Genomic DNA, 114873 nt, shown 5'->3' with positions numbered 1-114873 from the left:
GCATCTTGTCGACCTGGATCTCCCGATCCATGACGGGCCCTGCCGGGCCTCCCGCCGTACCGCCCTGGCTGGCCCACGCCACCGCTCCCATTCCCAGGCACAACCCGACCACCAGTACCTGGCCCGACACCCACGGCAATGCCTTCCGCTTGGACTGCTTCAACATGGCAATACGCTCCTTCAACACGGGTTGGCCGCGCCAATGGCAGACCGCGGGCGCAACCGGGTGGACCAGCTGCGCCTTCAGCAGCGTGCTGGCGTAGAGGCCGCGCAGCGCAGGCTGCGGGGCCATGGTGCGGGCATCACAGGCCAGCTCCTGATCGCGCAGGAAGCGGCGTGCAGCCCACGGCACCAGCGGGTGGAACCAGAACGCCGCGCGCATCAGCAGCAGCGCGCCGTTGGCCCAGTGATCGCCGTTGCGACGGTGGTTGCGCTCGTGTTGCAGGATCAGGCCCTGCTCCTGTGCACTGAACTGCTGATCGAATTCCGGGCCGACCACGATGCGCGGCCGCCACAGGCCCACCAGCGCGGGCAGGCCTGGATCGCCAATGGCCTGCCAGCTTCCATCGGTGCGCAGCGTCAGTGGCCCCATGCGCCGTTCGAAACGACGTTGTGCGTGCAGGTCACGCAGCAGGCAGATACCCGCGCCCAGTGCCCACAGCGTGAACAACAGCCCGGCCCATGAAAGCCAATGCCCGGCCACGCTATCAAGGGCACCGGGCATCACTTTCAGCGGCAGCGTGGGCACCTGCTGCAACAGCGCAACCTGCGGCAACGGCAGCATCAGCGCCACCAGCAGCATCGGCAACAACCACCAGCTGCGATAGGCCAGTCCCGCGCCGCCCAATCGCACCAGCAATGGCCGCATCACCGCCAGCAGGACCACGCCCACCGCCAGCCACAGGCTGGCCTGCCACAGTCCGTCGAGCAGCTCAGTCATGGTCCAGCTCCTGGATGAGCTTCTTCAGTTCGGCGATGTCCTGCGCGCTCAACTGGCCACGTTCGCTGAAGTGCGCGACCAACGGCGCCACGCGCCCTTCAAAGACTCGCCCGATGAAATCCTGGCTCTGCGCCTCCACCCATGCCTGGCGCTGCAGCAGCGGCCGGTACAGGTAGCGCCGTCCATCACGTTCGGCGGCGATCGCGCCCTTGGTCAGCAGGCGGTTGAGCAGGGTCTTGATGGTCGGCTCGGCCCAGTCGCGGTGGGCCAGCGCGGCGACCACTTCGTCGGCGCTACGCGGTGCCTGCTGCCAGAGCACCTCCATCACAACGGCTTCGGCTTCGCTGATCGGGCTCATGGTTTACATCCGTAATCGACCATCCGATTACGCGCGTAATCGAATCGTCTGTCAAGCCCCTCGACTCCAGGTTCATCCCGGCTGCGCCAGCATCGGTTCCTCCCGCTCCAGGCCCCGGATGAAAGCGCTGCCCAAGAAGGATTTCCCGGTCGAGCAGGCCCGCCACTTCCTCGAACCCGGCCCGATCGTGCTGGTCAGCACGGCCTGGCGCGGCCAGCGCAACCTGATGACGATGGGCTGGCACATGGTGATGGGCTTCTCGCCTTCGCTGGTCGCCACCTACCTGTGGAACGAAAACCACAGCCATGCGCTGGCCCGTGGCAGCGGCGAGTGCGTGATCAACGTGCCCGGCGTGGAGCTGCTCGATACCGTGGTGGACATCGGCAACTGCAGCGGCCGCGAGGTCGACAAGTTCGCCCGTTTCGGTCTCGACGCATTGCCCGCGCGCGAGGTCGGCGCGCCGCTGGTCGGCCAATGTCATTCGTGCTTCGAATGCCGCTTGTACGACGACAGCCAGGTGCAATCGAGCAACCTGTTCATCTGGGAAATCGTGCGCGCCCACGTCGCGCCCCGGCCGAAGCTGCCGCGCACGGTGCATTACCGGGGCGATGGGCAGTTCATGGTGTCCGGCGCGGAAGTCTCGCGTCGACGGCGGTTCAAGCCCGACATGCTGTAATGCCAGCACTCCCCCACACGCAGGACCGCCCCGCATGACCGAACACCTCACCGACCTGGACGCCGCTGTCGACTGGTTGTTTGCGCGCGTGGACGGGCCGCTGCGGATCGGGGCACCGCTGGCACTGGGCAAGCCACACCGGCTGCTCAATGCCCTCTACGCACGCGTCGAGCACGACCCTTCGCGGCCGCTGCAGCTGTATACCGCGCTGTCGCTGAATCCGCCGAAGGCGCGGGGCAACGGCCTGGAAGCGCGCTTCCTGGCGCCGTTCGCGCAGCGCCATTTCGGCGACGACTTCCCGCGCCTGGCCTATGCCGATGCGATCGCGCGCGACGCGTTGCCGGCACATGTGCAGGTGGAAGAGTTCTACATGCAATCCGGCGCCCTGCTCGGGTCGCGGCAGGCGCAATCCAGCTATACCAGCCTGAACTACACCCACGCCGCCGATGCGGTGGCGCAGCGCGCGCCGCAGGTGATCGTGCAGAAGGTGGCGATGCGGCCCGATGACCGCCGGCTCTCGCTGTCGTGCAACAACGACATCACCCAGGACACGCTGGATGCGATGACCGCGCGCGGGCTGCCGCGCCCGTTGCTGATCGCCGAGATCGACCCGCAGCTGCCCTATCTGGGCGGCTCGGCGACGGTCGATGTGTCGTTCTTCGATCTGGTGATCACCCCGCCACCGCCGTACCCGGCGTTGTTCGGCCTGCCGCGGCAGCCAGTTGGCGATGCTGACTACGCCATTGGCCTGTACGCCAGCACGCTGGTGCGCGATGGCGGCACCCTGCAGATTGGCATCGGCACGCTGGCCGATGCGCTCAGCCATGCGCTGGTGCTGCGCCACACCGACAACGCCCGCTACCGCCGCGTACTGCACGCGCTGGACCCGCAGCTGGCCAGCCACCCGCTGGTGCAGGAAATCGGCGGACTGGATCCGTTCGAGGTGGGCCTGTACGGCTGCAGCGAGATGCTCAACGAGGGCTTCCGCCGGCTGGTGCAGACCGGGGTGATCAAGCGCAAGGTGCACGACGACCTGGCGCTGATGCAGCGCATTGAAAATGGCAGCACGCTGTCCATCGATCACGCCACCCTGGCCGCCGAGGGCGAGTACCTGCATGGCGCGTTCTACCTGGGCTCGCCGGAATTCTACGAGTGGCTGCGCACGTTGCCGGAAGACGAGTGCCGCGCAATCGGCATGCGCCGGATCAGCGAGATCAACCAGCTGTACGGCGGCAACGAAACGTTGGAACGCCTGCAGCGCCGGCACGCGCGCTTCTTCAACTCCTGCATGATGGCCACCGCGCTGGGTGCGGCGGTGTCGGATGCGCTGGACGACGGACGCGTAGTGTCCGGCGTAGGCGGCCAGTACAACTTCGTGGCGATGGCACATGCGCTGCCGGAAGCGCGCAGCGTGCTGATGTTCCGCGCCGCGCGCGATGACAAGGGCCAGCGCAAATCCAACGTGCGCTGGAACTACGGGCATACCACCATCCCGCGCCATCTGCGCGACATCTACCTCAACGAGTACGGCATCGCCGATCTGCGTGGGCTGACCGACGAGGACTGCGTGCATGCGATGACCGCGATCACCGAAGCCCCGTTCCAGGGCGGCCTGCTGCAGCAGGCACATGCCTCGCGCAAGCTGCTGGCGGCCGCGCAACCAGATCCGGAACAGCAGCAGCGCAACACGCCACAGGCGTTGGCGGCGGCGCTGGCACCGTTCCGCGCCGACGGCAGCCTGCCCGACTATCCGCTGGGCAGCGACTTCAACGAGATCGAGCAGGTGCTGGTGAAGGCGCTGGGTTGGCTGAAGGCCAACACGCAGACCCGTGGCGACAAGCTGCGTACCGTCTGGGCAGCGCTGCGCCAACCGGCCGGCGATGGCGATGCGGTGTACCTGCAGCGCATGGGCCTGCAGGCCCCGAAGGATTTCGCCGAACGCCTGGACGCGCGCCTCCTGCGGCTGGCACTGGCGCGCACCGCCTGAGAAAGGGGACGGAGGGGATTAAGTCGTTTGTGCACATACGACTTAATCCCCTCCGTCCCCTTTCTCATCCACACGTGGCGTGGATCTACTGTCCTATCCTCACTGAGTCCTCAAGATACAGGCGGGCAATGGGCGGATGTTCTCGATGCTCGACCTGCCACAGGTCGTATGCCGCCTGCATCGCCAGCCACATGCGGGCATTGCCCAGACCTGCAAGCTCAAGGCGGAATGCGAGTTCCGCGGAGATGCCGGCGTGCCCGTTGATGATCGTCGACAGCTGTCCACGTGAATAGCCAAGATGCTGCGCCAGCGCACTGATCGACATGCTGATCGCTGGCAGGATGTCTTCGCGCAGCGATTCCCCGGGATGCGGCGGATCATGCAACGGCATCGAGCAGACTCCTAGTGGTAATCAAGGTAATCGACCAGTTCGACGTCGAGCCCACGAAAACGGAACACCAATCGCCAACTCGCCGAGACACTTACAGCCCAGTAGCCGCTATAGCTTCCCCGCAGAGGGTGCAGGCGATTGCCGGGCAGACCCATGTCTCCAGGCAGCCGGGCCTGATCCAGCTGCAGAAGCAAACGCCGCAACCGAGCCACATGATCCGCACGGACTCCCGAAATGTCGCCCCGCTCATAGAGCGCTTTCAGGCCCTTGTGCCTGAAGCTGACGATCATGAGCCGCAAGTGTAAGGCAACACCTTACACATCGCAAGTATGCCGTGTGTTTTCGCGCCGCTTTTGCTGTCCATGCCTACTTCTGAGGGAGCCTCGGCAGCCCTCCTTTTCGCAGACATCGCAGGTCAGATGAGGAGGCCAACGCGACAGCGGCACCGCCGAGCGGAGCATGCCGGACAAAGGGAAAAGGGACGGAGGGGATTAAGTCGTATGTGCACATACGACTTAATCCCCTCCGTCCCCTTTTTCCTGCGGCAAAGAAAAGGCCGGCGTGCGCCGGCCTTTCCTTCATCACGCTGCGATGCTGCTTACAGCGACTTGGCCGCTTCCACCACGTGGGCGGTGGTGATGCCGAAGTGCTTGTACAGCTGGTCGGCCGGGGCCGAGGCGCCGAAGGTGTCGATACCGATCACGGCACCGTCCAGGCCGACGAACTGGCGCCAGAAACCGGTGACGCCGGCTTCCACAGCCACGCGCTTGCGCACGGCATTCGGCAGCACCGATTCACGGTAGGCCGCATCCTGGCGCAGGAACACGTCGGTGGACGGCATCGAGACCACGCGGGTCTTGAGGCCGGCCGCGTCCAGCTGGGCCTTGGCTTCGGTGGCCAGCGAGACTTCCGAACCGGTGGCGATCAGGATCACGTCCGGGGTGCCGGCAGCATCGGCCAGCACGTAACCACCGCGTTCGATCTGGGCGATCTGCTCGGCGCTGCGCGGCTGGTGCGGCAGGTTCTGGCGGCTGAACACCAGGCAGCTCGGGCCGTCCTGACGGGTGATTGCGGCCTTCCAGCTCACTGCCGACTCGACCGCATCGCACGGACGCCACACGTCGTTGTTCGGGATGTAGCGCAGCGAGGCCAGGTGCTCCACCGGCTGGTGGGTCGGGCCGTCTTCGCCCAGGCCGATCGAGTCGTGGGTGTAGACGTGGATGGCGTGGGCCGGGATCAGCGCGCTCATGCGCACGCCGTTGCGGGCGTAGTCGCTGAACACCAGGAAGGTGGCGTCGAACGGAATGAAACCACCGTGCAGGGCCAGGCCATTGGCAATGGCGGTCATGCCGAACTCGCGCACGCCGTAGTACACGTAGTTGGCGTTGGCGTCGTCGCTGGCAACCGATTTGCTGCCCTTCCACAGGGTCAGGTTGGAGTGCGCCAGGTCGGCCGAGCCGCCGACGATTTCCGGCAGCAGCGGGGCGAAGGCTTCAATGGCCAGCTGCGAGGCCTTGCGCGAAGCGATCGTCGGGCCTTCAGCGGCCACCTGGGCGATGTAGGCATCGGCCTTGGCAACGAAGTCGGCCGGCAGCTCGCCGTGCGAGCGGCGGGTCAGTTCGGCGGCTTCGCCCGGGTACTGGCTGGCGTACTTGTCGAACAGCTGTTCCCACTCGGCCTGGCGCAGGGTGCCGGCGCCATTGGCGCGCCAGCCGTCGTAGATCGCCTGCGGGATCTCGAACGGACCGTACTCCCAGCCCAGCTGCTTGCGGGTGGCCTCCAGCTCGTCCTTGCCCAGCGGTGCGCCGTGGCTGGATTCCTTGCCCGCCTTGTTCGGCGAACCAAAACCAATGGTGGTGCGGCAGCAGATCAGGGTCGGCTTGTCGCTCTGCGACAGCGCGGCCTCGATGCCGGCCTTGATGCTCTCCGGGTCGTGGCCATCAACATCGCGGACCACGTTCCAGCCATAGGCCTCGAAACGCTCCGGGGTATTGTCGGTGAACCAGCCCTCGACGTTGCCGTCGATGGAGATGTGGTTGTTGTCCCAGAAGCAGACCAGCTTGTGCAGGCCCCAGGTGCCAGCCAGCGACGCCGCTTCATGCGACACGCCTTCCATCAGGCAGCCATCGCCCATGAACACCCAGGTGCGGTGGTCGACCACTTCCAGCTCCGGGCGGTTGAAGCGCTGTGCCAGCAGCTTCTCGGCCAGGGCAAAGCCCACGGCGTTGGCGAAACCCTGGCCCAGCGGGCCGGTGGTGGTTTCCACGCCCGGGGTCTCGTGGCGTTCCGGATGACCGGCGGTGTGGCTGCCCAGCTGGCGGAACAGCTTCAGCTGCTCGATCGGCAGGTCGTAACCGCTCAGGTGCAGCAGCGCGTACTGCAGCATCGAACCGTGGCCGTTGGACAGCACGAAACGGTCGCGGTTGAACCAGTGCGGATTGCTCGGGTTATGGCGGAGGTAGTCGTTCCAGAGGACTTCGGCGATGTCGGCCATGCCCATGGGCATGCCGGGGTGGCCGGACTTTGCGGTTTCAACCGCATCGGCGGCAAGGAAGCGGATGGCGTTGGCCAACTGGCGACGGGTAGGCTGCGTCATGGTTCTGTCGGAATCGGGAGGCGGCCGCGGACGTGCGGGCGGCCTATTGTCCCATAGTCGTCGGGCCGGGGGTCGGTTCACCGTGCCCGGTCGTGGCGGCCGCTGGCCGGCACTTCATGATCTCCGCCGGATTCCGCATGTGAAAAGGGGTCGAATCCCTTTCTTTGCGGAAAGGAATCCGACCCCGATCAGGTCGCCAGCAGTGGCTCCGGACTCAGTCCTGCTGCGGGCCCAGCGCCGGGCCATCGTGGCCTTCGCCCTTGGCCACCAGCGTGGTCAGGGCCAGGTCGCCAGTCACGTTCAGCGCGGTACGGCACATGTCCAGGAAGTGGTTCACGCCCAGGATCAGGCCGATGCCGAGCGGGTTCACGCCCACCATCGCGCAGATCATCGCCACCACCGGCAGCGAGCCCGACGGCACGCCGGCAGTGCCGATGCCACCGAGGATGCAGACCGCCATCACCATGATCTGCTGGCCGATGCTCAGGTCCACCCCGAAGAACTGGGCCAGGAAGATCACCGTCACGCCCTCGAACAGCGCGGTGCCGTTCTGGTTGGCGGTGGCGCCCACGGTCAGCACGAAGCGCGACACGCGCTGCGGCAGGCCCATCTGGTCGGCCACGCGCAGCGCGGTCGGCAGGGTGGCGTTGCTGGAGGCCGTGGAGAACGCCATCACCGTCGCTTCCTGGGTATCGCGGAAGAACGACAGCGGCGAGCGACCGGACAGCCATACGGCCGTACCGTAGGTCACCACCATGTGCAGGCCGAGGGCCAGCACCACCACGCCCACGTAGGCGCCCAGGCGGATGATCAGCTCAAAGCCGAACAGCGCGGCCAGGTTGAACATGAAGCAGGCCACCGCATACGGGGCCAGGCGGATGACCAGGTTGATCAGGGTCATCGAGATTTCGAACACGCCTTCGATGGCGCGGCGCAGCGGGGCGACCTTCTCGTTGTCGGTCAGCACCATGCCGATGCCGAACATCAGCGCGAAGAACATCAGCGACAGGATCGCACCGTTGTCAGACGCAGCCTGCAGCACGTTGCTCGGCACGATCGACAGCAGCATGTCCATGCCCTTCGGCGTGCCATGGATGCCCGCGACAATCTCCTTGCTGCGCTCGGCGTTCTCCGACAACATCATCGCGGCGACCTGCGGGTCAACGCCGGCACCCGGCTTGAGCAGGTTGACCAGCACCAGGCCGATGCCCACGGCAATGCCGGACAGCAGCACGGTGTAGGCCAGCGTTTTCCAGCCGATGCGGCCGAGGGCGCGGATGTCGCCCATCTCCGACACACCCATGATCAGCGCCGAGAAGATCAGCGGCACGATCAGCATGAAGATCAGGTTGAGGAACAGGCCCGATGCCGGGGTAGTGACGTAGTCCATTACCCACTTGGCACCGGCCTGCAGACCATCGACGCTGCCGCCCAGGGCGTGCACGATCAGTCCCAGGACCAGGCCGATCGCAAAGCCGATGCCCATCTTCCAATGCAGGGGCAACTTCTTCTTGTCGGCAGCAGCTGCTGTCATACGCGGGTTTCCTCGAAAAATGAATGCACTCTAACAAAGCGCGCAAGCGGCGCCGGTTCAGGTTCGCCGTGGCGGATACAGCGGCGCCAGCCCAGTGTCGACGGCACCCGCGTCCGTCGACCAGTGCGGTCCGTCACGGAAGACTTCGCGCAGGCGCGCACGCAGCGGCGCCAGATCACCCTGCCCGCCCCAGCGTGCCTGCTGCAGGTCCTGCAGCACCTGGCGCTGGGCTGCATCCTCAAGCCGCGCGATGACCTGTTCGATGCGTTCAACGCCGGCCATCGCACACAGCTGTGCTTCAACCTGGTCGAACCCCTCGCCATCGAGCGCGCGGCGCAGTTCGGCCAGGCCGGCACGTCCGCTCGCCACAGTCGGCACAGAGGGCTTGCCAGCGACAGGCGTCACTGCACGCGGGCGCCGGCCTCGCTGCCAGCCCCACAACAGGGTCAACAGCCACAGCAGCGCCAGACCGATGGCCGCCGCCATCCACGGCCACGGACGCTCGGCCAGGCCGCTGGCGCGCGGATCGGTGGCCGCGATACGGCTGTCCTGGCCATCGGTGCCCGGCAATGCGGCGTCGGTGTCGATCGGCGGCAACGTTGCCGGTGAGGCAGTGACCGTGCCGGTGCCGGCCGCAACCGTCAGTGTCAGGTCCGGCAGCTTCGCCTCCTGCGCCTTGCCGTTGCGCACGTCCCACCAGGGCAAGCGCGGCCCAGGCACCGCCAGCGCGCCCGGCTGGCGCGGCACGATCGAATAACGGCGGGTGATCTTCAGCCGCGGCGTACTGCCGTTGAAGGTCTCTTCGTACTGCGCGGGTTCGGCAAACACCTGCGCATTGGCGCCGACATCCGGCACCGGCAGGTCGGTGAACTGCGCGCGGGTCGCGCCTTCAGCAATCGCCTCGACCACCACGTTGGCCGCTTCGCCGGTACGGGCACTGGTCGGCGCACTGGTGTAGCGCAGCTGGAGACTCTGCAGTGGCAGCCATGGCTGCGGCGCCTGTGCCGGCTGTGCCTGCACCTGCAACGTGCGGTCAGCGCCGGTGGCATTCATGCGCCCGTCGCCACCACCGAAGAAGTCATCAAAGAAGCCGCCCGCGCTGCGCCCGCTGAAACGGGCACCGGCGAGGCGCAACGCGCCGCTGCGCTCCGGAATCAGCAGGAAGCGCCGCTCGACCACGTTGTAGCGGCGGCCATTGACCTGTCGCACATCGGTGCGATCATCGCCCACCCGCTGCAATGACGCGCCTGCCGGGGTATCCAGCACCAGTTCGCCGGAGGCCAGCTGCGAAGCGAAATACAGCCGCACCACCACGCCTACGCTCTGCTGCACATACGGTGTCTGGTCATCGACAACGGTTTCGATGAACGCCACCGCATTGCTGTCAGGGCCGGCCACGGCAGCGGCATCCACCTGCAGGGTCAGCGGCGCGGTACGTACGCTGCCCACCTGCAGGCCCGGCACCACCAGGGCACCGCTGCGCCGTGGCGTCAACGCCACGCCGTACAGGTTGCGCTGCTGCATGCTGCCGTTGCTCCACTCCACCTGGCGGCTGCTGGTCTGCCCGCTGAGATCGAAGTCGGTACGCAATGGCGTGAAGTCCGGCGCGCCCTGGTCGCTCTCGACATTGAGCGTGACCGTGTCGCCCATCGCGATGCGGTCGCGGTCCAGCCACGCGCGCGGCTGCGCCCAGGCCAGCAGCGGCAGCCACAGCAGCAGTGCCGCCAGTACCTGCAGTGGCCAGCGCCCGTGCATGTTGATCGCCCGCGTCATCGCCCTTCCCTCTTCCTGCGTTCGTTTTCCAGCTGGAACTTGGCCCGCAGCAGTGCCCCCGGATCATCCGGTACGCGCCGCATCCAGGCCTCCACCGCTTGTTGCTCCTCGCGTTGGCGCGGGGTGCTGCCGTCACTGCCTGGCACGGGCTTGCCATCCTGTTCGCCCTTGCCCTCACGTGCCTGCTGCATTGCCTGCTGCATGCGCTGGCGCTGCTGCTCATCAGCCTGGGCCTGCGCCTTGGCATCTTCCACCTGTGGTGGCGCCTGTTGGCCATCGCGGCCACGCTCGCCGGGCTGCGGGCTCGACTGGCTCTGGTCGTCACCGGGCTTGGGCTGGCCCTGCGGGCGGCCCGATTGCGGCTGGCCCTGGCCGGGATTCTGCTGGCCCTGCTGCGGCTGCTGGCCCTGGCCGTTCTGCGGTTGCTTCTGCTGCCCGTTCTGCGGCGGTTTCTGCTGATCCTGGCCTTTGCCACCCGGCGGCTTGCGCTTGCGTGCGGCATTGACCACGGCACGGTTGGCGACCGCATCGGCCATGCCGGGATGCAGCGCCAACGCGCGGTCGTAGGCGGTAATGGCTTCGTCGTAGTTGCCCTGGCGCGCCAGCGTATTGGCAAGGTTGTACCAGCCGGCATCGCTGTCGATGCCTTCGAATTGCTTGCGTGCGTTGGCAAAGTCGCCACTGCGGTAAGCCTGTACGCCTTCCGCCAAGCGTTGGTGCTGCAGTTGATCAGCACGCTTCCACAGCGTGCCCTGCACGGGCTGCGAAGCGGCCGCTGGAGGTGCCTGTGCCTGCACATTCCCCATCCACGGCAGCAGGCCCACTGCCAGCACGGCCGCCAGCACCGCGCGGCGACGGAAGGCGAGCAGCGCCAGCAGCATCACCGGTGGCACCAGCCAGAACCCCTCATCACGCCTATGCTTGCCCTCGCCCGGCCGCTGCGCCGCGGTACCTTCGCGTGCATCAAGTACACCGAGTGCGTGCAGGTCACTGTCATCGGCGGCGATGCGGGCATAGCGGCCACCGCCTGCGGTGGCCACTGCACGCAGGCTGCCTTCGTCCAGCGCAGCCTGGCGGATCTGCCCACTGCCATCCCGGTACGCCGCACCAGCGGGCGTGCCCAGGCCCAGTACCGACACCTGCAGGCCGAGGCTGCGCGCCTGCGCTGCGGCCAGTGCCGCTTCATCATCCGCCTGATCGCTGACCAGCAGGATCTGCCCCCGCAATGCCCCGATCTGGCGCATCAACCGCGTCGCCCAGTCGATGCCGCGGTCGGCACGTTGGCCATCACGTGGCATCACATCGGGCGACAACGCGTCCAGATACAGCGCAACGTTGCTGCCGTCGTCGGTCAGCGGCGCCACGGTGTAGGCATCTTCGGCATAGACCACCAGGCCCACCTGGCCGCCCTGGCGTGCGCGCAGCAGCTCGCCCACCTTCGCCCGCGCCTGCAGCAGGCGCGAGGGCGGCAGATCGGTGGCGGTAATCCGGCTGGACAGATCCAGCACCACCAGCAGCGGTGCGCTGGCCTGGAACATCGGCTGCGCCTGCTGCCGCCAGCTCGGTCCGGCCATGGCCAGCGAGGCCAGCGTCCAGCCCAGCAGCACGGCCCAGGGCAGGCGTGCACGCCGGCGCTTGCCCGCAGCCAGCAGATGCGGCAACAGGTGGGCATCCACCGCGGTTCGCCACACATCGCTGCGCCGCTGCCGGTACAACGCCAGCGCAAGAATGACCGGCAACGCCAGCAGGGCCCACAGCCATTCCGGGCGCAGGAAGTGCAGCGCATTCCAGTCGGGAAGATGGGAAGCCAACGCGATCATCGGCGACGCTCCGGCCACACCCATGCCAATGCGCCCAGCAACAACGCCAGACCCAACGGCCAGGCATAGCGCTCTTCGCGCGGGCGCAGGCTCGGCCCCTTCGCTGCGATCGGTTCCAGCCGATCCAGTTCGGCATAGATGCCGGCCAGCTGCGCGGTGTCGCGGGCGCGGAAGAACTGGCCGCCGGTCATGCTCGCGATCTTCTTCAACGTAGCCTCGTCGACCGGATCCTGGTCGGCGGATATGGGAATGCCGAACAGGCGCATGCTGCCATCACCACCAAATGCCACGGTATGGATACGCACACCTTCGGCGCGGGCCACTTCCGCCGCGCGCAGCGGTTCCAGCACGCCGGCGTTGCTGACGCCGTCGGTCAGCAGGATCAGCACGCGCTGTCCCTCGGGTTGGCTGCGCAGGCGTTTCACTGCCAGGCCGATGGCATCACCGATGGCCGTCTCGCGCCCGGCCAGGCCGACCACGCTGTCGCGCAGCTGGTCACGCACGCTGGCCAGGTCGGCAGTAAGCGGTGTAAGCGTGTAGGCGCGGTCGCCGAAGATCAGCAGGCCGATGCGATCACCGGCACGACGATCAAGGAAATCGGCCAGCACGGCCTTGGCTGCGGTCAGGCGATCCACCGCCTGCCCACCCAGCACCATGTCGCCCTCGCCCATGCTGCCGGACACGTCCATCGCCAGCATCATCTGCCGGCCCTGCTGCGGTGGCGTGATCGCTTCGCCCAGCTGTTGCGGGCGAGCCAGCGCGACGCACAGCGCGCACCAGCCCAGCCACAACAGCAGCGTACGCAGCCACGAAACATCAACGCGGCCGCCTCCGGCCAGCGCTTCCAGTTCCGTCGCCGCATAGGGCACGCGCAGCGCAGCGCCGGGATCGGCACGACGCTTCCACCAGCGCATCAGCAACGGCAACGGCAGCGCCAGCAGGGCCAGCGGCCACGCCAGCTGCAGGTCCGGCCATGGCCAGTAACTTGCCAGCAGGTTCATCGGCGCCGCTCCAGCAGCATGGCCAGATAGCGCTCGCGCGCCCAACTGCGCAGCGCCGCCACATCGCTGGCGTCCACCCGTGGGCGATAGGCGCCTTCCGCCAGCAGACTGCGACGTGCCGGGGGCAGCGTGCCTTTCGGATCCACACGCTGCCACCACGCATCATCGCGCAGGGATTCACTGCCGGGCTGTGCCTGGCGCGCGGCGCGACGCAGCAGTCCGGCGATTGCCGCCAGTTCTGCAGCAGCATCGGCGGTGGTCGCCAGCTCCTGGTCGAACAGCTGCAACCAGCGCTGGCGACGTCGGCGACGCTGCCACCGCAGCAAGGCCAACGCCACCAGCAACAGCAGCACCCCACCGCCGATCATCAGATAGCCTGGCGCCGGTGGCCACCACGATGGGGCCGGCGGCAGCTGCACATCGCGCAGCGGCAGGTTGGCGCTCATGCCGGCACCTCGGTGGGGGAGGGTGCCAGCCAGGCATCGCTGGGCGCATCGGTGGACAGCACCTGCACATCAACACGGCGCGCGCCAAGCTGGCGTCGCAGTTCCTGCAGCGGTTCGACGAAGTGGGCCTGCCAATGGGCCTGCACCTCGCTGCGTCGCAGGTCGAGGCCGATACGCTGCTGCGCGGTCTGGAACTGCAGCGCGGCCGAGGGCGGCTGCATCTCCAACGGATCGACCAGCAGCACCAGGCTGAGGTCATGGTGCTGGGCCAGCGCGCTCCAGCGCGCAGGTGGAATATGGATGGCCTGCTGCGGATCGGCCAGCACCAGCATGCGCGCGCCCGGGCGCAGCACGCGGGCCGCATGGTCCAGCGCGCGCTCCAGGCCAAGGTCATCGGCCGGGGGCTGCGCGTACCAGCGGGTGAGCGCATCCAGCACGCGCAGCACGCCACGGGGGCCTCCTGCCGGTGCAATCGGTGGTTCACGGTCGCTGCCACGCAGGGCGCCGATGCGATCACCACGACGCTGCGCCGACCACGCGGCAACGGCGCCCGCACGTGCAGCCTGCACCGACTTGAAGCGCACGCGGGTGCCGAAGTACAGGGCCGGCGAGGTATCGGCCACGATCAGGCTGACCCGCTCGCGCTCGGCCTGGAACAATTTGGTGTGGGCACGGCCGGTACGCGCGGTCACCCGCCAGTCGATATGGCGAGCATCGTCACCGGCCACGTACTCGCGCGACTCGGCGTATTCCATGCCGCGGCCGCGCAGCGGGGAAGGTGCCTGGCCCGCGTTGCCGGCACGGCCACGGCGTGGCGGCGGCGGTCGCTGTGCAAGGCGGCGCAGCGCCACCAGCTCGGCCAGCTGCGGGCGCAGCCCGTCACCGTCGCTGACGGAAGAGACGTCGTGCAGGGATGGATCGGTCATGCGCAGGCTCAGGGTGCCGGCACCCGGGCCAGCAGCTCCTGCACCAGGCGTTCGCCATCCCAGCCTTCAGCGGTAGCTTCGTAGCTGGGCAGCACGCGATGGCGCAGCACATCGGCGGCAACCGCTCGCACATCATCGGGGGTGACGAAATCGCGGCCAGCCAGCCAGGCACGCGCACGCGCGCAGCGTTCCAGCGCGATGGAACCACGTGGGCTTGCCCCCCAGGCAATGCGACGGCCAAGGCCAGCGTCATAACGGGACGGATCACGCGAGGCCAGCACCAGCTCGATCAGGTAGCGTTCCAGCGCTGGCGCCATGTGCAGGTCCAGCACTTCGCGGCGGGCATCGAACACATCCTGCATCGGCAGCTTCTCCGGTGCCGGTGCTGCCTCGCCCAGCGCGCCGCGGGCACGCTCGCGGGCCAGGCGCAGGATCTCCGATTCGGCGGCCTGATCGGGGTAGCTGATGCGCACGTGCATCAGGAAGCGGTCCAGCTGTGCTTCGGGCAGCGGGAAGGTGCCTTCCTGCTCGATCGGGTTCTGCGTGGCCATCACCAGGAACAGCGGCGGCAGCGCGTAGGTGTGGCGGCCAACGGTGACCTGGCGCTCGCCCATCGCTTCCAGCAGTGCCGACTGCACCTTGGCCGGCGCGCGGTTGATTTCATCGGCCAGCAGGATCGGGTGGAAGATCGGGCCAGGTACGAATTCGAAGCGGCCTTCCTGCGGGCGCCAGATCTCGGTACCGGTCAGATCGGCCGGCAGCAGGTCCGGGGTGAACTGCACGCGGGCGAAGTCAGCCTCCAGGCGCGAGGCCAGCGCACGGATCGCCGTGGTCTTGGCCAGGCCCGGAGCGCCTTCCACCAGCAGGTGACCATCGGCCAGCAGCGCGATCAGCAGGCGTTCGACCAGTGCCGCCTGGCCGACGATCTCGGCCGACAGGGCGTCCCGCAGCTGGGTGAAGGCGCCATGCAGGCGGGAGGCGGCCGGCGCGGGCGGCGGCGTGGCGGATTCGGGCATCGGCGGTGGCAGGTTCATGGGGGCCTTTGACCGGCGCGGGACGGCACGGGTTCCCGACATCATCGCAGGGTGCTCTGCGATTGGCATCAAGAACGGCTGAACGGCCCATCCACGCATGGCGGGGATCTACTTGTGGAAACGAAGAAGGGCCGCGCATGGCGGCCCTTCTTCGTTTCGCCGGTGGCGCGGGCTCAGTTCTGCTTGGCCACGCGCAGCACCTTCGGGGTGACGAACACCAGCAGCTCGGCCTTGTCCTTGTTGCGGCCGCGCTTCTTGAACAGATTGCCCAGGAACGGCACGTCGCCCAGGAACGGTACCTTGCTGATGCTGCTGCGGTCGGTGAACTCGTACACACCACCGATGACCACGGTCTGCCCGTCCTCGACCAGCACCGCAGTATTGACCTCGCGGCGGTTGATCGACGGCACCGTGCCGTAGCCCTGCAGTTCGATCAGGCGGTCGACTTCGTCCTTCTTCACCTGCATGTTGAGGAACACGCGGTTGTCGTTGGTGATGGTGGGGGTTACCCGCAGCTCCAGCACCACTTCCTTGAACTGCACGTTCGGGGTGGAACCGGCGCCACCGGCAGCACCGGCGCCGCTGATGGTGACGTAACCGATTTCCTTGCCCTGCTTGATCATCGCCTCGCGCTGGTTGGTGGTAACCACGCGCGGGTTGGAGATCACTTCACCACGTGACTCTTCCTGCATGGCCGACAGCTCCACGTCCAGCAGGTAGCCTGCGTTGAGGATCGACAGCGCCAGCGAGCCGGGGTTGTTGGCCGCTGCCACCGGCAGATTCCAGTTCAGGCCGCGCTTGATGGTCGAGCCACTGGGAATCGGCGCCGGGCCGACGCTGCCACCGGCCTGCCACTCGCGGACCGCCTTCTCGTTGGCCAGTGCCGTGTCCACCTGCGACTTGCGGGTTTCGGCATTGGCATCCAGGCTGCCGCTGAAGTACACGTTGTCGCGGCTGCCGCTGATGCCGAACTTCGCACCCAGCTCGCGGGCGAAGGTATCGGTGGCGATGACGATGCGGCTTTCGATCAGCACCTGGTCCACAGGGCGGTCGATCACCCCGATCAGCTCACGCATGCGCGCGATCTTCTTCGGGATGTCGCTGATCATCAGCGTGTTGGTGCGCTCATCGGCGACGATGCGGCCGCGCGAGGACAGGAAACCACTGTCCTCCTGCGACGAACCGCCACCACCACCATTGCCGCCACCACCGCCGCCACCGATGCCCTTGGCCTCGGTCAGCGCTTTGAAGATCTGGGTGGCGCTGTGGTAGTTGATCTGGACGTAATCGGTGACCAGGTCTTCGCGGTTTTCGATGGCGATGCGCGCGTCTTCCTTCTCCTGCTCGAACTTGGCCAGTTCGGCCTGCGGCGCCACCCAGATCACGCTGCCGTCGCGGCGCTTGTCCAGGCCCTTGGCACGCAGCACGATGTCCAGCGCCTGGTCCCACGGCACGTTGACCAGGCGCAGGGTCACATTGCCCTGTACCGAATCGGACGCCACCACGTTGAGATTGGATTCCTCGGCGATCAACTGCAGCACCGTGCGCACCGGCACGTCCTGGAAGTTGAAGGTCACCGGCTTGCCGGTGAAACCGCGCTGGCCGACAGCCTTGGCCGCCTGGGTGACGCTGCCGGCAGTGACCGCACCGACAGCGGCCGGAGCCTGCCGCGGGCTGATCTCCACCACGTACTCGTTGCCGCTCTGGTAAGCCAGCGACTCCACTGCGCCACCGGTGCTGAGCACCAGCTGGGTACCGGCACCGGACGGCTTGGCGTCGATGCGCTGCACCGGCGTGGCGAAGTCGGTGACGTTCATCGGCTTCTGCAGGTTGGCCGGCAGTCGGGCATTGCCGACGTCGACCACCACGCTGTTGCCCTGCGTGCGCAGGTCCGGGACCGCGCCCTGGCCGTCGAACTGGACGATCAGGCGCCCGGCGCCGTCATCGCCACGCTTGAAATCAATCTTTGCCACAGACAGGCCCGCCGGCGCTGTCGCCGGGGCCACGGTGGCGCCCACCGGCTTTTCCGCCGGTGCCGCGGCCAGCGCCGGAGCGCAGGCCAGCATCAGCGCGACTCCCAACGCGCTGACACGGTTCAAGGTAGAGCGCCGGATGGGACGCAGCCCCTTGGCTTGGTGAAAGGTCATCGTGCTATCCCCAGTAAACGATCATTGATCTTCAAGCGAGAGCGTTGCCGGCCGTTCCAGCCAGCCGCCCGCGCCATCCGGCACCAGTTCGATCAGCTCCACGCGGTCTTCGAAGACCGCCGTGATCCGCCCGTCGCTCTGCCCGAGGTAACCGCCCGGGCGCACCCGGTAGGTCACCTTGTCCGGCCCCATCACCAGCGCGACGGTGCCTGCACCGGTGCCGATGGTACCGACCATGTCCAGTGCATCCAGCGGGAAGCCTTCCAACGGCTCCTTGCGCCGGTTCGGATCCGGACGCAATCCGCCATTCCCCTGCTGCGGATTGGTCCAGGCATCGGTGAACGGATCGCGCATGCCCTGCGCGGAGTATTCGAAGGTCTCGAACTGCTGCATCACCGGCAGCGGCTCCAGTGGCTGTGCCGGTCGCGCACGCTCACCCTCCACCCACTTTTCAAGATTCGGCGCATCACCCGGCGTGCTGGTCACGCCGCGGCCGCAGGCGGACAGCAGCAGCACGGCGGCCACCATTCCACAACGTGCGAAGAAGGAACGGATCACTTCTTGTCCTCCTTGCCGGCTTCAGCCTTCTGCTGTTCCTGCACCTCGGTCTCGTCCAGGTAGCGATAGGTCTTGACCGTGCCGGACAGTTCCAGCGCGCCACTGCGGACGTTGCCGCTGGTCTTGTCCTTGGGCTTGAGGTTGATGTCGTGCATGGTCAGGATCACCACCCGCGGCAGCGAGGCCACGCCGCTGACGAACGCACCGAACTGGTGGTAGCTGCCCACCATCCGCAGCTTGATCGGCTTCTCGGCGTAGAACTCCTTGACCTGCTCCTGCTCCGGCTCGAACAGCTCGTTGGTCAGGCCGCTGGACAGCGCGGTCTGCGAGATGTCGATGATCAGGTCGGGCATTTCGGTCTTGCTGGGCAGCTGCCGCAACATCTGCTGCAGCACCTGCTCCATCTGCGCCAGCTGCTGCTTCAGCGGCGCCAGGTTCACCGCGCGCTCCTGCTGCTTGGTGAACTCCGAACGCAGCTCGGTTTCCTTCGATTCCAGGCCGGCCAGTTCCTCACGCTTGCCGCTGATCAGCAGCATCCACGCAACGAACATGATCACCACCGCCAGCAGCGAGCAGAAGACGATCTTGGCCTTCTGCGGCCAGTTGCCGATGTCGTTGAAATCCAGGTTCTTGAGATCGATCTTCTGGCTCATGCGCGGTCCCCCTGCAGCGGGGCATGGAAGGCCTGCGGCGGCTGCGCCAGGCGGCTGCCCTCAGGCTTCGGGGCGGGCTGGGCAGCCGGTGCGGCCGGTTGGTTCGGCTTGGCCGGTGCGCTGGCCGGGGCAGCAGCAGGTGCCGCCGGCGCCGGTGCACCCGGGCTCGCTGCCGGGCCTGCCGCCGGAGCCGCAGGGGTGGCCGCATCCGGGCCTGCGGCAAGCGGTGCCACTGGCGCCGGCGCTGCCGTTGCCACCGAGCCGTCTGCGTTCAGACCGGGCGTCGCCGCCACTTCTTCGCTCTGCGCCGGCAGCTTCACCTTGACCACGAACACATAAGGCAGCGCCTTGATGTCCGCAACAGGGCCGGTCTTGCCGTCCTTGTCCTTTTCGGGGTCACGCGCTTCGATGATCGACAGTTCCGGGTTGGTCATCCAGCCGGAGGTCTCCAGGTTGCGCATGTACGCCGAAACACGGGCGTTGGACTGGGTGCGGCCTTCCAGGGTCAGCACGTCGCCTTCCTGCTTCAGCGCGGTCAGCACCAGGCCATCGGGAATCGTGCGCACCAGCGCATCGAACAGGTGCACCATCTGCGAGCGCTTGGCCTGCAGTTCCTCGATCACCTTCTTGCGGGCCAGCAGGCGCTCCTTCTGCGCGTCAAGGCGGTCGATCTCCTTGTTCTGTTCCTTGACCTTCTCGATCTCGGCTTCCAGATAGGCATTGCGGTCCATCTGGCCGCTCACCTGGCGGTCGTAATAGAACCAGATCAGCAGCGACAGCAGCAGGCCACCGATCGCGGCCATGCCCAGCATTGCGTAGAACTCGCGCTGGCGTTGCTTGCGCCGTTCGGCGCGCCAGGGCAATAGATTGATGCGTGCCATCAGTCGAAGCTCCTCAGCGCCAGACCGGTGGCGATCATCAGCGCGGGGGCATCCTGGGCGAGCGCATGCGCGTTCACCTTCGGCCCCAGGGTCATCTGCGCCAGCGGGTTGGCGACCACGGTCGGCACGCCCAGCTGTTCCTCGACCATCTCCGGCAGCCCGCCCAGCACAGCGCAGCCGCCGGCCAGCACGATGTGGTCAACGCGGTTGAACTCACTGCCTGCATAGAAGAACTGCAGCAGGCGGCTGATCTGCTGGACCGTGGCTTCCTTGAACGGTTCCAGCACTTCCATCTCGTAGCTTTCCGGCAGCCCGCCCTGGCGCTTGGCCAGGCCGGCTTCCTCGTAGCTCAGGCCGTAGCGGCGCATGATCTCGTCGGTCAGCTGCTTGCCACCGAACACCTGTTCGCGGCTGTACAGGCTGCGGCCACCACGCAGGACATTGAGGGTGGTCATGGTGGCGCCGATATCGACCAGCGCGACCACGCCCTCGATGGACACCGGCAGCTCGCTGGCGACCAGGGCGTAGGCGTTCTCGACCGCGAAGGCCTCCACATCCATCACCTTGGCCTGCAGGCCACCCAGTTCCAGGGCCGACTGGCGCAGTTCCACGTTCTCCGAACGCGACGCGGCCAGCAGCACCTGGACCATCTCCGGGTTGTTCGGGATCGCCCCGATCACCTCGAAGTCCAGGTTCACTTCCTCGATCGGGTACGGAATGTAGTTGACCGCTTCCAGCTCGATCTGGGCTTCCATGTCGTTTTCGTCGAGCTCGGCCGGCATCGGGATCACCTTGGTGATCACCGCCGAACCGGCGACGGCGGCAGCAGCCAGCTTGGCCTTGCTCCCCGAGCGGTTCATCGCCCGGCGGATGGCCTCACCCACGGCCTCCACTTCCACGATGTTCTTCTCCACCACCGCATTCGGCGGAAGAGGTTCCACAGCGTAATGTTCCACACGAAAACGGTTGCCACTGCGGGACAGCTGCAAAAGCTTTACCGCAGTCGAACTGATGTCGACGCCTACAAGCGGCGACTGACTTTTTGGGATGAGCCCCACGGTTTCTCCCCTGCCGACGGGCACTTGGACGCAAGACCTGCGCCCGAGCATTAATAACGTATTCTTAGCAAATGGCAACGGCCCTGCTGTGAAGTCCCTCACGGATTCACCATGCAGCCCCTGACTGTTCCCCTTGCGCTCCCCGGTGACGACCCCAGCCGCCACCTTGCGTAATCTATACTCTGCGACCACGAAATTCGCAATCGGAATCTGAACCCGATGACTCGACTCCGCCGCTGGCTGCGCTGGATCTTCCTGATTGTCCTGGTCCTGGCGCTGATCGGCGCGGCCGCCGTGGGCGGTCTGTACTACGCCGTGTCCTCCAAGCTCCCTGACGTGCAGACCCTGCGCGACGTGGAAATGCAGGAGCCGATGTACGTCTATGCTGCCGACGGCAAGCTGATGGCGGTGTTCGGCGAGACCCGGCGTACCCCGATCACCATGAAGGACGTGCCCGAGCGCCTGAAGCAGGCCTTCCTGGCCACCGAGGACGCCCGTTTCTACGAGCATGGCGGCGTGGACTACATGGGCATTGGCCGTGCGGTGTGGCTGCTGGCCACCACCAACGACAAGCGCGTGCCGGGTGGTTCCACCATCACCCAGCAGGTCGCCCGCCAGTTCTTCCTCAGCTCCGAGTACAGCTACACCCGCAAGCTGGCCGAGATCCTGCTGGCGCGGAAGATCGAGTCCGAGCTGAGCAAGGACGAGATCTTCGAGCTGTACCTGAACAAGAGTTTCTTCGGCAACCGCGCCTACGGCGTGGCCGCCGCGGCCGAGTTCTACTACGGCAAGAAGCTGAACGAGCTGGACCTGGACGAAATGGCCTCGCTGGCCGGCATCCCCAAGTTCCCGTCCTCGGGCAACCCGATCTCCAACCCGGAGCGTGCCCGCCAGCGCCGTGACAACTATGTACTGCAGCGCATGGCCGACCTGAAGTTCGTCAGCCAGGCCGAGGCCGACGCGGCCAAGGCCGTGCCGATGCACGCCACCGCGCATGAGCCGCCGGTGCAGGTCGATGCCCCTTACGTGGCCGAACTGGTGCGCCAGGAAATGATCGCCCGCTTCGGCGGCGATGTGGTCAACAAGGGTTACCACGTCACCACCACGATCGACTCCACCCTGCAGACCGCCGCTAACCAGTCGGTGCGCGACGGCCTGCTGCTGTACGACCACCGCCACGGCTGGCACGGCGTGGAGAAGCAGGTAGCGGTCGGTGCCGGTGAAGACGCCGCTGCCCTGGCCGAGCACCTGCGCGGCATGTTCGGCCAGGCCGGCCTGCTGCCGGCCATCGTCGCCAGCACCGGCGCCGATGGCAGCGCCACCGTGGTCCTGGCCAACCGCAGCGAGATCGTGCTGCCGGCCGGCGCTGCCAAGTGGACCAACAAGACCCCGGGAAAGCTGGTGCAGCGCGGCGACATCGTGCGCGTGCGGGCCGGCGCCAAGGAAGGTGAGTGGCTGCTGGACCAGATCCCGCGCGGCCAGTCCGCGCTGGTCTCGCTGGATGCCCACAATGGCGCACTGAAAGCGCTGGTCGGTGGCTTCAGCTTCTCCGGCAACAAGTTCAACCGCGCCACCCAGGCCCGTCGCCAGCCGGGTTCGAGCTTCAAGCCGTTCGTTTACGCGGCCGCATTCGACAAGGGCTACAACCCGGCCTCGATCGTGCTCGACGCCCCGGTCGTGTTCCGCGACCGCCGCGGCAAGACCTGGGCCCCGCAGAACGACGGCGGCGGGTTCCGTGGCCCGATGCGCCTGCGTGAAGCGCTGGTGCAGTCGCGCAACCTGGTCTCGGTACGCCTGCTCGATGGCATGGGCGTGGACTACGCGCGCAAGTACATCAGCGAGTTTGGTTTCGCCGAATCCGAACTGCCGCCGAACCTGTCGATGTCGTTGGGTACCGCCTCGCTGACCCCACTGTCGGTGGCCCGTGGCTACGCCGTGTTCGCCAATGGCGGCTCGCGCGTGGACACCTGGCTGATCGACCAGGTCAATGACCGCGACGGCAACCTGGTATTCAAGGAAAACCCGGCACTGGCCTGCCGCGACTGCGCCGGCAGCAGCGACCAGCCGGTCAACCAGGTGGTGGACGGCTTCAACTTCGGCGCCCCGGCCCCGAAGGTGGACCCGGCCGCTGCGGCCAAGACCGAAGCCAAGACCGAAACCCCGGCCGCGCCGGTCAACCCCGATGCCCGCACCGCCCCGCGCGCGATCGACGCCCGCACCGCCTACCAGCTGGTGTCGATGATGCGCGACGTGGTCCAGCGCGGTACCGGCGTGCAGGCCAAGGTGCTCGGCCGCGAGGACGTGGGCGGCAAGACCGGCTCCACCAACGACCACCGCGACGCCTGGTTCTCCGGCTTCGGTGGCCCGTACGTGACCACCGTGTGGGTGGGCCGCGACGACTTCCGCTCGCTGGGCTACCGCGAATACGGTGGCAAGGCCGCCCTGCCGATCTGGATCGACTACATGCGCACCGCGCTGAAGGACACCCCGATCGCGCAGAACGAGCCGCCCAGCGGCATGGTCCAGGCCACCCTCAACGGCGCGACCGAGTGGGTGAAGGTGGAAGACATGGACCGCCTGACCGACTACGACCTGAACCTCAATACGCCGCAGGCCGACGCCGCCGCGTTCGATATCTTCTGAGGAAGGTTCTGGTGGGTGCCAACGGTGAGTTGGCACCCCTGCGGCTGTAGAGCCGAGCCCATGCTCGGCTCCGGGCGCCTGCGGTAGAGCAGCCGAGCATGGGCTCGGCTCTACAGGATCAACGACACCCGCTTGCTCGCCTCCATGAAATACCCACGCAGATGTCACATCCTTGCGCTAGTCTGTAGCCAGGTCGCAACAGGAGTCATCGCATGCATCGCGCCCGTCAGCATGCTGCCAGCCAGACCCGCGAGCGGCGCCACCGCCTCGCCCACGAAGCCGCCCGCCTGATGGCCGAAGGCGGCATCCGCGACTACCACCAGGCCAAGTTGAAGGCCGCCAGCCGGCTCGGCATCCACGATGATGCCTCCCTGCCCCGCAACACCGAGATCGAAGACGCCCTGCGCGAGTACCAGCGGCTGTTCTCCGGCCCCCAGCATGGCAACGAACTGCAGCGCCGCCGAGAGGCCGCCATGCGTGCGCTGGAGTTTCTGCACGGCTTCGCCCCTCGCCTGGCCGGCCCGGTGCTGGAGGGCACCGCCGACGCCAACAGCCCCGTGCAGCTGCACCTGCACAGCGACGACCCGGAAGCCGTGCACCGCTTCCTGGACGAACACGGCATTCCCGCCGAATCGCGGACGCGCCGGTTGCGGATGGACCGCGAACGCTGCCTGGACGTGCCGGTGTGGGTGTTCAGTGCCGAGGAGCTGACCTTCGATCTGGCCGTGCTGCCGTATGACGCCCTGCGCCAAGCCCCGCTGTCGCCGGTGGATGAAAAGCCGATGCGGCGCGCGTCGGTGGCGCAGCTGCGGCAGCTGCTGGCCGAAGCGGAGATCACCGCGTACATCGGCGGGTGACGGTAGCGCAGCGGTGCCTGCCTTGGGTGGGTGCGGACCGTTGGTCCGCACGGTGCTTCAGGCATTTCGATGGCTGACCGGAGAGCAGTCGAGCAAGCTCGACTCTACAAATGCGTGGCACCCGCGGGCGCCACCCAGCATGGCCAATGCTCTACAGCGGCATGCCCTTACCGGTTGTCGGCTCCGGGCCAATCAACCACTCCGGCAACCACGGTGCAGGTGCACGCTTGGGGTACTCCGCCATCATCCGCGCGTGCATGGTCTGCAGATCGTTCAACAGCCATACCTGGTGAAAGATGTCACTGAACGAATCCGACCAGCCGCTCTTCACCCGCTGGCGATCGACGCTGGTGAGACCAGGCACCAGATCACGCGGGCCATCCAGAATGGGCTGCAAGGCCCTGTTGATGCCCGCGTTCTCCGTCGCGGCCTCACGCAGCTGGCTGATATGCGTCTGCACCCGTGTGCATTGATACGGCACGCAGCCCGCGGTCGCCTCGATGTAATCGGCGATATCCGCCAGCAGGTTGGCCTTCAGCCGCCATGCCACCTCGCCATCCAGCACCTGCCGCACCTGCATCGTTCTGCGCGTACTGGCGCGGATATCCTCTGCCGTGGTGAATGGCTGGCCCGGCGTGCTGCCACCGTGACGCACCAGAGTAATGCGGTTGATCGCCTCGTTGGTGATGCCCTCCACCCGTAGCGCCGCTACCTGCGGATGCATGCGCGGAGGCGGCACACTGGTGAACCGCCAGTAGTACCAGAGCAGCGCCACTACCCCCAGGAAGCACAGCACACTGGCCAGCATCCAGACGTCCAGATGCCGGGTGTAGTAGTAAAACTGAGCCCGCCAAACGTAGAACGTGCGGTAGCTGGCGAATCGACTCACCCATCGATACATTGCCATCTCCTCGGCAAGGACCCCGGCGCGGCGGGGTTTATTACGCGCACCACGCCGGGGTTGCATGGCTTACCAGCCGATGCCCACGCCGACGCCCATGCTGCGCTCACCGCTGTTGGTGAACGCGCCATTGAGGCTGAAGGTGGCCGAACCCTTCTCGTTGAGCACGCGCTGGTAGCCCACCGCCATCGCCGACTCACCCTCGCTGTAGCCCACGCCCGCACCGAGGCGGTTGTAGGTGGCCAAACCGGCGGTGTTCATCGCCATCGCGCTCTGCGCGCTGCTCATCGCCGCCATGCGGTTGAAGCGCTTGTCCATCTTGTCCAGGCGACGCTCGAAGTTGCTGATCGCACCATCGGTGTACTCGTTGGCACGGGCCAGCATCTTTTCCAGGTCCGCGGTGTCGACCTGCGGCTTGGGCGTGTCGTCCTGCTTCGACTTCGGCTGCGGCGTCGGCTTGTCACCTTCACCGGTAGAGGCGATCTGCGGCGAACCGCTGGTTTCCGGCATCGGCGCGATCTCTTCGGTGGATGGCGAAGGCGTGGACGCTGTCGCCATGGCGCGGGCCTGCGGCTGATCATCGATGCGCTTCTCCAGACCATCCATGCGGCCGTTGAGCTGCTGCTGCATCGAATGCAACTGGCCGCCGTTGACCGCATCGCGGCTGCCGGCCGCGATCAGGCCGTTGGCCACGTTGGAGATGACCATGCCGTTGGCACCGGCCAGGGTGAGCTGGTGGGTGCCGTCTGCGCGGACCGAGGGGGTTTCCTGGAACACGGAGCGGAGCTGGGATTCAACTTGGGTTACCCGCGAGGTGGTGCTGACGACTGCGCCGTCGAGCGCTTCCAATGCACCATTGAGGGTGGATTGGGACTGGCCCTGAACGTTGAAGCTGGGGCCGACGATATTGCCGTTGGCATCGACTTCACCGCCGAGAGCGGATAGTGCTCCGCGCAGTTGGCCTACGGTGGCGGCGTTGTGGTTGGCGGTGCCGTTGGCGATGTTTACGAGGCGGCGCCGCGCGGTCGCGTTGCCGAAGGAGGCAACTCCAACTTCTGTAGCCGCAGAGTTGGCGCCCAAAGCCAGAGATCCTGCTGCATATGAGTCAACTACCGAGCCACTGCCAATCGCAATACCTCGTGCGGAGTGCACTTGAGATCCAGTGCCGACCGCAAAACCGTAAGGAGCGTCAGCAGAAACGCCCGAGCCACGACCAAGAGCGACAGAGTTAACACCAAGCGCTCTCGCATAGGCCCCCAGTGCCGTCCCCCCCTCGCCCTGCGTACGAGCCGAGTCACCAATTGCGACACCCAAGAATCCTGCGAACGCATCCTCGCTCAGCTGATCCGTATCAATTTTGAGGAAGCGACTCTGATGCTCAATCTTAGATACCCGATCACTGACGACAAACAACTGGCGACCGGTAACTACGTCGTGGCTATCCGCAGAGACTGAACCGTCGGCCACGCCAGTCAAACGCGCACCGCCAAAGTCGATTGGACCGCTCGCATCCAATCCACGCATTGCCTGCGCGCCCATCTCCCGCTCCTTGCGCATCGCCTCCAGATCATTCCGATTCTGCGAGATCTTCTGCTCTGCGGCGTGCAACTGGCTTCCGGTTACGGCATCACGGCTTCCTGGCTCCACTCGGCCGTCAGCCAGGTTGGTCAGCACCATGCCATTCACGCCATTCAGCGCGATCTGGTTCATGCCATCGGCACGGGCGGAAGGTGAATCCTGGAAGATCGAGCTCAGCTGACCTTCCACCTTGTCCGCGCGACGGCCTGCGGTGATGACAGCGCCATCGAGTGCCATCAGTGCATCCTCGACGGTGCTCTGCGTTCCACCCTGCACCGCGTAGGTCGGCGCGATGATGTTGCCGCTGGCATCCATGCCTGCACCGCCGCCGAGGGCTCCGAGGGAATCCTTAAGCTGAGAGACAGTCGTGGCGTTATGGTCGGCGGTGCCGCGTGCGACGTTTACGAGACGGCGCTGGATGCCAACGCCGCCAAATGACGCAACTCCTTCTTCATCTACTAGAGAGCTAGCTCCAAGTGCCAGCGAGCCGTGAGCCCCGCTTCCAACTCTTGCGCCAGCACCAATCGCGACACCCTCGTTCGCACCGCCCGCGTCTCCACCGACCTGTGCCCCGACCCCCATCGCGAATCCATTCTCGGAATCCACAGAGACAGTCGCCGCTCTACCAATTGCGGTCGAGTTCTTTCCCATGGCCTCCGCAAATGTCCCTACCGCAGTGCCTCCCTCCAGTCCCGTCTTTGCTGAATTTCCCACCGCAACGCCTGCCGCACCCGCTTCTGCGCGCTCACTGAAGGGCGCTGACCCGATACTTACGAACTGCGCGACGCCCTCAAGTTCTGAGACGCGCGAATTGGTTGAATACAGCTGCTTCCCAGACACTGCTTCGGCACTGCTGGCGCTCAATATCCCATCCGCTACACCACTGATCTTCCGATTGGCATTGGCGCTGTTGCGCACGTCCAACGTCGTACCGCTGTTCTTCCCGCCCAGGCGCACATTGCCAGTTGCAGAAACCTGCGCCACCAGCCCGCCCAGCGCCGCCGTCTCGGTCAACGCCTTGGCTGCATCAGTTTTCGCCACGGCAGCGTCTTCGCCCGCAGACCTGGCCACGCCCTCCACCGTGGTCACCTTGTCATTGGTGGCACTGAGCTGCCTGCCGTTGACGGCCTCGTAGCTGCTGGCGCTGACCACGCCATCGGCCACGCCGGTCAGCTTCCGGTTCGCATTCGCGCTATTGCGCAGATCCAGTACGGTGCCACTGTTCTTCTCACCCACGCGAACATTGCCGCTGGCACTGACCTGATTCAGCAGCCCGTTGAGCGTCCCCACCTGGGTCAGCGCGGTGTTCGCTGCGGTCTTGGCGGAACTGGCATCGCTCATCGCGGTGCTGACGTTGCTGTTGGTGGTGTTGAGCTGCCGGCCAGTCACCGCATCGGTACTCGTCGAGGACAACGTCGCGTCCGCAACACCCGTGATCCTGCGGTTGGCACTGGCACTGTTCCGCACGTCCAGGATAGTGCCACTGTTGGATGCGCCCAGCCGAACGTTCCCCGAAGCAGAGGTCTCGCTCAGGAGGCCCGAAAGCGTGTTGGCCTTTGCCAGTGCGCTGTCAGCATTGGTCTTCGCGGAGTCGGCGACGGAGCGCGCGGCCGCTACATTGCTGTTGGTGGAGTTCAGCTGCTTGCCTGACACAGCGTCCGTGCTTGTCGTGCTCAGCGTGGCATCCGCCACGCCCGTGATCCTTCGATTGGCGCTGGCGCTGTTTCGAATATCCAGCACGGTGCCGCTGTTACTTGCACCGAGGCGGACGTTACCTGATGCAGAGGTCTGACTCAGCAGGCCCGAGAACACATTGGCCTTTGCCAGCGCGTTGTCAGCAATGGAGCGCGCAGCTGTGACATTGCTGTTGGTTGCATTCAGCTGTTTGCCCGTTACCGCGTCCGAACTTGTGCTGTTAAGTCGCGCATCCGCCACATTCACCACTCGTCGCTTCACTGAGCTATTTCCAACAGAAACTGCGTTCTGTTCCGAAGCAACAGAGTTGGCGCCCAGGGCTACTGAGTTTGCTGCGGAAGCATATGACCCACTACCAACCGCAATCGCATTATCGGCAGACGAGTGGGAGTCGTTGCCAACAGCAACCGCGCCAACGCCGTACGCCTTCGAATAAGCGCCGAATGCGGCAGCGTACCCTCGCGTCGCTCTTGCGCTGTATCCGAAGACAGCGTTACGGTCACCCGAAGCAACGGACTGATGCCCAAAAACGATCGATTCCTTTCCTGTTACCGACGCGCCATTTCCCATTGCGAGAAAGCGCTCACTCCCAGACCCAGAGCTTGCGCCCACGTACTTGGTGTCATGCCCAATGAACGGCGTGCATTGGTAAAATCCGAACACGTCCTTATTGCAAGGCGAGTAGAAGATGTCTGCTCGGGCTGTGTTCACGCCAGTCACAGCGAGCAGACCACAGGCCGCGCTTACGGCCAGCCTTCGGGCGGCTCCTGAAGATCGCTTAGCGCGTGGCGTAGCAAGCTCGCTTCCCACGACCCAGCAGTGCTTTGCGGTACTCCAGATACGTCGATAGACGTGATTCATGATTCGTCCTTAACAAGGTAGATAATGAAATGCCCCTTGCCGCGCAAGGAGCGGGAGATGAACTTCTCAGCTGACGCTGCTTTCCAGGGTCTGTGTGTGTTCTCGATGGCCATCGCGGCTCAATCGATAGCGAAGCTGCAGTGAGTCGCCGGGCGCAATCTGGAAAGGCAGGGTCAGATCGGCATCGGGATAGAGGCTGCGCGACAGGTCCTGCGGGGTGCAGACACCTTCGGCCGTGCAGACAGCCGCGCCAGTGATGCCGACGCGCAGTGTTCCGGTGTTACGCAGGGTGTCTCCCTGCAGTTGCAGATCCACGCTTCCGTTGGCGGGCAACACGTTCACCAACGCACCCCAGACCAGGCTGACGCCGACGTTGGCTTGGGCAGCCTGTTCCTCATCTTCGAGAAGGGTTCCATCCGGGCCCCTTACTCCCTCGAAATAGACTCGGTACGCCGCTTCCTTCTCGACAGTACGCAGCGGAATGACCCGGATCAGGCGATTGCCACCACCACTGAGTGCGAACTTTCCAGGCGTGATGGCGACCGCGGCATCGGCCGCCTCCATTTCCACCTCTTCTTCGCCAACCTGCGCGGGATTCGAGATGCGCAGCAGGCGTGCCTGCACGTACTGCGGCTGGGTGGAGTGCGAGTACACGCGGATCTGCGTACCGCGTTTGCTATCGACGGCCGCACGCATCGGATGGATGGAGAGGTTGGCATTCGCCGGCGGCGCCAGCAGCGCGCTCAACGGCAGCAGACAGAACAGCAGCTTCTTCATGATGAGGCTCCGTGGGGATCAGGGTTTGGCGGTCGGCACGCGCAGCTCTACCGTCAGCTCGCCGTCGTAGAGACCGGGCCGCTTGCTGGCGATGGGTGTAGGCGGGGTTTCCAGCGTCAGCGGCGTCGGAACGCAGTACACGGGCTGGCTGATGCCCGGCAGCATCACCAGCCTCAGCTCTGCGCTGTCGATGCCGCGTAGCAGCTGTTCTTCGTCGTTCTTCATCGCCAGGCGATTGCCGCCGTAGCTCAGGCTGACCTGGTAATCGAGACGCTGGGTGTCGTCACTGCCGCCATCCCCGTGCCAGACCGCATAGTCCCGACCCGGTGGTGGTCGTGGCCCGCTGTCGCGCACGGTGACGCCGAGGAACTCGCTCTGCGAGCCCACGCCGTCGTACAGGCACATGTCCACTTCCTTGTAGCCCCCGACGACCTTGCGGATGGGGTCGTAGCGCAGGTCCATGTTGACCAGCGGTGCGATGCCGTCGAAGCCGGGGAAGTAGATCGAGATCGCGTCGTAGTCGGTGACGGTGAAGTCGAAGTTGAAGGTGGCCGTGGCGACCGGAAGTGCGGTCGGATCGGCCTTGATGTTCAGGCGCATTGTGGCCTTCCAGTGGCCTGCCACGAGCCTCGAAAGCTCGGATTCCGGAACAATCAGAGCAACACCTGTGCCGATCGGTTCGTCCGATGCACATCGGTACCAGAATGCGCTATTCAGAATGTGCTTCCGACTTTCCCAGTAATCGAAACTGCAGCGAGGACCCGACATAACTCGCTGCAGGCTTCCTACCGCGCGAATCTCCGTTTGCAGGCCAGTCCTCAGCTCAACGAGACGTAACGCAATCTCTGTTGTCCCCCCTGACATGCTCGGCTCACTTTCCGTCGGGCACTTCCCAAACTCACTGTCAGAAGCAGACCCACAAACCACGTGGATCTGCCCGTACTTGAACGCCAGGTCATGACTGAACCCCAGCACCGTCCGCGGCGCCCACAGCTCCACATCACCCGGCACCGCCGAGCGATCCCAGCTCATGACGATGTCCCGGCTCTGATCCGCTGGATGCGTCTCCGGCGGCCACTGCGCCCACGCCCGTGGCATCACCAGCACCAGCGCACACACCAGCATCAACACACACATCCAACGCCGGCTCATGGCGTACCTCCTGCAGCAGCGGTCTGGGGCGTGGCGGCAATCAATGCGCGCTCCTGCAGCAGGCGGGTCACGCGGGCCTGCTGGCGGATCTCGGGCGGCAGCTGGGCCACGGCCAGCGGCTCGCAGTGCACGGCGCCGACCAGCAGCACCACCTGGCGGCGCTCGCGCACCTGCAAAGGGCAGTGCAGCAGGCGGTCGTCCTGCAGCAGGTACAGCGTTGTTTCGCGACGCGCGAAATCGGCAACGAAGCTGCCGTTGGCGCTGGTGCCGGGCACCGGCGCGTTGAGGATGCGGGCGCCGCCCAGCGGCGACCCCGCAAGGTCCTTGGCGCTGCCGATGAAGGTGTAGGTCACTTCAATCGGCACCGGCATGCGCATCAGCTTGCCGGGGGGGAGGAACATCGGCCGTGCACCACCCACGCCGGTCACGCGGATGGCGGCGATGCTGTCCAGCGTGCTGGCGTCCTACACTTCGGCGCGATGCGACTGGTACGACGACAACGGCAGCAGCCGACGCTCGCCGATCTGCAGGCGCTGTCGGCGCAGCCCGCCCACCTGCAGTTCGGCGGCCACGCCACGCAGGTCGATGTCGTCCGTGCCGTCCACGTGCACGGCCAGGCCGGCCTCGGCGCCGTTGGTACCGCTCCAGTAGAAACCGCGGCGGCCCAGTGCGAAGCCCGAGCTGTGGCTGCCGCTGTAGCCGGTCTCGCCACGCCCGCGCTGCTGATAGTGCGCGATGCTGGCGGTGGTGTTGCCGATGCCGTTCTGCAGCTGGCCACTCAGCGAAGCGCTGTAGCGATCGTTGTTGTTGGCGCGCAGTTCGGCGTTCAGCTCGCGATAGTGCGTATCCCGCTCCTGGCGCAGGCTCTGGCCCACGCTGTAATCGATGGCCGGGCGGTGATGCTGGGGCTGGCGTACATCCACGGCGTAGCGGCGCTGGCCACTGCTGTCATGGTTGCGCTGCAGGCGGGTCAGGCTGAGGTTGAAGTAGATGCCACGATCGCGCTCGTTGCTGCCGCGCACGCTGTCGGTGCTGCGTTGCTGCCACAAGCCCACGCGCGTGGACACGCTGAAGTCCTGCCAGCGATGGCTGCGGCTGAAGCTGGCCTGCCAGGTGCGGCTGAGCACCGGCTCACGGCGCGGCTCCAGCGGGCCGGGCGGCAGCAGCGGATCGAGCCCGAACAACGGGTCCTGCTCGAACCCGGGCTGATGCCAGCCGGTGCGCCAGGTCTGGCGCCGGGTGTAGCCCACGTAGGCGTTGCCACCGGCCACTGGCAGCGACATCGAGCCGCTGAGTGAGTTGGTGCAGCCCAGCTGGTCGCGCGCATCGGCCTCGAACTGGCAGGCCTTGCCACGCATGCGCTGTTGGTAGAGATTCCACGATGCCTTGCGCCGGTACGACAGCTGGTGCTGCTGGCCATTGCTGCCATCACTGCCACGCATGCCGCTGAGCGAGGCGCGCACTTCCTGGGTGGCCAGCACGCGGCGCAGGTCCAGGCGCAGCTCGCCGTAGCTGTGGCCGCCGAGGTTGGCGACGCCGGCGGTCATGGCGGCATCGCGGCCCAACGGCACGCGTACGCCGGCCATTGCCACGCTTTCACCATCGAAGCGGTCGCTGCGACGCTCGTTGCGGCGGCCGCCCTGCACGAACCACTGCCACTGGCTGTTGGTCCAGTCGCCGCCCTTGTCGAACGGCGCTTCCTCGGTGCGCACCAGCACACCGTCCTCATAGATGCGCATGCGTACCAGGTAGTTGCCGAACGGAAAATTGCGGGTATCGATCTGGTTGATGCCCGCCTGCAGGTAGAACGTCTGCAGCAGGCGTTCGCCGTCGAACACATCGACGCGGGCATCGCGCGCCAGCAGCACGGTCAGCGGTGTGGCCTGCACGGCGGCATCGGTATCCACATAGGCCTGGGTGGTGCCCACGCGCGCGCCCTGGAAGCGGTCCAGCGGCAGCATGCTGAAGCTGAAAGTGCCGCCCTGCGGGCTGGACAGGTTGCGGCGGTCCATGCGCCCGGCCTGCAGGTAATGCGCCTGGCCCAGGTCATGACGGTAATAGACGTTGTCGAACTGGAAGTCGTCGTCGCTGCCACGGCTGCGGTAGCGCTGCTGGGTGTAGTACCAGTCGGCGGACAGATGGCCGCGATCGAACAGGCCCAGCGTGCCCATGCCGCGCGCGGACAGCGCCTGGTAGTCGCGGCCGCCGCTGACGTTGAGTGTCTGCTGGTGCAGGAAGGCGTTCTCGGCATTGGGCGTGACCTTGTGGTAACGCTCAGCCGCCGGTTCACCGGGAATCCACTGCCGCGCCACGAACAGGCGCACGGCACCCTCGCCTTCGTCGTACAGCGCACGCGCCGCGGTTGGGTCTTCGGGTGGATCGAGATAGCCGCAGCCGGCCGTGGCGCCACCGAAGCGGCAGGCCAGGTGGCTGTTGCGCGGCAGCGGTTGCGACAACGCCGGTAGCAACGCTGCCTGTGCTTCGGCAGGCAGGTCCAGCGCCTGCAGCACGCGCGCGGGGTCTTCCAACTGCACGTGCTCCAGGGTCACGCGCACCGGTGACAGCCCGGCCGAGCGGCCGAACAGCTGGATGTCGAGTTGTTCGGTCTGGCCTTCAACCAGATCCTCAAAGCCAGCGGGGACGCCGTGGGCCGCTACCGAAGGGGTAGCCAGCGCAAGGGCGAGCGCGACCGCCAGCCGGGTAACGGCGGGGGCGTGTGGGGTCATGGGGGTACCGCTGCAGAAGCGGCCGGCCCGCAATGCGGGCCGGCGCGGGGAAGCCGTGAATCAGGGCTTCTGGTTCATGATGATGTAGACCATGCCTTCGTAGCGGCCCTGTACGGTAAGCGGCCCGCCGGTACCCGCTTGGGCGATGGTGAGCGGCATCGAGATGGACGCACCCGGCGTCGAGCTGGCACCGTTGAACAGATCAGCTGCCTTGTACTCTGTGACCGCGGTGGTCAGCGCATCGGTGTTGAGGCTGACGGCCAGCGGCACGCGGGTGCTGCCATTGAGCAGCACCGGATCGTGGCCGAGGCGAACTTCGATGTCCTTATCGATATCGTTGGAGTGGATGCGCACCTGCTGCGTGGACGGCAGCAGGCCGCGCAGCGGATCGTGGGTCAGCTGCACGGTGTCCGGCAGCGGGGTGCCATCGTCGCGCAGCAGCGCCAGGGTCGGGTCGACGTCGGCGTAGACGGTGATCTTGGTTTCCAGCGCGTGCGCGGACAGCGAAGCAGTGGCCAGCGCTGCAGCGAGCGCGGCCTTCTTGAGAATGGCGTGCATGGGTGTCTCTCTCGGACAGGGGGAATATGAAAGCCCCCCTCCCCTAAGGAGAAAGGGAGGGAGGCGCCGCCCGCAGAGGTGGTTGCAGGCGACGGAGAGAATGTTAGGAATCCATTGCCACGCAGGCCATGCAAGCATTCCTAAAACGTGGGACGTTAAGAAGAATTCTTGAAGGCGCTCAATGTTTGAGGGTTATGCAAACTCCCTCACTGCTTGAATGCAACAAACCTCATTGCTTCGCTCTTGTAGAGTCGACTGTCAGTCGACTGCTCTTCCGACACTGCGCGATATACCCGCGCTGCGCGCGTGAGTCGAGCAAGGCTCGACTCTACAATGGGTCATCCACGCATGGCGTGAATCTACCGGATGGGGTTATGCAACTATCCTCACCCATTGAATACAACAAACCTCATTGCCTTGCCTTTGTAGAGTCGAGCCACGCTCGACTGTTGTTCGCGCCCTACCCGCGAATCGCCGGATAGGCGACGCTACCTCCCGGGCAATGACAACAGGAAGGACTCCATGGCCGCCACCAATGCCAAGGGCGTCTCATTCATCGGGTAGTGCCCTGCACTTTCGATGACCTCCAGCGTCGCGTTTCGATAGCGGCACAGATAGGTCTTCTCCATCAGTGACCGGTTGAACGTTGGATCATTTCCGCCCACCACCACCTTCAACCGATGTTCGCCAACGATCTCATTGCTGAAATCCGTATCTGTCCACGCGGAAAGATAGGCAGCAAACGCACCGGGCGCGGAGCGCTGCATTGAGTAGCCGGCCTTCCAGTCCAACCAGGCGGCAGGCAGCCGCCCGCCGGTGCTGCGATCGATGATGGTCCGCCGGTTGGCGAGGCTGTCGGCAGCACTCTCCAGCAGGCGCCGCGTGGGCGTGTCATAGGCAATGCCACCACAGGGAACGGGCGCGATGGCCAGCAGGGACCGCACGCGCTGTGGCGCGAGCACGGCAATGCGCTCGATCGCCATGCCTCCCATGGAATGCCCTACCACGCTGAAGGTGTCGATCCGCAGCGCATCGGCGAGCGCCAACGCATCATGCGCCATCTCGTCGATGCTGAACTGACCCGTCGCATCACGCATGCCTCCGTAGCCACGGCAATCCATGAAGACGTAGCTGAAGTGATCGTGCGACAGCCACGGCTCGATCGGCTCGAACGCATGCGCGTCGCCGAACCAGCCATGCAGGACCAGGACGAAGTGAGGCCCCTGGCCCACGCGATGAAAAGTGTTGGCCATGAAAAATCGCCACAGTCAGAAGGAGTACAGATGCTAGGCAGCGCAGGTGCGGCCCGCCGTCGGTGGCGGGTCAACCGCTATAGAATCCGGGCCATGCGCAATTCGCTGCTCGATCCCTACGAAGACCTGCCGCGCGATGTCGTGGTGACCTCGAACGACTACGCGGCCGCGTCCACGTTTCCCCGCCATGCCCACCGACGCGGTCAGTTCGCGTTCGCCGCGCGCGGCACCATCAGCGTGACGACACCGCAGGGACGCTGGCTGGTGCCGCCGCAGCGCGCCTGCTGGGTACCGGCCGGGCTGGACCACGAGATGACGATGCGCGGGCCAGTGACGATGCTCAACGCCTTCCTTTCCATCGAGGCAGCCACTGCTGTAGCACTGCCAGCGCACTGCCGCGTCTATGCGGTCTCTCCCTTGTTGCGGCAGTTGCTGGAGGATGCAGTGGACCTGCCGCCGCTCTATGACGAGGACGGGCGTGCGGGCAAGCTGATGCAATTGCTGGTGGCGGAGATCGCGTCGATGTCGACGCTTTCCCTGCATGCGCCATTGCCTGCCGATGCACGCCTCGCGCGCGTCTGCCGGGCGCTGTTCGATGCGCCTTCGCTCGCCATTGGGCTTGATGAGGGGGCTGCGGATGCGGGCATGAGCCGTCGCACGTTCACGCGGATGTTCCGCGCCGATACCGGGGTGAGTTTTGCCGAGTGGCGGCAGCAGGTGTGCCTGCTGGTGGCCATCGAACGACTGGGGCAAGGGCAGGCGGTGACACGCGTGGCACTGGACCTGGGATATGCCAGCCCGAGCGCATTTGCTGCGGTATTCCGGCGCGTGCTGGGGTGTTCGCCGAGCCGGTACGCGGAAGCGTAGTACCGGGCGGGCGTCTGGCCGGCGTGCGCGCTGATCGCTGCGCGCGGGAGTCGAGCATGGCTCGACTCTACAGATATCAGGCCGCCTTTCGGCGGCCTGATGAGACATCGCGTTGGCGCACGATCAGAAGAAGATCGCGTACAGAATCAGCAGCGGAATCGGCACGCCCAACAACCAGAGCAGAATCATTTTCATGACAGGTCTCCTTGCACGGAATACGGGTTAGAGGTCGCGGCGGCGGCCGCCCCAGGTAGCGCTGAGGCTGGCGAAGAACGCGCCGATCAGCAGGGTGATGAACAGCCACAGTGCGGCATAGGCGGTCGCCTTTCGGGCGTCGTCGGCGGCCTGCTTGGCGGTGTTCTTGGCCTTTTCCAGCGCCGCACGCATGCGCGTCTGCACATCGGTCACACGCGCCTGCGCTTCAGCCGGGCTCATGCCGGTTTCGCGCGCGATCAGCTGCGACAGGTACTGGGTGTCGCCCGGATCCAGGCCTTCCCCCTGCAGGCTGTTGACGATGATGCGGTTCACTTCGGCGCGTACTTCGCGGCGGTCGGCCATCGGACCGTTGCCCGGCATCGGGCGCGGCGGCGGCGGGGCCATGCGCGCGTCGCGCGGGCCGACGTTGGCAGCCGGCGGCGGCGCGGTGGGGTCCATCGGTACTGCGCCCGGCGCACCCGGTGCCGGCGGTGCGGCGGCGGCGTCCGGGCCCGGGTTGGTGGCGTTGCGGAACAGCGAGTCGACCCAGTAGTTGAGGTCGCCTTCCGGCGCAGCGGCGGCGGCGCTGCCAGCACCCGTCGCGGCAACACCGGCGGTGGAAGCGGCTGCACCTGCGGTGGCGCCTGCGACCTTGGCGCCGGCGCCGAGCACGCCACCGATGGCCGAGGTCAGCAGACCGGCAGTGAGCAGCGTGGCGACCGCCCACGAAACGAAACCGTGTGCGGTATCGCGGAAGTAGGTTTCATCGCCGTGGATCTGCGTCCACTTGGTGCGCAGGCGACCGGCCAGATAGCCGCCCAGGCCGGATGCGGCCAGTGCGGTGAAAGTGAGCCAGATGATGCTGGACCAACCGAAGGTTTCCTTGCTGACGCCCTCGAACGACCACGGCGACACCGACGACAGGCCGAGGCCAACGCCGAGGATCAACAGGATGAGGGAGAGTGCGGCAGCGGCGACCGCGCCTGCGAAGATCGCGCCCCAGGACACGGCGCTTTCGCTGGGAGGGGCGACGATGGGGGCGGTGACGACAGTGGCGACGTCTGGGCCGAGCGGGCCGCGCTCGGGTGGGTCGAATCGGGTACTCATCGGGGTGGATGCTCCATTTCAGGTGCTGCGGATGCAGTTGGTGTCCTGAGGCTGCGCGAGCGGTTGTGAAGCTGGCGAGACCCTTGAATCACGCGGCCTTGGCGCGGTGAAGCGCGTGCCAACCAGGGTTGGCACCTACCGAGGGCGGTTGCGGTGGTAGATCCACGCCATGCGTGGAAGATTTTTCGCGGGCGCCGAACTCGTGCGGACCAGCGGTCCGTACCTACCAGGTCCGCTCCAAAAAAAACGCCCCGCGGATGCGGGGCGTTCTCGGCACAACCTACGCGGGGCGATCAGCCCTGGTAGTCGCGCACGTCGCTGCCGGTGTAGACCTGGCGCGGACGGCCGATCTTCATTTCCGGATCAACCTGCTGTTCCAGCCAATGCGAGACCCAGCCGGAGGTACGGCCCAGGGCGAACATGACGGTGAACATTTCGGTCGGGATCTGCAGCGCCTTGTAGATGATGCCGCTGTAGAAATCGACGTTCGGGTACAGCTTGCGGGCGACGAAGTACTCGTCCTGCAGGGCGGCCTGTTCCAGCTTCACGGCCACGTCCAGCAGCGGATCCTGCACGCCCAGCTGCTTGAGCACCTTGCTGGTCATCTCACCGATGACCTTGGCGCGCGGGTCGAAGTTCTTGTAGACGCGGTGGCCGAAGCCCATCAGGCGGAAGCCGGAGGTCTTGTCCTTGGCCTTGACCACGGCGGACTCGACGTTGTCGGCGCTGCCGATTTCTTCCAGCATCTTCAGCACGGCTTCGTTGGCACCACCGTGGGCCGGACCCCACAGCGCGGTGACACCCGCAGCGACCGACGCGTACGGGTTGGCACCGGTCGAACCGACCAGACGCACCGTCGAGGTCGAGGCGTTCTGCTCGTGGTCGGCGTGCAGGATGAACAGCAGGTCCAGCGCCTTCACCACGTCCGGGTTCAGATCGTACTGGCCGTCAGCGGACTCGAAGGTCTGCTTCAGGAAGCGGCTGACGTAGTCCAGCGAGGTGTCCGGCTTGTTGGCCGGCAGGCCCTTGCCGTGGCGGTAGATCAGCGCCGACAGGGTCGGCACCTTGGCGATCAGGCGCACGGCGGCCTGGCGGCGCTGTTCGGCGTCGGACAGGTCCAGCGAGTCGTGGTAGATGGCCGACAGCTGCGCGATTGCAGCAGCCAGGATGGCCATCGGGTGGGCGTCCTTGGCGAAGCTGCCGATCAGGGTGTTGATCGAATCGTCGACGTTGGCTTCAGCAGCCAGCTCGTCGGTGAAGGCCTTCAGCTGCTCGGCGCTCGGGCGCTCGCCGTTGATCAGCAGGTAGGCCACTTCGACGTAGCTCGACTTTTCCGACAACTGTTCGATCGGGTAGCCGCGGTACAGCAGCACGCCCTTGTCGCCGTCGATGTAGGTGATGGCGGACTTGCAGCTGGCCGTCGCGGTGAAGCCGGAATCGTAGGTGAAATACCCCGTTTCCTTGGTCAGCTTCGCGATGTCGACGCAGTCGTTGCCAAGGGTGGGTTTGATGACGGGCAGAACGACCGACTTGTCGCCGGCGTTGAGCGTGACCTGATCAAGATCGGACACTGTGTGCGCTCCTTCATGGGAAGGCGCCTGCCCAAGCGCATTGGTCAGGCACGTGAATGACGTCCTCGGCCTGTGCCGGGGATCAGGTCATTATCGCACAGCAGCATTTGCCCGGCGCTAGACAGAAGTCGTATACGACAGGCAGCCAGACACCGGCCGTTGAGCGGCCCGGATCGGCAAAAGCGTTGTCACACGAACGCAGTGTTCCGCCCATCCAAACGCCCGTTGGGTTGGCGTTGGGGAAAAACAAACGGCCGCGCAGAGCGCGGCCGTTGGTTCGAAGCTGGATCGACAGATCAGCGCGCGTAGCGCTTCTGGAACTTGTCGATACGGCCCGAGGTGTCGATGACCTTGTGCTTGCCCGTGTAGAACGGGTGCGAAGCCGAGGAAATTTCAACCTTGACCAGCGGGTATTCGTTGCCGTCTTCCCACTGGATGGTTTCCTTCGTCGCCATGGTCGAGCGGGTCAGGATCTTGAAATCGGAGGTGACGTCATGGAAGACGACGTCGCGGTAGTTCGGATGGATATCGGCCTTCATGGGCTCACACCGTAAATGGGCTGGTGGTCAAGAGCGGCATTATAAGCACCGGTTGCCGCCCGGGGCAACCGGTGCCGGTCAATCGACGTCAGTCCGCACCCAGGGCCTGGCGCACCAGGGCCTCGAAACGCTGCTGGTCGTAGGCCATCAGCAGATCGCAGTTGTCCGGCTGGCCGGTCTGGCGGTTCCAATCAACGATGGTGGCGCCGCGGCTGAACGTGCCGTTCAGCTCCACGTTCAGCGGGCGCGACTCGACCCGCAGCTGCCCTTCGGGGTTCAGCGCCCAGGCCATGGCCACCGCATCGGCGGTGTACCAGCGCCCGCCCTTGCTGTCTTCGGACAGGCCACGGGTCTTGCGCGAGATCAGTTCGTAGAAGCGGGCGCGATCGGAATCGGCCTGCAGCCACTTCTCGGCGTCCTGCAGCGGCAGGCCATGGGCGACGGTGGCCTCCCAGTCCGACACCAGCAGGTGCTTGAACGAGGTGAACACCACGTGCGCCGCTTCCGGGTCGAACGCAATGTTGAATTCGGCCGCCGGGGTGATGTTGCCGTGGCAGGTGACCGCGCCGCCCATCACCACAATGCGCTTGATGCGCTCGGGCAGGGTCGGGTCCAGCTTCAGTGCCAGGGCAAGGTTGGTCAGCGGGCCGAGCATCACCAGCATCAGTTCGCCGGCGTGCTCGTGCGACAGGCGCAGGATGGCCAGTGCGGCGTGTTCGGCTTCAGCCTGACGGCTCGGCGGCGGCAGGTCCACGTCGCCGTAGCCGTCACGGCCATGCACGTGGGCAGCGTCAACGGAGGGATGCAGCAGCGGATCCGGGCTGCCGGCAAACACCGGTACGTCGGTGCGGCCGACGATGTCGCAGAGCTTGAGGGCGTTGCGGACGGTGTACTGCAGGCCGACATTGCCGGCGGCGATGGTCAGGGCGACCACGTCATGCCGTTCGTCGGCAAAGGCCATCAGCAGGGCCAGGGCGTCGTCCACACCGGGGTCGGTGTCGATCAACAGGGGGATCTTGTGGGTCATCGTTGCCGTCTTCAGATCGGCAACGAAGTGTGGACCGGGATGATGACCGTTGCAAGTACGGGGGGTTCTGGCAGGGCTGCGCCCTGCACCCGCCGAATCAACGGCAAACGCCAGAGCAACGGCAGAAGCTGGTTTCCTGGGGGATGGCGGGGTGGGTCCGGTTGCGGGGGACGCTGCAAGTACGTCCATGTAAGCTCGGTCGCCGCATCCATGCGGCTCACGCCCCCGCAACCGGACCCACCCCGCCTTCGCCAGTTTGCTGCGGTCTGTTGGACATGCCGATGGGGTCAGATCCGTTTTCCTCCGGAAAACGGATCTGACCCCAGATTGATTTCGATATCTGGCAGAAGTGTCGACCAAGGCCGACACCTACCGACAGCCGCAGGAATCTGTCAGAGGTGGGGCGGTGCCGGAGTGTGGGGTGTCAGCCGCATGGATGCGGCTGCCAAGCCTACAGGGACGTACTTGCGGCGTCCCCGCACTCCGCACCGCCCCGCCCAACCACGGAATGCACGCTGTTGCTCTTGCGGTTGACGTTGCTTCGGCGGGTGCAGGGCGCAGCCCTGCAAAAACCCCCTACTCCTGCGGATCGCGGGTGATGTGGATATCGGTCGGGGTCGACAGCGGAATGTTCCGCTCCGCCAGGATCTGCAGCAGGCTGAAGTACAGATCGCTGCGGGTGGCATACACCTGCCGCGGGCTGGCCACGTACGCGAAGCTGTTGATGGTGATCTGGCCACCGGCAATGCTGTCGATGTAGACCGTTGGCGCCGGCTGCTTCAGCACGTTGGTGTGCGCGGTGTACGCATCCAGCAGCGCCTGCCGCAGGTTGCCGACGTCGGTGCTGGGCGGCACCGCGAACTGGATCTGTATGCGGCCCTGGTTGTTGCCCATCGTCATGTTGCGGATGGTCTTGGTGATCAGCTCCGAGTTCGGCACGATCAGCGTCGACCGGTCACCCACCTGGATCTCGGTCGAGCGCACGTTGATGCGGCGGATGTCGCCCTCCTGATCACCCAGCTTCACCCAGTCGCCGATCTTCACCGGGCGCTCAGCCAGCAGGATCAGCCCGGAGACGAAGTTCTGGATGATCGCCTGCAGGCCGAAACCGATACCCACCGACAATGCGCTGACCAGCAGCGCCAGGTTCTTCAGGTTCAGGCCCATCGCGGTCAGCGCCCACAGGCCCACCAGGATGATGCCGACGTAGCCGGCGATGGTGCTGATCGAGTTGCGCGCGCCCAGATCCAGCTCGGTCTTGGGCAGGTAGGTGTCGGTCAGCCAGCGCTGCAGCAGCTGGGTCAACCCCATGCCCACCAGCAACACCAGCACGCCGGTGACAATGCGGCCGGGCTGCAGCGTCAGATCCTTGTTGATCTCGATGCCGTTTGACAGCGAGGCAATGCGTTCAACGATCGTGCCGACGTTGCCGAACGGCGCGGCAAGAGCCAGCAGGGCAACCAGCACAACAAGGGTTCGCAGCATCGCTGACAACAGTACGCCCGCCTGTTCCAGCCGCGATACGCTCAAGCCAGTGCTGAGCAGGATGGTCTGGCCGACCTTGCTGTCGGCGTTGAGCATCCAGGTGCTCAGGTCATCGACGAACTTGAACAGCAGGGTTGCCGCCAGCACCACGATGCTGCCGCCGATCAGCTGCTGGTTGACGAATTTGGCGAAATTCACGTAGCCCAGCAGCGTCGCGATGATGGCAGCCACCACCGCGATGTTGCCCGCCACACGTGCCAGCACCAGCCAGCTGCTGCGCCGCACTGGCGTGCTCACCGTCAGCCCGTCGGCCTGTGCCTCCAACTTGGCTTCGGCCTCGGCGGTCTGCCGCCGGTGCAGGCGCGCCAGCGTCACCAGCATCGCCATGATCAGTCCCAGATAGGTCAGCGCGATCACGCCATCCAGCGCTACCGTGGTGACGTCGCTGGTGCGCGTGGCCTGATCGATGGCGACCAGCACCGTGCTCAGCCAGGCCAGCGCTGCCGCGCCCCAGGCATACTTGCGCAGCTTCAGCGCAGCGGTGTCGTCCAGGTTCAACAGCCGCCATGATGGGCGCTTGGGCACCAGCAGGCAGGCGCTGAGCGCAGCGATGAATGCGGCGGCAAAGGTGGCCTGCTCCACACCGTCGGCCACGTTCTGCAGGCGCGGGGCGATCGCACCGATGGCGTTGAGCGAGGCGATGAACACGACCACCGCATAGCCGGGCAACAGCGTGCCCACCAGCAACAGCCACATGGCCAGACCGGAGCGGCGCAGGCGACCGTCCGGCGCGCGCTCGGAGGCTGCGAACCGGCGGCCCAGCCTGCGCAGCCACAACCGCAGCGGGAACATCATCACCAGCGCGGCCGCCAGGCCAAGCAACGGTGTGCCCCAGCCATTGGCGCGGACGGCGGCGATCAGCGTGTCACGTCCCTGCTTGGCCAGCGGCGCAACCCGCGCGATATCGATCGGCAGGCGCTCGGCCACCTTGCTCCACAGTGCAGGCGACAACGGCGAGGCTACCTTCTGGCCCAGCTCCTCGGTCCGTTGCGCGGCGCGTTGCTGGTCGATGTCGGTTGCCAGCTGCTGGGCACGCACGGCACTGGTCTTGGCCTGCGCCACCGACGCGGCCAGGCCGTCGCGCTGCTTGGTGATGGTGCGTCGCTGCGCTGCCAGTTCCGGCGGCTCGGCAGTGCCTTCCGCAGGCGTACCCAGCTGCGCCAGCTGTTCGTCGAGGCGAACCAGCTGTGGCTGCAGCGCCTTTTCCAGCGCCTCAGCATCACGCCGCGCCTGCGAGGCATTCTCGGACAGCATGGCCAGCGTCTCGATGGCCTCTGCATCGCCACGCTTGCGCTCGACCTCCTTCAGTCTCGAATCGATATCCGCCAACTGCTGCTTTGGCGTGGGGTCCTCATCCTGTGCCAGCACCGGCGCGGACAGCAGGAAGGCAGTGCACAGCAGCAGGGCCAGCCAAGGCCCCCGTGCACGGATCGATCGCAGGAAAGAAGACACGCCAGCCACACCGGTTCGCGCGGACCACCGCGCCTGCGCGCGACTATACGGCAGAGACGGTAAAGGGCGGATGGGGGCGCAGAGGACCACACCCACCGCGATGGGAGCTTCGACGGGGTAATGGCGGCGGGGTGATGCCGCTGGGTGGTCACGACTCGGCGATGACGGCCTGGCGATTGCGGCGGGGTGATCGTTGCCGGGCGAATCGACTCTACCCCGTCGGTTTGCTCCGTCGATTCGCCCGGTCAATTCACCCAGCCCGCGTTTACGCGCGCCCGCACGCCACGCCGGCGAAATCAGTACTTCAGGCGCAGCTCTTCCACGGCCGGCTGCTGCAGCGCGTACCAGTCCTGGAACTCTTCCTCGGTGATCTCATCGGGCGCGTACACCGCCACCGGGTGCCAGTCGTGGTCGGTCGGCAACGGCTGGCGCGGGCCGGCACGCAGGCTGTAGGCCACGCCTTCATAGTCGACCAGGTCATCGACCTGCGGCCACTGTTCGCGTGCGAACGCGGATTCACTCTTCAACAGGATCACCTGGTACATCGGCACCTCCACCTCGGTTGGATCAGGAAAACACGGCGCTGGCTGCAGGATACCGCCACGCCGGTGACAACGGGCGCTCCGCCGGGGCGACGGAACGTTCTGGACACGGCCATCGCCCCGGCTTCACCCGCCCATGGCAAGGCCATCGGCATCGTGGAGGCCCACCCCTGCCACGATCACCGATGACCGACCATCCGCCGCTGAAAACCGTCGCTGACCTCAAGCTGCCCCGCTACCTGGGCACCTGGTACGAGATCGCACGCCTGCCGATGCGCCATGAACCGGAAGGCTGCACCGACGTGTCAGCGCACTACAGCCTGCTCGACAACGGCAACGTCGGCGTCACCAACCGCTGCCGTATGGGCGGCGAGGTCGAGGAAGCCACCGGCGAGGCCTGCGCCGTCGACAACGACAGCGCGCGCCTGGAGGTGAGTTTCCTGCCCAAGGGCCTGCGCTGGTTGCCGTTCGCCAAGGGCGACTACTGGGTGATCCAGGTCGCGCCGGACTACAGCGTGTCGCTGGTCGGCAGCCCGGACCGCAAGTACCTGTGGCTGCTGGCCCGCGAACCGCAGCTGGACGCCACCGTGCAGGACCATTATCTGGCCACCGCCCGCCTGCAGGGCTTCGATCTGTCCGAACTGATCCAGACCCCGCACACCGGCCGCCCCACCGCCTGAGCAACGCACGACCATGGACCTGAAGAGTGGCTACCCGTGGTGGGCGGTACGCAATGGATTGATCCACGCCTTCCCACCGTTGGAAAAGGACCTGCGCTGCGACGTGCTGGTGGTCGGCGGCGGCATCACCGGTGCGCTGATCGCCGACGAACTGTCCCAGCATGGCCACGACGTCGCCCTGATCGAGCAACGCGACATCGGCTGGGGCAGCACGGCTGCCAGCACGGCGCTGCTGCAGTACGAAATCGATACCCATCTGCTGGAACTGGCCCAGCGCTACGGCCAGGACGCCGCCGCGCTTGCCTACCGGGCGTGTGCCGAGGCCATCCCGGCCCTGGGAGAGGTCGCTCGCGGGTTGAAGGACGTGGATTTCCAGCGCATGGACAGCCTGTACCTGGCCAGCCGCCATCGCGACGTGCCCCGCCTGATGGCCGAGGGTGAGGCCCGGCGCAGCATCGGCCTGGACGCACGTTGGCTAGGCCCGAAGGCACTGCAGGAGCGCTTCGGCGTGGACGCCGGTGGTGCCCTGCTCACGCGCCAGGCGGCGCGGGTCGATCCGTATCGGCTGACCTATGCGCTGCTGCAGCGCCTGCGTCGGCGCGGCGGGCACGTGCATGACCGCACGGTGCTGCACAGCCTCGACGCCACTGCGCGTGGGGTGACCGCCCGTACCGAAGACGGTGCCACCATCCGCGCCCGCCACGTGGTGCTGGCCATGGGCTATGCCAACCAGCGCTGGCTCGATCAGCGGGTTGCGCGCAACCGCAGCAGCTACGCGTTCATTACCGATCCCATCGAGGCAGACGTGCTGGGCCGCCTGCAGCGCACGATGGTGTGGGAAAGCGCACGCCCGTACCTGTACCTGCGCGCCACCGGCGAGCGTCGCCTGCTGGTGGGCGGGCTGGACGACGCCGTCGACATCCCTGCCCGCCGCGACCGGCGCGTTCAGGGCAAGGCCGACAAGCTGATGAAACAGCTGCGGCACTGGTTCCCGCGCCTTGATCCGATACCCGCCTTCTCCTGGGCCGGTACCTTCGCCGAAACAGCGGACGGCCTGCCGTTCTTCGGCCCGCACGATCAGTGGGGCCCAAGGGTGCACTTCGCCATGGCCTACGGCGGCAACGGCATCACCTATTCGATGATCGGCGCGCAGCTGCTACGGGCCCGGATCGAGCGCCGCAGGCATCCGCTGGCGGGGCTGTTCGGGTTCGGGCGGTTGTAGCGTGCAGCCAGGCATGGCCTGGCTCTACCCCAATCCGGCGCCGACAGGCATCATTCAAGCAGCCCCTGCTAGCGTCGGCCTGTACCGCCGCGTGTTGCGTGGCCACCTGTCCGCTGGAGCGCTGTCATGATCCGCCCCCTGACCCTGCTGCTGTGCTTGGCCCTGCCGGGAACCGTGCTGGCCCAGTCCGCTGCCGGCGCGACCGCGCCACAGGCGACCGGCCTGGATCTGTCGCTGCCGCAGGCACCCATGCGCTATCTGAATGACCCGACCCTGCAGCAGGACCCGCCAGGCACGTACTACGGCGACAAGAGCGGCCCGCGCGTGCACGACGACGCCAAGATCGCCGACGTGACCGACGACAAGGTCAAAGTGTCCGGCAGCTTCACCACCGGCATCGGTTATTCCAAGAACGGCGGCAACAGTCACTACAACGCCGCCACGCTGAACCTGAGCAAGAACTACACCACCGATGAGGGCAAGACCCACGGGGTCAACGTCAACATCCACGTGAGCGAGGGCAAGGGCCCGGGCTTCTTCGGTCCGTATGGCGGCTACTACGGCCGCGGCCCGGGCTGGGATTACCCGCCGCCGTTTGGCTGGTAAGCCCCGCGTCAGGCCTGGGCCGACCAAGGTCGGCCGCTAACGCTGCACGTGTCCGGTGGGTGTCGACCTTGGTCGACACGCTTTGCGCTCCGTGCCGACCAAGGCCGGCACCTACCGGTACGCGAATCAATCCAGCCAGCCATCACGCTCGCTGTGCAGGATGCGGCCGTCATAACCGCTCAGGCGCACGTCCACCTTCTGGTTGCGGGCATTGCGGGCTTCCAACGACCAGGTCGCACCATCGCGTTCCAGTGAATGGATTTCGCGCAGGCCATGCGCCTGTGCCCGTGCCAACACCTGCTCGGTGGTCAACAGCGCGCGGCTGCTGTGCTCGTCGAAGATCTCGCCGGTCTTCGGGTCCACGTAAACCTCGCTGAAGCGGCCATCGGCGCGGCTCACGTCGGCCTCCCACAGGCCATCATCGCGTTCGATTTCGTGGATCTGGGTGTAGCCAGCCTTGCGCAGGGTCTGTTCAACCTGGGCCATGCCCAGCGGCGCCGCCTGGGCGGTCGGCGCGATGACCAGCAGGGCAACAGTGGCGAGGGTGAGCGACTTCAACATGGGGGTTCTCCGTTCGTGTTCGTGGCCGGACCATCCCGGCAACGCCACAATGCACCCCGTGGTTAACAGCGCCTTAGCCGCCACTGTTAGCCAGCTGTTAGTCACCCCCGCCACACTCACGCCTGTTCCTACCGCCCGCCCTGTGCACCGATGCTCTCCACCCTGCCCCTGCTGCTGGCCCTGGCCAGCGCCCCGACCGCCGCCGCGTCCGCACAGGACCCGGCGCAGCAGGTCGCGCGCCGCGCGGTGCAGCAGGGCCGCTACGTGCCATTGGAAAGCGTGGTGCGCGATGCACTCAAGCGCTACCCCGGCCAGCTGCTGGAGGTAGAGCTGGACGACGGCGTCTACGAAGTGGAGATCCTGCGCGGCGACGGCGTGGTGGTGGAGCTGGACTATGATGCGCGCAGCGGAAAGCTGCTGAAGACGGAGCTGGACGACTGATGCGCATCCTGTTGGCCGAAGACGATGCCGCGCTGGCTCAGCGCCTGCTGCCCCTGCTGGAACAGGCCGGCTACGTGGTGCACGCGGTTGCCGACGGGCGCGAGGCCGAGGAAATCGGCCAGATCGAGGACCTGCAGGCGGCCATCGTCGACCTGGGCCTGCCCGGGCTGGACGGATTGAGCGTGATCGAGCGCTGGCGCGGCAACGGCCGCAGCTTTCCTGTGCTGGTGCTGACCGCGCGCGGGCGCTGGCACGACAAGCTGGCTGGCTTCGATGCCGGCGCCGACGATTACCTGACCAAACCGTTCCAGGCCGACGAGCTGGTGCTGCGCCTGCGCGCCCTGATCCGCCGCAGTCATGGCCATGCCAGCCCGCGCCTGCACTGCGGGCCGCTGCAGCTGGACGTCAACGCCGGCCGCTTCGAACTGGACGGCCAAGCGCTGTCGCTCAGTCCGCAGGAGTTCCGCCTGCTCAGCTACTTCATCCATCACAGCGGCCAGGTCATCGGTCGCGATCGCCTGGGCGAACAGGTGTTCGAGGGCGGCCACGACCCGGACTCCAACGCGCTGGACGTGCTGCTCGGGCGCGTGCGCCGCAAGCTCGGCACCGATCTGATACAAACCGTGCGCGGCCAAGGCTGGCGGTTGGCCGCGCCATGAACAGGCAACGCTCGCTGCGGCGGCGACTGCTGCTGGCCGGCGGCGTCGGCCTGCTGCTGGTCTCGCTGCTGGCCAGCGCGCTGCTGGGCGAACTGTTCAAGCGCAACGCGCGTGACCGCCTCGACCACGAACTGCAGCAGGACATGCTGACCCTGCTGGCGCAGGCCGAGGTGGATGCGGACGGACAGCTGCGCCTGCGCCAGGAACCGAATGACGCGCGCTTCCAGCGTGTGTTCTCCGGCGCCTACTGGCAGATCGCCGGTGCCGATGGCCGCGTGCTGCTGCAGTCGCGCTCGCTGTGGGATGAAACCCTGCCGGCGCCGGCTACCGGGCCGGCCACGCGCAATCTGCCCGGACCGCTGCAGCAATCCCTGCGCGCACGCGTGCAGCAGGTGCGCCTGCCACGTGCCAGTGAACCATTCGTGGCGGTGGTTGCCACCGACCGCAGCGCGCTGGATGCCGATGTGGCCGCGTTCCGGCAGCGCACCGCCATCGCGTTGGGTGTGCTCGTCGCAGCGTGGCTGGCGGTGCTGGCCAGCCAGGTGCACTTCGGGCTGCGCCCGTTGCATCGCCTCGGTGCACAGCTGGAGCGCGTGCGGCGCGGTGAGGCGCAGCGCATCGAGACGCGCGGGTTGGGCGCGGAGGTCGCGCCCCTGGGTGACGAACTCAACGCACTGCTGGAGCACCAGCAGCGCATGGTCACGCGGGCACGCACCAGCGCACAGGATCTGGCGCATGCATTGAAAACCCCCTTGAGCGTGCTGGCCACCGAGGCCGACGGCGACGGTACGCATTGGCGTGCCACCGTGCGCGAACAAAGTGCGCGCATGCAGGCCAGCGTCGACCGTTACCTGGCTGCCGGACTGGCCGCAGACCATCGCCAGCGCACCAACGTGGCCGCCGTCGCGCAGGCGCTGTGCCGGCTGATGGCACGGGTGCATGGCGAACGTGGCATCGCGTTCACGGCGGCAGGCATCGATCCAGCGTTGCAGTTCGCCGGTGCCAGTGCGGATCTGGAAGAGATGCTGGGCAACCTGCTGGACAACGCCGGGCGCTGGGCGCAACAGCAGGTCACTGTCGAAGCGGAAACCAGCGAAGGGCAGCTACGCGTCGAAGTGCGCGACGACGGCCCCGGCCTGGCTGCAGACGCCCTGGAACGGGTCACCCAGCGCGGCGTGCGGCTGGATGAGCGCGAAGGGAGTAGTGGACTGGGGTTGGCGATCGTGGGGGATATCGCCGCCAGTTATGGCGGACGCGTGGCGCTGGAGAATGCGCAGCCAGGGTTGCGCGCAACGTTGTGGTTGCCGGTGGGGTGACTCGTCAACGCTGGAACGCCAGGCGGGTAGAGTCGACTGTTAGTCGACTTTCGCGCGCAGCGCGGGATTTCCCAGCACCGCAGCCAAGAGCAGTCGACTAACAGTCGACTCTACCGCCTTCGCCGGGCATTTCAGTTCCCCATCAACGGTGATGCATCCACCAGCAATCAATCGCGTCCAGCACGATGTGGATGATCAAACCGATGCCTACCAACCGCGTCTTCTTCGGCACGCACAGCCCGGCATAGAACGCGATGGCCGGTGCGGTGTGCAGCGGGTGGAAACCGATGCTGCAGCGGTTCGGTGCATAGATCGGATCGGCCAGCAGGTGGTCCAGATCGATGATCCAGCCCAGCAGCATCAGCAACCATGCCGAGGCAAAGCGCTTGCGCCAGAACAGCCATGCCAGCAGCGCTGGCACGGCGGCATGCAGGAACAGGTGGAAGATCGCGCGCGCGCTCATCTGCAACGGTGGCGCCGGGCAGGCCCGGCGCCGTCCATCAGACCAGCGGTTCGTCGGACAGGTAGGTGTAACCGGTCAGGCCGGCTTCCAGCGCCTCCGACAACTCCTGCGCGCGTTCCGGCGACAACTGGGCCTCGGCCACGCGCTGGGCATAGGTCGCGCGCAGTTCGTCCAGGCGGTAACCCACGTAGTCCAGCATCACGTCGGTGGTGTCACCACGGCGCTGCTGGGTGATCGCGTAGCCATCGGCATCGGCCAGCACTTCCACCGCGTCGGTATCGCCGAACAGGTTATGGATGTCGCCCAGGATTTCCTGGTAGGCGCCGACCATGAAGAAGCCGATGCGGTAGCTCTCGCCCGGCTTCATCTTGTGCAGCGGCAGCGAGCTGTCCAGGCTCTCGTTCTCGACATAGGTTTCCACCATGCCGTCCGAGTCGCAGGTCATGTCGGCGATGATGCCGCGACGGTCCGGGGTTTCGTCCAGGCGCTCGATCGGCACGATCGGGAACACCTGGTCGATCGCCCACACGTCCGGGATCGATTCGAACACGCTGAAGTTGACGAAGTACTTGTCGACCAGGCGCTCGTTCAGTTCGTCCAGCACCGGGCGATGGCTCTTCTCGTCATAGCTCAGGCGCGCACGCACGCCGTGGGCGATGGCGTAGAACAGATCGTCGATGCGCGCACGCTGCGGCAGGTCGATCTGGCCCAGCGCGTAGCTGGCCAGGCCTTCAGCGTGGAAATGCTGCGCTTCCTGGAACAGCTCCACCGCCGGGCGCACGTCCAGCTCGTCGTGGATCTCACGCAGGTGGCGGATCGCCGCCGGCTCGTCGTCGTGCTGGTCCGGCACGCGGCCTTCCTGCGCCTCTTCCACTTCCGAGACGTTGGCGATCAGCACCGCGTGGTGCGCGGTCATCGCGCGGCCGCACTCGGTGACGATGCGCGGCGGGGTCAGGCCGAACTCTTCGCACGCATTGGCCAGCGGCTGCACGATGTTGCTGGCGTAGGAATGCAGGCCGTAGTTGATCGAGCAGAAGCTGCGCGAACGGGTGCCTTCATAGTCCACGCCCAGGCCACCGCCCACATCGACGTGGGTGATCTTCGCGCCCAGGCGCGACAGCTCCACGAAGTAGCGGGTGGCTTCGCGCATGCCGTTGGCGATGTCGCGCACGTTGGAGATCTGCGAGCCCATGTGGAAGTGCAGCAGGTTCAGGCAGTCGGCGTACTCGGTGTCACGCAGCGACTTCCACAGGTCCAGCAGCTGGCGCGGCGACAGGCCGAACTTGGCCTTGTCACCACCGCTGTTCTGCCACTTGCCGGCGCCCAGCGACGCCAGGCGCATGCGCACGCCCAGGCCCGGCTTCACGTCCAGCGCCTTGGACTCTTCCAGCACCAGCTTCAGCTCGGACGGCTTCTCGATGACGATGAAGGTCTGCAGGCCCAGCTTGCGGCCGATCAGGGCCAGGCGGATGTACTCGCGGTCCTTGTAGCCGTTGCAGACGATCAGGCCACCCGGGCGCGACAGCGCCAGCACGGCCATCAGCTCGGGCTTGCTGCCCGCTTCCAGGCCGAAGCCTTCGCCGTGGTGGCTGGCCAGGGTGCCGGCCACGCCGCGGGTCTGGTTGACCTTGATCGGGTACACAGCGGTGTAGCCGCCGCTGTACTCCCAGTCCTGCTGGGCCTGGCCGAAGGCTGCCTGCAGCTTGCCCAGGCGCTGGCCGAGGATGTCCGGGAAGCGCACCAGCAGCGGCAGCTTGGCGCCGGCCGCGCGCGCCGCATCGACCACCTTGGGCAGCGACACCACCGGGCCGTCCGCCCCGGTCGGTCTCACCACCATGTGCCCGGCCTGATCCACGTCGAAGTAACCGTCCGCCCAATGCGGGATCGAGTAGGTCTTGCGGGCTTGGTCGAGGGACCAATCGGTCATTTCAGTCGGCCTTGTTGGCAATAAAAGGGGGGGCATGATAACGCCTATATGCCCACAGGTTCGTTATCATGCGCGCCCGCGCCCGTGACAGGTTCCAACCTGAACGGGCCGATCCGTCCGGATGTGGCATCTGTGCCACGCGGCCCCGCCCGCCAGCCCGGCTCCACCCCTCCGAACAGGACTGTTTTCCAATGACTGACAGCAACAACTGGTACATCGAACACTTCGAGCGCACCGGCTCGGCCATCGGCTACCGCATCACCGGCAAGCTGGACGAGGTGCAGTCGCCGTTCCAGAAGATCGAGATCTTCCAGACCACCGACTGGGGCAACCTGATGACCATCGACGGGGCCATCATGCTGACCAGCAAGGACAACTTCTTCTACCACGAGATGATCAGCCACCCGGTGCTGTTCACCCACGCCGCGCCGAAGCGCGTGGTGATCATCGGTGGCGGCGACTGCGGCACCCTGCGCGAAGTGCTCAAGCACAAGGGCGTGGAGAGCGTGACCCAGTGCGATATCGACGAGCAGGTCACCGTGATGGCGCGCAAGCACTTCCCGGAACTGTGCGACTCCAACGACGACGCCCGCGCCGAGCTGCTGTTCGACGACGGCGTGGCCTACATGGCCAACTGCCCGGCCGGCAGCGTGGACGTGGTGATCGTCGATTCGACCGACCCGGTCGGCCCGGGCGAAGGCCTGTTCAACAAGGCCTTCTACGAGAGCTGCTTCAAGGCCCTGAAGGACGACGGCATCCTGGTGCAGCAGTCCGAGTCGCCGCTGATGCAGCTGGACCTGATCAACGAAATGCGCACCGAGATGGGCAAGGCCGGCTTCGGCTCGTTCAAGACCCTGCCGTTCCCGCAGCCGTGCTACCCCACCGGCTGGTGGAGCGTGACCATGGCGCGCAAGGGCGACAGCAGCTTCGACTTCCGCCAGGCCGACTCGGCCGCCAAGACCTTCAACACCCTGTACTACACCGCCGCGCTGCACACCGGCGTGCTGGTGACCCCGCCGTTCGTGCAGGCGGCATTGAAGTAAGGCGTGCCGACCAACGGTCGGCACCCACCAATGCAAAAGAAAAACCCGCGCTGGCGACAGCGCGGGTTTTCTGCTTTCTGTAGAGCCGAGCCATGCTCGGCTGCTCTTCGGACAGGTTGCGATAAATCAAGCCGAGCATGGGCTCGGCTCTACAGTTACAGCGCCCAGATGCCGGCGATCACCGCCACCACCAGGCCCCACTTGATCAGCTGGTAGGCCACCACGCTGCGCTCGCGCAGCGCCTTGGCTTTCAGGCGCACCTTGTAGACGCTGCCGAATGCCTTGTTGACGCCACCGGTCGGGTCACCCGGCAGGTTCGGCGAGGCACCACCGGCCAGCAGCGTGGCCGCCACCGCACGATTGAACAGCCCCGGCAGGCCGAAGCGCAGCGGGCGGGCGATGTCGCAGAACAGGATCACGCGGTCATCGGGCGTCTCGTTGTGCGCGTGGTGGATGTAGGTCTCGTCGAACATCATCCACTCGCCATCGCGCCAGCTCTTCTTGATGCCGTCCACTTCGATGTAGCAGCCGTCGTTGTTCGGCGTAGCCAGGCCCAGGTGCAGGCGCAGCGATCCGGCGAACGGGTCGCGGTGCGGACGCAGCTCGCTGCCCGACGGCAGCTGCGCGAACATCGCCGCACGCACGTCCGGCAGCGACTCCAGCAACGCCGTGGTCTTCGGGCACATCGCCTTCGCCGACGGGTGCGACGGGCCGTACCACTTCAGGTAGAAGCGCTTCCAGCCACGGCGGAAGAACGAATTGAAGCCAGCATCATTGAACGTGCTGGAGGCAGCGATCTTCTGTGCATCGCGCAGCGCCAGCGCCTCGTCGCGGATCATCTGCCAGTTCTGGCGCAGCGGCTCCAGCTGCGGGAACTCCTTGGCCGGGTCCAGGAACGGCGTGGTCGGCACCTTCGAGAACATGTACATGACCACGTTGATCGGGGCCATGAAACTGGAGTGGTCCAGCAGCTGGCGCGACCAGCGCGCGCGGACCTTGCCACGGAAGTGGATGTACAGCACGCAGGCGACGAACAGCGCTGCAATGACGATTTTGATGATCAAAGCACTTTCCTCCAGCCGCGGCCGGAACGGGAATCGGGGCGATGCACGGCCTGGTGGCCAGCATCGGTAAGGAACGCGGCAGGGAACGGGGACGTGCCGAAGGGTGCGGCCGCCGATGTCGCGAATTAACAGCTTATGGTCGGCAGGCCGTGCGTCGGGGTCAAGCCGGACGTGCGCGACGTTCAGCGGGCCGCGGATGAACGAACCGATGCGACGCCCAACCTATTGATTCGGAAAGAACCGTCGACCAAGTGAGACATAATTGTCCGATTGAGCGCGACGAACTGTTCCAGCCACGCCCCTGACATTTCTCCGACAAATCGTGGAATAGCGAACTGGCGAGTACTAAAATTAACGAAAACTTAGTAACTCCCTGTAACACCGGTTCGCTTGACGCTTTGCGCCACCCACCGGGTCGTCCGAGACCCCGACATGTATCTTCCTGCTCTGCCCCCCTCCTCCTGCGGCGATGAGGCCGCCACCCCGCTGCTGCTCAAGCGCGGCGAACGCTTCCTGGCCCCTGACGTCTATCGCACCTGCCTGGACGGGCGCGAGGCAGTCATCAAGGACTATTCCCGCTACCGCGGCACTCCCGTTTCGCTGATCGCGCGACTGATGGTGCGCCGCGAGGCCCGCATGCTGCAGCGCCTCGGCGGCTGGAAGCACGCCCCCACGCTGCTCGGCACCCTCGGTGGCCTGGCGCTGGGCATGGAGTTCATCCCCGGCCAGACCCTGAGCACCGCACAGGCCGTCGGCAATGAGGTGTTCGAGCAGCTGCAGCACGCGCTCAGTCGTTTGCACGCCGCCGGCATCACCCACAACGACCTGCATGGCACCAACGTGGTGGTCAGCGGCGGCGTGCCCGTGCTGCTGGACTTCACCTCGGCCTGGCGCGTACCGCGCTGGCTGCGGCGCGGCCCGCTGAGCCGGCAGATGCGCCGCAGCGACATGAAGAACCTGCTGAAGATCCGCCAGCGCGTGACCGGCCAGGCGCCGAGCGCCGCGCAGGCTGCACTGGTGGCCGACCCTGGGTGGGTTGCTGCCGTGCGCCAGGGCTGGAAGCGGTTCTACAAGTGGGCCAAGCGCCGGTAAATGCTTTGCTTTGGTAGGGGTCGAGCTTGCTCGACCGCTCTACCTGCATCACGCGAAATGCAGCCGAGCATAGGCTCGGCTCTACAACATGCCGCCAAACGGGTTACAACGCGTCCGCGTCCAGCTCACCGGTACGAATACGCACCACGCTGCCCAGGTCGTACACGAACACCTTGCCGTCCCCAATCTTGCCGGTGCCGGCGGCCTTCACGATGGCCTCAACCACCGCCTCCACCTGGTCATCGGTCACCGCCACTTCCAGCTTCACCTTCGGCAGGAAATCGACCACATACTCCGCGCCACGGTACAGCTCGGTATGGCCCTTCTGGCGACCAAAACCCTTCACTTCCGTCACCGTGATCCCGGTGACCCCACGCTCGGCCAGCGCTTCGCGCACGTCGTCGAGCTTGAACGGCTTGATCACCGCCATGACCATCTTCATCGTCTATCTCCTGTCTTCCGGCGTGGAGGATAGCGCCTGAACGCGGCCCGTGCGAAGCCGCTGCCGCCTGTCCGGGCAGTGGGTGCCGGCAGTATCCTTGTGCCCGAATGGCCTGCCCGCGCCGGATGCACGGGCCCACCCCCACGGAGCACCCCATGATCGACCTGAATCAAATCGATGACCTCGCCCGTCGCCTCAGCGACCTGGTGCCGCCGGGCCTGCGCGAGTCGCGCGAGGAACTGCAGGCCACCTTCAAGAGCGCGCTGCAGGCCGGCCTGGCCAAGCTGGACCTGGTCACCCGCGAGGAGTTCGAAGTGCAGCGCGCCGTGCTGCTGAAGACCCGCCAGAAGCTGGACGCGCTGGAAACCGCCGTGCGCGAGCTGGAAGGGCGCGGCGCCGCAGAATGAAAAAAGGAGGCGCACCGCGCCTCCCGTTTACAGATTATTTCCCGGATGGGGCCTTGCAGCAAGGCCCACCGGGCGCCCTAGACTCGCCGGCCTGTCGATCCGGCAGCACAGAGAGGGGCAGCAGCGATGGCACAGGACACCGAATGGACACCCGTTTCGCATGACACCTGCGACCAGGTCGCCGGGCCGTTCTATCACGGTACCCGCGCTGACCTGGCGGTGGGCGAGCTGCTTAGTGCGGGCTTCCGCTCCAACTATCGCGACAATGTGGTGATGAACCACATCTACTTCACCACCATTGCCAAGGGCGCCGGGCTGGCTGCGGAGATGGCCCGGGGTGAAGGGCGGCCGCGCGTGTATGTGGTGGAGCCGACCGGGCCGTTTGAAGACGATCCGAATGTGACCAACAAGAAGTTCCCCGGGAATCCGACACGGTCGTATCGGAGTGCGCAGCCGTTGCGGGTGGTTGGGGAGATTACGGAGTGGGAAGCCTATGACGCGGAGTTCGTTCGGCAGTTGAGGGCGTTTGTTGCTTCGGGGAGCGGGGAGATCATCAATTGATGGAAGGAAAGACCCGTGCTTTGGCTGACGGAAGATCAATGTCTTCGAACGATGTCCGCTTTCGGCCAGAAGCGGACATTGGTTGTCGGCTACCACGTGCCGGTCAAGAGATGAGAAGGAAGCTCCTCTAGCGCACACTGCGGTGCATCCACTTCCCAATACACGAAGCAACAACCGCACCCCTCAAAGTTTTCGGGGCAGGTAGCCATGTTGTCTCGCCAGCGGTCCAACCATTGCTCGACAAGCTCCCACTCGGCATTGAACTTAGCCTCGGATCCGGCGTCGTCACCTTCACCTAGCAGGACAGTTATGGCAACTCGCGGCATTGGAGGAGAATGTCTGCTTTGGGTCGAAAGCGGAGAATAGCACCGGACTAACGCCTACGCAGTGCTGATGTCTGCTTCCGGCCAGAAGCGGACGTTCACCACAGGCGCGGATTCACAAACCGAGTCTTCGCGCCAGAAACCGGGCATGAAAAGCAAGTGGAACCGCGCCTTCATCGCGCACCGCACCGAAGCCAACTAACGCTATAACTCCTCTATCTCTATTTTTACAACGAAGTCTAGATACTGAGGAAGCCCATTTCTCAATGGACACTTAAGCTCATCGTACGCGTAGTGGATTTGAACTTTCCGTCCGATGGCGTATGCAGAAATGGAATTTGGATCATCCGTCAAGATTGTTTCCGACCTTGAACTCCCATCATTTAGAGTGAACTCGAATTCGTTTGGGTGATCGAGGCACTCCTGCCCCGCAACGTACAGGCTCGTAATTACACCCGTGACGCACTCACCCTCAATGACTCCGGACTCGATATTGGACCACCATTCCTCGCTACCAAATAGACCCTTATCGCCTTTTAATCCAAGCAATGGCATCGCGTCGTTCAACGTCAAGGATTGCGCATCTCGAATCCTGGACAGATCTTTCTCAAGATCATTGCGCAAGCTGTAGACGACCTTCATCCATCGCTCCTGACAGTGTGAGCCCGTGGTATCGGGAGATCGTATTTGATGACATTCGCGTTGAAAATATAGAGCGTAGTCCCCGCTCCAAGCACAGTTTTCACAATCTGTCCTTGTATGAAATTCATCTCACCTTCCTTGATTGGCAAATCACTGGCGCGCAAGAGCTGGATCTCTATCTGGCAATCGCCGCCGAGCATCGTTGCGCTGGCGATGGCTGAGGATCACTTAGATCAACCCGACGTTAGCAAGTAAGTTCGAGCCCCAATAAACCTCACGTCTTCACCCGTTAGATAAAGTGCACCGGTCACGCCATCAGGTAACGCCTGTACTCGCCGCCTGTTTGCATCTATTGCATCCACACCAATAGAGATGTCACGGACGTTTTCTGGAGAGGTGCACCGGCGTCCCAGTTGGATGTCTTCCAGTGTCCTCGGAATTTCATACATCGAGACAAACTTGTCTCCGACGCATATCGGGCCGCCCGTGACAACAAAACCTACGTACACCGGCTTCCCAGTGCGATCCTTGGCGATCGTCTCAACAAAGAACTCGACGGTCGAACTCATGACTGGCCTCTAGCTATTTGGATGCGCAGGACTTCTGCGATTCGTTCCAGCGTAAATTCCTGTTGCTGCGTTCGAAAAGTGCTATCAGCGCCACCCGGCATCTCATCCCGTGAAGAGCAATCGTGTTGTTCAGCCAATCAAACTAACATAATCAATTGAGCGTGCAGATATGCATCTCTAAGATCCTCGCCCCCCCCCCTGAGCCGAAGTCATCACCTGAAATGGTTCTTCATGCTCCACGTAGGTGTGTAGAGTCGAATTCTGGCGTCACACTGGCATACGTCATTTATCCGATTGATCGTGTCCGTACTCTCTTACAAGCGGATGGCTGCACATATATCGGAATCATCTGGACTGCGGGTCCGCTTTCGGTCAAGAGCGGACTCCCGCAGTGCCTCCAACCGGCCCAAGAATCTGCGTGGCCTAGAACGAAGTATCGGGCCGAACCCTACTTGAACATCTCCAACAGATCCCTGTCTTCATGCCGCTGCTCCCACGTGGAGAGAAAGCAGAAACTCGCGCCGCTTTGCATGGCAGCCTTCTGGAACCCCGCCAGTTCCTCCTTCGTAACCGGGTACTCAATCGGATCAAAGTGCAGAATCCCCCACGGCTTGACGAAAGAGAACCCGGGCATGAGTTCCGAGAAGATCGCCTTGAGCAGGGGCCGGATATTCGAAAAGTCTTTGATCGGGCCCGCGCGATTGCCAAGGGCATGGCACTGGCGACGGATGGTCCTGTCTCCACCGACCAACCGCGCAGTAAAATGGTCCTGGTGCACTTTGACGTAGATCAGCTGGCGGCGAAAAATCCTCATCTTGCTCTCAACTCCGCACGCTCAATCATCGCCCAAATGCCTGCACACCCTTCCATCAATGCGCAGGCTGCGCCGTCAGCGCGCTTGAACCCCTGCGCAGCAGGTACAGCGCAACCAGGAATGGCCACAGCGAGTTGATCGACGAGAACAGGCGCTGTGTCAGCCCCCTGAACCCATCCGGATCCGCTCCCACCACGTTCAACCAGAGATAGACGATGCCCGCGATGCTCGCCATAGCAGTCAAGGCGTACGCCCTTCGGTTGGCAGACCACGCGCTCAGTTCGATGTGCGACATCGCCGGTGCAATGACGTTTGCGATACCGATGGTGTAGAAGCCATGCATCGGATGGCCCATGGGCCAGAGCCCGTTGGTCAGCATGGAAATGCCAAAGACCAACCAGCAGATTGCACCTACGGCAATCCGGCGACCGGACTCCCGCCACACCCCGATGGAGAACGCCACGAAGCCGACACTGGAGCCGATGGCGGCGATCCTGGCGCAAATGCTTGCGAGCGTTGGCGCCTGCAGCAGCTCGCTGGCGTGCTGGGCAAGCGGGTTGTAACCCGGCGCGAGCAGGGCAGCAACGCTGGACCAGAACAGGAACCACGGAAGCGGGAGCAGACCCGCAGACAGAAGAAGTCGATTGCGGCGTAACACGTACAGTGATCCTTGTAGCGGCCTGCGCCAGTGGGTGGAGTCCGTTCAAACGCCGCAGAACCTTCCTGCTGCGGGCAGGACAGTTCCGATTGACTACAGCGGTAGTCAGATTCAGCGTGACGCCCTGCGGGGTCAATAGGCAGAAAGTCACTCACGCCCGCAAGCGATGCAGACAACAACCTCATCATTCTGGTCCAGCCTGAGTTTCCACCATCTCACGCTGTAAAGTCGACGTGTCCCATGCTCAGGTTTGCCATGTCCGTCTTCGACCAGAATGAAATTGTCGGTGCGCAGCACGAGGTGCAACTGCTTCTTGGCCGTTGCATTCTGCGACTTCAGCAGTGCGAGCAACTGATGAAGTCCATGCTGGCCTTTCAGAAGTTGTTCGGTACGCCGGAAACGCTCCCAATGGCCTTGGACAAGCGCAAAGCAGAGATCAGCGGCAAGACAATGGGGGGGGCTGGTAGGTCACCTGACTACCGAATGCGTGGTCAAAGAGGGCAGCGAAGCCCCTGGCGGCCCATCGGGTTACGACAGCAATTCAAGCTTCGTCGCTCTGCACATGGGGCTAGAGTTTCCAGAGCAATCCCATGCAACGCTGCAAGCCGACCTGCGCGATCTGGTGAATCTCAGGAACGTGCTCGTTCACCACTTCATCGAGCAATACGATATCCAGACTATCGAAGGATGCCTGGAGGCACAGGTTGCACTCAGCAGTTCCTACGCTCAGATCGACCGCCAATTTCAACGGCTGCGTGCACTTGCGGCTGATGTTGCGCGGGGAGCGAAAGCGTTTGCGGAGCTGGTTCAGTCACCCCAGTTCCATGAGTTTATGGTCAACGGCATCGCGCCTGATGGGCAGATCCATTGGCCGCTCACAGGTATTGTCAGTGCGCTGAGAAAGGCCTTCCGAGAACGGGCGATCGACGGCTGGGTGAATCTGGACACAGCCGTTCGCTGGGTAGCAGAGCACCACCCGGAACAAACCCCCAAGAAGTACGGCTGTGCCCGATGGCGGCACGTCATTCACGAATCTCGTCAGTTCGAACTGCGCCACTTCGCGCACCACGGCCAGCTCGGGGCTTGGTTCCGCGAGCGGCCAGATTCGACTGGCTAGCCAGGCGCCGCTAGTAGCAGCAATACGCTTTCGCCTACCCTGTGCTGTCGCATTTGCCGCTCCCTGCGTCTCTGGCGGAAGGTTCTGACGACTCCGTTACAGAAGCGCCGTTCCGCCAAGCACGCCAAGGCTCTCGCCGCATCCGGGGCTATGCGACAATGCCAAAAGCGTCTCGGGTTTTGGCGGCATTGCCCCCTACCCGTTGGCATTCCGAACAACAGCAGGTAATCGTTACTGCGCCACCGTGCATCGGTGGTCGGGACTCGAAAACCCGTTTTGTTGGGAAGTAGTTTGCGCTTGCCAGCCGGCACCACCGCGCGTGGTGCCGGCTGGCAATCCGTCTGCCGGCTATGGCGGGCGGGGCGTGGGGGTCTTGTACCCGCCGGTTCCCAACATCCGGTTTTCGAGCCACGCTCTGCCCGCCACCTTTATCGGTGGCGGCTTCTGCCTGCATGCACGGAGCCTGCCATGACCACGCCGCACTCCCCTCCCCCGCGCCCCATCCAGGAAGCGCGCTCAAACGCTCCGGCCCCGGATCCCAACAGCCTCATCGCCATCCTGCACGCCATTGGCGCGGGCGCTGCGGCCGATGGCCAGCCGTGGCCTGAGCGCCATCACCTGCGTAGCCGGCAGATGGCGTTGTCCGACGCCGACTGCGCACTCACCGGCCAGCGCATCGTGCAGGAGATCCTGCTGGCGGCCGAGCGCACGCGCCAGAACGGCGAGCCGGAGCAGTACGTGGGCGACCGGGTGATGGAGGGGCTGGTGATGGCCGATCTGGCGCTGACCGCCTTCATCCACGAGCGGATGCGACCCAAGGACTGAGCGCGCCTATGGCGCGAACCTTTCTGCCTGTGTGCGGGGTGACAAATGAAGAAGCACGGCTTGGCCGCTGCGGCGGTGTGCATCGCGGTGATCGGCGCGATGTGGATGGAGTGGCCCGAGCCCGCGGGCGATCAGGTGTGGGCCTACCAGAAGCTGCAGCCGGCCGATTACCGCCTGCTACACAGTGATGCGCTCGGCTTTGTGACCGCGAAGGCACACGAGGGTTTTGAACTGCATGCGCGCCATACCGGGGCAATGTCCTTCGAGATCCGGTGCAAGGGGGTTCTGGTGATGGACGTAGAGAATGCACCCTCGCGCGTGCTGATCCGCATGCCTGCCGATGCCCACTGGCGGGCACCGGATATCGAACGGCTGCGTCTCAGTTTCGAGCGGTGGCTGGATCTCCACCAGAGCCAGGGGCGGTTGCTGGTGGAGAATGCGGGGCCATCGTGGGTTGAGGCGCGGCTTGGGCGCTTTTATAGGCCGGTGTCTGATGACCAGCGATGCGTGTTCAAGGACCCAGGCCGCCCTTGGTCGGAACCTTCCTCGTGGCTTCGTCCACCCAGCGGACGACTGCAGGCAGTCGAACGAATCGCACCACCCTCTTCTGCGTTGCTCCGAACTTTCCCAAGTAGCCCACGTCTATGGCGGGCTCCTTCAAACGGATTCTTGAACGAAGTCGTGCACGTGACAGGCACACCAGTTTTTCAAGGACACTGTCTGATCGAACAGATTCTGTTCGATCAAGGCCAACTACTGAAGCCGCTTGCCAGTCAAGCTTTCCCGGCGTTGGCCCGCGCTCCCGCGATGCTCATTGCCGGGACTGCCACGGTACTACCGCTCTGTTCTGCGAGGTCATACACCACCAATGCCTCGTCTTCAGTTCCGGCGCGGCATTTCAGCGCACCACTGTTGTCCCAGGCTGCAGACTCTCCCGCCATCTCGAATCCATCGGCATGGCCAACGCCGTTGCATACCAACACGTTCATCCCAAGCTCCCGCGCGACTGTTGCGTAGTGGCGGTGAGCCCGCTCCATACCGATCATGTTCTTTGCAACACTGGCAACGTAGACCGTCGCTCCCGCGTCCTTGGCCCGCAATGCACTTTCCATCTGTAGCGACTCGAAGCAGATGGCGGGGACCAGAATTTCCTGCCCAATGGTTACTGACAGGGGCGTGGTTCCTGCCTTGAAGTAAGGCAGTTCGTCGGCGTGCAGCATCTGCTTGGTGTAGACAGCCAGTGCCTGACCGCTGCGGAAGACGAACATGCCGATCTCCGGACCATCTTTGCCGCGATATGGCCCGCCGACTGCGACCAGAATCTGGTGCCGATCGCTCAGAGACTGGAATACCTCCAGACGTGCATCATCTGCCGTCATTGCCAGCTGTTCGGCCAACCGCGGCTCATAGCCGGTGAGCGACATCTCTGGAAAGAAGACCGCTGCACCGCCACACGAGGCGGCCCGTTCAATGAAGTGCACGTGCCGTTCGATATTGCCATCGATGTCGCCAGGAGCGGATCGCATCTGTGCTGCAACAATCTTCATTCCATCCTCTCTACTCAGACGCATGCCGAAGCAAGAACCGCTTCGTACGCTGATTATGCAACCGCTCGTTGGGTGTATCCATCGGGGATCGAGGCGCGATCCTGGCGCTTCAACGAAGGGACTCCTGATGCGCAGCGAAGACTATTCAGGGCGAAGGATCGCCCTTGACCGGAATCCCCCTAGCCGTTTCACCCGCAATGCCCGATGGCGCCGTGCCGAATGCCTGCCGCACCATCGAACATCCATCTGCAGGAAACCACACATGAGCCTGGCGCTGGTCCACAGCCGTGCCCGCGCCGGGGTCGATGCCCCGCTGGTGCGGGTGGAAGTGCATCTCTCTGGCGGCCTGCCTGTCACCCAGATCGTTGGCTTGGCCGAAACCAGCGTGCGCGAATCCCGCGAGCGCGTCCGTGCCGCCCTGCTCTGCGCACGCTTCGACTTTCCGCAGCGGCGCATCACGTTGAACCTCGCGCCTGCCGACCTGCCCAAGGAGGGGGGCCGCTACGACCTGGCCATCGCGCTGGGCATTCTGGCGGCCAGCGGCCAGGTCGATCCGCAGTCGCTGCTGCAATACGAGTTCCTGGGCGAGCTTGGCCTGACCGGTGAACTGCGGCCGGTGGCCGGTGCGCTGCCCGCCGCGATTGCAGCCGCCGAAGCCGGGCGCATTCTGGTGGTACCGCCGGGGAATGCCGCTGAGGCAGCATTAGCCGAGCACGCTGATGTGCGGGTAGCGCGTACGTTGCTGGAGTGCTGCGCTGGATTGGGGAACCCACGCCTTCTACTGCCAGTAGAGCGCGTAGACACGACGCCGTTGCCGCTGCCCGATCTGGCCGACGTGCGCGGGCAGGCGCATGCGCGGCGTGCGTTGGAGGTTGCCGCAGCGGGTGGTCACCATCTTCTGCTGATCGGCAGCCCTGGCTGCGGCAAGACGCTGTTGGCCTCGCGCCTGCCCAGCCTGTTGCCGGATACCGAGGAAGCCGAGGCTTTGCAGCTGGCCGCTATCGCCTCGGTGAGCGGTGAAGGGCTGGACCCACGCCGCTGGCGGCAGCGCCCCTTCCGGGCACCGCACCACAGCGCGAGTGCGGCGGCACTGGTGGGCGGCGGCAACCCGCCCTGCCCCGGCGAGATCTCGCTGGCCCATCACGGTGTCCTTTTCCTCGATGAGCTGAAAGTTAGGTTGTCAAGTTGTCTGTAAACGCGATAGGTGTTACCAGCGCAGAGTAAGGCGCGCAAAGGAGCGGCTCACGAAACAGGACAACGTACACGCCAAGACTCCGAGAGAGTCTCAGCGGCCCGAACTTGCCCCGCAGCCCGGATGATTCTGCCCCCTGCCCCTGCCCCCTGAACGCAACCGCGAGAAATTTGCCTTTGACAACAATGACTTCAGTCCACTTGGAGCCAACGAAACATCTATAGCTTCTCGAACACTCGGTCAACACTGCTCCTTTTTGCCGACTCCTTAAGAACCCTTCGTTCAACCAATCGCTGGAGCTGCATCTCGAATGCACCGTCAAGCATCTCCTCATCCAAGACTCGATAAAGAACTAAGCTACGCCGCCTCACTAGGTTTTTGAACATCAGCTCGCGAAGCTCCGCTTCCTCAATCAGATGTCCTCTCGGAAGAATATCTAAGTGACTACCCACTTCGACGAGGATGCTCCTGCTAGTCAATCGCGCAATCAATGATGCCTCAGCTCGTTCGCGGATCCACGACCATGCAAGCAAAGCAAGAGATATCGCGAACGCATAGGCAAGAACAACCATCCCTGAAGGTGAAGCGAAGAACCGCCCTAGAAAAGGATGCTCCGCGAGCGATGGAGCTTGTGTAAAAAGGAAAGCGACAACTGCCGCGGCCACACCTGAGCTGATCTTTGGCGTCAGGTACCTTCGCGAAATATCCTGCGTTGCACTGCGCTTGAATTCGCGCTCCAATTCTTTCGCTGACGCCTGGTGCTTTTGGGCTGATCCATTCAGTGCCTCTATTAACGCAGGCAACTGCGAGAGCGGAATGAGCTCCTGGCCAGAGGTCTCACCCTGAGATCGAAGCTGGTCCAGTTCGTCCTCGATCTCCAGATAACGCTTTTGTGCCGCAGGAGAAACAAATTCGCCACCGTTCTTGTCCGGATGAAGACCAGAACGCTCCTCTCTTAGGGCGAGAATCCTCTTCTCAAGCGTCAAATCATTATGGGCCACGCTATCCTCCATCTGTCACGGACGGCTGAAGCCACCACCTGGCTTCTCAGTTGACGTGGCGCACCGGCAGCCGCACGACTTTCTGCATAGGCGCCGTATGACTGAGCCACTTCGATGCATCCTCATGTTAAGACGGCTGCAGCCGACCAACAAGCATCACAATTTAGAATTTCTATTGCTTTCAATTCCTGATCATTCGAACGAGCCCCTATTTGCTTTCGGCCAGAAGAGGACCCTATCTGTTCGGCCACGAAAGGCGGCACGTACTTACTGTCGCGCAAGAGCGGGCGGGGATGCGTCTAGTCGCCTTGGCAGCCCATCAGAGCCTATTCCGTCGATTCTACGATTAACCTCGCGCGTTCGTAGAGTTCGTCGAAGGTCAGAATGTCGGGGGAGAACAAGTGGCGTCTATAGAGCTCAAAGCTACGGAATTGATCCTCGTTTACGCCAAATTCTTTGACGAACTCCGATAGAGAGCCACACACGATGACCGAACGAGGACGCGCCACAACCGCCTCCTCTCCCGTGGGGTTTCCTTCGTCGTCATTCATCACTAGCAAGCGCTGGAACTGACGCTCCATTCCATCTACGGACATCAGAATCTGAGAAACGGCTCCCGTGAGCTCTTGCGACGGTTGCCACGTCCCTGCCCGATAGCTGGCCTTGGCAAGCAACGGGGTCCGGTGATGCTTGATCTCAACCAGGCACGCGGCGCTAATACGCCCTCGCGTCCTTAGAAGGCCATCGATACGTTTCCCGGGAGTAGCAACGGTGGAACCTGCTACCACTTGCTCTAACTTCTCATCGCTGAATCCATCTGCGGACAAATGAAACAGACCGTACCCGAAGATCCAGCGATTCCGCTCGAAGAAGGCCTGCCAAGTCGCCTCCTTGCGTCCGTTGAAGCGCTCTGCGGTCACCCGATCGAAGTGGGCGTCCTCGTGCAGAAGACGCTCGAATTCCGCCAACTGCCTGCGCCGGTATGCCACCGCCACTACGTCCCGGGATGTGGCTTCATTCGCCACAAGCTCACGTAAGGCATCTGGGTGCTTAGCGATCCAAGCCCTTGCTGCTGAATCCATGTCCACAGCGACGTGCGCGAGCGACGCTCCATCCAAGCGCAACTTTCGGGTGTTATCAAGCTGCACGTTGCTGACGAGCCGTGCGAACTCGACAAACTCAGTGATCTCTTGGCCCCGTAGATTAATGCCGTACTGCTCGTTCGGCCGTATGCCGTCTTTATAGACGCGAAAGCTTTGCAGCGTCAGATGTCTTAGGCCCTCCTGGTCGCTTGTAACGACGGCCTTGATCTGCACCTTGTCGTCATGAGTTGCTCTGATTACGATCTCACCGTCTACCGAATCGAAGCAGGATCTCTGACCATCATCAAAGACCCTAGTGACGTATCGAGCATCCGTATCCTTACTCACTCCAATCTTGAATGGTCGGGAGACATATACCCTGTCGCTGCGTTTGTTAGCCACATAGTCTTCGTCACTCATAAGCCAGCCCCCGGGGTCCAATTTAGCCAAGCATACCGAGACTCGAACGCTAGCTTAAATTGAGAGCGATTCCAAAGAGTTAGGCTATGAGCCTTGCTCGCCTGCCAGTGTCCTAGCAACCTCGCGGACATTCTTTATCCAAAGCCGGCCTTCTGCCAGAACGCGATAGAGGCAGCCCCCCCCACCGGGGTTACGCCCGGCATGCGTCCCGGTCTCTCCCCCCCCTTCAACGCGGCACTCGTTCAAGTCAAAGGATGACCGATGTGTCGCAGTACACTGTGCTCGGTGTTGCTTGCGATCTCAATGACCGTCAATGCATCTGCACCAAAGCGCTTGCATGCAGGGATGACCAGTCTGCAGCTTTACGCGGATCACGGCGCGCCGCGGTAAGCGTCCCGCTACACCATGCCGGACCGTAGGGTGAGCACAAATCGGTTCCTGCGGCGCACACCTGCCATCGCCGTTGTGCCCAAGCGAGGCGGTATCTCCCATATCAATTCCGTACGGGACTCGACCGCTTTCACCAATTGTGCAATCGACTCGTTCAGCGCACCGCGGGCCCGCCGGTAGGTTCACGCCCGGCTCCCAGGACCGGATTGCACTCCGGCTCGGCCCAGGCAAGAAATCCCACTGCTAGCGCAATGACCGGACTTTTCAGGCATTTATTTCGGGCACCACCGCGCTAAACAACTGGAACATCGCGGTAGTCGGCTGCCCCTCAGACGCCTTGTGGCACCGCAGTCCAGTCCAGTCCAACCGAAGCAGACGCCGAAGCTCATCGGATTCGATTGGGCACAAGCGCATCGCCCAGTAGGGCAGTCGCCGAATAGACGACTGCCCACGCCCAAGCTCCACGATCTCTCGGTGGCTGGAAGCAGTAAGAATTCGGCTGTATACGACCGCAATCCCATCGTCAGGGCCTTCAACGTACTGCATGAAGCGGGTGCCATCGTGGAGAAGCACTCCCGTCACGCCGGCTTGAATGTTGAACCTAGCCGCAGCACGCGCCAGGTCATCCACATCATCTATGGTGAGCCCGGCTCTGGCCTCACTGGCATACACGATTGACCGAAGAGGCATTGTTGTTCCTTTTTCAACAGAGAGCCCATCCCAAGTACGCCGGCGCTGCGGCGCCTGATGGAGAGCTCATACCAATTACCAGAATCAAGACGACCATCAATTCGATAGAGTGCCGAGGCGCACCCCAGATATGTGAACGCTCTATTTGCGGTTGATCGTCCACGCAATGCTGAAACGCACACTTACCGAAAAGGTCGATTTCATATCCCCGACAAAATGCCAGATTTAGAGAATCATCACCTAGACCAACCTAAAAAGGATAATCCCCTTGTTCCGCGCGTCTCGTATGAATTCGTAAATTTGGATTTCCATATCGCTCCGAACCCCCATTGGATCCAGCTCGCTTACCAAGATTTTGATGATGTGATCCAGCGTATGCATGCCATCACACAATTCAATGATTCTCGCGCCTGTGGAGTTCACGGAGCACAGCCATCCCAGTAGCGGGTTCACTACCACCATCTCCTCTCCACTGTTCTCGAACATTAGGTAGTGATATGCCTTGGGGCGGCTCATGAAGTCCTTTGCGTACAGAAAGGCCACGCCACTAGGCTGGCCCAAGAATTCCCCGTCTACGGCGCCTGACGTCGCACCTGACCTGGAAGAATGCATCCCAGAACTCAAGGGCAACTGCTCGGGCTCAGCGCCGCAACTGAAAAGCGAGCACTCAATCTGTCCGTATAGATCAGAGATCTTTGGAGGCAAGTACTGCCCCATCGGGTGCCTCGTTGATACTGAAGGGCTGACGCTGGACGGCCGAGAGATTCCCTCCGGAATGTGCTCGACCGCCGCTGCTGTCGTGGACATGGCCAGCCCGCCGAGGCGGACTGGCCCAACTCGCCTTGGGATCCCAGTTAGAACTTGTAGTTGAGACCCATGTACATAAATCGGCCGACATTGTCGTAGTGGGCCGCACCAACGTTCTGGCCGAAGTAGTTTACGGGCGGATCCTTATCAAAAACGTTGTCGATGCCTCCATAAACCTCAACGCCAGAGTCCGAAATCTTGTACCCAACTTGAAGGTTGTGATATGTGAACGAGGGATTCCAGATGGGGCTTTGTGAGCCCGGATTGCTCCTGTAGCTATCGGGCGTCACCCGGAGGTTGCGATGCACATAGCGCATATCCCAGCTGGCTCTGAAGTTCCCTTGCACATACTTCGTAGTGAACTGCCCTTTCCAACGAGGATCCGTAACCGAGTTGGAGTTCTCGGTGTACTCGTCCGGATAGTCCTGGAATTCCCACTCACGGGATTGCAGCAGGCGAGTACCAACCAATCTAGTACTCATGCGCCCAGGCCCGAGACCAAACTCATAGCTAAATTCAAAGTCGACACCCTCACGCCGGCTCTTTGCGAGATTCTCGGCGGTGGCAACCCAGCGGCTGACGCTGTATTCAGGGAAGCCCTTGCTACCTCCGCTTGGTGCGCGTGTGATCAGGGAGCAGAACTTATTGCTGACACCTCCAGGAGCGTCAACACACCTGGTGGCGATGGTTTGCGCAGTGACGGATCCAATCGCATCTTCAAGGTTGATGCGCCAGTAATCAACTGACATCCCAAACCCTTCAAGGACCTCTGGCTGCCATACGAAGCCGGCAGACATCGTTTCAGCGCGCTCCGGCTTGAGATTCGGATTGCCGCCACTCACGCCGGGCCTGGATGCGCCGTACGAATCGACCCATCCTGCGGGGATCCCCAACGCGGCACAGTTTGCAGCGCGAAGTGCTGGGTCTGCAGCGGTTGAGGGCCGATTGGGGTTGGTTCTGTTGGTATCACATGGGTCATTGATCTGCGCAAAGTTCTCGAGTTGCGGTCCAAACATCTCTGAGATGCTGGGCGCACGAATGGCGCGTGCGATGGTCCCGCGTGCACGCAGCGTAGAGGTGATCTCCCAATCAAGCCCAACATTCCACGTCTTCGTTGAGCCAATGGTGTTGTACTTGGAGTATCGCCCAGCGAGGTCAAGAGACAGCCGCCTGATGCTGGGAATGTCCGCCAGCAGAGGGACGTTGAACTCGGCGAAAGCCTCTTTTACATTGTAGGAACCGCCACTTCCAGGAATTGCATTCAGGAAGGTATTACCTGCGGCGGAGAGGGGATCCGTGCGCTCCGAACTCTTCTCCCTCCTGAACTCGAGGCCGGCGGCAACGCCAACATCGCCGGCAGGAAGAGAGAACAGTGCATTGTTCGAGACGGATCCACTGAACACCGTCTGCTGCATCTTTGCTCGATACGGGGACCGGGCATTGAACCATTCGGCAGCCTCAGGCGAGACCGCTCCGTGGCCCATGATGCTGAACGGTACGCAGCGCCCTCCCATCAGATCACGTCGATACGGCTCATCGGTATCCGGATTGATAGCGCCGGGATCCAGATCCATGCGGCAGACGACCTTCCCACTCCCGTCCTTGACCGCGTCGAGCCCAGCGAACCACCTCTCGTTAATTCGGTTGTTGACGTTGATACGATCTACGACGGTCTCGCCATAATTGGCAGAGGCTTCGTAGCTCCAGTTGTCGCCAAACGAGCCCTCGAGACCAAGGACAATTCGCTTGGTTTCTCGCTTGACTTCTTCACCACGACGCCCCGCATCGACGTTGAATCGCGAGATCGACAACGTATCCGCACCATTTGCATCCATCAACGCGCCAAGCTGCGGCGATATGAATGCATTGTCTCGCTTTACAACAATCCCTCTATCGAAGGAGGGTTGCGTAAAGAACTCAGACTCTGTCTTCGTGTACTTGCCTTCGAAGAAGGCTCGATGGTTGTCAGTGATTTCAAAGTTGACAAGCGCATTTACGCTGTAGCGCTCAAACTTTGGCTGTAGATCCTCTACTGCATTCAGGTCCGAGAAGTCACAATTGACACACGAGTTTGGATTTGGCACTGGTCCGTCAAATCGATTTTTGCTGAACGTTCCGTCGGGGTTGAAGTGATGACGGAATCGATAGCTTTTGGGATCCCTGTAGTTGAATTTTCCACCAAGATCGAATGTTCCACCGTAGGAAAGCGCATAGTTCCCACCTGGCCGAGCAAGAATGTTTTCCGGGTTGCCCTCACTAGGAGGCCGGGTCGGATCAAACGCTGGGTTTGGAACGGAAACATCGTAGCGGCGTGCAATGCTCCGTTCGCTCCTGCCAAATCGCCCCTGACGACTTAGCTCCACGGAAATTGCTGCATTTCCGCGCCCCTCTGCGAAGGATCTGCCAGCAGTGGCGGAGACAAATGACTTGTTAAAGCCACCCTCACCGGCAAGTCCATGCTGGGCGCGTACTTCAAAGCCTTCGAACTTCTTCTTCATGATGAAGTTGACAACACCAGCAACAGCGTCGGCACCATAGATTGCCGATGCTCCGCCCGTAATCACTTCCACGCGTTCAATGAGCTCAACAGGAATCGTATTGACATCAACCGTCGTTTCGCCAGCGTCACCGCCGACATGGCGCCGACCATTGACTAGCACGAGAGTTCTGCTTGTTCCCATGCCACGCAGATCAATCAAACCAAGGCCTGCAGTGCCAATCGCGCGCGTTGAATTTCCAAGCGTGAAGGTCGGCGACATCTGCGGAAGACTGCTCAGCACCTCGCCGATGGTCACCGCCCCAGTCTGTCGAATTTCTTCGGCTGTCAGAGCGAGGACAGGCGATGACGTCGTGAAGCCAGTCCGAGCAATACGGGAACCAGTAACATTCACCTTATCCAGATCAGTAGTCCGTGTAGCGTCGCCTTGATGACTGTCCTGTGCTGCTGCGACCACCGGCGCCATATGTGCTGCCAGCATCGCAAGTACCAACATGCGTTTCCGTGGATAACCTGTCTTTCGCATAGAGAGCTTCCTTCAATGGATGCGGAATCGGCAAAACCTCAGCGGCCCTTGGTTCGTACCGCTCGCTGAGACAGGTGGACCTTAACGTCACTTTCACTCCATTACGCGAATGTAAATACTTACAGACATACCTGAACTTATTTTTCATTCATCGGATCGCGAGGCGATCAGAAGATCCATATTTTGGAGGCGTGAACCTCTATGCACTCATTTTGGCTATCGAACGCCTCGGCGCGGCGCACGGGAACGGGGCCGCAGAAAATCATTTGGCAACAGGGGCCTACGCTGCGCCGGACCTTGGGCCTGTTACCAGCCTGGATCAGCCATACAGAGTAGCGCCCCTTTTTTGCTCTGCAGGGCTTGAGATGAGCTCCCCGATCGGGTTGATGAAGCACTCCACCAACTTCTGTTTCGTTTCGACGGTTCCATTGCGGTGCGCAGTTACTACGCAACTTCGAAGACGATCTTCCGAGGACAGAGTCATTCCCGTGATTCTACTGAGGCCCCCTTGAGGACTCGACCAGTGATCGTGCTCAGCTGGCCAACCTACTACTTACGAGGGCTCTGCCTCTCCCAGCTCGGCACCACGCTCCTTTCCTCCGGGCCATACAGCGCGTGAATCGGCGCGTGGAGCAGTAGAAACGCGTCCAGCACAAGTTCTCCGTCGCGTTCAATGCTGAACTCCTCCGGATCGAGGATGGCGCCGTATAGAACACCAGATATACCGGTGTATAGACTGCGTGCCGCAACGGTGACGTTGGTACGCTGAAGCAGCTGCCCTAGCTCATCCGCCCGTTGCAACACCCGCTCCAACGTATGAAGTTCGACCAGCGCTCCTCGCTGCGCAAGCAGACGCACACCATCGAGACTGGCCGACGGGCCTGCGTGAAGCAGCACCTCGAACATATCCCGAAGTCGGACGTTCTGCGAGAATTCCCGAAGGGACTTCAAGAGCTCATAGCGAAGTAGCTTCAGAGGCTCATCCGATTTCCTCACCGCATCCCAGCGCAGCCTGCCGTGCCACGGGGCCAGCTCCAGCTCCGTCAACACACTCAGGATGTGCTCCTTCGACTTGAAGTGCCAATAGATGGCGCCCCGTGTGTTGCCTGCATGCGACGCAATCATCTCCATCGATGTGCTGGAGAAACCAAACTGCAGAAAGCAACTGCGTGCGGCGTCGAGAATCCGTTTCCGCGTCGCCTCTGCATCCTCTTTCCGTTGTCGTGCCATGTTGGAATCAGCCCTTCCTGTATCGATATACCGGAGCTGCGTTGCAGCTCCGCCCTTGGCCTGCTGGTCAGCGACTGCTGATCCGGTTTGTGGCAGGCGGTCCACCTGATGTGGTCGCCAGCGAGAGGCGGATGTCCGCCTCGCATTTCTGCTGGACGGTTGCGATCAGCCTCAGGCGCTCTTCCAGCGTGCTCCGCCTGATCGCCAGATCTTCGCGCCGATTGATCAGGCCGGATTCAAGCCTCGCGTCAGCAATCAGCATGGCGCGATCGGCAGTGCTCGCCGCTACCCTCTGCTGCTCGCGGGACTTCGAGGCACGCGAGACATCTGCAACCGCAGCGTCGACGTCCTCTGCTGCTAGAAGAATCGCCTCTGCATAGGTGGCGCCGGCACGGTCAAGACGTGCCTGTGCGGCATCCTTCTCTGCACGGGCCCGGCCGAAGTCGAGCAGTTGCAGGCCCAGGGAGCCGAGCAGCTGGCTGGCCAGGTTGCTCCCTGCGATCAGTCCGCCACCGCTGCCCTCCCTCGCCCAGCCCCCCGTTCCGGACAGGGTCAGCGTGGGCCAGTTCGCGCGTTCGGCAATGAAGCGATCTGCCTGGCTGGCGCGCAGCAGTGACTCCGCAGCCATGACTTCCGGGCGGCTGGCGACAACGCTGATCGGAATGCCAATCGGCTCGGGACTGGCGCATTGCGGCGCCGGACGGTAGCGGGAGGCGATGTCGTCGAGCAACGGAGGACTGATCCCGGTGAGGGTAGCCAGCCTGGCCATGGCCAATGCGCGGTTGTGAAGGCCCTCCTCCAGGCTGGCCTGGCGATTGGCGATCTCCACTTTCAGGGGCGCGGTCTCCGCAACCGACTGCAGTCCTGCCTGCTCAAGCGCCTCGTCGATGCCGGCAATCTCGCTGAGGACGATCGCCAGTTCTTCTTCAACCCGCTGCTGCTGGTCACCCGCGCGCAACATCATGTACTGCCGCGCGATCTCGGCGGCCAGCCGGGCCCGCGTGCGGATGAACTCCAGGCGTTCCGCTTCCTGGCGGGCAGCGCTGCTGGCCAGGGCGGCGCGCTTTCGGCCAAACAGATCGATCTGCCACCGCAGCGTTGCATCCAGATTGCTCTGGGTGAAGTAGCGTGGAGATCCCGTGCTGCTGACTAGGGCACTCGACTCCGGGCGCTGCGTGCGCTGCACGCCACCGTTGGCCGTCAGCTCTGGCCAGCGATTGGCCTGCGCACCGGCCGTGGCGGCGCGCGCTTCTTCTAGGCGTGCGGCCGCCTGCGCCAGCGTCGGAGAGCTTCTGGATGCGAGCGACAGCAACCGCTCTAGCTCCGGATCCTCCCAGTGCACCCACGCGGGCTGGCTGGCCTGTGCGAGCGCTGCAGGAGACCCGATGGCCCCCAACACGGCGGTGATGGTGATGGCCATGAAACGACGGCGGAGGGTCATGTACTTCACGGGGCAGTCTCTCCGTTCAAGGGGTGGTTCTTGCGACGGCGCAGCCATCGGTTCTCCAGGTCATCCATCAGGGTGTAGGCCACCGGGACAAACAGCAGGCTCAGCAGCGTGGAGGCCAGCAGACCGCCGACCACCGCGATCGCCATCGGCGCGCGGAAGCCATCGTCGCCACCGAAGCCAAAGGCTGCCGGCAACATGCCGCCAACCATGGCGACGGTCGTCATCAGGATGGGGCGGATACGTTCACGGCCCGCACTACGCACGGCCTGCTCCCGGTCCTGGCCCTTCTCGCGGTCTTCAACGATGTAGTCCACCAGCAGGATCGAGTTCTTGCCGACGATTGCGAACAGCATCAGCAAGCCAATCACCGTGGAAATGGTCAGCGAATGGCCGGTAAGCAGCAGCGCCAGCGCCGCACCACCGAGAGACAGCGGAAGTGCCGTCATGATGGTGATCGGCTGCAGCCAATCACTGAAGAGCAGCACCAGCACGGCGTAGACGGCTACCAGCCCCAGCAGGATGGCCACACCGAACTGCGTGAACATTTCGGTCATGTACTTGGTGTCGCCGTACTCGGTGTAGCGCACTCCAGCGGGCATCTGCGCGTAGGTCTTCAGCTGGCGGACCTGCTCGACCGCCTGGCTGAGCGTCAGTCCGTTCAGGTTGGCGGTTAGTTCAACGACCCGCTCGCGGTCAAGGCGACGCACGCTGGCCGGTGTTTCGGTGGGAACAAGGGTGGCCAACGCACGCAGCGGGATGGTCTTCCCGGACTTGGTCTGCACCGGAAGATCCAGGATCTGTTCCGCACTGATACGCGTACCACCGGCTACCCGGATGCGGACGGGCACCTGTTCGTTGCCCACCGGCACGCGTGGCAGCAACGTATCCAGGCCACCGTAGCTGGCGGTATTGAGCATGGACGCAAGATCCTGCGGAAGGACGCCCAGTCGGGCGGCATCCTGCTGATTGATCTTCAGGTCGTAGCCCGGGCGCGGCAGAGGAATGGTGGTGCTGACATCGCGCAGGCCCGGGATCGATTTGGCCTCACGCCCCAACTGGGTAACGAATGCATCGAGGGCAGCGGTATCCCGGCTGCGGAACGACAGCGACATTTCCTTGTTGCCCTCCCCCAGCAGCAGCTCCGGGCGAATGTCCTTCAGCCCCTCCAGCCGCTCGCGGATGGATTGCTCGATCGCCGCGTTCGGCCGCGACCGCTCGCCGCGTGGCTTCAGTACAAGCAGGGCCGTGCCGGTGAAGGCGCTTCCGCCATCGGAAAGGAACACGTGCTTGACCTCCGGGATGCCATCCACCGCCCGGCGGATGGCTTCGGCGCGATGCACCGCGCGCTCGTACGTGATGCCGGGCGAGAGCTGGTAACGCACCTGGTAGGCATTGGGCTGCGGCGTGGGGATGAAGCCGGACGGAATCATCGACAGCAACCCGACAGTGGCGACCATCACCAGCACGGCGGCCAGCACGCTGGTCTTGCGATGACGCAGCGTCCAGGTCAGCAATCGATCGTAATGACGGGTGAGCGCGGATTCGGTGGTGCCGGCCTGCGCATGCGGGCGCGGCTTCAGCAGCACGGCGCAGAGCAGCGGGGTCAGCAGCCGCGCCACGATCAACGAGGCGATCACCGCGATGCTGGCGGTCAGGCCAAACTCCCGGAAGAACTGGCCGATCATGCCCGGGATCAGGCTGACCGGAAGGAACACGGCGACGATGGTGGCGGTGATCGCGATCACGGCCAGTCCGATCGCATCTGCACCGAGTAGTGCCGCCTGGCGCGGACTATCCCCTTGCTCGATGCGCCGCTCGATGTTCTCGACCTCGACGATCGCGTCATCGACGAGGATGCCGATGACCAGGATCAGGGCCAGCAGGGTGATGACGTTGAGCGAGAAGCCCAGCGCGTACATCGCGGCAAATGTAGGCAGCAGCGAGAACGGGATGGCGAGCGCTGCGACCAGGGTGGCGCGCCAGCTGCGCAGGAACAGCAGCACGACGAGAACGGTCAGCGCGGCACCTTCCAGTAGGGTGCTGCGTGCGCTATGGAAGCTCTCACGCGTGGTCTGCACACCGTCATTGAACAGCTCGAAGGTGGCCAGGTGCGGGGAACGCTGCATGTCGGCCAGTGTCTTGGCCACGGCATCGGCCATGCTGGTTTCGCTGGCGCCGCGCTTCTTGCGCAGTTCGATGACGGTGACCGGACGGCCGTCCAGCATCGCGTAGCCTTCGCTTGCGTTGCCGGCGTCCAGAATGTGGGCGACCTCGTCCAGGCGGATGCTGCCACCAGCCGGGAGGCTGATCAGCTTTTCGCCCAGCGCAATGGCCGAGGCACTTGCGCTGGTGATGCGGATCGACCGGTCGCCGACCTCGTTGCGGACACTGCCGCCCGGCAGGTTGGCTTCACTGGCAATGAGCTGCCGATGGACCTCGGCCAGGCTGAGGCCGCTGGCCGCCAGCCTTTCGGGTTCCAGCTCGACACGGAACTCGCGACGGGCACCGCCGCGGCGGGTGACTTCCTGGACGCCCGGCACGGCGAGCAGTGCTGGGCGCACCTCCTCGTCGATGTAGCGGCTCAGCGCCACCTGGGACAAGGTGTCCGAACGCACGGCGTAGCTCAACTGCACGCCACCGGAAACATCGACGCGCTTGATCACTGGCTCGGAGACGTTGCCCGGCAGCTGAGGACGGACGCGCGAGACCGACTCGCGCACGTCCTGCGTTGCGCGATCCAGGTTCGCATCAAAGGCAAACTCTGCCGTGATGACCACGGAGCCTTCGCTGATGACCGTGTTGAGATGACTGAGCGAGGCAATATCGCTGAGTCCATCTTCGATACGGCGGGCGACGTTTCCCTCAAGCTCCGCTGGAGTGGCGCCGGGTTGATCGACGCGCACTTCGACGATGGGAAGCTCGACCTTCGGCGATCCAGCCAGCGGAAGACCGGCATAGCCACCGATGCCCATCAGGGTCAGCAACACGAAGAGAAGAATGACGGGCGTGGGATGCTTGACCGCCCATTCGGAAATGCCGATCTTCACTTGGGCTTCCTCGCTGACGGAGCGGCAACCGGGCTGCGCGGATCGACTGCGGTGATCTGGTCACCTTCGACAAGCAGCGCACCGGAATCGCCGACGACACGATCCCCTTCCTTCAACCCACGGATGACCTCGTAGTGGTCGCCGTTGGCAACGCCAAGCTCCACGTCCTGGCGACGCACGACGTTGCGCTCATCGACCTTCCATACCCAGGGAGTCGGGTCAAAGCGCAGCGCATCCACCGGCACGGCTACCGCCTGGCGGCTGGGCAAGGTGATCAGGATCGATGCGGGCGCGCCACTGGCGCCGAGCGCAGAGGCATCGGCAGTGACACGTACGCGGCCACTGCGGGTCTGGCCATCAACGGCGACTGCAGCACTCTTGACCTGGCCTGCGGCCGGCACCTGGCCGTCAACCTGGATGCGTGCGGCCATGCCGGGCTTGATCTGGTCGAGCTGGCGGAGACTGGCGAACGCTTCGAACTCCACGCCGCCGTCCTTGGCAAGAACGAAGTACGGTGTTTCGGCGGCGCCGGTGCGGTCGCCCACCTCTACGTTTCGCTGAAGCACCAGCGCATCAAAGGGGGCGCGGAAGGCTGCCTGCTGCAGCCGGGTACTCGCCAACGCTTCCGCAGCGTCGGCGGCATGGGCGGTCGCCTCGGCCGCCTTCAGCTGAAGCGCGTTGCTTTCAATGGTATTGCGCGAAATGCCTCCAATGTCGGCAACCGCTCGCATCTTTTCCAGTTCGCGGCGCATGCGCTCGACATCCGCCCACGCCCGCTGCCGTTCTGCGGCGGCTTGCTGTTGCTGCAGCTTGGTAGTGGTCACATCAAGCGCCAGCAGGGGCTGGCCCGCACGCACATGCTGCCCGGCTTCGACCAGCACCTTCTGCACGATCAGTCCATCAACCTGCGGCTGGACACGCACCATCTCCTGCGGCACCAGCTGTCCGACGATGCGGACTTCCGGCGTCAGTTCATGACGATGGACAAAGCTGACGCTCGCGGTGAGTGCAGTGGGCTTCTGCGTTTTCTGGGGTGCGTCAGGCGAACAGGCAGCAAGGCCGATGACGAGCAGGCCTATCGCCAGTTGGCGCGGCCATTGAGGGGGGCGGGTCGTAAAGCGCATGGGTGGTTGCTCTGATGTTATTGGATGGAGTACTTCGTCGCACATTTATGCAAAAAATGAGGGCGCAATCTGGCGCCCTCCCTGTCAGGAAGAACCTGTTGGCTCGATCATGTTTTCAGCACGTGACTCCTGAGGAAGTCGCGGACGGCTTTGGCTGACTGCTCCACATCCGCGGTCTTTTTCAACGACTGCTCAAGCCACAACCCGTTTGTCACCGTGACAATCAGTGACGCCGTGCCTTCGGGGTCGATCCCGGGTCGGACCCATCCCTCTCTAATGCCCGATTCCAGAGTAAGGGCCAGGTCCTTTCGCGTCTCTACATCCAGGTCTAGGATCTCCCGGTGACGGTCAGGATCGCGAACCAGCTCCATCCATGCATCCAGGCCGAGACCGTTGTCAGACTCCTTCCAACGCTCCTTCAGTTCCTCGGAGCTCGCCCTGGCCAGCCACTCGAGCCCTTCCCGGCTCACGAGCGCCTTGGCATCGTTTGCGTAGCTGGAGATTTCCCGAGAGACGATGGCATCGATCATCTCGCGTTTGTCCTTGAAGTAGCGGAACACTGCACCAGCACTCATCTCGGCCTGAGTGCAGATATCTTCCGTACGTGCCGCGTGAAAGCCCTTTTCGCGGAAGACGCTGGCGGCGGCCTCCAGGATCTGAGCACGGCGCTCTTCGTGGAGTTTGTCGTTACGGATTCGAGCCATTGTTTGCTTATTTCAGAACGGTATCGGGGTGGGTGGACGCTTCAGCGGCATTCGAAGTGCCAAGCCTGATACTACCGGCGTCGCCCTACCCTTACACGCGCCAGCAGCGAACGTGTTCCACTCTTGATTCGCCCCCAGTATTCTTTTCCAAGCAAGGCGACCGCGATCAGGAACAGCGCTTCGCCGAGCACCACGAGGCTGCTGATGATCAAGGCCTTGTAGGGGATGTCGAGCAAAGCGACGAAGGGAAAGGAGATCCAATAGGCGGCTACCAGCGCCAGAAGCACCAGGCCGACCTTCTTCTTGAGGGAGGAGCCGGATTGGCGGGTCTGTCGGGTACAGCCGGCTTCAGCAGTGGCGATGCGCATCGTGGCTTCCATTAATTAACGGAGTAGTTCGTCGCATAATACGCGGAATGCCAACCGGGTCAATCCTCCCGGCCGGTTCAGTCAGGATCCGTTCTGCTTCGTCTCGCATCTGGGGCGAGTTCCAACACCGCCCTAGAGTAAGGAGCCAACCGTAGAGTCCCAGTCATTGACTTGCCTCTGGCCGCCCGCCTAGGGCACCACGCTCTTCTTTCGGACGCAGGTCGAGCTTCGCTTAGTGCCATCACCAGCAGGAGACCTTGTAAGGGCAATCGCTGGCGGCTCAATGAGCGCAGGTCTTCCTCCGCATCACCATTTCCCACTTGGAAGTCAATTGCAAAGACGTGGACATCCACGGGGCAAGGCCGGCCGCATCTGAAGCAAGGCAGCTAAGCATTGATTCGACGATCAGAACAGGGGGCATTGCCACTGATCAAAGAGAGAAGTCCCGCAGTACAGCGCCTGGTATCGACGGAGCTTGATGTCCATCGCAGTGCACGCGGCCTTGTACTGCATTCACTGGCTCCTACGGGGTCCAAGGAACGAGCTCTTGTTTGAGATCAAACTCAAAGTTCAGTACGAAAAGTCCGGGCAACTTCCCGAACTCTCACGACCTCCCACGCCCAAGTCGAGGTGAGCTGCCTGATGGAACTCTGGCGCGTGCGTCAACTGCCGCCTAGGCCAATCACACTGAGCGAGATCGCGTGGCAGTTTCCTCCGAGCTGATATCCCAGGATTCACAGCTAGAGGACACGTCTAGCTACGACCTCAGGTGAAGAGCAACAGAAGATCTGATACGTATCGCCTCTCGGAAGAACAACCGTCGACACCGTTTCAACTACTGAGCAACGGAAGATCCTTGGTCAAGCTGGATTTCTCAAAAAAAGTCCAAGCACCAAGTAGGAGCAACGGCTAAAGCCGCTGCTCCCGCCACATCACCTTTCCTGCTGGTTGTTGCAGCAAGAATGGGTCGAGCTACTGCAACTATTGCCCATCAGGCCGATCGACGAGTCCATCATCAAGCGCTGCAGATTCAGTACACGGTTCATAACAACTCTCCATAGTTGCGAAAAATCCGGCGACACCATGCCGCCGGATACACACCGATCAATGCACGGCTGATCATCTGCACAGACCGGAATTTTTCAGACTGGCGGCGTCAAACAACGCGTGAGTTCCTATGCCAGCGCTTCAATGGGCGAACGGTGACAGCCCCCGTTGCCAACGTCAATACAAAATAATCAGAAAACGCACCTGTTGCTTCGCAGCAATGAGAAGTGCGAAAAAAATGTCACCCCGCAATGTTCCGGCAATGTTCTTGATCATTCGTCATCTAGACTCGGCCCAATCTTTGAAGCACCATCAAATCCAGTTGCAGTCGAACATCGTCCTTCGAACGTGATGATGCTTAGCGGACTGCACGCATTAAGGAGTATGTATCGGCATGGAATGGCCAGAGCATCCCAGTGCGCCCTGCATCAGCATGCGCACAGATCTCCGGTTGAGTAGACCGCTCCCCTATCTGCATGCAAGACCATTCCCTGCCCAAGCATCTGCGCAGCTGATCAGTCAGCCGTGCAGTACCCCGCCGACTGCCCGGCCCATGGTCGAGGTTGCTCGGAATTTCGTAGTCAACTATGGAGAGTTGTTATGAACCGTGTACTGAATCTGCAACGCCTGGCTCTGGATACCAACGTCAGCCTGATGGGCAATAGTTGCAGTAGCTCCACGCACAGTTGCTGTGACGGCAGCAGCCAGGAGCAGCAGCTTTAAAGCCGCTGACGCATGACGTGCCGCCGCTGGCTTCCTAGGTGCCTCGGCGGCACCTCAAGCACTGCCACGTCATCCGATTGATTTCCCGCAGAGGAGTACTCACCGACGCAACCGGCTCGACGCGTTGGCCGAAAGCGGTTCATCGGCGAACCTCCTATCAGAAGAGGATCCTTCAATGAATAGAGTTCTCAGCTTGCAGAAATTGCTTCTGGACAGCAGCGTATCGGCGCTCGGAAACAGCTGTACCAGCTCGCAACATAGCTGCTGCGCGACGCCTGTCGAACAAGCACGTTGATACAGGCAACCGCCAGCCGATTGTATGAATCTCAGCTGGCGATTCCATCACCTACCAGCAAGGCGCGCGCTCATCCAAGGATGATGAACTGAAGAGAGTGGCGCTCCCCTGAGACGTAGAGGAAAGCAAGGATGAATCGTGTACTGAATCTGCAGCGCCTGTCTCTAGATACCTCGTACAGCCTCTTGGGCAACAGTTCAACAAGTTCGACCCATACATGCTGCGGTCCCGCACAGGAACAGGAACTGCAGTAGGTAATAAAGAGGGCGCCGGAAATCCGGCGCCCTTCCATGACAGTACCGGCTGCCAGTGCGTGATTGAGACTGCAGGCCGATCATCTCCAAGGATAGCGTGTGATGTCAGCAGGAAACTCTACGCTGCGTGAGCTGCGGCATGTCGACAAGATCAACTTCATTGGTAGCGACGAACGCTTCTACGAACCGAACTACGAGCATTACAAGCCAACCGATGAGCTGGTATCGATCGTGAACTCGATTCTCCTGGAGCATGGTCGAGACTGGAGCATTCGACAGATCGGAGTGTGGTCCCATGTCTTGCCGCCTGCGAAGTCTGGCGTGCGCCCACTTCCATCCCAAGGCTGGAAGATCCACCTTTCAGCAATCGAGGAGAACTGTAAGCAGACTCTCCAGCGTGTTGCTGAGCTGTTGCTCCAGCGGGATGTTCAGTTCAAATTCGCCAACGACTGCCGCACCATGCGGATGATGACGTCAAAGCGCTGGCCTCGGGGTGGATCTGGAAAGTTCATTACCGTCTACCCTCACACCGATACCGAATTTAAAGAGCTAATCGAGCTTCTTTATCAGGAGGTGGGAGCGAGCATCGGATCGTACATCCTGTCCGACAAGCGCTACAAAGACAGTCGCTGCATCTACTACCGATACGGCGGCATCATCCAGGTGAACCGCCTGGACTTCATGGGAAGAATGATCCCGATGCTGGTTTCGCCATCAGGAGATCATGTACCCGATCGCCGAACACCTTACTTCGAGACTCCAGAGTGGGCGCAGGATCCCTTTACTTCCGATGAGGAGAACGCAGGAGAATTGACCCTGAACAACGGTCGCTACCTGATCGAAAGCGCCTTGGGCTTCTCGAACACCGGTGGCGTATACCTGTCAAGGGACACTTGCACCGATCAGAAAGTCGTCATCAAGGAGGCCAGACCCCATGTCGAGCTCTATGAGAACGGCGGTGATGCGACCACTCGCCTGAAAAGAGAGATGGCCAATCTGAACATCCTCGGTCCACTAGGAATAGCCCCTGCGGTGCTGGATTCGTTCTGGGATTGGGAGAACTTCTACATGGTAGAGGAGCACTTCGATGCCCTGGATATGCGGCAGATCATGCTCCAATTTTCGCCACTCATGAAGGTACGCCCATCTGCGGCGGATAGCGAAAAATTCTACGTAATGTATCGCACGATCTTTACCAACATCTTCAGAGCCGTTGATCTGGCACATCAGGCGGGGCTGGTGATTGGCGATCTGTCGCCCCCAAACATCTTGGTGAAGAGAGAATCCTTGGAAGTCCGCCTGATTGATCTGGAAGCCGCATTCCAGCCATCTCAGGGAGAGTCGGACGATATCCACACGCCTGGCTTCAGAAGCAAGATGAAGAGCAGAACAAAGGTCAGCAACATGGAGGACGATCTGTACGCAATCTCTGCAATCATGATGTACTCCATGTTCCCGATCGTGGCGATGGCGTATGTTAGAGACGATCTTTTTGACAATGTTCTCCCTACTCTTGTACGGGACATCGGCTGGGAAGGGACGCCGGTGCTCAACGTCATTCGTGATCTAGCGCAGGGACGGACCACTCTGCGGCAAGCCGAAGAAAGGCTACTGCCAAATGTCTCGATACGTGAGCCGTATGATTCGCGCGAGACCTCCTCTGAGCCATTGGGGCCGCTGCTTGAACGGCTGTCGCGATTCGTTCTGCAAAACTACCGATTGAACCCGAAGTACACGCTGTTCCCTTGCGATCCCTTTGCCCTCTCCACTAACGCAACCAGCTTGGGATTCGGGTCGTCGGGAGTAATCTACTCGCTCACACGCGCTGGCGTGGAGGTGCCGAATGAAGTGCTCGAACGACATTTTGCGGACGCAGGTCGTCTGCATGAGACCAACGCGCCGCCCGGCGTGCTGACGGGACTAGCTGGAATTGGATGGGCCCACCTGGCCATGGGTCACAATGCTGTTGGACTCAATTTCATTGATATGGCCAACAGGAGTCCAGTTCCGATGGGCCAAATCTCCCTTTACTACGGAGCAGCTGGCATCGGAATGGCAAACCTGGCAGCGTTTGTCGCTTCGCACGACTTGAACTATCTCGAATCCGCCCTAGAGCTGGGCCTGCGACTGGCATCATCTGCAGTTCGAACGGAGAACGGCATCTACTGGGAAGACGACGGCGTCATCCGGATTGGACTTGGCTACGGTCAATCAGGAGTAGCACTCTTCTTTCTTCGCTTGTCCCAAGCTACTGGTGATGCCAAGTGGCGAACCATGGGACAGCTGGCCCTGGCTTACGACCTGGCACAGGGAAGCGAGTTGGAAGCAGGTATTTCCACGTTCGCTGCGGCGCCTAATGGCGTGGCCACCTACGAACCTTACGTGGAGCAAGGCACCGCCGGCATCATTAAGGTCGCCATCAGATACGGTCTATGGGAAACAGTTGAATCTCTAGTGATGGACCTCTACCGCAAGTACTCAGGATTCCCGGGACTCATCTATGGCCTTGCCGGCTTGATTGACACTCTGGTGGATGCCTATGTGTACTCAGGGGATGCTAGGTACCTAGATCTGGCTAAGCGACCTTATGACGGCCTCACCGATATCTATGTCTTTGGTGACGACGACACAGCGGCTATTCCGGGAGAGAACCTGTTTCGTATTTCCTGCGACTACGCCACAGGTATCGCTGGAAGTATCCTGGCCTTGCATCGACTGAGTTCACCTCATCCAGATGATTTTTGTCTGGACATCTTGGACGCCAATTTTTTGAAGGCACGAGCACATCAACCGATCGTTGCCTTCGTCGAAGATCCTGCGTGAGGGTTAAGACAAAAATGAACACGCCGAGCGGCAGCAATCTGTCGGATCCTGTTCACGCCCACACACCCTGGCGTGACTTCTCACGTTTGCTAGGCGCCAACCGTCATGAGTACCTAGCGGTGACGATCATCGCTGCGACAGTTGGTGCAGTTGAAGGTCTGATACATCCTCTTCTGATCAAGGCGATTCTTGATGAGGCGTCGCTAAGGGGCGACTTCTCGCGCCTGATGCACCTAGTAATTGGCTATCTCGCGCTCGGCGTGTCACTCAATGTTGCTGCCTACGTGACGTCTCTTTGGCAGCAACGATTGGACAACCGCATTGTGAGGCGAGTCAGTGAAGATCTACTGAGCGCCTTCTACAGTGAGCGCTACGAAGATTTCCTACGAAATGGAGTTGGGTACTACGTCTCGCGAATCAGATCTGATGTAAAGGATGGCCTGTTACCAATGCTGGCCTTAGTAAGAGGAGTGGCAGTCAAGATCTCCATGTTCGTAGCGTTGGTTACCGCTCTGCTGTACATCTCCTGGCAGGCCTTCGCAGTGCTCGCCGCGCTCATCCCTGTGGCCACGATTGTCAGTCTGATTGTCGGAAAGCGTGTCAGAGCTCTTACATCTACAGAACGGGAAAAGGAAGCCGAGGTCTTAGGCGTCCTCACCAGAGCCATTGGTAGCCTCAAGATGGTTGGAACATTCGGCCTGGCAGGAAAAACGTTGAGCTCGTTCGACAGGAGCATTCACGGCCTGCTGGACACCAGCTACAACCGATTCAAGGTGGTGCGCACACTCCAAGGCGCAAGTGACTTGACGATGGTTCTGTCGGATGTGTGCTCAATATTTGTTGGCGCGCTATTCGTCTTTCAGAAGAAGATGACCTTTGGATCATTCATCGCATTCATGAATGCATTCTGGCGTGCAGCAACAACCCTCATCGCTATCTTCAAGCACTGGGCAGAGCTGCAGAGCTACGGCACCACGGTTCATCGAGTATCAACATTTCTCCAGTTGCGGGGTGCGACCGAATTTCATATTTCGGAAAGTGTCGTCCTCGATCGCGTGTCCTTCCGCTTCGGCCAAACTAGCGTTCTCCAGGATGTGTCGACAGTCATCGATCGCGGTCAAAGAGTCCTAATTTCGGGTGACAACGGATCGGGCAAAACCACGCTCGCCAACATCCTCGCGAGGCACCTACAGCCAACAAGCGGCATCATTTCACTTCCTTCAAGAATCAGTTCATCCACTCTGCCACTCGCCTTTCCGCCGCTCGCTGTGAAGGACCTTGGCATTGACATTGAGCTTCTGAAGAAATTAGCCGTCTCTTCGTCAGAAGTTCTTGAGGCTTATCCTGAGCAGCTCTCGGCAGGTCAACAGCAGAAGGTTGCCTTGGCCATGGTACTCAGTAGAGCGGCCGATCTCTATGTATTAGACGAACCACTTGCGAACCTGGATGTCGGCATCCAGCGAGCTGCCATGGAGATGATCATGACGATCACGAAGGGAAAAACACTGGTAATGATCATGCACGGCGGAATCGAGTACCGCGCCTTCTTTGATAGAACGCTGGATCTTGGATCAGCGAGTGCTTCGACCGTCGAGGACGCCGCACTTCAACAGGCGTAGTAGAGATCCGTGGGCCGTCGCTTAGAAGGCGGGACAGCAAAGGAGCGTTGCTTAGATGTTTAGCTACTATGTGAAGGTTGCTCTGCACAACGCAGCAAGGAACAAGGTCATTACTGGCTTAATGATCCTAGCGATAGCAGTTGGCATTGGAGCGAGCATGACAACCCTTACAGTCATGCATCTCCTGTCTGGAGATCCTCTTCCAGGCAAGAGTGGTGACATCTACTACCCACAGGTCGATGTGAATCCCGAGTCCAAGGGGCGAGAACCCTATGATGTTATGGACTACAAGACTGCGTTCGACCTGTGGTCCGCTAAGCAGGCGGATAGCCAGACTCTGGTGGTCTCGAATCCTGCCAAGGTTAGATCAGAGATTCCTGGCGCAGCACCGCTGATGATCTCTTCGATATCGACAACCGCAGATTTCTTCACCATGTTCGATGTACCGCTACAGTACGGGCGGACTTGGGTTGCCGAGGATGACGCACGTCGCAGTCGTGTGGCAGTGATCTCCGACCGACTTAACCAGAAGTTATTCGGCGGCCGCAACAGCATCGGTCAGAGCCTCAGGGTCAAAGATACGAATCTTCAGATCATTGGCGTTCTAGGCCCATGGCGCCCTTCCCCGCTGTTCTACAAGATCAGAGGCGGACGCTTCTCTGGCGGCGAGACCTCAGGTTTCTACGGCGCCGCGGACGACGTGTTTCTACCTCTTTCAGCTAGCCTCGAAATCAATGAGGGCGACTTCCAACCATTCACTTGCTGGGCCACCCCAGATCGCCCAGGTGTGCTGGAAGGCTCGCCCTGCGTCGCCGTTGCGCTGTGGGTAAAGCTAAGTGGTCCGCAGCGCGTTCAGGACTACGATCGCTTCCTCCGCAATTATGCTGCTGAGCAGAAGCGTTTAGGACGCATCAAACATGACGATAACACCCGATTGAGATCCTTAATGGGATGGCTGGACTTCAATCAGGTCGTACCCAGCGATGTAAAAGTTCAGACGGCCTTAGCCTTCGCCTTCCTTCTGATCTGCCTCGCAAACGTAGTCGGCCTGCTGCTCGCAAAGTTCATGAGACACAGCGGGGAGATAGGCCTCCGCCGTGCGTTGGGGGCAAGCAGACTAGCTGTCTTCACGCAATGCTTGGTCGAGGCCGGCGTAATCGGCGCCTTGGGCGGCGTACTTGGTTTGTTCCTAACGTTACTCGGCCTGTGGACGATTCGCATTCAGCCAGTCGCCTATGCCGATCTTGTCCACCTGGACACCGCAATGTTCTTGGCAACATTCGTTCTTTCTTTGCTCACAAGCCTCTTGGCGGGTGCTATCCCTGCGTATCGAGCGAGTTCCATCCAGCCAGTTGCCCAACTGAAACTGCTTTGAGGGAAGATGCCATGCAAGTTGGAATCATCGTCGCGGCGCTGAAGAAGCACAAATTGTCTACGTTCTTGATCGCTATTGAGATAGCTTTGGCATGTGCGGTTCTGTGCAACGCGATCTTCATGTTCATGGAAAAGAATCGAGCGCTCAACCTTGATAGCGGCATTCAGGAGCAATCACTTGGGATCGTCCAACTGACGGGATTCAGTGCAGAGAATGCAAATGACATCAACGCGCGTGTAATAGACGCTATCCGCGCCATTCCGGGTGTGCAGGCTGTGGGCGTCATCAGTGCCGTCCCCTTTGGCGATCCCGGTGTGCGTGCTGGTGTGAACATCGACGAGGCGCTTGAGCGCTCTGGCGGAGTGCTGGATTTCTATCTTGGGGACGCTGTGGCGCTGAAGGCCCTCGGTTTGAATGTGGTGTCTGGCCGTATGCCAGAGCCGGCCGAGTATGCGCCCATCGCGCAGTTCGTCCCGTCCAACGCGCCTGTGCTGGTGACTCGGCAATTGGCTGATCGCTATTGGCCAGGGCAAAGCGCAATTGGTCAAAGCGTGTGGGCGATGGATACCCGTTTCACTGTAATTGGTGTCGTCGACCACCTTGTCGTCTCGCAACCCGGCGGTGGAGAGGCATTGGGCAATGATTGGTCGCTCATCGTTCCAGCCGTCGCTGGGCCACAGCTCGCAGGCAGGTACTTGGTGCAAGCCAATCCGAAAGATCTTCCGCGAATTTTCGGTCAAGTGGGGAAGGTCGTATCCGCTGCCGCACCTGATGTGGTCTTTGATCAATCTGCCAGTCGCCCGGTATCCGAACTCAGATCAGACTATTTCCGCAGCGCCAAGGTCATGATGGGGCTGCTTGCCGCGGTGATCATTGCCCTTCTTGGAGCCACTGCGTTAGGCATAGTGGGCTTGGCCAGCTACTGGGTAGAGCAGCGCCGAAAGCAGATCGGTATTCGGCGCGCGTTGGGAGCCACTCGGTCGGACATTTTGCGCTACTTCCAGATCGAGAACTTCCTGATCGTCAGTATTGGCATTGCGGTTGGCGTGGCTCTTTCTTACGCGATGAATCTTGGTCTGATGCGGTTCTACGAGTTGCCTAGGCTGCCGGCAATCTACCTTCCGGTCAGTGCCATGGCACTGTGGCTGCTAGGCCAGGCCGCAGTCTTGGCCCCAGCTCTGAAGGCATCAGCAGTCACGCCTGTACAAGCTATCCGCTCACTCTGATCCATTTCCCACGTGCCGACCCTTAGTCGGCAAACGACAAGGTGCGACATGCTCAAGATGCAAGGGCTTAGCAAGGTATTTCAGATCCAACAGGTACAGACGCATGCGCTTAGGGAGCTAAATCTACACGTGCAAGAGGGCGAGTTCGTAGCGGTAACAGGTCCTTCCGGCTCTGGAAAATCGACGTTTCTCAACATTGCAGGCCTTCTTGAGGAATCTTCCGGCGGCACCTATGCGCTAGATGGGCAGGATGTGTCCCGCTTGGGTGATCGCGAGCGCAGCCGGATCAGAAATGAGAAGGTCGGATTCATCTTCCAAGGATTCAACCTGATTCCTGACCTGACGCTCTACGACAACGTTGACGTCCCCTTGAGATATCGAGGCCTTGACGCGAAGGATCGTAAGCAAAGGATCATCAGCGTCCTTGAGAGAGTCGGCCTCGGCTCAAGAGCTAACCACTACCCCAGCACGCTGTCAGGCGGGCAGCAACAGAGAGCCGCCATTGCGCGAGCCCTCGCCGGCAGTCCGAGGCTACTGCTTGCCGACGAACCAACCGGTAATCTCGATACAGAGATGGCGCGGGGCGTCCTCGAGCTGCTCCAAGAGATCAACATCGCGGGTACGACGATCATCATGGTGACTCATGATCAGGAGCTGGCCCTTCAAGCCGCTCGAAACGTACACATCGTGGATGGCCATTTGTCAGATTTGATCAAGCCAGTGGGCGAGTTCGCTGCCGTGTAGTTGGAACTCTTGCGGAGCAAACAGCTTGTCCCGTCACAATCACAACATGCTTCACGTGTGCCACAGCCGGCTGCCGCACTTAGGCGTCAGGGGACCGGTAAGGCAATCTGGATTCCTTCCGTCGCCTCTGCGTCTGCCTGAGCAGAGGTTGGGCTCCACTGATTTACCCGTACAGTGCTGCGTGCATGGAGCAACAACGGCACCGCACCATTTCCGCTATTCCTGGGCAATTCCAATGACTTGAGCTTACTAAGTCTCAAACAATTCATACTCTCTTTAACTGGAAGATGACGTGCGAAACGTTGCTCAAGTAGGATTCTTTGTCGAAAGTCTGCACGCGACACATGACACCAAATGATGCGACGCGTGGAGTAGCCTCTATTGACTGCCCTGAAACTCCCGCTTAGCGGCCATCAGCGCGCGTCTTGGGTCCGTTTGAAGCACCTCAATGAGAGCGCGAGTCTCGAGAAGCACATGACCAGTCATGAGCCACTCAACTTTGCCCCTGCCGGTGGAGCGACCTTGGGCGCCCAGGAACAGACCACTTTCGTGCAGAATTCGCACGATGCCCGCAGGGAAGGGACGCGATCCTGTTTGGTGCGGCCCTCTCTGGCCTTAGATGGAGCAACTTTGCAGCACATTCCCTGAGCATCAGACCGAGTCGGAATGGAGATGTGTTAGGAGTGCAAATGCGTCTTCCTTAGAGATTTCGAGCACCCGGCATAGCTGAACAAATTCAATGATGTCGAGACGGCGCGCTCCTGCTTCTACTGCCGACAGGGCCTGCTGAGACCAGCCCAGTGCCTTCGCGACCTCCGTCTGACTTCTTGCAAGCGCCTCACGTCGACGCCGCAGGGCTTCGATCAGGCTTCTATACTCGGCCTGGTAGATCGTTTTTCGGGCCATCGAACCATCGCCAAGCTTGGGCGATAGGTACGGTATGACTCACTCACCGATTACACGAAAATCATGTAGTATCAGGCGGACCCGTCCAGCTAACCCCGTGTGCTTGGCCGGCTTTGCGCTTGGGTATTGGCCGCATCCCGCCGGATGAGGAGACAAGATGATCGAAGTGATCTTGAGTTGGTCCGTTCGTGAGGTCCGGGATGGAGTATCTGGTCCGGAGGTTCAGGCCGTGACCGACTTCCGACTGGGCGTGACGGAGCGCGACTCAGGCGCTGACGCATTTAGAGATAGCCTCCTACGACAGTTGTCGATCTATCTGGCCGAAACCGTCTTCCTGGATGTCGTCCGGGTTGCGGAGCTCAACCGGGATCTTCTCGCCGGCGATGGTGCCCTATGAAAGAGATCTTCGCTTCATATCACCGAATACGGAGGCATCGTCCGTTGACATGCCCCTGTAGCTCAATAGGTAGAGCAGCGGTTTTATAACCCGTCAGCGCCAGATAAGCGGCTTGTGTCGGTTCGAGCCCGACCGGGGGCACCATCCATCGCACGGACTTGTCGTCTCGACAACCTGTGCCAACCCCCTTGAGTGTTCCTCACTCAGCCGGAGCTAACCTCTATGCGAAGCATTGGAAGCCCGATCTCACTAGAGCATCTTGCAGTCGCGCGGCGAACGGACCTCGCCACCCGATGGCCGACTGCAACCCAAGTCGAGCGAGCTCTTAGCGACGGGCGAAGCGGCCAAGCGCCATTCGCTATGCGGTGGTTTCGTGAAGGAAGACTTCTGGCAGCCTATCTACCTGACTCGGGCGGCAGCTGGCACTTTCCACCTTGGCAGTTCGGTTGCGATGGCAAGCCGGTCCAATGCCTCGCAGAGATCCTTGGATCGATTCGGCGCACCGGCCAGTTTCTCGACGCCAAGGGTCGAACCACTGGTTGGTCAGAGATTGAATGGTTTCTCTCCGGCCATGCCCTTCTGGATGGGCGAACGCCTGCAGAGCTGCTCGCAACAGTGCCCCACCAAGTCTTGAGGGCTGCGCTTACTGAATTCCAGCCAGAGAACTGACCAGGCATCGGCACAAAGGTCCTCAGATTGTGGCTACAGGCTTGCTGAACCTCATCCTCGCCCCTTCTTCATTCGGAGTCGCTCAACCGTTGACTGCGCAAAGGCCAGCTCCTCACGGGCATCATGCAGGGCCGCTGCCAGCTCACCACACAACGTGGTGAGAATCCCGACCTTCTCAACTTCGCGCCTGAGTCGCTCTCGAAGAAGATCGATTTTCAAGGCTACGTCCCTTTCGCGCTTTTGCGGGTCTGAGAGCTCAGCAATCTTCGCAACCACGCATTGATGGGACCGATAGACGGACTGTCTCGAGATCCCACAGCCTTCTGCGACCGATCTAACTGATGGCTTTCTGCCACCCGCCCTCCAAGCCGCCAGCTGCAGCTCGAACTCGGTCAAAAGACACTCACGGTTCATCACTTCCCCCAATAACAGAGAGAATCTTCACTGCCTGTGCCAATCTCTCAGCGGCGATCCTCTTGGACTGCGCCGGAGTTCCTCGAAACCTGGCGAACTCTTCCAAGTCAGCAACGCGCCGCCTCCACCACTCGGCATGCCGAGGCGTCGCTGCGAAGTTCAAGCAGCTCGCACAGGTAGTTGGAGTTCTATTTGCCTTGTTCGGTCCGTCTTCATTCCCCTCGCACTTCGATCGCTCTTGCCGGTAGAAGCAGTATCCCCAATCGCAAGGACCCAGGACAACCCCGGCACCCAGCATTCGAAACACCTCCTTCTGGGTACTCACGCGCGACAGTACAGCTTCGATCCTCTGCCTAGTCGCTTCCATCACTTCAGCAGGAACATTCGTATGTACTGAATCAGAGCGCGCAAGATCCTCCATGGCCCTGATCACTTCTAAGCTGGATTCTTCGTTCAGTAGCTTGGTTAGCTCTGGGTCGTTGCCGACATAGTACGTATCAGTGATCTGCGCATCCAAGTGTCCGTACTGAAATGCGAGGGCGCCGAGACTGGAGCGATCTCGCCTTGCAACGAATCGGGCTAAGAACCTCCTGGTCTTCCGAAAAGTCAGGTGCTCCAGCGCCGTTCCTCCCTCAGGGCACGACAGCTGAGCGAATTCTCTCACCCTGCATAGCAACATCGAAGCCCATGCAACCTTAGATGGTGCGCGCGTCCGGCCACTTAGATACGGTTTTCTGCTCACCACTCGCGCCGCCAGGAGCGCCTTAGTGCCGCTATTAGCTCGTACTTCTGCCCCCAATAGTTCAATTGCCTCCACAGCAGCTTTGACCTCTGGGACGACTATCCAAGTGTGGGCACGCCCACTTTTGGCGAGAATTCCTTTGATGACCCAACTGCCGAACTCACCGTCACCCTCTTTCTCAACACACCCGACACATAGTCGCTGCAACTCAGACGTTCGCATAACCGAAAGCAGCGCGATCACCGCGATAGCAGCTCCGATCACCGTCCCAATCATTCGCTCTTCGCTCAAACACGTGCGCTCTCCAAGCCTCTTCATGGCCTCAGAGCTAAAGTTCGGCCGATCCCCTACCCACTCTGAGTGCCAATGACGACGTCCACGTCTGGCAGTCCTTGTGGCCCTGGGTCCGGCAAACTTGCTGACGAGCCTAAGTACCTCCGGTGCGTCCTCCTGTACCACCACCAGTGCGTCCCTCAGCACCCTTAGAATCAGATCCTCGCCGAGAGCGTCTGTTCCGGCCTCATTCCCAGCCATCCTAATTCTCTTGCGCGATCGCTGCGCGACCGCAGAGCAGGCCGCCCGTACCTCGACAGAACAGTCAGTATGTCCTCTCAGAAAATCCTCCACGTTCGCAGACCTACAGCCCTCCGCACGTGGCGTGATCCGCCTACCCTTCTGAAATCCGACAACCTCGCGGCCCCAATACTCAATCAGCTCAGAATCAATTTCTTTGGGCGACGCAGCGCCGTGCTCCTTACACCAGACGGCGAAAGACTTGATGGCGTAGAACCGCTCTCTCAACGTCAATGGGATAGTCGACGCCCGCGGAACCAACCCTAGAAGGGTTTTAGCAAAGTAGTCTTTCGCGGAAGACCTCCAAGCGGAGGGAAGCTTATGAAAGTCTAAACAGACCCTATGATAGGAATCGCCAACGACGTACTGACGGAGCTCCCAGCAGCCGTCTTCATACCGGACACCAAATTTTGTGAGATCGAAATCAACCTTCTCTGGCGCAGAGCGGACCCTATTCATAGATCACTCCATACTCAGATGCGGGATCTTCAGAGCGAGCGGCCTCGCTACTTCAAGCACTCTTTTGGGAATCCTTTCCAGTAATGCCAGCAGGACTTGGTGCGTTTCCTCAAAAGCTGCCAGATAGCGTGCTCGGACATCGACTGATTTAGTGGCCTCCTTCTTCATTCGCTCTAGCGAACTTAGTGTCGCGAGCATCCTGGACACATGCTTCGCGCTGTCAATCACCACAATGCTATTGGGACATGTCGCGCACTGCAGGTACTGGAGACACTCCTTCCCAACAATTGACTGCGGCGCGACCCCCGAAGATGGATCAGAGCACTGCAAACCCGTCACTGTTTCGTAGCGACGCACAGTTGGACGCCTGGCCTCTTCCAGAACCTTGCCAATGAACGTCGCAACTCTTCTTCGAGCTTGTGACGAGGGAGGATGCTGACTCAGGTACCGCTGCGTTGTCCTAGGATGGCTGTGCTGCATCTTCCTCTGAATGGACTCAATTCCAACACCGGATGTACTCAGAGCTTCTGCACCAGACGCGCGAATGTCGACGAAGTTGAAGTCCGGAAGATCATGCTCCTTGATAAATTCGGCCAGCGCGTTGTGCCAACCCTGGACATTAGGAGTCCTCGCTCCCGCCCCGAAAGGACTGATGAACAAGCGCGCTGAAAAGTCACCAGCAATCGGGCGTAGGACGCGAGTTTTTTGAGTGATATCGTCTACCAGAGCAGGAACTGAGTAACGGCCATCTGCACTTACGTCTAGCACCTGTTGCCGCCCGGCCCTGTACTTGTCCCATATGACACGCCTTTTCAACGGGTCAACCGGGTGCGCTTCAACACAGTCCACAGAGATCTCCATTGCCGACTGAGGATTAGCGAGTGTCTGGCACATCAGACAAATGAGATATGGGATGAAATCACGTGCGTCCAGGACGACGTAGCGACGAACCTCCCTGTACCGGCAGCTGTGCTGAATCAAGCCCCTCCTTGTCAGCTGGTGCTTTGCTAGCACTCCTCGCTGCAACCCCTTCTGGATGCCAACCAATGTGGCAACGTCACGGCCGGAGAGCTCCTCACATTCACCAGTTCTGATCGCGATCTCGCCAAGCTCTAATCGTCGACGCACACGATCAATGCCCTTCTTACTGGCCGACAAAATCATAGATAGGTCGCTGACAGACAATCTGATACTGCGCACAGACTTCGCCTCTCGCGTCAATCCACAAGGACCAGAATCAACATTCATCCACAATATTGTGTTCGCTGCGTCGTTCAGCGACAGCCATCTATAGATCGCTGCAATGAAGTTGTAGTGAGAGATCGCAGTTGACTGGCGAACATTCCTATCCATAGAGCAGAGGAAGTCCTTAATGACTGATTGACGCTTCATTGCCGCATCAGGGTCATGCTGAGTTGCCAAGTATCTGCAGTACTTTCTTACCGAGGCCCAAGCTTGCCTTCTGCTTACGGATCTGTAGGTCGCCGTCAATGCTTGGAATGACTTTGCTAGATGCGAGGCGACGGCAGGACTAAGACCCAACAGACGAAAATCGTATGAATCCACGTCCCGTCCGGGAATGTCGCTCACAAACCTGATGACTAGGGTCTCATTCTTCATTCAAGACTCTCCTGCACTTCGATCAGCGCTCGCAGCACTCCGAGGTCCATCGCTTTAACGGTATCCAGGTACAGCTCTGTTGTCGCAGGACTGGAATGACCAAGAATGTGCTGCAGAACTTTGGTCGGATTTATCCCGACACCACTAGCTGCACAACGCTCGAGGGCAGCGTTCATGTGAGCGGCAAAGGTATGACGTGTACAGTGAGGTGACGCGCGTATTCCCGCCAGCATTGCGGCACGTCGAAACGCGCTGTAGTAGGAGCTGGAAGTAGCAGGCATTCCCTTTTCATTGACGAAGATGTGATCCGTTTCTATGCGCGTCCTCGACAGAAGCCTCGGCCTAACCGTTTCAATGTAGTCCCAAGTCACACTCATTAGAGCTCTGGCAACAGGGACATCTAGCGGCTTGCCTCCCTTTACCGTCAGCCTGACATAGGCAATTTCGTCGACTTCCTCAGGGAGTTGCGCGATAGTTAAATTTGCAACGTTGGTCCGCCTAAGTCCCGTGGCTATGCACCACTTGAACATCAGCGAGTAGGGAAGCTTCAGTCCAGCAGAGATGCTCTGAGCATCTTGCGCAGAGAGCGCCTTCGGAACTTTTTTGTAGGCTTTGGCGGCTGCCACTTTCGATGCCGCATGCAGAAACCTATCAATCGGATATCGGTCGATCTCTTCCGAAGGATGATGGAGGCGCCATCTGGTCCAATCGACCAGGAAGGCATAGAAGTCCCTGACAATTGCAGTTCTTAGATTGACTGTAGAGTTTGAGACAGGATGCCCTCGCCCGATACCCTGTGCCATGGACCGTCTGAAATCACTCAGTGCCACTGGAGGTGGTCTGGTCCAGTCCATACCCCGAGCGTCAAGGTGCTGTAACCAGTCCTTCAATCCTTCGGCATAGGTCTGGAGCGTTCTCCGACGATCCCGAGCACTATCTATCCGGTACTTCTCCAAGAGATAGCAAAAGCAGGCCCAATTTAGCTTCCCCTCACCATCGATGAGCAATGGAAAGCCTTCAGGAAGCCTGCTTGCTATGTTGGCCCCCAGTTGAGTACCGGCAGGAAGATACTGACTGAACAGGCTGGGATCACGCACCTTCACTATCAGCAGAAGCATAGGATGATCTCCCAAGTGGAGTCCCTCGGATACAGTGTAGCCGCGTGACATGACACAGGATGACCTAATTCCAGAGTGGAACCGCAGCGCGCTGGAGACCCTGCGCGAGCCACTGGAGTCCGGCCACATCCGCATCGCCCGCGCGGCACGCAGCGTGCAGTACCCTGCGCGGTTCCAACTGGTGGCCGCGATGAATCCCTGCCCGTGCGGCTGGGCCGGTGACCGCAGCAACCGCTGCCTGTGCAGCGATGAACGGATCAACCGCTACCGTGCACGTGTGTCCGGACCGTTGCTGGACCGCATCGATCTGCATATCGGCGTGACGCGTATGGATGCGGTAGAGCTGCGGGAAAGCACGCCACTGGGTGAGCCCAGTGCTGCGGTACGTGCACGGGTAGAAGCCGCCCATGCCCGGCAGCAGGCGCGTGGCGCGCTCAATGCACATCTCCCGCCGGCGGCGCTGCGGGCGTGCACGAAGCTGAGCGAGGCCGACCAGGATCTGTTGGAGCAGGCCATCGAGCGTCTGCAGCTTTCCGCACGTGCGATGCACCGGATTCTGCGGGTCGCGCGAACGATTGCTGATCTGGCGGGTTGCGAGGGCATCCACACCGCGCATCTGGCTGAGGCGATCGGGTATCGGCAGTTGGATCGGGGAAATACATGAGCCTGATTGCCGGGAGCCCTCGTCCGCACGGGAGTCGCAACAATCAAAAAAATACCCCGGCCGCATGCCCAGAAGGACAGAGACGGTACCGGGGTGTACTTCACCACCGTACCCCACACGGCAGCACACTGCAATCGGCATCAGTGGAGGCGTCCAGGCAGCGATGAGCCATGACAGATTCGAAGAAGCCCTTTCCCTGGAGCGCTTTGGCCGCTACCTGGATTGGGCGGGGGGCGACCGTAGCCGAGCCATCGCCCTGTATGGATGCAATACGCACTTGTCTGAAAGCCTCTACGCACCGCTGCAGACGTTGGAAGTGGCACTGCGAAACCGCATCCACACCGTTCTGACCCAAGCCAAGGGCGAGGCGTGATACGGCCGAGGCGCTGGCGCACTGAAGGTTGCTCATAAACTCGAGCAGGTCGCCAAAGCCGTCAACGAATTGATCAGAGCGGGAAAGACGGTAACAGCAGGCGGTGTGGTCGCCAGTCTCACCTTCAGTTTCTGGACAACAATGTTCAACAAGGACTACGAGGCCCTTTGGCAGCAGATCCTTCACCGGATTGCGGACCCCGGTGCGCCCAGGGGACTGAAGAGGAGGAGCTTTTCGGGACCGCTGACTCGCATACGCGTGCTACGCAACCGCATCGCCCATCATGAACCGATCCTCGGCTGGAACCTGCGCAGGCACCACGATGAGATTCTGATGCTGATCGAATGGCTATCGCCGCCCGCCGCGACATGGTGTCGTGAGAACAACCGCTTTCCGCAGGCATACCCGGAAGACGGAATCACCTTGGTATGTTCGCCGGAGTCGAATAGACACTGACTGCGCGTGTCCTCCTGCGGCCGGGTGCGAAGAGCGGTCGACTAACAGTCGACCCTACCAAGGGCAGGCATCAGGCTGCCGAATGCAACCGCCCCCGCTTTGCCAGCAACGCCACCCGACGGCTGACCAGCGCGTGGAGCTCCGCCAGCTCCGACGCCCGGTCAGCCGTCATGTTCCCGCCAAACAGCACCCGTGACAGTCCCGCCGCCTGGCTGTCCTCCGGGTGCTGCCACCGGTCCCGGTACACCTTCTGGCACACCAGCCAGGCCTGCGGCAGCCCACCACCGGGCAGTGGGCGGACCACGCGTTCATAGACCTGCCAGAACTGGTATTCGGCCCGCAGGTCGATCGCCGGCGCCACGGACAGCGCCTGCCGGGGCCGTCCTGGGCCCCGGATGCCGAACAGCAGGGTTCGCGGGTTGTGCTGTGCCATGCCAACAGGATGCCCCGGCAACATTGTGGGAACCTTGCGTCGCTGCCGGAAAATCGCTGTTGATTGCCCAAGGGGGGGGGCCAGGTGGGATTGGGGGGCCGCCAAGTGCATCCACGCATGGCGTGGATCTACCTAGAAGGTCATCGAGGTGCTGAACATCAGCTGCCGTGGCGCGCTGCGCTGCAGGGTCTGGTAATCCCCCGAGAACGACGAGCCGGCGATGGTGGCGGTGCCGATGTTGTGGCGGTTGAACAGGTTGCTCACGTCCAGCCGCAGCTCCAGGCCGGGTACCGCGCTGTCGGCACCGAAGCGGTAGGCGGCATAGGTGTTGACCTGCCAGAAGGTCGGCACGCGGATGTCGTTCTCGTAGGTGAAGGGCTGGCGCAGGTACGAGGTGCTGGTGGCACCGAAACGCCAGTCACCGAAGTGGGCGGACAGGTCGCTGACCAGCGAGATCTGCGGGTAACCCGGCTGGGCATTGCCCTTGATCGGGTACACCGTGTCACCCACCACGAAATCACTGTCGTAGTACGAACGGGCCACGGCCACGCCCTGGTAGAACTGCAGGTGGTCGCTCAGATCGGCGGTGATGCCGAGGTCGGCACCGATCACGTGCATCTTCGGCATCAACCGCACGGTATTGATCTGTGCGAACTGGGTGCCGATGGCGGCCGACAGCAGGCGGTTGCGGATGTCGTTGTAGAACACATCGCCGGTGATCGTCAGCCGGTCGAAGCGGTGCGATGCGCCCACGGTGAGGTTCCAGTTCTTCTCCGGGCGCAGCGTGCCCGCCACGCGGTCAAACTCTTCCTGGTCGGTGATGGTCCAGGCCGAGGCGGTGTAGCCGATGTTGCCGCGCTGGGCGACGCGATAGCCGTTCATGGTGTTGGCCAGGTCGATGAAGGCATCGGTGGATTCAGTCGGGCTCCAGAACAGCGAGACATGCGGCAGGAAGTTGCTCTTCGCGCGCAGCGTGCCGTTCACCGGACGATCCTTGGCATCACCGAGGCCGCCACCGCTGGTGCGGAAGTCCACGGCCTTGAAGCCGACACCCAGCTTCAGTGTGTCGTTCAGCACGATGTCGTCCTGCAGGTAGAACTGGCGCGAGCGGGTCACCCAGCTCGATGCGTTGTCGGTCTTGAACGCGGGGCCGTACACATCGAACGGACCGGTGGCCTTCAGCGGCGGGCCCTCGCCCAGCAGCGGCTGCTGGTACCACTCGGTCTTGGCCGCGGCCTTGCTCTTCTCCTGCCAGAAGCCGGCGGTGAAGGTGTGCGCGCCGGTCTCGAACTGCAGGTTGACCATGCCACCCAGCCGATTCACACGCGGCGTCTGCACCTGTTCGGAGAACGGCGCGCCGTTGGGCGACGGTACGGTCGGGTCGGTCAACGTGGCCTGGGTGTGGCTGTTGGCGTTGTACAGCTGCACGTTGCCGCTCAGCGCCGGAGTGATCTGGAAGCGATGGTTGATCGAAGACACGCGGTCGCGGGTGGTCTGGCCGGTGTCGTACGGAATCAGTTCGGACAGCTCACCGCAGGTGTAGGCGCCGCAGGACTTGTCCGCATTCTCCGGCGAGGCCACGTACCAGGCCCACGCATAGTCCGGATAGAAGATGTCGGCCTTCCAGCCCAGCTTGCGGATCATGTCGAAGGAGATGTTGTTGTAGCCCCATACCTTGGCCTTGCTGTCGGACAGGAACACGGTGAAGTCACCCCAGGCAACATCCTGCTGCAGCTTCAGGTCGCCGCGCAGGAAGTTCTGGGTTCCCTCACCCTGGTACTTGTCAGCCGATACGCGCTGCAGGTCGACCAGTACTTTCGGGCCATGCTCGCCGAGCTGGCCGCTCTGCCCGGATACGGTGGTGACCAGCGTGTTGTTGCTGCCCACGCCCTGCTTCACGCGCAGGCTGGGCGTGTCCTGCAGCTCGCGCAGGCGGTATTCCAGGCTGCCGCCGTTGACGCTGCTGGAGAACACGCTGACCGGTGCGCCACCGGGGCTGACCGTGATCGCGCCGATGCCATCGGGCACGCCCACGTTCACCACGCTGGTGCCGGTAAGCGAGAGGAAGCCGTTGTCGTTCAGCGGCACCCCTTCGAAGGTGATGCCCATTTCGTTCATGCGGAAGCCACGCACGAACAGGCTGGTGGCCGAGATATCCAGGCCCAGCCCGTCGGTGGCGGTGTAGCTGGCACCGGGCACCTGCTTCAGCATGGCCAGGCCGTTGTTGCCGGTGACCATCGCATCAAGGTCTTCTGCCTTGATGATGTAGCGATTGGGGCCGACCACCTGGGTCGGTGCCACGGCCGCACCGCGCGGCGTGGCGATCACCTGGAGGGCGTTGAGCGTGGTGGGCGAGTCGTGCGCGGCATCGTGCGTTTCTGCGGCGTACGCAGGTGCGGCGATGGCCGCGATGATGGCCAGGGCGAGGCGCGTCGTGGGTGGGGTGTTCATGGGCAGATCCAGGGTGCAGGGAGAGAGCGGCGCAGGCGCACGCCCAGCGCGTTGCAGCACCGGTGTCGGCGCCCTGGCTGGCGGTGCGATTGCGTTGAGGGAGTGACGGCGCAGTGCGCGCCGGTCAGTGGCAGAGGAAGACGATCCTCTGCCTCAGAATTCGATGGCGTGATTTCGACGTGCGAAATTCTTGCATCGCACTGCCGTATTCGCCATTGCGCGGTGGTACAGCGCCGATGGCGATGGGGATGGGTGGGTTATACGTGGGTATAGCCCCGGCGTGGTGGGGGCCGACCTTGGTTGGCACCTACCAGAGCATAGGGACGCGCGGTTACTGCAGGACGAAGCGCTCAATGGCGCGCGCCACGCCGTCATCAGCATTGCTGCTGGTCTCAAACCGCGCCACCGCCTTCACCGCATCAATGGCATTGCCCATCGCGACGCTGGTGCCGGCGTACTGCAGCATGGTCAGATCGTTTTCCTGGTCGCCGATGGCCATCACGTTGGCGCGGTCGATGCCCAGGTGCTCGGCCAGCTTCTGCAGGCTCGGGCCCTTGCCGGCGCGGTGGTCGAACACTTCCAGGAAGTACGGCGCGCTCTTCAATACTGCGAAGCGCTCGGTCAGTTCGCTGGGCAGGCGCGCGATGGCGGCATCCAGCACCTCGGGTTCGTCGATCATCATCAGCTTGATGAAGGACATCGACGGGTCCATGTCTTCCACGCGGCGATAGGACAGCGGCATCCGCGAGAGATGCGAATCGGCCACGGTGTAGTAGCTGATGTCCTGGTTGGGCGTGTACATGCGCTGGCTGTCCAGCGCCTGGAAGTGCACGCCCACTTCGCGGGCCACCTGCTCGCAGAACAGGAAATCGTCGAAGCTGAGCGGATACTCGACCACGGTTTCGCGCGTGCCGATGCGTTGCACCAGGCCGCCATTGCAGGCGATGCAGTAGTCGTCGTTGCCGGTGATGCCGAGCTCGTGCAGGTACGGCGCCAGGCCCGGAACCGGGCGGCCACTGGTCAGCACGATGTGCACGCCCAGCGCCCGCGCCTGCGCGATGGCCTTCCTGGCGCCTGGGGTGAGCTGGTGCGATGGGTCCAGCAGGGTGCCATCCATGTCGATGGCGACCAGTTCGATGGTCGATTGCCTGCGGCCCATGTCCATTGCGTTCAACTCATGCGGGGCACGCCAGTTTACCCCCTCATGCCCGGTTCACCTCTTTGGCCACGTTGGCCGGGATACTGCAGGAGCCTGTGCGTCCCCCACCGCAGGACGGCCCATTGACCGCCCTTCCCTGGAGAACCTTGCGACGCATGACCTACCGTGCCCCCGAAACCAACGACAGCGCGCCCCTGGCCCAGCAGATCGAGCAGATGATCGACGAGCTGCCCGGCGACCAGGTGAGCGTCGGCACCCTGCTCAGCGCGCTGGGCGATGAGGGCCTGCTGCTGATCGTGATCCTGCTCTCGGCCATCTTCATCATTCCCGTGTCGATTCCCGGGCTCAGCACGGTGTTCGGCGCCTCGATCCTGCTGATCGGCCTGAGCCGGGTGCGCAACCGCCCCCTGTGGGTGCCGCAGAAGCTGGCGCGCCGCGAGATCGCCACCGACAAGCTGAAGGCCAACCTGGGCCGTGCGCTGAAATGGGTGCACCGCATGGAGCGGCTGTCGCGGCCGATGCGGCTGGCGGTGATGGTGCGCTCGAAGAAGATGATGCGCCTGAACAACCTGATGCTGGTGTTTGCGACCCTGCTGCTGATGGCGCCGGCCGGGCCGATTCCCTTCAGCAACACGTTGCCGGCGCTGGCGCTGATGTCGTTTGCGATTGGCTTCATCCAGCGCGATGGCGCGGCGGTGGCAGCCGGTTATGGTTTCGTGGTGGCCACGGTGGTGTATTTCGGCGTGCTGCTGGGCGGCGTGGGATTTGCCGCTGAATCGGTGTTCAGCGGGTTCCGCAGCAGTACCGCAGAACTGTAGAGCCGAGCCCATGCTCGGCTGCCATTCGTTCGGTGCACGGAAATCCCCGCGCTGCGCGCGTAAGCCGAGCATGGGCTCGGCTCTACAGAATTACTTGGCCGACACCCTCCACACCACGTCGCCCACGTCGTCGGCCACCAGCAGCGCGCCTTCTGCATCCATCGCCATGCCCACCGGTGCGCCCATCAGGGTCTTCTCGTCCTTCGAGGTGAAGCCGCTGACCACGGTCTGCGGCCGCCCGGTCGGCTTGCCGTCCTTGAACGGTACGTAGACCACTTCGTAGCCGCTCAGTGGTGAACGATCCCAGCTGCCGTGTTCGCCGATGAAGGCGCCGCCGTGGTACTGCGCCGGCAGTGCCTGGCCGGTGTAGAACAGCAGGCCCAGCGGTGCCACGTGCGAGCCGATGGCGTAGTCGGGCGTGATGGCCTTGGCCACCAGGTCCGGCCGCTGCGGCTGCACGCGCTCGTCCACGTGCTGGCCGTAGTAGCTGTAGGGCCAGCCGTAGAAGCCATCCTCCTTCACCGAAGTGAGGTAATCAGGTACCAGGTCAGCACCGATCTCATCGCGTTCGTTCGCTACCGCCCACAACGTGCCGGTGCTCGGCTCCCAGTCCAGCCCGGTCGGGTTACGGATACCGGACGCAAAGATGCGGCTGCCACGGGTGGCTACGTCCACCTCCAGCACCACCGCGCGGCGGTATTCGACGGCCAGGCCATTTTCAGTGATGTTGCTGTTGGACCCCACGCCCACGTACAACTTGCTGCCATCGCGGCTGGCCAGCAGTTCCTTGGTCCAGTGGTGGTTGATGGTGCTGGGCAGGTCGGTGAACTCGCGGCCCTTGTCGGACATGCGGGTTTCGCCGGGTACATAGCGGTACTGCATGATGTTGCCGGTGTTGGCCACGTACAGCGTGTCACCGATCAACTGGATGCCGAACGGCGAATGCAGGCCTTCGATGTAGACGTGCTGGGTCCAGGTGTTCGTTCCCGGCGTGCGGCGCAGCAGGGTGACCCGGTTGCCGCCCTTGCCGGCCTTGCCCGAGCGCGCCTTCACCTTGCCGGCGATCCACTGCTTGGGCGTGGTGACCGGCTCTTCGCCGGGGCCATTGCCCTCCACCACCAGCACATCGCCGTTGGGCAGCGTCAGCAGCCGCCGCGGATGCTGCAGGTTGGCGGCGATGCGCTCGATCTTCAGGCCTTCGGCCACCGTGGGGGCCTGGCCGTCGGCCCAGCCCACGCCCTTGGGCACCTGCATCGGCGGCATCAGGAAGTTGGCCGGCTTGGGCAGTGGCGGCTGCGGTCCCGACTGGTCGGTGGGGTGGTATTCGGCCTTGCCCGCGCAGGCCGACAGGGTGACGGCCAGTGCCAGCGCGGCGACGGTGGGCAGGATGTGCTTAGCCATGACGACCTCCCTGCAGCACCGGCGGCTGCAGTGACAGCAGGATCAGGCCCAGGGCGATCAGGGCCACGGTCAGCGCCGACAGGATCGTGCCCGGCACCGCGACGGCATAGGCGTCGCGGCTGTGCACGAAGGCGTTCCAGATGGCCAGCACCACGGCGACCAGATTGAGGAAGAAATCGATGCGGTCGATGCGGGTGGCCGTGCCGTTGCGGCGCCAGACCGCGAACAGGTTGATCAGGCGCGGCACGATGGCGATCAGCAGACCGAAGGTGATCAGCCAGGCCGCGGCCTTGCCCCACATCACCTCGGCGCTGTTGAGATAGATCGCGTCGAAGATCAGGGCACCGACGAAGAAGCCGAAGGGTATCGGGTTCAACAGGCTGAACAGCGTGGTGCCGAGGCCGCGATGGGCCTGGGCCAGAGGGTTGACCATCATCGTGCTCCGATGCGGAAGGGTGCACAGGCTGTAGTAGCACAGTGCGATGTGAGGGCGCGCGATGATGCTGGGTAGATTCGCGCCATGCGTGGATACGCGTGCCAACCAAGGTTGGCACCTACCAGATGCGGGCCGCTGCAGCCGTCATTACCCCACGGCATAAGCGTTTGTGACGCAATTGGCACATCTGCAGATTGCTTGTGTGAAGAGGTAGGGAGTTCTTCGTTGTGTCGCGTTTGGCTCGTTGCGATGGGGCAGATCCGCCCCGCCGTCCTGCCATGCCGATTCACAACAGAAGGATTCGTGTATGAAGCGACACACGCAACGCACCGCGCCACCGCGCTCCGCGCGCCTGGCCCTCGCCACTGCGCTGGTACTGGGCAGCCTGGCCGTCACCGCCCAGGCTCAACAGGCTGATCCGCTGGCGGGTATCCAGTGGCACCTGCTCAACACCGGGCAGACGGTCCCGGCTGACACACTGCCGGTGGCCGGCAACGACCTGAACGTGGATGGCCTGTTCCGCAACGGCATCCGTGGCCAGGGCGTCACCATCGCCATCGTCGATGATGGCCTGCAGATCGCCCATCCGGACCTGGCGGCCAACGTGGCGGCGGTGGCCGGCAAGAACTTCACCAACGGCTCGAACAACCCCACCCCGACCAACCCGGATGTCGACAACCACGGCACCATGGTCGGTGGCATCGCCGGCGCGGTGGGTGCCAACAACCTGGGCGTGCGCGGTGTGGCCCCGGCGGCAACGCTGAAAGGCTTCAACCCGATTTCGCGCTCAGCCCTGGGCAACCAGCAGAGCAACATCGAGTACGCCTGGTGGGACGGCGCGGAGTCGGCCGACGTGCAGGTGTTCAACAACAGCTGGGGCGCCGGCCCGGGCAATCCGAACCTGCCGCTGGCGTACAGCGAAAACACGATTCGTTCGTACGAGCAGGCACTGTCGGGCACGCGTGGTGGCCGCGGCGGCATCTACGTGAAGTCGGCCGGCAACAACTTCAACAATGCCTCGATCAGCCAGACCCAGGATGTCTGCACCACCGACACCAAGAACCGCAACACCGGCTGCGTCCCCGCCGGACGCGATCCGCGCAACAACCTGTTCAACGTGATCACCGTAGGCGCGGTGCGCGCCGATGGCGTGCGCTCGTCGTACTCCTCCACCGGCTCGGCCCTGTGGGTGTCGGCCTTTGGCGGCGAGTACGGCCTGCAGGCACAGTACGCCCCCGGCCTGGTGGCGCGCGCCTACGACCCGGCCATCGTCACCACCGACGTGACCGGGTGCGCGCAGGGCAGCAACAAGAACACCAACCGCCAGAACACCCTGGACAGCAACCTGTCGGCCATCGACAGCACCTGCAACTACACGGCCAAGATGAACGGCACCTCGGCGTCAGCGCCGATGGTCTCGGGCGTGGCGGCACTGGTGCTGGAAGCCAATCCGAACCTGTCCTATCGCGATGTGAAGTACATCCTGGCCACCACCGCCACCCGCAACCACCCGAACCAGCCGGCGGTGACGCTGGCCGATGGGCGCACGCTGGTGCCAGGCTGGACGGTGAATGCGGCCAACCGCGCCTACAGCAACTGGTACGGCTTCGGTGTGGTCAACGCTGCGCGTGCAGTGCAGGTCGCCGAGAACTTCCAGTCGCTGGGACCGCTGGTCGACAGCGGCTGGCGCAACACCACGCGCACCGTGGCCATCGGCAACACCTCGGCCGCCGCCGCACGCCTGACCTTCCAGTTGGCCAATGGCGCGCGCAACATCGAAAGCGTGCAGCTGGGCTTCCGGGTCAACCACCGCAACACGCGCCAGCTGCAGTTCGTGCTGGTGTCGCCCAGCGGCACCCGCAGCGTGGTGCAACCGGCGTTCACCGCGATCGGTTCGGGCACGGGCGGCGCGCAGAGCAACTTCACCAGTTGGGACCTGCTGTCCAGCAATGCCTTCCTGGATGAGAATGCCAGCGGCACCTGGACGCTGGAAGTGACCGACATGGGGCAGGCCGCGACCGCTGCATCGCGTGGCAACCTCGAATTCTTCAAGATCCGCGTTCTGGGGCACTGATGATGAAGACCACCATTCTGTTGAGCACGCTCGCCTTCGCGGCGATGACCTCCCCTGCCTGGGCACAGAGCTCGGGGCAGACCCCTCCAGCCAGGACCCTGTCGACCGTGGATGCGCAGGAACTGAAGGCGTCCGCTACCGGCCGCTCGTTCGATGTGGGCGGCACGCGCTTCCAGCTGTCTCCCTCGACCACCGTGAAGCAGACCAGTGGCGGTCAGTTCACCATCACCCCGCAGGCGGCAGCGACCACCAGCTCGCGTACCAAGCGTTCGCTGGATGGCGCCGCGGCCGCGCCTGCTGATGCCGGTGCCGGCAAGTTCGCGGCGGCGGTCTCCCGTGACGGAGCGCCGGTGGTGGCGACCTCCCGGGTCAAGGTGTTCTTCACCGATGCAGCATCGGCCCAGCGTGCGGCTACCGCCACCGGCGGCACCGTGGTGAAGGTGTCGAAGGCATCGGGCCAGGCCATCGTGGAGTACCCGTCGGTGAACGCGGCGCTGGATGCGACCACCAAGCTGCTGTCCACCGCCGGTATCCGCGCGACCGAGCCGGACGTGGTGCAGTGGGAAGAGACCAAGTAAAGCGTTGAGTGGTGCCCCGGCCGGTTGGCTCTCCTGGCCGGCCGGGGATGGGTGTGTGGGGGTATGCCGACCAACGGTCGGCACCCACCGGGGCGGCGAGCATGTAGAGCCGAGCCTATGCTCGGCTGCTGTTTGCAGGCTGCGCGGTAAGCACGGAGCCGAGCATCGGCTCGGCTCTACAGCTGTGCCAACCAAGGTTGGCAACCATCAGGAGCAGTGGTCGGCACACACCAGCATCAGCGCGCGGCGAGTGTGTCGCTGTGCTTGAGGCTGCAGCTGGCCAGCGCGTCATTGCCTGCCGCCGAGTGGGCCGGCTCCAGCAGCAGTCGCTGCACGTCCGAGAACAGCTTTTCCACCGGCATGCCGTACGGCGCGAACAGGCGCAGGCGGCCCTGGCGGTCGAACACGTAGCCACCGGCGATGTGGCTCATCGTGTAGGTATCCGGTACCTGGCCGGGCTCCTTCTCGTAGAACGCCTTGAAGTCGCTGGCCATCGCGGCCAGTTGTGCTTCATTGCCAACCAGTGCGATGGCCTTGGGGTCGAACGCTTCCACATAGGTGCGGGCGACTTCGGGCGTGTCGCGTGCGGGATCGACGCTGACGAACACCACCTGCAGCTGGTCGGCATCCTTGCCCATCAGGTGCTTCACCTGGCTCAGCTCGACCATCGTGGTCGGGCACACGTCCGGGCAGCTGGTGAAACCAAAGAACAGATAGGTCACCTGCCCCTGCAGGTCCTTCGGGCCACGCACGGTGCCGTGGCTGTCGGGCATCGACCACTGCTGGCCAAGTTCTTCGCAGGCGATGTCCTTGGAGTAGAAGTCCATGCGCGACTGCGCGCTGCAGCCAGCCAGCAGGCCGATGGCGAGGCCTGCCAGCAGCGGCAGGCGGAATCGGGGAGAGAACAACGAACGGACAACAGCAGCAGGACGCTTCACGGGTACCACCAACGCAGACGCGGGCGGGGTCTCGGTCAGGCCTGCCCTTGGGGGAAAGAGGACGGAGGTGCCGAGGTGATCGCGCGGTCCATGCCGATCACCCCGGCCACGGTCAGTTGATCATCATGTGGTAGTGCATGCTCCAGATGATCCACACCGACAACGCGACGATGATGAACAGGATCACCAGGGTGAACACGAAGCTGGCCAGGTTCCAGCCACCTTCGGACTTGCGGTCCATGTGCAGGAAATAGACCAGCTGCACCAGGATCTGCGCCACTGCGAAGCCGACCAGCAGGAACAGCGTGAGCGGCCGCGACAGCACCGGGTTCATCACCAGTGCGAACGGCACCACGGTCAGCAGCGCGCACAGCACGAAGCCGATCAGGTAGGACTTGGTGGAGCCGTGCGCATTGCCGGCGCGCGAAGTTTCGACGTGGGCCATGTCAGAAGGCTCCGATCAGGTAGACGAAGGTGAAGACGCAGATCCACACCAGGTCCAGGAAGTGCCAGAACAGGCTCAGGCACGACACGCGGGTGATGTTGGTCGGGGTCAGGCCACGGCGGTAGACCTGGTGCATGACCACCGCCATCCAGATCAGGCCGCTGGCCACGTGCAGGCCGTGGGTGGCGACCAGCGCGAAGAACGCCGACAGGTAGGCACTGGTGCTGGGGCCTGCGCCTTCGTGGATCAGGTGCGAGAACTCGTAGATCTCCATGCCGATGAACGAGGCACCGAGCACGAAGGTCACGCCCAGCCAGCGCAGTACTGCCGAGGTGTCGTGGCGATGCATCGCCAGTACGGCCTGGCCGTAGGTGATGCTGGAGACCAGCAGCAGGAAGGTCTCGGCCATCACGAACGGCAGCGAGAACAGGTCCTTGCCGGTGGGGCCACCGGCGTAGGCGGTGCTGAGCACCGCGTACGAGGCGAACAGCGAACCGAACAGCACCAGGTCGGACATGAGGTAGACCCACATGCCGAAGACCTTCATGCCGCCCTGCTCGTGGCCATGGTCGTGTTCGTGGTGGTCCTCGTGCGCCTGCGTGTCGCTGGCCAGCTCGGGGCGGGTCAACAGGTTCATGCGCTTACCTCCTTCAGCTTGGCAAGGTTGGCCGCTTCGGTGCGCGCCACCTCTTCGGAACTGACGTAGTAGTCCACGTCCTCGTCGTAGGAACGCACGATCAGGGTCACGATCATCGCGATGAAGCTGGCTGCGGCCATCCACCAGATGTGCCAGACCAGGGCGAAGCACAGCACCAGGATCCAGATGTTGAGGATCAGCGGCACGCCGGTGTTCTTCGGCATGTGGATCGGTGCGTACTTCTTCGGCGGCGGCGGCAGGCCGCGCTTCTTCGCTTCGTGGAAGGCGTCCAGCTCATCGGCCTTGGGCACCACGGCGAAGTTGTAGAACGGCGGCGGCGACGGCGTGGCCCATTCCAGCGTACGTGCATTCCACGGGTCCCCGGTCAGGTCCAGGTTGCGCTTGCGGTCACGCACGCTTACGTAGATCTGCACCAGCATCAGGATGATGCCCGCGAACACGAAAAGTGCACCGATGAAGGCAGCGATCAGGTACGGCGTCCACGCCGGGTTGTCGTACTGGTTCATGCGGCGGGTCATGCCCATGAAGCCGAGCATGTACAGCGGCATGAAGGCCAGGTAGAAGCCGATCACCCAGCACGCGAACGACCACTTGCCCAGGCGCTCGTTGAGGGTGAAGCCGAACACCTTCGGGAACCAGTAGGCGAAGCCGGCCAGGTAGCCGAACAGCGCGCCGCCGATGATGGTGTTGTGGAAGTGCGCGACCAGGAACAGGCTGTTGTGCAGCAGGAAGTCCGCGCCCGGGATGGCCAGCAGCACGCCGGTCATGCCACCGATGGTGAAGGTGACCAGGAAGGCGATGGTCCACAGCATCGGTACGCTGAACTCGACGCGGCCGCCGTACATGGTGAACAGCCAGGTAAAGATCTTCACGCCGGTGGGAATGGCGATGATCATCGTCATGATGCCGAAGAAGGCATTGACGCTGGCGCCGGAACCCATGGTGAAGAAGTGGTGCAGCCAGACGATGAACGACAGGATGCCGATCGCCAGCGTGGCGCCCACCATCGACTTGTAGCCGAACAGCTTCTTTCGCGCGAACGTGGCGGTCACTTCAGAGAAGATGCCGAACGCCGGCAGCACCAGGATGTACACCTCCGGATGGCCCCAGGCCCACACCAGGTTCACGTACATCATCGGGTTGCCGCCCAACGTGTTGGTGTAGAAGTTGAAGTCCAGGTAGCGATCCAGGGTGAGCGCACCCAGTGCCACGGTCAGGATCGGGAAGGCGGCGATGATGATCACGCTGGTGACCAGCACGGTCCAGGTGAACACCGGCATCTTCATCAGGGTCATGCCCGGCGCACGCATGCGCAGGATGGTGATGAACAGGTTGACGCCGGTCAGCAGCGTGCCGATGCCCGAAGCCTGCAATGCCCAGATGTAGTAGTCGACACCCACGCCTGGACTGAACTCGATGCCCGACAGCGGCGGATAGGCGACCCAACCGGTCATGGCGAATTCGCCAACGCCCAGCGAGATCATCATCAGCGCGGCGCCGACCACGAAGATCCAGAAGCTGAAGGCGTTGAGGAACGGGAACGCCATGTCGCGCGCGCCGATCTGCAGCGGCACGATGATGTTCATCAGGCCGACCACGAACGGGGTGGCCACGAAGAAGATCATGATCACGCCGTGAGCGGTGAAGATCTGGTCGTAGTGCTCCGGTGGCAGGAAGCCGTCACTGCCCGGCCCGGCCGCCGCCAGCTGCGCGCGCATCATCAGCGCATCGGCAAAGCCACGCACCAGCATGACCAGCGCCACCACCACATACATGATGCCGATCTTCTTGTGGTCCACGGTGGTGAACCAGTCACGCCAGAGCGGGCCCCACAGCTTGAAGTACGTCACCGCACCCAGCAGCGCAAGGCCACCCAGCACCATGGCCGCCAATGTGACCACGACGATCGGCTCGTGCAACGGCACGGCCTCCCACGTCAATTTACCCAACATGTTCGTTACTCCTGGGAAACCTGGGCACCGCCGGCAGCGCCCGCCGGGGTAGCAGCAGCGGTGTTCTCACCGACGCCGATGAACTGGTCGATGACCTTCTTGAACAGCAGCGGTTCAACACTGGAGAAGTGCTGCACCGGTGCGTTCTTCGACGGCGCGGCCAGCGCCTTGAACTGCGTGAAGCTGAGTGCGTCGGGCGCGCTGCGCACCTCGGCCACCCAGCGCTCGAAGTCTTCGCTGCTGCTGGCAGTGGCGATGAACTTCATGTTCGAGAAGCCATGCCCGCTGTAGTTGCCGGACATGCCGCGGAACTGGCCGGGCTCGTTGGCGATCAGGTGCAGCTGCGTGCGCATGCCGGCCATCGCGTAGATCTGCCCACCCAACTGCGGGATGAAGAAGGTATTCATCGTCGAGTTGGAGGTGATGTTGAACGCCAGCGGGCGGTTGGCCGGGAAGTTGAGCTGATTGACCGTGGCGATGCCCAGGTCCGGGTACACGAACACCCACTTCCAGTCGGTGGCGATCACGTCCACGTGCAGCGGCTCTCCGGCCACGTCCAGTGGCTTGTACGGGTCCAGTTCGTGGGTGGACTTCCACACGATCACCGCCAGCACCGCGATGATGATCAGCGGCACGCCCCAGACCACGATTTCCACCTTGGTGGAGTGCGACCAGTCCGGCGTGTATTTGGCCTTGGTGTTGCCGGCGCGGAAGCGCCAGGCGAACACGAAGGTCAACACGATGGCCGGTATCACCACGATCAGCATCAGGCCGATGCAGATCAGGATCAGGTCGCGCTGGGCGAGCCCGACCATGCCCTTCGAATCCAGCAGCACCCAGTCACAGCCCGACAGGCCGACGCAGGCCAGGGCGACCAGCGCCAGGCGGATGCGGTTCCAGCAGATATTCATTGGAGGTCAACCCTGTTGAAGAAGCGCGCTTGACCGGCTCGCCTGCGCGCAGCGCCCGGGCGTGGAGCGGCTACACTGTGGGTACGAGGTCGCCTACAAGCAGGCGAGCCACTCCAATCAAGCCCATACAAGATACATCATTGTATGGACTTGTGCACCTGCACGTATGGAAAAACCTGACCGATGACGCCACCTGCCGCCGGCCGCCGCCTGAAACACCCCAATCGCACCTGGGTTCGCCCTTTCCGCGAGGGCGCCGGCCCGCTGTATCTGCAGATTGCCCAGCAGGTGCGCGAGGCGGTGGATGACGGCGTGCTGCGCCCGGGCGACCGCCTGCCGCCGCAGCGCGACCTGGCCCAGCAGGTGGGCGTGGACCTGACCACGGTCACCCGTGCCTTTGCCGAGCTGCGCCAGGCCGGCCTGCTCGATGCGCAGGGCGCCGGCGGCACCTTCATTGCGCTGTCGGCCGGCAACCGCAGCACCTCGGTCGACCTGAGCATGAACATCCCGCCGCTGCTGGGCAGCGCGCCGTTCGCACAGGGCATGGAGGCCGGTTTCCAGCACGTGGGCCAGCAGCTGGGCCAGGGCGAGCTGATGAGCTACCACGTCGGCGCCGGCACCCGCGAGGACCGCGCCGCCGCCGTGCAGTGGCTGGCGCCGATGCTGGGGACAGTCGGTGCCGATCAGGTGGTGATCTGCCCTGGCGCGCAGACCGCGCTGTGCGCGCTGATTCTGGCCCGTACCCAGCCAGGCGAGCTGATCGCCGCCGAACAGCTGACCTACCCGGGCCTGCTGGCCGCCGCGCGCGTGCTGCAGCGGGGCGTGGTGCCGGTGGCGATGGACGCCGAAGGCATGCTGCCCGACGCCTTGGAAGAAGCCTGCCAGCTGCGCCGGCCGCGCCTGCTGTACCTGGTGCCGACCATCCAGAATCCGACCACGGCGACGATGTCGGCGCAGCGCCGGCAGGCCCTGCTGGCGGTAGCGAAGCGCCACGATCTGACCGTGATCGAAGACGATCCCTACTGGTTGCTGGCCGGTGATGCCGCGCCGCCGCTGGCCGCCCACCGCGACGCCGGCTGCCCGGTCTACTACATCTCCACCCTGTCCAAGTGCCTGGCACCGGGCCTGCGCACCGCCTACCTGGTGGTGCCGGCCGGCGAGCCAATGGAACCGGTGCTGGACGCGCTGCGCGCGATCGCGCTGATGCCGACCCAGTCGATGGTGGCGGTGGCCTCGCAGTGGATCCGCAGCGGCCAGGCCCAGGACATGGTGCAGCGCTTCCAGCAGGAACTGCGCGAGCGCCAGGCGATTGCCGCGCAGTACCTGCCGTCCCGTGCCCAGGCGCATCCGGCCGGCCTGCATGTGTGGCTGCCGCTGCCGCCACGGCTGGACCAGTACCGGTTGATCCAGGCCGCGCAGGAACAGGGCCTGGGCATCGCCAGCTCCGATGCCTTCAGCGTGGAAGAGCCGCCGCCGGGCAACGCGATCCGCCTGTCGCTGGGCGGCGCGGTCGACCAGAGCGCGCTGGCCGGGGCGCTGGCCAAGCTGAACGAGATCCTGTCCGAAGTTCCCGAGGCCCGCCACAACGCCATCGTCTGAACCGGGTGCATGGCGCCGAATCCATACAAAATGATATTTTGTATGCAATGTATGGATGAAGGGACGTGCATCGATGCGCGCCGAGAGACTGAAGTTCCACCTGGTAATGGCCGGGTGCGGTGGCTTTGTGGTGTTGATGCTGGCCGCGCTGGCCTGGGTCTGCCTGCAACCGCAGACCGTGGATGTGCAGGCCGCCGAACGCCACGCCATCGAGCAATGCATGCAGCGCAGCGAGGATCCGTCGCGTAGCGAGATCCAGCGCCGCTCGCAGGCCGATTCCTGCCGCGAGATGCGCAAGCAGTACGTGCACAAGTTCGGCGGGGACGCGTCCTGATGGGCGCAGCCGCGCCGCGTCGCCGCTGGCTGCTGCCGACGATGATCGCCCTCGCCT

At 63.0% G+C, this 114873-nt stretch carries 99 protein-coding genes, 1 tRNA gene and 5 pseudogenes (2 of these 105 cut by a window edge); 38 read left to right on the top strand and 67 right to left on the bottom strand.

The features are described 5' to 3' along the window. Both HLA98_RS05775 and HLA98_RS05770 read right to left on the bottom strand, forming a co-directional pair. Positions 1–940, bottom strand: partial view of a TonB family protein gene (locus tag HLA98_RS05775; RefSeq protein WP_057500760.1) — the 5' portion only. Its footprint begins 260 nt before the window's first position; 940 of the gene's 1200 nt are visible here — the first part of the coding sequence; it begins with the start codon at positions 938–940; the stop codon falls past the left edge of the window. Then, entirely contained in the window at positions 933–1298 is a 366-nt protein-coding gene (locus HLA98_RS05770) for a BlaI/MecI/CopY family transcriptional regulator (protein WP_046984270.1), read from the bottom strand. The genes HLA98_RS05775 and HLA98_RS05770 overlap by 8 nt, the downstream gene beginning before the upstream one ends. 118 nt (positions 1299–1416) lie before the next feature. Between HLA98_RS05770 and HLA98_RS05765 the strand changes: the two genes are divergently transcribed. Both HLA98_RS05765 and HLA98_RS05760 read left to right on the top strand, forming a co-directional pair. After that, complete coding sequence (locus HLA98_RS05765; protein ID WP_057500759.1) at positions 1417–1974, top strand: flavin reductase family protein; 558 nt, start codon at positions 1417–1419, stop codon at positions 1972–1974. Between the two features lie 34 nt (positions 1975–2008). Then, positions 2009–3961 carry an acetyl-CoA hydrolase/transferase C-terminal domain-containing protein gene (locus HLA98_RS05760; RefSeq protein WP_057500758.1) on the top strand — a complete coding sequence of 651 codons (1953 nt, stop codon included), beginning with the start codon at positions 2009–2011 and terminating at the stop codon, positions 3959–3961. An 85-nt stretch (positions 3962–4046) separates the two neighbouring features. Here the strand turns inward: HLA98_RS05760 and HLA98_RS05755 are convergent, their stop codons facing one another. From HLA98_RS05755 to HLA98_RS05685, 15 genes are all read right to left on the bottom strand, one after another. After that, a complete protein-coding gene (locus tag HLA98_RS05755) occupies positions 4047–4352 on the bottom strand; it encodes a HigA family addiction module antitoxin (protein ID WP_057500757.1) in 306 nt (101 codons plus the stop codon). A gap of 11 nt (positions 4353–4363) precedes the next feature. Continuing rightward, on the bottom strand, positions 4364–4642 hold the full coding sequence (locus HLA98_RS05750) for a type II toxin-antitoxin system RelE/ParE family toxin (protein ID WP_032962148.1): 279 nt from the start codon (positions 4640–4642) through the stop codon (positions 4364–4366). A 308-nt stretch (positions 4643–4950) separates the two neighbouring features. Then, on the bottom strand, positions 4951–6948 hold the full coding sequence (gene tkt, locus HLA98_RS05745; RefSeq protein ID WP_129550641.1) for a transketolase: 1998 nt from the start codon (positions 6946–6948) through the stop codon (positions 4951–4953). A gap of 214 nt (positions 6949–7162) precedes the next feature. Further along, complete coding sequence (locus tag HLA98_RS05740; RefSeq protein WP_088480094.1) at positions 7163–8482, bottom strand: dicarboxylate/amino acid:cation symporter; 1320 nt, start codon at positions 8480–8482, stop codon at positions 7163–7165. A gap of 57 nt (positions 8483–8539) precedes the next feature. Further along, the gene (locus HLA98_RS05735) at positions 8540–10255 is read right to left on the bottom strand and encodes a BatD family protein (protein WP_129550640.1); all 1716 of its coding nucleotides are present in this window, start codon (positions 10253–10255) and stop codon (positions 8540–8542) included. Beyond that, positions 10252–12075, bottom strand: a complete 1824-nt coding sequence (locus tag HLA98_RS05730) for a tetratricopeptide repeat protein (RefSeq protein WP_129550639.1) — start codon at positions 12073–12075, stop codon at positions 10252–10254. Before HLA98_RS05730 ends, HLA98_RS05735 begins: the two co-directional genes overlap by 4 nt. Beyond that, positions 12072–13076 (bottom strand): vWA domain-containing protein, encoded by a 1005-nt coding sequence (locus HLA98_RS05725; RefSeq protein WP_057501393.1) that lies wholly within the window; start codon positions 13074–13076, stop codon positions 12072–12074. Before HLA98_RS05725 ends, HLA98_RS05730 begins: the two co-directional genes overlap by 4 nt. Beyond that, on the bottom strand, positions 13073–13522 hold the full coding sequence (locus tag HLA98_RS05720) for a DUF4381 family protein (protein ID WP_057501394.1): 450 nt from the start codon (positions 13520–13522) through the stop codon (positions 13073–13075). Before HLA98_RS05720 ends, HLA98_RS05725 begins: the two co-directional genes overlap by 4 nt. Next, the gene (locus tag HLA98_RS05715) at positions 13519–14448 is read right to left on the bottom strand and encodes a DUF58 domain-containing protein (RefSeq protein ID WP_057501395.1); all 930 of its coding nucleotides are present in this window, start codon (positions 14446–14448) and stop codon (positions 13519–13521) included. Before HLA98_RS05715 ends, HLA98_RS05720 begins: the two co-directional genes overlap by 4 nt. 8 nt (positions 14449–14456) lie before the next feature. After that, on the bottom strand, positions 14457–15482 hold the full coding sequence (locus HLA98_RS05710; RefSeq protein WP_057501396.1) for an AAA family ATPase: 1026 nt from the start codon (positions 15480–15482) through the stop codon (positions 14457–14459). Between the two features lie 173 nt (positions 15483–15655). Next, positions 15656–17629: a type IV pilus secretin PilQ gene (locus HLA98_RS05705; RefSeq protein WP_057501397.1), complete on the bottom strand. Its 1974-nt coding sequence runs from the start codon at positions 17627–17629 to the stop codon at positions 15656–15658. Positions 17630–17650: 21 nt separating this feature from the next. Continuing rightward, positions 17651–18157: a pilus assembly protein PilP gene (locus tag HLA98_RS05700; protein WP_057501398.1), complete on the bottom strand. Its 507-nt coding sequence runs from the start codon at positions 18155–18157 to the stop codon at positions 17651–17653. Between the two features lie 26 nt (positions 18158–18183). Then, entirely contained in the window at positions 18184–18840 is a 657-nt protein-coding gene (locus HLA98_RS05695; RefSeq protein WP_049444605.1) for a type IV pilus inner membrane component PilO, read from the bottom strand. After that, positions 18837–19721: a PilN domain-containing protein gene (locus HLA98_RS05690; RefSeq protein WP_049444607.1), complete on the bottom strand. Its 885-nt coding sequence runs from the start codon at positions 19719–19721 to the stop codon at positions 18837–18839. Before HLA98_RS05690 ends, HLA98_RS05695 begins: the two co-directional genes overlap by 4 nt. Then, on the bottom strand, positions 19721–20779 hold the full coding sequence (locus HLA98_RS05685) for a pilus assembly protein PilM (protein ID WP_010484061.1): 1059 nt from the start codon (positions 20777–20779) through the stop codon (positions 19721–19723). The genes HLA98_RS05690 and HLA98_RS05685 overlap by 1 nt, the downstream gene beginning before the upstream one ends. A gap of 219 nt (positions 20780–20998) precedes the next feature. Here HLA98_RS05685 and HLA98_RS05680 point away from each other — a divergent pair, with 219 nt between their 5' ends. Both HLA98_RS05680 and HLA98_RS05675 read left to right on the top strand, forming a co-directional pair. Beyond that, positions 20999–23422, top strand: a complete 2424-nt coding sequence (locus HLA98_RS05680) for a penicillin-binding protein 1A (RefSeq protein ID WP_057501399.1) — start codon at positions 20999–21001, stop codon at positions 23420–23422. Positions 23423–23634: 212 nt separating this feature from the next. Beyond that, positions 23635–24279, top strand: a complete 645-nt coding sequence (locus tag HLA98_RS05675) for a hypothetical protein (protein WP_057501400.1) — start codon at positions 23635–23637, stop codon at positions 24277–24279. Positions 24280–24430: 151 nt separating this feature from the next. Here HLA98_RS05675 and HLA98_RS05670 read toward each other — a convergent pair whose 3' ends face one another. The 8 genes and pseudogenes from HLA98_RS05670 to HLA98_RS05640 all read right to left on the bottom strand — a co-directional run bounded on the left by HLA98_RS05670 (position 24431) and on the right by HLA98_RS05640 (position 35780). Further along, complete coding sequence (locus tag HLA98_RS05670) at positions 24431–25180, bottom strand: hypothetical protein (RefSeq protein ID WP_057501401.1); 750 nt, start codon at positions 25178–25180, stop codon at positions 24431–24433. Positions 25181–25249: 69 nt separating this feature from the next. Beyond that, on the bottom strand, positions 25250–29116 hold the full coding sequence (locus tag HLA98_RS05665) for a YadA-like family protein (protein WP_425515705.1): 3867 nt from the start codon (positions 29114–29116) through the stop codon (positions 25250–25252). A gap of 66 nt (positions 29117–29182) precedes the next feature. After that, a pseudogene (locus HLA98_RS21445) lies at positions 29183–29314 on the bottom strand (ESPR-type extended signal peptide-containing protein); the annotation flags it as partial. Positions 29315–29380: 66 nt separating this feature from the next. Then, entirely contained in the window at positions 29381–30091 is a 711-nt protein-coding gene (locus HLA98_RS05660; RefSeq protein ID WP_057501402.1) for a hypothetical protein, read from the bottom strand. 18 nt (positions 30092–30109) lie between these two features. Beyond that, positions 30110–31189, bottom strand: a complete 1080-nt coding sequence (locus HLA98_RS05655) for a CblD like pilus biogenesis initiator family protein (RefSeq protein WP_265340559.1) — start codon at positions 31187–31189, stop codon at positions 30110–30112. Between the two features lie 50 nt (positions 31190–31239). Then, positions 31240–33969: pseudogene (locus tag HLA98_RS05650) on the bottom strand (TcfC E-set like domain-containing protein). A 60-nt stretch (positions 33970–34029) separates the two neighbouring features. After that, positions 34030–34527 carry a CS1 type fimbrial major subunit gene (locus HLA98_RS05645; RefSeq protein WP_057501404.1) on the bottom strand — a complete coding sequence of 166 codons (498 nt, stop codon included), beginning with the start codon at positions 34525–34527 and terminating at the stop codon, positions 34030–34032. 488 nt (positions 34528–35015) lie between these two features. Next, complete coding sequence (locus tag HLA98_RS05640) at positions 35016–35780, bottom strand: alpha/beta fold hydrolase (RefSeq protein WP_057501405.1); 765 nt, start codon at positions 35778–35780, stop codon at positions 35016–35018. Between the two features lie 93 nt (positions 35781–35873). Here HLA98_RS05640 and HLA98_RS05635 point away from each other — a divergent pair, with 93 nt between their 5' ends. Next, entirely contained in the window at positions 35874–36647 is a 774-nt protein-coding gene (locus HLA98_RS05635) for an AraC family transcriptional regulator (protein WP_057501406.1), read from the top strand. A 222-nt stretch (positions 36648–36869) separates the two neighbouring features. Here HLA98_RS05635 and HLA98_RS05630 read toward each other — a convergent pair whose 3' ends face one another. The 6 genes from HLA98_RS05630 to HLA98_RS05605 form a co-directional block, all read right to left on the bottom strand. After that, positions 36870–37949, bottom strand: a complete 1080-nt coding sequence (locus HLA98_RS05630; protein ID WP_057501407.1) for a hypothetical protein — start codon at positions 37947–37949, stop codon at positions 36870–36872. Between the two features lie 293 nt (positions 37950–38242). Beyond that, positions 38243–39520, bottom strand: a complete 1278-nt coding sequence (locus HLA98_RS05625; RefSeq protein ID WP_057501408.1) for a citrate synthase — start codon at positions 39518–39520, stop codon at positions 38243–38245. A gap of 296 nt (positions 39521–39816) precedes the next feature. Beyond that, positions 39817–40059 (bottom strand): type B 50S ribosomal protein L31, encoded by a 243-nt coding sequence (locus tag HLA98_RS05620; protein ID WP_005410871.1) that lies wholly within the window; start codon positions 40057–40059, stop codon positions 39817–39819. A gap of 88 nt (positions 40060–40147) precedes the next feature. Beyond that, positions 40148–41086: a nucleoside hydrolase gene (locus tag HLA98_RS05615; protein ID WP_005410872.1), complete on the bottom strand. Its 939-nt coding sequence runs from the start codon at positions 41084–41086 to the stop codon at positions 40148–40150. A gap of 576 nt (positions 41087–41662) precedes the next feature. Beyond that, positions 41663–44092 carry a DUF3772 domain-containing protein gene (locus HLA98_RS05610; RefSeq protein WP_057501827.1) on the bottom strand — a complete coding sequence of 810 codons (2430 nt, stop codon included), beginning with the start codon at positions 44090–44092 and terminating at the stop codon, positions 41663–41665. A gap of 287 nt (positions 44093–44379) precedes the next feature. Continuing rightward, positions 44380–44628, bottom strand: coding sequence for a hypothetical protein (locus tag HLA98_RS05605; protein ID WP_049422925.1), 249 nt, complete (start codon positions 44626–44628; stop codon positions 44380–44382). Positions 44629–44810: 182 nt separating this feature from the next. On the opposite strand from HLA98_RS05605, the gene HLA98_RS05600 reads away from it, so the two are divergent. The 3 genes from HLA98_RS05600 (at position 44811) to HLA98_RS05590 (ending at position 47133) form a co-directional block, all read left to right on the top strand. Beyond that, positions 44811–45305 carry a lipocalin family protein gene (locus HLA98_RS05600; RefSeq protein ID WP_049445466.1) on the top strand — a complete coding sequence of 165 codons (495 nt, stop codon included), beginning with the start codon at positions 44811–44813 and terminating at the stop codon, positions 45303–45305. Between the two features lie 13 nt (positions 45306–45318). After that, positions 45319–46527, top strand: coding sequence for an NAD(P)/FAD-dependent oxidoreductase (locus tag HLA98_RS05595; protein ID WP_057501826.1), 1209 nt, complete (start codon positions 45319–45321; stop codon positions 46525–46527). A 126-nt stretch (positions 46528–46653) separates the two neighbouring features. Further along, positions 46654–47133, top strand: a complete 480-nt coding sequence (locus HLA98_RS05590; protein WP_057501825.1) for a hypothetical protein — start codon at positions 46654–46656, stop codon at positions 47131–47133. A gap of 126 nt (positions 47134–47259) precedes the next feature. Here HLA98_RS05590 and HLA98_RS05585 read toward each other — a convergent pair whose 3' ends face one another. Further along, positions 47260–47694: a PepSY domain-containing protein gene (locus HLA98_RS05585; RefSeq protein WP_049445472.1), complete on the bottom strand. Its 435-nt coding sequence runs from the start codon at positions 47692–47694 to the stop codon at positions 47260–47262. A 150-nt stretch (positions 47695–47844) separates the two neighbouring features. On the opposite strand from HLA98_RS05585, the gene HLA98_RS05580 reads away from it, so the two are divergent. The 3 genes from HLA98_RS05580 to HLA98_RS05570 are packed head-to-tail and all read left to right on the top strand — an operon-like array spanning position 47845 to position 50110. Beyond that, positions 47845–48135, top strand: coding sequence for a PepSY domain-containing protein (locus HLA98_RS05580; protein ID WP_049445473.1), 291 nt, complete (start codon positions 47845–47847; stop codon positions 48133–48135). Continuing rightward, positions 48135–48794, top strand: a complete 660-nt coding sequence (locus tag HLA98_RS05575; RefSeq protein WP_049445475.1) for a response regulator transcription factor — start codon at positions 48135–48137, stop codon at positions 48792–48794. The genes HLA98_RS05580 and HLA98_RS05575 overlap by 1 nt, the downstream gene beginning before the upstream one ends. After that, complete coding sequence (locus HLA98_RS05570) at positions 48791–50110, top strand: sensor histidine kinase (protein ID WP_057501824.1); 1320 nt, start codon at positions 48791–48793, stop codon at positions 50108–50110. Before HLA98_RS05575 ends, HLA98_RS05570 begins: the two co-directional genes overlap by 4 nt. Positions 50111–50252: 142 nt before the next feature. On the opposite strand, the gene HLA98_RS05565 is transcribed toward HLA98_RS05570, so the two are convergent. Further along, a complete protein-coding gene (locus tag HLA98_RS05565; RefSeq protein ID WP_057501823.1) occupies positions 50253–50573 on the bottom strand; it encodes a DUF6122 family protein in 321 nt (106 codons plus the stop codon). 37 nt (positions 50574–50610) lie between these two features. Further along, on the bottom strand, positions 50611–52500 hold the full coding sequence (speA, locus tag HLA98_RS05560; RefSeq protein ID WP_012512349.1) for an arginine decarboxylase: 1890 nt from the start codon (positions 52498–52500) through the stop codon (positions 50611–50613). A gap of 191 nt (positions 52501–52691) precedes the next feature. Between speA and speE the strand changes: the two genes are divergently transcribed. After that, positions 52692–53543 (top strand): polyamine aminopropyltransferase, encoded by an 852-nt coding sequence (gene speE / locus HLA98_RS05555; protein WP_049403786.1) that lies wholly within the window; start codon positions 52692–52694, stop codon positions 53541–53543. Between the two features lie 155 nt (positions 53544–53698). Here the strand turns inward: speE and HLA98_RS05550 are convergent, their stop codons facing one another. Then, positions 53699–54604, bottom strand: coding sequence for an aspartyl/asparaginyl beta-hydroxylase domain-containing protein (locus HLA98_RS05550; protein ID WP_024957655.1), 906 nt, complete (start codon positions 54602–54604; stop codon positions 53699–53701). 435 nt (positions 54605–55039) lie between these two features. On the opposite strand from HLA98_RS05550, the gene HLA98_RS05545 reads away from it, so the two are divergent. Beyond that, the gene (locus HLA98_RS05545) at positions 55040–55699 is read left to right on the top strand and encodes an RIO1 family regulatory kinase/ATPase domain-containing protein (protein ID WP_057501822.1); all 660 of its coding nucleotides are present in this window, start codon (positions 55040–55042) and stop codon (positions 55697–55699) included. Between the two features lie 103 nt (positions 55700–55802). Here the strand turns inward: HLA98_RS05545 and HLA98_RS05540 are convergent, their stop codons facing one another. Next, positions 55803–56141 carry a P-II family nitrogen regulator gene (locus HLA98_RS05540; protein WP_005411374.1) on the bottom strand — a complete coding sequence of 113 codons (339 nt, stop codon included), beginning with the start codon at positions 56139–56141 and terminating at the stop codon, positions 55803–55805. A gap of 155 nt (positions 56142–56296) precedes the next feature. Between HLA98_RS05540 and ubiK the strand changes: the two genes are divergently transcribed. The 3 genes from ubiK (at position 56297) to HLA98_RS21345 (ending at position 57634) form a co-directional block, all read left to right on the top strand. After that, a complete protein-coding gene (gene ubiK / locus HLA98_RS05535; RefSeq protein ID WP_005419983.1) occupies positions 56297–56548 on the top strand; it encodes a ubiquinone biosynthesis accessory factor UbiK in 252 nt (83 codons plus the stop codon). 126 nt (positions 56549–56674) lie between these two features. Next, on the top strand, positions 56675–57109 hold the full coding sequence (gene arr / locus HLA98_RS05530; RefSeq protein ID WP_057501821.1) for an NAD(+)--rifampin ADP-ribosyltransferase: 435 nt from the start codon (positions 56675–56677) through the stop codon (positions 57107–57109). A 393-nt stretch (positions 57110–57502) separates the two neighbouring features. Beyond that, entirely contained in the window at positions 57503–57634 is a 132-nt protein-coding gene (locus HLA98_RS21345) for a hypothetical protein (protein ID WP_265340562.1), read from the top strand. Positions 57635–57636: 2 nt separating this feature from the next. On the opposite strand, the gene HLA98_RS05525 is transcribed toward HLA98_RS21345, so the two are convergent. From HLA98_RS05525 to HLA98_RS05505, 5 genes are all read right to left on the bottom strand, one after another. Beyond that, the gene (locus HLA98_RS05525; RefSeq protein WP_057501820.1) at positions 57637–58074 is read right to left on the bottom strand and encodes an immunity protein RhsI2 family protein; all 438 of its coding nucleotides are present in this window, start codon (positions 58072–58074) and stop codon (positions 57637–57639) included. A 233-nt stretch (positions 58075–58307) separates the two neighbouring features. Continuing rightward, a complete protein-coding gene (locus HLA98_RS05520; RefSeq protein WP_129550621.1) occupies positions 58308–58643 on the bottom strand; it encodes a hypothetical protein in 336 nt (111 codons plus the stop codon). A 448-nt stretch (positions 58644–59091) separates the two neighbouring features. Next, complete coding sequence (locus HLA98_RS05515) at positions 59092–59457, bottom strand: hypothetical protein (RefSeq protein WP_057501818.1); 366 nt, start codon at positions 59455–59457, stop codon at positions 59092–59094. Between the two features lie 55 nt (positions 59458–59512). Continuing rightward, the gene (locus HLA98_RS05510) at positions 59513–60115 is read right to left on the bottom strand and encodes a DUF998 domain-containing protein (protein ID WP_057501817.1); all 603 of its coding nucleotides are present in this window, start codon (positions 60113–60115) and stop codon (positions 59513–59515) included. A gap of 147 nt (positions 60116–60262) precedes the next feature. Next, a complete protein-coding gene (locus tag HLA98_RS05505; RefSeq protein ID WP_165284671.1) occupies positions 60263–60466 on the bottom strand; it encodes an immunoglobulin domain-containing protein in 204 nt (67 codons plus the stop codon). A 136-nt stretch (positions 60467–60602) separates the two neighbouring features. Here HLA98_RS05505 and HLA98_RS21390 point away from each other — a divergent pair, with 136 nt between their 5' ends. The 3 genes and pseudogenes from HLA98_RS21390 to HLA98_RS21205 all read left to right on the top strand — a co-directional run. Next, positions 60603–61232, top strand: a complete 630-nt coding sequence (locus HLA98_RS21390; RefSeq protein WP_232015493.1) for an OST-HTH/LOTUS domain-containing protein — start codon at positions 60603–60605, stop codon at positions 61230–61232. A gap of 468 nt (positions 61233–61700) precedes the next feature. Then, complete coding sequence (locus HLA98_RS05495) at positions 61701–62057, top strand: hypothetical protein (RefSeq protein ID WP_057501816.1); 357 nt, start codon at positions 61701–61703, stop codon at positions 62055–62057. Between the two features lie 45 nt (positions 62058–62102). After that, a pseudogene (locus tag HLA98_RS21205) lies at positions 62103–62585 on the top strand (cold-shock protein); the annotation flags it as partial. 245 nt (positions 62586–62830) lie between these two features. Here HLA98_RS21205 and HLA98_RS05490 read toward each other — a convergent pair. Further along, positions 62831–63604, bottom strand: a complete 774-nt coding sequence (locus tag HLA98_RS05490; RefSeq protein ID WP_057501815.1) for a carbon-nitrogen hydrolase family protein — start codon at positions 63602–63604, stop codon at positions 62831–62833. Positions 63605–63866: 262 nt separating this feature from the next. On the opposite strand from HLA98_RS05490, the pseudogene HLA98_RS05485 reads away from it, so the two are divergent. Then, a pseudogene (locus tag HLA98_RS05485) lies at positions 63867–64772 on the top strand (YifB family Mg chelatase-like AAA ATPase); the annotation flags it as partial. A 242-nt stretch (positions 64773–65014) separates the two neighbouring features. On the opposite strand, the gene HLA98_RS05480 reads toward HLA98_RS05485, so the two are convergent. The 11 genes from HLA98_RS05480 to HLA98_RS05430 form a co-directional block, all read right to left on the bottom strand. Beyond that, a complete protein-coding gene (locus tag HLA98_RS05480) occupies positions 65015–65797 on the bottom strand; it encodes a hypothetical protein (RefSeq protein WP_129550620.1) in 783 nt (260 codons plus the stop codon). A 326-nt stretch (positions 65798–66123) separates the two neighbouring features. Next, positions 66124–67299: a Shedu immune nuclease family protein gene (locus HLA98_RS05475; protein WP_080392946.1), complete on the bottom strand. Its 1176-nt coding sequence runs from the start codon at positions 67297–67299 to the stop codon at positions 66124–66126. 654 nt (positions 67300–67953) lie between these two features. Continuing rightward, the gene (locus tag HLA98_RS05470; RefSeq protein ID WP_057501812.1) at positions 67954–68379 is read right to left on the bottom strand and encodes a BLUF domain-containing protein; all 426 of its coding nucleotides are present in this window, start codon (positions 68377–68379) and stop codon (positions 67954–67956) included. Between the two features lie 240 nt (positions 68380–68619). Further along, positions 68620–68841 (bottom strand): PqqD family protein, encoded by a 222-nt coding sequence (locus tag HLA98_RS21440; RefSeq protein WP_425480872.1) that lies wholly within the window; start codon positions 68839–68841, stop codon positions 68620–68622. Positions 68842–69233: 392 nt separating this feature from the next. Next, entirely contained in the window at positions 69234–72209 is a 2976-nt protein-coding gene (locus tag HLA98_RS05460) for a TonB-dependent receptor (protein WP_057501810.1), read from the bottom strand. Positions 72210–72758: 549 nt separating this feature from the next. Continuing rightward, on the bottom strand, positions 72759–73439 hold the full coding sequence (locus HLA98_RS21340; RefSeq protein WP_057501809.1) for a TetR family transcriptional regulator: 681 nt from the start codon (positions 73437–73439) through the stop codon (positions 72759–72761). 67 nt (positions 73440–73506) lie between these two features. Continuing rightward, positions 73507–74880: a TolC family protein gene (locus HLA98_RS05450; RefSeq protein ID WP_232015578.1), complete on the bottom strand. Its 1374-nt coding sequence runs from the start codon at positions 74878–74880 to the stop codon at positions 73507–73509. Positions 74881–74885: 5 nt separating this feature from the next. After that, positions 74886–77936 (bottom strand): efflux RND transporter permease subunit, encoded by a 3051-nt coding sequence (locus HLA98_RS05445; RefSeq protein WP_057501807.1) that lies wholly within the window; start codon positions 77934–77936, stop codon positions 74886–74888. Beyond that, entirely contained in the window at positions 77933–79105 is a 1173-nt protein-coding gene (locus HLA98_RS05440) for an efflux RND transporter periplasmic adaptor subunit (protein WP_080392943.1), read from the bottom strand. Before HLA98_RS05440 ends, HLA98_RS05445 begins: the two co-directional genes overlap by 4 nt. A 62-nt stretch (positions 79106–79167) precedes the next feature. Then, a complete protein-coding gene (locus HLA98_RS05435; protein WP_057501805.1) occupies positions 79168–79764 on the bottom strand; it encodes a TetR/AcrR family transcriptional regulator in 597 nt (198 codons plus the stop codon). A gap of 71 nt (positions 79765–79835) precedes the next feature. Further along, on the bottom strand, positions 79836–80132 hold the full coding sequence (locus tag HLA98_RS05430; RefSeq protein ID WP_057501804.1) for a transporter suffix domain-containing protein: 297 nt from the start codon (positions 80130–80132) through the stop codon (positions 79836–79838). Positions 80133–81779: 1647 nt separating this feature from the next. Between HLA98_RS05430 and HLA98_RS21435 the strand changes: the two genes are divergently transcribed. The 7 genes from HLA98_RS21435 (at position 81780) to HLA98_RS05405 (ending at position 90238) form a co-directional block, all read left to right on the top strand. Next, positions 81780–81902 (top strand): class III lanthipeptide, encoded by a 123-nt coding sequence (locus HLA98_RS21435; protein WP_197718335.1) that lies wholly within the window; start codon positions 81780–81782, stop codon positions 81900–81902. Between the two features lie 426 nt (positions 81903–82328). After that, a complete protein-coding gene (locus HLA98_RS21430; protein ID WP_197718333.1) occupies positions 82329–82451 on the top strand; it encodes a class III lanthipeptide in 123 nt (40 codons plus the stop codon). Between the two features lie 102 nt (positions 82452–82553). Beyond that, positions 82554–85274 carry a class III lanthionine synthetase LanKC gene (gene lanKC / locus HLA98_RS05425; protein WP_057501803.1) on the top strand — a complete coding sequence of 907 codons (2721 nt, stop codon included), beginning with the start codon at positions 82554–82556 and terminating at the stop codon, positions 85272–85274. A gap of 14 nt (positions 85275–85288) precedes the next feature. Then, the gene (locus HLA98_RS05420; protein ID WP_080392942.1) at positions 85289–86893 is read left to right on the top strand and encodes an ABC transporter transmembrane domain-containing protein; all 1605 of its coding nucleotides are present in this window, start codon (positions 85289–85291) and stop codon (positions 86891–86893) included. 55 nt (positions 86894–86948) lie between these two features. Further along, positions 86949–88268, top strand: coding sequence for an ABC transporter permease (locus HLA98_RS05415; protein WP_057501801.1), 1320 nt, complete (start codon positions 86949–86951; stop codon positions 88266–88268). A gap of 11 nt (positions 88269–88279) precedes the next feature. Then, on the top strand, positions 88280–89494 hold the full coding sequence (locus tag HLA98_RS05410; RefSeq protein WP_057501800.1) for an ABC transporter permease: 1215 nt from the start codon (positions 88280–88282) through the stop codon (positions 89492–89494). Positions 89495–89542: 48 nt separating this feature from the next. Then, the gene (locus HLA98_RS05405; protein ID WP_057501799.1) at positions 89543–90238 is read left to right on the top strand and encodes an ABC transporter ATP-binding protein; all 696 of its coding nucleotides are present in this window, start codon (positions 89543–89545) and stop codon (positions 90236–90238) included. A 651-nt stretch (positions 90239–90889) separates the two neighbouring features. On the opposite strand, the gene HLA98_RS05400 is transcribed toward HLA98_RS05405, so the two are convergent. Then, positions 90890–91144: a helix-turn-helix transcriptional regulator gene (locus HLA98_RS05400; protein ID WP_080392941.1), complete on the bottom strand. Its 255-nt coding sequence runs from the start codon at positions 91142–91144 to the stop codon at positions 90890–90892. Positions 91145–91301: 157 nt separating this feature from the next. Between HLA98_RS05400 and HLA98_RS05395 the strand changes: the two genes are divergently transcribed. Together HLA98_RS05395 and HLA98_RS05390 are read left to right on the top strand one after the other, a co-directional pair. Further along, entirely contained in the window at positions 91302–91541 is a 240-nt protein-coding gene (locus tag HLA98_RS05395) for a hypothetical protein (RefSeq protein ID WP_057501798.1), read from the top strand. A 51-nt stretch (positions 91542–91592) separates the two neighbouring features. Next, positions 91593–91685, top strand: a tRNA-Ile gene (locus HLA98_RS05390). A 928-nt stretch (positions 91686–92613) separates the two neighbouring features. Here HLA98_RS05390 and HLA98_RS05385 read toward each other — a convergent pair. Genes HLA98_RS05385 through HLA98_RS05375 form a run of 3 tightly spaced genes read right to left on the bottom strand, consistent with a single transcriptional unit; the run spans position 92614 to position 97136 of the window. After that, positions 92614–94398 (bottom strand): hypothetical protein, encoded by a 1785-nt coding sequence (locus HLA98_RS05385; protein WP_129550619.1) that lies wholly within the window; start codon positions 94396–94398, stop codon positions 92614–92616. Between the two features lie 3 nt (positions 94399–94401). After that, positions 94402–96018, bottom strand: a complete 1617-nt coding sequence (locus HLA98_RS05380) for a site-specific integrase (protein ID WP_129550618.1) — start codon at positions 96016–96018, stop codon at positions 94402–94404. Further along, positions 96015–97136 (bottom strand): tyrosine-type recombinase/integrase, encoded by a 1122-nt coding sequence (locus tag HLA98_RS05375; RefSeq protein ID WP_160320760.1) that lies wholly within the window; start codon positions 97134–97136, stop codon positions 96015–96017. The genes HLA98_RS05380 and HLA98_RS05375 overlap by 4 nt, the downstream gene beginning before the upstream one ends. Before the next feature lie 61 nt (positions 97137–97197). Between HLA98_RS05375 and HLA98_RS05370 the strand changes: the two are divergent. From HLA98_RS05370 to HLA98_RS21185, 3 genes and pseudogenes are all read left to right on the top strand, one after another. After that, a pseudogene (locus tag HLA98_RS05370) lies at positions 97198–97800 on the top strand (ATP-binding protein); the annotation flags it as partial. A 163-nt stretch (positions 97801–97963) separates the two neighbouring features. Beyond that, positions 97964–98173, top strand: a complete 210-nt coding sequence (locus HLA98_RS21190; protein ID WP_232015492.1) for a hypothetical protein — start codon at positions 97964–97966, stop codon at positions 98171–98173. 141 nt (positions 98174–98314) lie between these two features. Next, positions 98315–98629 (top strand): hypothetical protein, encoded by a 315-nt coding sequence (locus tag HLA98_RS21185; RefSeq protein ID WP_232015491.1) that lies wholly within the window; start codon positions 98315–98317, stop codon positions 98627–98629. Between the two features lie 70 nt (positions 98630–98699). On the opposite strand, the gene HLA98_RS05360 is transcribed toward HLA98_RS21185, so the two are convergent. From HLA98_RS05360 to yidA, 3 genes are all read right to left on the bottom strand, one after another. Further along, the gene (locus HLA98_RS05360; RefSeq protein WP_057501795.1) at positions 98700–99086 is read right to left on the bottom strand and encodes a hypothetical protein; all 387 of its coding nucleotides are present in this window, start codon (positions 99084–99086) and stop codon (positions 98700–98702) included. Between the two features lie 108 nt (positions 99087–99194). Continuing rightward, a complete protein-coding gene (locus HLA98_RS05355; protein WP_057501794.1) occupies positions 99195–101513 on the bottom strand; it encodes a TonB-dependent receptor in 2319 nt (772 codons plus the stop codon). 331 nt (positions 101514–101844) lie between these two features. Then, a complete protein-coding gene (gene yidA, locus HLA98_RS05350; RefSeq protein WP_057501793.1) occupies positions 101845–102678 on the bottom strand; it encodes a sugar-phosphatase in 834 nt (277 codons plus the stop codon). A gap of 149 nt (positions 102679–102827) precedes the next feature. Between yidA and HLA98_RS05345 the strand changes: the two genes are divergently transcribed. Next, positions 102828–103490 (top strand): exopolysaccharide biosynthesis protein, encoded by a 663-nt coding sequence (locus HLA98_RS05345; protein ID WP_049444347.1) that lies wholly within the window; start codon positions 102828–102830, stop codon positions 103488–103490. A gap of 90 nt (positions 103491–103580) precedes the next feature. On the opposite strand, the gene HLA98_RS05340 is transcribed toward HLA98_RS05345, so the two are convergent. Together HLA98_RS05340 and HLA98_RS05335 are read right to left on the bottom strand one after the other, a co-directional pair. Then, on the bottom strand, positions 103581–104891 hold the full coding sequence (locus tag HLA98_RS05340; RefSeq protein WP_049451168.1) for a PQQ-dependent sugar dehydrogenase: 1311 nt from the start codon (positions 104889–104891) through the stop codon (positions 103581–103583). Continuing rightward, on the bottom strand, positions 104884–105324 hold the full coding sequence (locus HLA98_RS05335) for a DUF2231 domain-containing protein (RefSeq protein WP_041863928.1): 441 nt from the start codon (positions 105322–105324) through the stop codon (positions 104884–104886). The genes HLA98_RS05340 and HLA98_RS05335 overlap by 8 nt, the downstream gene beginning before the upstream one ends. A gap of 310 nt (positions 105325–105634) precedes the next feature. Here HLA98_RS05335 and HLA98_RS05330 point away from each other — a divergent pair, with 310 nt between their 5' ends. Then, positions 105635–107401, top strand: a complete 1767-nt coding sequence (locus HLA98_RS05330; protein WP_049451169.1) for a S8 family serine peptidase — start codon at positions 105635–105637, stop codon at positions 107399–107401. Beyond that, positions 107401–107979 (top strand): hypothetical protein, encoded by a 579-nt coding sequence (locus HLA98_RS05325; protein WP_057501792.1) that lies wholly within the window; start codon positions 107401–107403, stop codon positions 107977–107979. Before HLA98_RS05330 ends, HLA98_RS05325 begins: the two co-directional genes overlap by 1 nt. A 236-nt stretch (positions 107980–108215) precedes the next feature. On the opposite strand, the gene HLA98_RS05320 is transcribed toward HLA98_RS05325, so the two are convergent. From HLA98_RS05320 to cyoA, 5 genes are all read right to left on the bottom strand, one after another. Next, positions 108216–108887 (bottom strand): SCO family protein, encoded by a 672-nt coding sequence (locus tag HLA98_RS05320; protein ID WP_057501791.1) that lies wholly within the window; start codon positions 108885–108887, stop codon positions 108216–108218. Between the two features lie 142 nt (positions 108888–109029). After that, positions 109030–109362 (bottom strand): cytochrome o ubiquinol oxidase subunit IV, encoded by a 333-nt coding sequence (cyoD, locus tag HLA98_RS05315; RefSeq protein ID WP_005411473.1) that lies wholly within the window; start codon positions 109360–109362, stop codon positions 109030–109032. A 1-nt stretch (position 109363) separates the two neighbouring features. Continuing rightward, on the bottom strand, positions 109364–109999 hold the full coding sequence (cyoC, locus tag HLA98_RS05310) for a cytochrome o ubiquinol oxidase subunit III (RefSeq protein ID WP_080281857.1): 636 nt from the start codon (positions 109997–109999) through the stop codon (positions 109364–109366). Then, a complete protein-coding gene (cyoB, locus tag HLA98_RS05305) occupies positions 109996–111972 on the bottom strand; it encodes a cytochrome o ubiquinol oxidase subunit I (protein ID WP_057501790.1) in 1977 nt (658 codons plus the stop codon). The genes cyoC and cyoB overlap by 4 nt, the downstream gene beginning before the upstream one ends. A gap of 5 nt (positions 111973–111977) precedes the next feature. Continuing rightward, positions 111978–112883, bottom strand: a complete 906-nt coding sequence (gene cyoA / locus HLA98_RS05300; protein ID WP_057501789.1) for a ubiquinol oxidase subunit II — start codon at positions 112881–112883, stop codon at positions 111978–111980. A 183-nt stretch (positions 112884–113066) separates the two neighbouring features. On the opposite strand from cyoA, the gene HLA98_RS05295 reads away from it, so the two are divergent. The 3 genes in view from HLA98_RS05295 to HLA98_RS05285 are tightly spaced (at most 55 nt apart) and all read left to right on the top strand, a layout consistent with a single transcriptional unit that may run on beyond the window. Further along, positions 113067–114482, top strand: a complete 1416-nt coding sequence (locus HLA98_RS05295) for an aminotransferase-like domain-containing protein (protein ID WP_057501788.1) — start codon at positions 113067–113069, stop codon at positions 114480–114482. A gap of 55 nt (positions 114483–114537) precedes the next feature. Then, positions 114538–114816, top strand: coding sequence for a hypothetical protein (locus HLA98_RS05290; protein ID WP_232015488.1), 279 nt, complete (start codon positions 114538–114540; stop codon positions 114814–114816). Next, a protein-coding gene (locus tag HLA98_RS05285) for a DUF6436 domain-containing protein (protein ID WP_057501787.1) crosses the window boundary here: on the top strand, positions 114816–114873 show its beginning. The gene runs 542 nt beyond the window's last position; 58 of the gene's 600 nt are visible here — the first part of the coding sequence; the start codon lies at positions 114816–114818; its stop codon lies beyond the right edge, outside the window. Before HLA98_RS05290 ends, HLA98_RS05285 begins: the two co-directional genes overlap by 1 nt.

Origin of the sequence: Stenotrophomonas africana (assembly GCF_013004645.1) — a bacterium.
Classification (GTDB): Bacteria; Pseudomonadota; Gammaproteobacteria; order Xanthomonadales; family Xanthomonadaceae; genus Stenotrophomonas; species Stenotrophomonas africana.
Note: the sequence above shows the minus strand (reverse complement) of the source record. Positions and strands in the feature narration are given on the sequence as shown.

Excerpts from the sequence above, each read along its gene's own strand:
- HLA98_RS05770 (WP_046984270.1), bottom strand. The coding sequence starts at position 1,298 with ATGAGCCCGATCAGCGAAGCCGAAGCCGTTGTGATGGAGGTGCTCTGG.
- HLA98_RS05765 (WP_057500759.1), top strand. The coding sequence starts at position 1,417 with ATGAAAGCGCTGCCCAAGAAGGATTTCCCGGTCGAGCAGGCCCGCCAC.
- HLA98_RS05760 (WP_057500758.1), top strand. The coding sequence starts at position 2,009 with ATGACCGAACACCTCACCGACCTGGACGCCGCTGTCGACTGGTTGTTT.
- HLA98_RS05755 (WP_057500757.1), bottom strand. The coding sequence starts at position 4,352 with ATGCCGTTGCATGATCCGCCGCATCCCGGGGAATCGCTGCGCGAAGAC.
- HLA98_RS05750 (WP_032962148.1), bottom strand. The coding sequence starts at position 4,642 with ATGATCGTCAGCTTCAGGCACAAGGGCCTGAAAGCGCTCTATGAGCGG.
- tkt (WP_129550641.1), bottom strand. The coding sequence starts at position 6,948 with ATGACGCAGCCTACCCGTCGCCAGTTGGCCAACGCCATCCGCTTCCTT.
- HLA98_RS05740 (WP_088480094.1), bottom strand. The coding sequence starts at position 8,482 with ATGACAGCAGCTGCTGCCGACAAGAAGAAGTTGCCCCTGCATTGGAAG.
- HLA98_RS05735 (WP_129550640.1), bottom strand. The coding sequence starts at position 10,255 with ATGACGCGGGCGATCAACATGCACGGGCGCTGGCCACTGCAGGTACTG.
- HLA98_RS05730 (WP_129550639.1), bottom strand. The coding sequence starts at position 12,075 with ATGATCGCGTTGGCTTCCCATCTTCCCGACTGGAATGCGCTGCACTTC.
- HLA98_RS05725 (WP_057501393.1), bottom strand. The coding sequence starts at position 13,076 with ATGAACCTGCTGGCAAGTTACTGGCCATGGCCGGACCTGCAGCTGGCG.
- HLA98_RS05720 (WP_057501394.1), bottom strand. The coding sequence starts at position 13,522 with ATGAGCGCCAACCTGCCGCTGCGCGATGTGCAGCTGCCGCCGGCCCCA.
- HLA98_RS05715 (WP_057501395.1), bottom strand. The coding sequence starts at position 14,448 with ATGACCGATCCATCCCTGCACGACGTCTCTTCCGTCAGCGACGGTGAC.
- HLA98_RS05710 (WP_057501396.1), bottom strand. The coding sequence starts at position 15,482 with ATGAACCTGCCACCGCCGATGCCCGAATCCGCCACGCCGCCGCCCGCG.
- HLA98_RS05705 (WP_057501397.1), bottom strand. The coding sequence starts at position 17,629 with ATGACCTTTCACCAAGCCAAGGGGCTGCGTCCCATCCGGCGCTCTACC.
- HLA98_RS05700 (WP_057501398.1), bottom strand. The coding sequence starts at position 18,157 with ATGGTGGCCGCCGTGCTGCTGCTGTCCGCCTGCGGCCGCGGCGTGACC.
- HLA98_RS05695 (WP_049444605.1), bottom strand. The coding sequence starts at position 18,840 with ATGAGCCAGAAGATCGATCTCAAGAACCTGGATTTCAACGACATCGGC.
- HLA98_RS05690 (WP_049444607.1), bottom strand. The coding sequence starts at position 19,721 with ATGGCACGCATCAATCTATTGCCCTGGCGCGCCGAACGGCGCAAGCAA.
- HLA98_RS05680 (WP_057501399.1), top strand. The coding sequence starts at position 20,999 with ATGACTCGACTCCGCCGCTGGCTGCGCTGGATCTTCCTGATTGTCCTG.
- HLA98_RS05675 (WP_057501400.1), top strand. The coding sequence starts at position 23,635 with ATGCATCGCGCCCGTCAGCATGCTGCCAGCCAGACCCGCGAGCGGCGC.
- HLA98_RS05670 (WP_057501401.1), bottom strand. The coding sequence starts at position 25,180 with ATGTATCGATGGGTGAGTCGATTCGCCAGCTACCGCACGTTCTACGTT.
- HLA98_RS05660 (WP_057501402.1), bottom strand. The coding sequence starts at position 30,091 with ATGAAGAAGCTGCTGTTCTGTCTGCTGCCGTTGAGCGCGCTGCTGGCG.
- HLA98_RS05655 (WP_265340559.1), bottom strand. The coding sequence starts at position 31,189 with ATGCCACGGGCGTGGGCGCAGTGGCCGCCGGAGACGCATCCAGCGGAT.
- HLA98_RS05645 (WP_057501404.1), bottom strand. The coding sequence starts at position 34,527 with ATGCACGCCATTCTCAAGAAGGCCGCGCTCGCTGCAGCGCTGGCCACT.
- HLA98_RS05640 (WP_057501405.1), bottom strand. The coding sequence starts at position 35,780 with ATGGCCAACACTTTTCATCGCGTGGGCCAGGGGCCTCACTTCGTCCTG.
- HLA98_RS05635 (WP_057501406.1), top strand. The coding sequence starts at position 35,874 with ATGCGCAATTCGCTGCTCGATCCCTACGAAGACCTGCCGCGCGATGTC.
- HLA98_RS05630 (WP_057501407.1), bottom strand. The coding sequence starts at position 37,949 with ATGAGTACCCGATTCGACCCACCCGAGCGCGGCCCGCTCGGCCCAGAC.
- HLA98_RS05620 (WP_005410871.1), bottom strand. The coding sequence starts at position 40,059 with ATGAAGGCCGATATCCATCCGAACTACCGCGACGTCGTCTTCCATGAC.
- HLA98_RS05615 (WP_005410872.1), bottom strand. The coding sequence starts at position 41,086 with ATGACCCACAAGATCCCCCTGTTGATCGACACCGACCCCGGTGTGGAC.
- HLA98_RS05605 (WP_049422925.1), bottom strand. The coding sequence starts at position 44,628 with ATGTACCAGGTGATCCTGTTGAAGAGTGAATCCGCGTTCGCACGCGAA.
- HLA98_RS05600 (WP_049445466.1), top strand. The coding sequence starts at position 44,811 with ATGACCGACCATCCGCCGCTGAAAACCGTCGCTGACCTCAAGCTGCCC.
- HLA98_RS05595 (WP_057501826.1), top strand. The coding sequence starts at position 45,319 with ATGGACCTGAAGAGTGGCTACCCGTGGTGGGCGGTACGCAATGGATTG.
- HLA98_RS05590 (WP_057501825.1), top strand. The coding sequence starts at position 46,654 with ATGATCCGCCCCCTGACCCTGCTGCTGTGCTTGGCCCTGCCGGGAACC.
- HLA98_RS05585 (WP_049445472.1), bottom strand. The coding sequence starts at position 47,694 with ATGTTGAAGTCGCTCACCCTCGCCACTGTTGCCCTGCTGGTCATCGCG.
- HLA98_RS05580 (WP_049445473.1), top strand. The coding sequence starts at position 47,845 with ATGCTCTCCACCCTGCCCCTGCTGCTGGCCCTGGCCAGCGCCCCGACC.
- HLA98_RS05575 (WP_049445475.1), top strand. The coding sequence starts at position 48,135 with ATGCGCATCCTGTTGGCCGAAGACGATGCCGCGCTGGCTCAGCGCCTG.
- HLA98_RS05570 (WP_057501824.1), top strand. The coding sequence starts at position 48,791 with ATGAACAGGCAACGCTCGCTGCGGCGGCGACTGCTGCTGGCCGGCGGC.
- HLA98_RS05565 (WP_057501823.1), bottom strand. The coding sequence starts at position 50,573 with ATGAGCGCGCGCGCGATCTTCCACCTGTTCCTGCATGCCGCCGTGCCA.
- speA (WP_012512349.1), bottom strand. The coding sequence starts at position 52,500 with ATGACCGATTGGTCCCTCGACCAAGCCCGCAAGACCTACTCGATCCCG.
- speE (WP_049403786.1), top strand. The coding sequence starts at position 52,692 with ATGACTGACAGCAACAACTGGTACATCGAACACTTCGAGCGCACCGGC.
- HLA98_RS05545 (WP_057501822.1), top strand. The coding sequence starts at position 55,040 with ATGTATCTTCCTGCTCTGCCCCCCTCCTCCTGCGGCGATGAGGCCGCC.
- HLA98_RS05540 (WP_005411374.1), bottom strand. The coding sequence starts at position 56,141 with ATGAAGATGGTCATGGCGGTGATCAAGCCGTTCAAGCTCGACGACGTG.
- ubiK (WP_005419983.1), top strand. The coding sequence starts at position 56,297 with ATGATCGACCTGAATCAAATCGATGACCTCGCCCGTCGCCTCAGCGAC.
- arr (WP_057501821.1), top strand. The coding sequence starts at position 56,675 with ATGGCACAGGACACCGAATGGACACCCGTTTCGCATGACACCTGCGAC.
- HLA98_RS21345 (WP_265340562.1), top strand. The coding sequence starts at position 57,503 with ATGTCTGCTTCCGGCCAGAAGCGGACGTTCACCACAGGCGCGGATTCA.
- HLA98_RS05525 (WP_057501820.1), bottom strand. The coding sequence starts at position 58,074 with ATGAAGGTCGTCTACAGCTTGCGCAATGATCTTGAGAAAGATCTGTCC.
- HLA98_RS05520 (WP_129550621.1), bottom strand. The coding sequence starts at position 58,643 with ATGAGTTCGACCGTCGAGTTCTTTGTTGAGACGATCGCCAAGGATCGC.
- HLA98_RS05515 (WP_057501818.1), bottom strand. The coding sequence starts at position 59,457 with ATGAGGATTTTTCGCCGCCAGCTGATCTACGTCAAAGTGCACCAGGAC.
- HLA98_RS05495 (WP_057501816.1), top strand. The coding sequence starts at position 61,701 with ATGACCACGCCGCACTCCCCTCCCCCGCGCCCCATCCAGGAAGCGCGC.
- HLA98_RS05490 (WP_057501815.1), bottom strand. The coding sequence starts at position 63,604 with ATGAAGATTGTTGCAGCACAGATGCGATCCGCTCCTGGCGACATCGAT.
- HLA98_RS05475 (WP_080392946.1), bottom strand. The coding sequence starts at position 67,299 with ATGAGTGACGAAGACTATGTGGCTAACAAACGCAGCGACAGGGTATAT.
- HLA98_RS05470 (WP_057501812.1), bottom strand. The coding sequence starts at position 68,379 with ATGCCTCTTCGGTCAATCGTGTATGCCAGTGAGGCCAGAGCCGGGCTC.
- HLA98_RS21440 (WP_425480872.1), bottom strand. The coding sequence starts at position 68,841 with ATGGTGGTAGTGAACCCGCTACTGGGATGGCTGTGCTCCGTGAACTCC.
- HLA98_RS05460 (WP_057501810.1), bottom strand. The coding sequence starts at position 72,209 with ATGCGAAAGACAGGTTATCCACGGAAACGCATGTTGGTACTTGCGATG.
- HLA98_RS21340 (WP_057501809.1), bottom strand. The coding sequence starts at position 73,439 with ATGGCACGACAACGGAAAGAGGATGCAGAGGCGACGCGGAAACGGATT.
- HLA98_RS05450 (WP_232015578.1), bottom strand. The coding sequence starts at position 74,880 with ATGACCCTCCGCCGTCGTTTCATGGCCATCACCATCACCGCCGTGTTG.
- HLA98_RS05440 (WP_080392943.1), bottom strand. The coding sequence starts at position 79,105 with ATGTGCGACGAAGTACTCCATCCAATAACATCAGAGCAACCACCCATG.
- HLA98_RS05435 (WP_057501805.1), bottom strand. The coding sequence starts at position 79,764 with ATGGCTCGAATCCGTAACGACAAACTCCACGAAGAGCGCCGTGCTCAG.
- HLA98_RS05430 (WP_057501804.1), bottom strand. The coding sequence starts at position 80,132 with ATGCGCATCGCCACTGCTGAAGCCGGCTGTACCCGACAGACCCGCCAA.
- HLA98_RS21435 (WP_197718335.1), top strand. The coding sequence starts at position 81,780 with ATGAACCGTGTACTGAATCTGCAACGCCTGGCTCTGGATACCAACGTC.
- HLA98_RS21430 (WP_197718333.1), top strand. The coding sequence starts at position 82,329 with ATGAATCGTGTACTGAATCTGCAGCGCCTGTCTCTAGATACCTCGTAC.
- lanKC (WP_057501803.1), top strand. The coding sequence starts at position 82,554 with ATGTCAGCAGGAAACTCTACGCTGCGTGAGCTGCGGCATGTCGACAAG.
- HLA98_RS05420 (WP_080392942.1), top strand. The coding sequence starts at position 85,289 with ATGAACACGCCGAGCGGCAGCAATCTGTCGGATCCTGTTCACGCCCAC.
- HLA98_RS05415 (WP_057501801.1), top strand. The coding sequence starts at position 86,949 with ATGTTTAGCTACTATGTGAAGGTTGCTCTGCACAACGCAGCAAGGAAC.
- HLA98_RS05410 (WP_057501800.1), top strand. The coding sequence starts at position 88,280 with ATGCAAGTTGGAATCATCGTCGCGGCGCTGAAGAAGCACAAATTGTCT.
- HLA98_RS05405 (WP_057501799.1), top strand. The coding sequence starts at position 89,543 with ATGCTCAAGATGCAAGGGCTTAGCAAGGTATTTCAGATCCAACAGGTA.
- HLA98_RS05400 (WP_080392941.1), bottom strand. The coding sequence starts at position 91,144 with ATGGCCCGAAAAACGATCTACCAGGCCGAGTATAGAAGCCTGATCGAA.
- HLA98_RS05395 (WP_057501798.1), top strand. The coding sequence starts at position 91,302 with ATGATCGAAGTGATCTTGAGTTGGTCCGTTCGTGAGGTCCGGGATGGA.
- HLA98_RS05385 (WP_129550619.1), bottom strand. The coding sequence starts at position 94,398 with ATGAATAGGGTCCGCTCTGCGCCAGAGAAGGTTGATTTCGATCTCACA.
- HLA98_RS05380 (WP_129550618.1), bottom strand. The coding sequence starts at position 96,018 with ATGAAGAATGAGACCCTAGTCATCAGGTTTGTGAGCGACATTCCCGGA.
- HLA98_RS05375 (WP_160320760.1), bottom strand. The coding sequence starts at position 97,136 with ATGCTTCTGCTGATAGTGAAGGTGCGTGATCCCAGCCTGTTCAGTCAG.
- HLA98_RS21190 (WP_232015492.1), top strand. The coding sequence starts at position 97,964 with ATGAGCCATGACAGATTCGAAGAAGCCCTTTCCCTGGAGCGCTTTGGC.
- HLA98_RS21185 (WP_232015491.1), top strand. The coding sequence starts at position 98,315 with ATGTTCAACAAGGACTACGAGGCCCTTTGGCAGCAGATCCTTCACCGG.
- HLA98_RS05360 (WP_057501795.1), bottom strand. The coding sequence starts at position 99,086 with ATGTTGCCGGGGCATCCTGTTGGCATGGCACAGCACAACCCGCGAACC.
- HLA98_RS05355 (WP_057501794.1), bottom strand. The coding sequence starts at position 101,513 with ATGAACACCCCACCCACGACGCGCCTCGCCCTGGCCATCATCGCGGCC.
- yidA (WP_057501793.1), bottom strand. The coding sequence starts at position 102,678 with ATGGACATGGGCCGCAGGCAATCGACCATCGAACTGGTCGCCATCGAC.
- HLA98_RS05345 (WP_049444347.1), top strand. The coding sequence starts at position 102,828 with ATGACCTACCGTGCCCCCGAAACCAACGACAGCGCGCCCCTGGCCCAG.
- HLA98_RS05340 (WP_049451168.1), bottom strand. The coding sequence starts at position 104,891 with ATGGCTAAGCACATCCTGCCCACCGTCGCCGCGCTGGCACTGGCCGTC.
- HLA98_RS05335 (WP_041863928.1), bottom strand. The coding sequence starts at position 105,324 with ATGGTCAACCCTCTGGCCCAGGCCCATCGCGGCCTCGGCACCACGCTG.
- HLA98_RS05330 (WP_049451169.1), top strand. The coding sequence starts at position 105,635 with ATGAAGCGACACACGCAACGCACCGCGCCACCGCGCTCCGCGCGCCTG.
- HLA98_RS05325 (WP_057501792.1), top strand. The coding sequence starts at position 107,401 with ATGATGAAGACCACCATTCTGTTGAGCACGCTCGCCTTCGCGGCGATG.
- cyoD (WP_005411473.1), bottom strand. The coding sequence starts at position 109,362 with ATGGCCCACGTCGAAACTTCGCGCGCCGGCAATGCGCACGGCTCCACC.
- cyoC (WP_080281857.1), bottom strand. The coding sequence starts at position 109,999 with ATGAACCTGTTGACCCGCCCCGAGCTGGCCAGCGACACGCAGGCGCAC.
- cyoB (WP_057501790.1), bottom strand. The coding sequence starts at position 111,972 with ATGTTGGGTAAATTGACGTGGGAGGCCGTGCCGTTGCACGAGCCGATC.
- cyoA (WP_057501789.1), bottom strand. The coding sequence starts at position 112,883 with ATGAATATCTGCTGGAACCGCATCCGCCTGGCGCTGGTCGCCCTGGCC.
- HLA98_RS05295 (WP_057501788.1), top strand. The coding sequence starts at position 113,067 with ATGACGCCACCTGCCGCCGGCCGCCGCCTGAAACACCCCAATCGCACC.
- HLA98_RS05290 (WP_232015488.1), top strand. The coding sequence starts at position 114,538 with ATGAAGGGACGTGCATCGATGCGCGCCGAGAGACTGAAGTTCCACCTG.